Raw genomic sequence first — 115,343 nt, 5'->3', positions numbered from 1 at the left:
GCCACCACACCGGTCCCGAACACCGGCGGCTGGGACACCTACCAGATGACCCCGTCGGTGCCGGTGCGCTCCGACGTCCGTACCAGGACGCTCTACGTCGTGTTCAAGAACGCCCGTAACAACGGCTTCGACCTGGACGCCGTCCAGTTCGGCGGCGAGGGCGGCGGCGGCCAGGGCCCCGAGGCGGGGATCTACACGCTCACCGCGCAGCACAGCGGCAAGAACGTCGCCGTGCAGAACGGCTCCGTCGACGACGACGCCCTCATCGTCCAGATGGGCGCCACCTCGGGAACCGAGCAGCGGTGGGAGGCGATCCGTCTCGGCGGCGGCGCCTACCAGTTCAAGAACGTCAAGAGCGGCAAGTGCCTGGACGTGCCCAACGGTTCCACCGAGGCCGGCGTCCAGCTCCTGCAGTGGACCTGCCACCCCGCAAGCGAGGGGCACCAGATCCACCAGCGCTTCCACCCGGTGGCGGCCGGAGAGGGCTGGAAGATCAGCTCGGAGGTGAGCGGTCTGTGCCTCGACGTCGAGGGCGTCTCCCAGGCCGACAACGCCAAGGTGGTCCAGTGGACCTGCACCGACACCGACAACCAGAAGTTCCGCCTCACCCCCGACACCGGAGCCGACACCACGCCGCCCGCGACCACCGCCAAGGCGGCCGACCCCGACGGTGCGGACGGCTGGTACGCCACCGGCCCGGTCGGGGTCACCCTGTCGGCCACCGACGACGACTCCGGAGTGGCGGCGACCGAATACCGCCTGGACGAGGGCGCCTGGACCCCCTACACCGAACCGGTCCTGGTCAGCGGGGACGGCAGCCGCAAGCTGGAGTACCGCTCCCGGGACGGCGCCGGAAACGTGGAGGAGCCGGGCACCCTCACCCTGAAGATCGACACCACCGCGCCGGTGACCACGGCGTCGTTCGCCGCCCCCAACGACGCGGGCTGGAACGACGGCGACGTGCCGGTGCTCCTGGCCGCGCAGGACGCCGCTTCCGGCGTCGCCCGGCTGGAATACGCCCTCGACCAGGGGGAGTGGACGGCCTACCCCGATGAGCCCGTGGTCGTCACCGGGGACGGCACGCACGAACTGCGCTACCGCGCCCGCGACACCGCCGGCACCGCCGAACCGGAGAAGGCCGCGGTGCTCAAGATCGACGGCACCCGCCCCACCCTGATGGTGTCCGGCGTGGCCGACGGCGACGTGTACGGCGACGCCCAGGACCTGCGCATCTCCTGGCAGGCCGTGGACACGACCTCCGGCGTCAGGACCGCCTCGGGCACCCTGGAAGGCGCCGCGCTGGCGCCCGACTCGGTCCTTCCGCTGTTCACCCGCCCCCTGGCGCTCCACACCGTGGCGGTGACCGCGAACGACAACGCGGGCAACTCCGTGACGACGAACGTCAGGTTCACCGTCACGACCTCGCTCCGTGACATCCAGAACCTGGTGGACCGCTTCCGCGCCACGAGCTGGCTCACCCTGCCCGCCCACACGGCCCTCACCAGGGAGCTGACCCGAGCCAGGACGGCGGAGGCCAAGGGCGACGACGCCAAGGCCCTTCGCCACCTGACCGCCTTCAAGGCTCTCGCCGCCGACCCGAGCCTGGTGCCACGCCCCGACGTCCGCCAGGTCCTCACCCGCGACGCCGACAAGATGATCGAAAAGATCGGCTGACCTCACCCTGAGGGCCCCGCGACGCGTCGCGGGGCCCTCACCGGTCAGGAGACACGCGGGCGGGACGCTCCCTCCCACGAGACGGTCGCCGTCGTGGCGGAGGAGCGGCCGTACTCGGCGGAGACCGCCTCCACCTCGATGGTCGTGGCGGACTCGGCGCCCGCGCGGTCGAGCCGGGGGACGAAGTACGCGTCGTTCGGCGTGGCGCCCAGATAGGTGCGGGTGCCGTCGGGGTTACGGCGGTACACGTCGTAGTGGTGGACCCGGCGGCCGGAGTGGTCGTGGACCCGGCGGCCGGACTCGGTCCAGGACAGGCGCAGCGACTTGCGGGTGTCCGACACGTCGGTGACGCCCAGCACGGTGAGGCCCGCCGGGGCGGCGGGCGTGTCCACCGCGCCGTCGTAGACGGCGAGCTGCCCGAGGCGGATGTCGTAGTCGTCCCTGGTGCCGGTCGTCCGCAGGGCCAGCTGGGCGATCTTCTTGCCGGCGTGCGCCGACAGGTCGACGGTCCTGCGTTCCCACCCGGTGCCGGAGGTGGCGCCGAGATCGAAGGTGGTGAAGGTGGTGGGCGCGTTCGTGAACGCCACCGCCACGCGCAGGTTCGTGGCGCCCGCCGACGGTGTCTTGACGACGGCGGACAGCTTGGTGCCCGCCGTCACGGGGAGCCGCGTCTGGTACAGCCTGATCGTGTTCTCGGCGTCGAGCCGGCCGCGCAGGCGCAGCGAGGAGCCGCCCTCGTAGGCGTCGCCGAAGTCGATGGAGGGGGTGAGCCTGGTGCCGGCCGAGGAGACGAGCCACTGGTAGGTGGGCGGCACGTCCTGCACCGACAGGTTGTTCCAGCCGCCGTCGCGCACGCGCACGCCGCCGACGTTGTAGAAGTCGCCGTGCCCGGCGTTGAACCCGGTGACGAACGGCTTCGCGGTGACCGGGGACGCCTCGGCGATGTAGTGCGCGAGGCCCTTCCACGGCGAGGTGGTCGAGGTGTCGGAGGGGTCGGCGTTGGCGCCCACCCAGAAGCGGGAGTCCCTGGCGCGGAAGTCGGCCGGGCCGCTCGACGATTTCCACGTCCACTCGGGACGGTAGATGCCCAGCGAGGTGGTGTGCCGCCGTCCCGGCGGGAACACCGCGTCCCACGGCACGCTCGTGCCGGTGCCGTTGGCCTCGGTGTCGATGCCGGAGTACAGCTCGTGCTCGTCCCTGCCCAGCTTGCGGGCCAGGCGGCGGGAGGAGTTCAGCTTGGCGGCGGTCCAGCCGAAGTCGAGGAACATCGAGTCCGAGACCCGGGCGGGGTCGTTGAGGAAGGCGTCGTTGGCGCTGGTGAGCGCCTCCTGCCAGGAGATCGTGCCGCTCTCGGTCATGGCGTCGTACCACATGAACTCGGCCTGGCCCCGGTCGCGGGCGTACGTGATCAGCGAGCGCAGCTCGGTGGCGAGCGCGGCGTCACCGCCTTCGGTCTCCTGGTTGATGAACCAGCCGTCGAAGCCGTAGTGCTCGGCCACCTGCACCAGCTTGTCGGCCACCGGGTAGGTGGAGCCGCTCTTGCGGACGAAGTCGCGCACCCACTGGAGCCGGCCGCCGAACACGGCCGGCGGGAAGAACACCGTGCCGTACACCTTGACGCCGTTGCGGTGCGCCGCGTCGATGACCGTGGGGTTGGGCGCGAGGATCAGGCCCTCGAACGACGAGCCGCCCCAGAAGACCAGGGTGTCGACATACTGCCAGTGTCCGAAGGCGTAGTAGCTGGGATCGAGAGAGCCCTGTGACGGGTTGTTCGAGGTCGGCGCGAAGGAGACCAAGGAGGCGACGCGGCCCTCGCCCGCGCGGGCGTTGGCGTTGGCCTTCAGCGCCGGGCTCTGGACCCGCGGGCGCAGCGGCACCCGTGAGCGGTTGAACCTGGCGTCGGGATCGGTCGCCGGATCCCAGGACAGGATGGTGTCGGGGTACCAGTAGGAGGCGTACGGCTGGTCGCCCGTCGTCGCCGGGACCGCCTGGGCGGGAGCGGTGACGAGAGCCGCCAGCGCGAAGAGGACGCAGAGGGTGGATAAGAGCCTTCGTCGCATGTGCTCTCCTGTCGTAGCAGTTCACGCCGGGGTCAGCACGGTGTCGATACGGTGTCGATCCCGCGCGCGTCGAGATAGGCGGCGTCACCCGCCCGCGAGGCGGTGACGATGGCGAGCGGGCCGGTCCGGCGCCGACGTACCCACTCGGTGTGGAAGGCGCTGCCCGGCGCGACCTCGCCCCGGCGCTCCGGCTCGGCCCGCAGATCCACCGCGCACACCAGCGCGGGCCTGTTCCCGGCGGGACGGCGGTGCTCGCGGATGACCGCCGCCAGCTCCCTGGCCACGGGCTTGGCCACGTGATCCACGGTGAACAGGCCGAGGTCGTACTCACGCTCGGGGAAGTCGGCGAGGGAGCGGTCGAGATCGTGGGAGCACCACCAGGTGACGCCCCACAGAGCCGGGTTGGCGAGGACGTCGCCGAGCATGCGGCGCACGAACTCCGGGGCGGCGTCCTCGGGGATGTCGGGCCGTGGCGCGCCCACCTCCTGGAGCCACACCGGACGGGCGGGATCGGCCGAGGTGGCCGCGGCGAGCTCCACCAGATAGTCGGCGTGGCTGACGGTGGCCGGGCCGAGCGGGCCGTCCAGCGCGGAGACGCCGTTGAACACCCAGGAGTGGACCGTCGTCAGATCGCCGAGATCGACGTTGTCGGCGGGATGGAAGGGGTGGCCGGGCTCGTACCAGGTGGCGTCGTAGAGCGAGTGCAGGGTGAGCAGGCGCGGCGCGGCGGCGCGGGCGGCGGCGATCAGCTCGGCGGCCCAGGCGGCGGACGCCTCGGGCGTCGTCGGGTTGGCGGGGTAGAGGTTGTTCACCTCGTTGCCGAGCGTGACCGCGAACACGTTGGCGCGGGTGGCGACCTCCCGGGCGAGCCGGTCCACATAGGCGACCAGGCCCTCGCGGACCTCCGGGTCGGTGAAGAGGCTGCGCCGGTGCCAGGTGAGCACCCAGGACGGCAGGAAGTCGAAGCTCGACAGGTGGCCCTGGATCAGGTCCACCGAGACGGACAGCCCGAACTCGGCGGCCAGGTCGATCATGCCGAGCAGGTCGTCGATCGGCGCCTGCCTGATCAGCGCCCGGTTGGGCTGGATCCACGGCCAGATCGGGAACACCCTGACGTGGTCGAGCCCGATCCCGGCGAGGTCCTCGAAGTCCCGCCGGACGGCGTCGGCGTCGGCGCTGGTGGCGGCCGGGTCGAGCGCGCCGTAGAACCAGCCGGACGAGGGCACGTAGTTGGCGCCGAAACGAAGCGGGGGCAGGGGCACGCGTCCTCCAGGGAGTCGTGTCGATCTCCCTGGAATCTAAACCGCTTTAGTCGGCCCTGCCAAGAGCGGGCGGCGCGGTGCTCTCCCTGACCACCAGCCGGGGGGTGGCGGTCTTGACGTCGCGGCGCAGCGCGGGGTTGGCGATCACCTGGAGCAGCACCTCGGCCACCTGCCCGCCGAGCGCGATGGTGTCGCGCGAGAGCGAGGTGATGCTCGGGTGCGTGACCCGGGTGAGCACCGAGTCGTCGAAGGACAGGATCGACACCTCGCCGGGCACCCGTACGCCCATCTCGCCCGCCACGCCGAGCCCGGCCAGCGCCATCACGTCGCTGTCGTAGACGATCGCGGTCGGCCGCCGCGGGCGTGACAGCAGCGCCCTGGTGGCGGCCGCCCCCTCGGAGTCACTGAAGTCGGTCGGCAGCGACACCGTGTCGACCAGCCCGAGCCGGCGCACGGAGTCGCGCAGCGCCCGGATGCGGCGCTGGGTGTGCCGGAGGCCGGGCAGTCCCGCGACGTGCGCGACGCGCCGGTGGCCGAGCGCCGCGAGGTAGTCGACGACCGACAGCATCGCCTCCCTGTCGTCGGCCCACACGCTGGACAGCGCGCCGAAGCGCCCCGGGCCGCCGAGCACCACGGCGGGCACGCCGAGCTCCTCCAGCGCCTCGAAGCGCGGGTCGCGGACGGTCGGATCGACCAGGACGAAACCGTCCACGCGGTGCGCCGAGGTCCATTCCCGGTAGGTCTCGATCTCGGCCGCGGAGTCCTCGACGACCAGCAGGTGCATGGCCATCGACTCCGCCGACAGCCTGGCCTGCAGGCCTGACAGGAGCTGGGCGAAGAACGGCTCGACGCCCAGGGTGCTGGCGGGCCGCGCGATCACCAGCCCCACCGCGCCGGCCCGCGCGCCGCCCAGCGCCCTGGCGGCGCTGTGCGGGCGCCAGTTCATCTCGTCGGCCACCTGGAGGATCCGCGCCCTGGTCGTCTCGCTGACGCCGGGGCGCCCGTTCAGCGCGAACGACACCGCGCCCTTGGACACCCCCACCCGCCGCGCGATGTCGGCGATGGTCGGTCGGGCCACTACGTGCTCCTTCTGCGCGGAACCCTCGCCGCACGGTTTTGTCCACAGCTCTTGACATCGGAGTCTAGCCCGGTGGATAGTCCGGCAACTAGAGCGGTTTAGTACGTCGGTGGAAGTGTGAGGAGAGCGACATGCGAAGGCACCGAACAGGACTGGCCGCAGTGGCCACGGCGCTGGTCGTGGGGGCGACCGGAGGGTGCGGGCTCGGCACGCCCGAGCAGGCGGCGGCGCCCAGCGCGTCCGTCTCCGGCGAGGTGACGGGCAAGGTCAGCTTCCAGACGTGGGCGCTCAAGCCGAAGTTCACCGAGTACGTCCAGGGCGTCATCGACGGCTTCGAGAAGAAGTACCCGGGTGTCCAGGTCGAATGGCTGGACCAGCCCGCCGAGGACTACTCCGAGAAGGTGCTGAGCCAGGCGGCGGGCGGCAACCTCCCCGACGTCACGAACCTGCCCCCCGAGTTCGGGCTTCCGCTGGTGAAGCAGGGCCTGCTGCTCGACGTCGCCAAGGCGGACCCGAAGGTCACCCAGGAGTACGTCGCCGGCGGCCTCGACGCCTACAGGTATCCGGGGATCGAGGGCGTCTACAGCTACCCGTGGTACCTCAACACCGACGTGAACTACTGGAACACCGAACTGCTCACCGCGAACGGTCTCGACCCCGAGAAGCTCCCCACCACTCTGGACGAGCTCATCGAGCAGGCCAGGACGTTCAAGAAGAAGGCCGGCAACAAGGTCTTCCTGATGAGCCGTAAGCCGGAGCTGCTCGACCTCACCAACGCGGGCGTGCAGGTCATGTCCCCGGACGGCACCCGCTTCACCTTCAACACGCCCGAGGCCGTCGCCCTGCTCGACAAGTACCGGGCCGCCTACAAGGAGGGCCTGCTGCCCCGCGACATCCTGACCGACACCTACGCCGGCAACTCCAAGCTGTTCACCGAGGAGACCGTGGCGTGGACCACCGGTGGCGGCAACCTGATCACCAGCCTGGCCGGCGACAATCCCGGCCTCGCGCCCAAGGTCGTGCCGTCGGCCGCGATGGGCACCCCGCCGCTCTATGTGCAGGGGCTGGCGGTCTCCGCCGGGACGAAGAACGCCCCCGCCGCGGTCGCGCTGGCCCGCTGGGTGACCAACGCGGAGAACCAGGCCGCCTTCGCCCATCTGGTGAACATCTTCCCCAGCACCACGGCCTCGGCGAACGACCCGTTCTTCAGCAAGAGTGACGGCACCAACTCCGGCGACGCCAAGGTCCTCGCCTTCAGCTCGCTGGCCAAGGCGAAGCTGCTCACGCCGGTCCAGGTCAGCGACGCGATGAAGACGATCGTCGCGCAGCAGTTCGCCTCGGCCATCAGCGGTGACGTGACGTCCAAGGAAGCGCTCGACGAAGCGGTGGCCCAGTGCGACCGGCTCCTCAAAGGCTGATGACCCGGCAGCGCTGGTTCACGCCGTGGCTCCTGGTGGCCCCCGCCGCGGTCTGGCTGATGGTGTTCTCCGTGTGGCCGTCGATCAACACGGTCGTTCTCTCCTTCACCAACGCCAAACCGCTCGGGGGCGGCTGGTTCACCGGGCTGGAGAACTACGACCGCCTGCTGAACGACGCCCAGCTCGTCGACGCGCTGATCAACAGCATCGTCTACATGGTGATCTGCCTGCCGCTGCTCACCATGCTGCCCCTGCTGATGGCGATCCTGGTGGAGAAGAAGCTGCCGGGCATCATGTTCTTCCGCACCGCCTTCTACACCCCCGTGGTCGCCTCGGCCGTGGTGGTCGCGCTGATCTGGGGCTGGCTGCTCGACGATCGGGGCGCGATCAACGGCTTCGCGCAGTGGCTCGGCGTCGTCGGCGAGCCGTTGCCGTTCCTGACCGACCGGTGGCTGCTGCTGTTCAGCGCGATCAGCCTGACCGTCTGGAAGGGCCTCGGATATTATATGATCATCTATCTCTCGGCCCTGGGCAACGTCCGGCGCGAGCTGCATGAGGCCGCCGCCGTCGACGGCGCGGGCCCGGTGCGGCGGTTCTGGAGCATCACCGTGCCGGGGGTGCGCAACACGATGCTGCTGATCTCCGTGCTGGTCTCGGTCTCGGCCCTGCGCGTGTTCTCCGAGCTGTACGTGCTGTCGAACGGCACCGGCGGGCCCGGCGGCCGCGACATGTCGGTGGTGATGCTCATCCAGCTCTACAGCCGGGGGCTCACCGGTCACCTCGGCTACGCCTCCGCGCTCAGCATCGTCCTGCTGCTGATCACGATCGGCCCGATGCTCCTCCTGCTGCGGCTCAACAGGAGGGGGTCCTGACATGGCGGCGCACGTCAGGGCCGCACGCCGGGGCGGCTTCAACACGATCAGCACCCGCGAGAAGGCAGTCCGCTACGCCCTGCTGCTCCTCGTGCTGGCGCTCACCATCTCACCGTTCCTGTGGCAGCTCTCCACCTCGCTCAAGAGCCTCGACGAGGACATCTACTCCGCCACGCCGAGCTTCCTGCCCGAGCACCCGACGCTGGACAACTACGCCGGGGTCGCCGACACCATCCCCGTCTGGTCCTACGCCCTCAACTCGCTGATCGTGGCGGCGATCGTGGTGACGGGCAACGCGATCGGCGCCACCCTGGCGGGATTCGCGCTGGCCAGACTCCGCTTCCGCGGTGCGAAGCTGCTGTTCGGGCTGTTCCTGGCGACGCTCGTGCTGCCGGGCGAGGTCACGATCATCTCGCAGTACGTCACCGTGCGCGGGCTCGGCCTGGCCGACACGCTCCTCGGCGTGGCGCTGCCGGGCGCGATAGCGATGCTCAACGTGCTGCTGATGTACACCGCGTTCCAGGCGATCCCCAAGGAGATGGACGAGGCCGCGATCATCGACGGGGCGACGGTGTGGCAGCGGCTGCGCCACATCGGCCTGCCCAACGTGCGCGGCATGCTCAGCGTCGTCACGATCTTCTCTTTCATCGGTGCCTGGGACGACTTCCTCTGGCCGCTCATCGTCCTGAACAACCCCGACAACTACACTCTCACCGTCGGTTTGCAGTACCTCAACGGCACGTTCGCCAACAATCCACGCCTGATCGCAGCCGGAACGATGATCTCCTTCCTGCCGATCGTGATCCTGTTCGCGACGCTCCAGCGGTTCTTCTTCAGGGGCGTCGCGGAAGGCGCCATCAAGGGCTGACCGCCCCTTCCACGAGGAGCCGCTCGATGCATGATGACCGCACGCTGGTCGAAGCCCGCCTGAAGCGCGTGCTGGAGGAGCGCGTGCGCCCGGCCGTCCATCCGGAGTCCGTACCTCTGGAGGTGGCGGTCTGGACCGCGCCCGGGGAGCCGGTGCCGGTGGCCGAGGGGCTGGCGGCGGCGTCCGGGGCGTCCGCGCCGATCGCGGTGGGCGACCTGTGGGGCGCACCGTGGGGGACGAGCTGGTTCACCGTCACCGGCACCGTGCCGGAGCGGTGGGCGGGGCGGACGGTCGAGGCGATCCTCGACCTCGGTTTCGACGAGAACATGCCCGGCTTCCAGTGCGAGGGCCTGGTCTACCGTCCCGACGGCACTCCCGTGAAGGGCCTCAACCCGCGCAACCAGTGGGTGCGCGTCGGCGCCCCCGTCGAGGGCGGGGAGGAGGTGCGGCTGCACGTCGAGGCCGCCTCCAACCCGGTCATCCTCGACTATCACCCGTTCCTGCCGACGAAGCTCGGCGACAGGGAGACGGCCGGGACCACCCCGCAGTACCGGCTCGCCCGCATGGACCTCGCCGTCTTCGACGAGGCCGTCTGGCAACTCGTCATCGACCTCGAAGTGCTGGGCGAGCTCATGATGGAGCTGCCCGTCGAGTCCGCCCGGCGCTACGAGCTGCTGCGCGCCATCGGGCGGGCGCTGGACGCCATCGACCTTCAGGACGTCGGCGGCACCGCCGAGGCCGCCCGCGCCGAGCTGGCCGGCGTGCTGTCGGCGCCCGCCGTGCCCTCCGCGCACCGGATCAGCGCCGTCGGCCACGCGCACATCGACTCCGCCTGGCTGTGGCCGCTGCGCGAGACCGTGCGGAAGGTGGCCCGCACCGCGTCCAACATGACCGCGCTGCTGCGCGACGAGCCGGACTTCGTCTTCGTCATGTCGCAGGCGCAGCAGTGGGCGTGGATCAAGGAGCACCGGCCCGAGGTGTGGGCCGAGGTGACCAAGGCGGTGGCCGCCGGGCGGTTCGTCCCGACGGGCGGCATGTGGGTGGAGTCCGACACCAACATGCCGGGATCGGAGGCGATGGCCAGGCAGTTCGTGCACGGCAAGCGGTTCTTCATCGACGAGTTCGGCGTCGACAACGACGAGGTGTGGCTGCCCGACACGTTCGGGTTCGCGGCCGGGCTGCCGCAGATCATCAAGGCGGCGGGCTCCAGGCGGCTGCTCACCCAGAAGATCTCGTGGAGCCGGACCAACACGTTCCCGCACCACACGTTCCTGTGGGAGGGCATCGACGGCACCCGGATCTTCACCCACTTCCCTCCCGTGGACACCTACAACTGCTCCATGAGCGGCCGGGAGATCGCGCACGCCGCCGCCAACTTCAAGGACAAGGGCGTCGCCAGGCACTCGCTCGCCCCGACCGGCTGGGGGGACGGCGGCGGCGGCACCACCCGCGAGATGGTCGCCAAAGCGGCCAGGCTGCGCGACCTGGAAGGCTCGGCCACCGTCACCTGGGAGACCCCCTCCGCCTTCTTCGACAAGGCGGAGGCGGAGTACCCGCACCCACCCGTCTGGGCGGGTGAGCTCTACCTCGAACTGCACCGGGCCACGCTCACCAGCCAGGCCAGGACCAAGCGCGGCAACCGGCGCAGCGAGTCGCTGCTGCGCGAGGCCGAGCTGTGGGCGGCCACCGCCGCCGTGCGCGCCGGCTTCTCCTACCCGTACGCGCAGCTCGACAGGATCTGGAAGACGGTGCTCCTGCACCAGTTCCATGACATCCTGCCCGGATCGTCGATCGCGTGGGTGCACCGCGAGGCCGAGCGCACCTACGCGGCGGTGGCCGAGGAGCTGGAGTCGATCATCGACGCCGCCCAGCGAGCCCTGGCCGGGCCCCCCTCCGGCGGCGTCGTCGTCTTCAACTCCGCGCCGCACACCCGCGCCGCCGTCCCGGCCGGAGGAGCCGCACGAGCGGACGGGTCCGGTGCCAGCGGGCGAACGGCACGCGAGGACGGCGGCCATGTGCTGGACAACGGTCTGCTGAGAGTGGAGATCGACGGGCGGGGACTGGTGGTCTCCGCGTTCGACCTCGCGGCCGAGCGTGAGACCGTCGCGCCCGGCCAGACGGCCAACCTGCTCCAGATTCACCCGGACTTCCCCAACATGTGGGACGCCTGGGACGTGGACGAGTTCTACCGCAACACCGTCACCGACCTGGTCGAGGCCGAGGAGGTGGCGCCGGGCGACGAGCCGGGCTCGGTCCGCGTCGTCCGCTCGTTCGGCGCTTCCACGGTGACCCAGGTGCTCACGCTCCCGTCCGGCGCCAAGCGGCTCGACATCCGCACCGAGGTCGACTGGCACGAGACGGAGAAGTTCCTCAAGCTGGCCTTCCCGCTGGACGTGCACGCGGAGCGGTACGCCTCGGAGAGCCAGTACGGCCACGTCTACCGCCCCACCCACACCAACACGAGCTGGGAGGCGGCCAAGTTCGAGGCGTGCAACCACCGCTTCGTGCACGTGGGAGAGCCGGACTGGGGCGTCGCGCTGGTCAACGACGCCACCTACGGCCACGACGTGACCCGTACGGTCCGGGCGGGCGACTCGGGCACGACCACCACCGTGCGGATCTCCCTGCTGCGCGCCCCACGTTTCCCCGACCCGGAGACCGACCAGGGCCTGCACCGCTTCCACCACGCGCTCGTGCCGGGCGCGACGATCGGGGACGCGGTGCGCGAGGGCCACTTCGCCAACCTGCCCGAGCGCCGCGTTCCCGGTGACGCCGAGGTGGCGCCCCTGGTCACGCTGGACAACGACGCGGTGGTGGTCACCGCCGTCAAGCTGGCCGACGACGAGAGCGGCGACGTGATCGTACGCTTCCACGAGTCGCGCGGCGCCCGCGCCAGGGCCACCCTGACCCCGAACTTCCCGATCTCCGCCGCCATCCCGGCCGACCTGCTGGAGCGCCCCCTGGCCGACCCGCACCCCGGAGGCGAGCCGGTGTCCCTGCGGCTGCGGCCCTTCGAACTCGTCACCCTGAGACTGGTCCGCGGGCGATGAGCCCTGCCGGTTCAGCGCTCAGGCGCGACGGCCTGATCGGGAAGCGTGATCCCGAGCCCGTTGGCTGCGAGGACCACGCCATTCGCCCGGAGGAAACTACGTCGTGACACCATCAGCGACCGCTGCTCCTTGCCTCGGCCCGCGGCCATCCCCGGCGTGCGGAGCCTCAGTGGATGCCGGCGGCCGGTCGCCTAGCGGCGGGTGGCCTGCGAGGCGACGAGCTGGATGGCCTTGACGGCGACTTCGGGCTGGTCGACGTAGATGTAGTGCTCGCTCTTCTTGGCCGTGCTCAGCTTGGCGCGACTGGACACCGCGAGCCACTTGCGCTGGCCTGCGGCCCAGGCCCGCTCCAGGCGCGGCCCGTACTGGGGAATGGCCGCGAGGTACTGCTTGCCGTGCTGGATCACCTGCACCGGGATCCTGCCGGCGGAACGGACCTTACCGTCGGGGACGACCAGCTTCTCCGGGTTCTGCCCCTGGAACACCGCGAGGTTCTGCGCCCGCAACTCGGCGGCCGGGCCCGTGGCGGACTTGGGGATCGCCCGCATGATGTCGGCGGCCATGGTGGGTGACGTGGCGTCCATCAGGACCAGCCCCTTGACCCTGTCCCGGTGCTCGGGGGCGTACCTGGCGGCGATCAGCCCGCCCAGCGAGTGCCCGGCCAGCACGACCGGACGGTCACCCGCGACCTGGTCGAGCACCCCGGTCAGGATCTTCCCGGTGCTGGCGAAGCTCTGCAGGCCGTCCGGCTGGTCGCTCGCTCCCGCGCCGAGCCGGTCGTAGGAGCAAACCTGGTTCTTCTTGCTCAGCGTCTTCTGCAGGGCGGCCAGCTTGTCCACCCCGTCACCCGCTCCGTGCAGCAGCACGACGACCGGCTTGCCCCTCTTCGGGACACCCGAGCAGGACACGTTCACCGACTTGCCGGCAACCTTGATCTTCTTGGTGCCGGAGATCGGGTCCTTGCGCTCCGTGGGGGCGAAGGGGTCCCACTCCGCCCCGGTGGTGGTGGCGAACGGGTCCCACTCCTCCGCAGATGCGGCCCCGCCGCCGGCGACTCCCGCACCGACCATGGTGCAGCACAGCGCGGCCACAACAGATGCCTTGATCTTGCCTCGCATTATGTCCTCCAGTGAGCTGATTCGCACGGCGGTGTGGTCCGAAGCGCCCAAAGCGCCGCAGCCACACCGGAAACGCTACGGAATCAACCATGCCGTAATCGTCACCACGTAGTGGACACTTTCGGGTAGCTCGCACGGGGGACAACGGACGGGAACGATCTTTCTTGTCCAAGATCCAAGAATCTACGGCAGTCGCTTGCGGGCCCCCACTGGCCGACGTCACCCTAGTCATAGACTCGGAATCTCCCATTCTGGGGGCTTCTGCCGTTGTGGAAGGGTTGATGATGGCCGACGAGCCCGAGGACAAGCTCCAGTCGCACGTGCCGCACACGGCACGGATCTGGAACTACTGGCTGGGCGGTAAAGACCATTTTCCGGTGGATCGGGAGGTTGGGGAACGGGTCCGCAAGATCTTCCCTGTGGTGATCGAGCTGGCCCGGGCCGACCGGCTGTTCCTGGGCCGGGCTGTGCGGTACCTGACCACCGAGGTGGGGATCCGGCAATTCCTTGATATCGGCACCGGACTGCCCACCCAGGACAACACCCATGAGGTCGCGCAGCAGGCGGCCCCCGAGTCGCGGATCGTGTACGTCGACAACGATCCACTGGTGCTGGTGCACGCGCGAGCCCTGCTGACCAGCTCCGAAGAGGGCGCCACCGACTACATCGATGCCGACCTGCACGACCCGGACAACATCCTGCGGCAGGCGGCCAAGACGCTGGACTTCTCCCAGCCGGTGGCGATCATGCTGCTGGGCGTCATGCATTTCATCGGTGACGACGACGAGCTCCAGCGGATCATCGACCGGTTACTGGCGGCGGTGCCGTCCGGGAGCTACATCGCGGTGGCCAACACCACCACGGCGGTCAACGGCGAGACCACCGCCGAGGCGGTGCGCGTGTGGAACATCGACGCCCAGCCCAAGCTGAAGCTGCGCACCCCCGAGCGGATCGCCGAGTTCTTCACCGGCCTGGAGGTGGTGGAGCCGGGGTGGGTCTCGTGCTCACGGTGGCGTCCCGAGCCCGAATGGGACGGCGGCCTGCCGGCCGAGGTCGACCAGTGGTGCGGGATCGTACGCAAGCCGTAGAGGCCGCGGCCCGGTGACGAGCCTGGCGAGCGCCGAGCCGTCGTGGGTGAGCGCCTGGACGGGGGGCTTGCCTGCCATCCATGTCGGCAATGTCGCCGAGTACAACTCCGCCTTCGGCGGCATCTCGGCGGGGCGCGATCACTACTCCTGCCTGGCGGCCTTCGCCAGTCCCCGGCCTGGCCTCGTCGTGCTGCCGCTGCCCGTACCGGAGTGGTGGATCCGGCACCTGTCCGAAACGTTGGGCTGGGGCGAGCTGAGAGTGTGCGGGGGGCTGGCGGCGGACGGGCAGGTGTCGGCGGCCCTCGCCGGCCGGCCAGAGCTCATCTCCTCCGAGGCGACGGTGCTGGCCTGGGGTCACACGCCCGCATTCGACCGCATCCGGCCCGCTCCTGCCGGGGTGCTGGACTGCATCCGCCGCTTCGAGTCCAAGCGCGGCTCCCATGAGCTCTTCCGTGAGCTGGCTCCAGGCCGGCCGGGAATCCGGATCGCGGCACAGCGCCGGGTCGGATCACGCCGCGAGTTGCGAGGGGCGGCCATGCCCTATGTGCTCAAGACGGAGTACGGGGTGGGCGGCGTGGGCACCCGGATCGTGACCACGACCCCGCCGCCCCGGAGGGTGCGCGGTCTTCTGCTGGAGGAGTACATCGCGGGCGTCGCCAACCCCACGTACGACGCCGTCGTCGCAGCGGACGGGCGGGTGCACCCGGTCGGTACGGGTGCGATGACGATCGACGGCACCCGCTACCAGGGCGTCACAATCGGCCCTGGCGCACTCCCCGCCGAGCAGGTGCGGACCGCAGCCGGCTTCGGCGCCGCCGTGGGCACGGCACTGGCCTCCTACGGTTACCGCGGCTGGTACGACGTGGACTTCGTAGCCGACCGGGCGGGACCATTGGTGCCCACCGAGATCAACCTGCGGCTCACCGGTCCCGCCGTGGCCTTCACCCTTCAGGTGGCGCTGGATCGCCTGCATGGCGCCGGGCATGTGGTGCGTACCCTGGATTGTCTGCCCTTGGGCGCCCGCCTGCCGTCGACCGCGCTGCGTGAGCACGTCACGCGGCTGGCCGGACGATGCGCGGAACTCGGCACGATTCTCCTGGTCACCATTCCGACCGCCGCGCTCGACCCCTTTCCCTACCTGGGGATCGCGCTCGCCTCCCGGACGCTTCGGGAGCTGGACGAGGCAGAGCGGGCCATGCGGACCGCCAACGAGGCGCTCGGCACGATGTTCACCCGGTACAGCTCCGAACACGTGGTCACCGCCGTCGACCGGCGACGAAGACGAGGAGCACCGCTGTGGCGATCATGAGGGTGACGTTGAAGCCGTAGACGAGGGCCGCCTGTCGCGGCCAGTCGGTCTTGGCGGCCAGCCGGTACAGATTGTCCTGCGGCCACCACGCCACCAGCAGCCAGGTGAGCGCCAGCCAGGCCGATGTGGTCAGTGGTGCGGAGCGGCCCAGCCGGGCCAGCGCCGGGCGGCCCCGCAGCAGAACCATCACGCCCAGCCCGAACGAGGCCCACTCGAACAGGTAGAGCCCGAAGAACAGCGCCGCCCAGGGCAGTGGCACACCGGACAAATCAGTGGAAAAGGGCCAGAATACGTTGGTGGTAGCAGAGGCGAGGAAGCCGAACAGGAGCGTGCCGCCGATCATCAGCGAACCGCTCCCCGCTGTTGCGAAGCCGCCCTTGCCGCCCGTAGGTCGCTGCCCCTCGACGACCGGAAGGGGCAGCGCCGCGACGTCGATCGCGCCCTCAGCCGTGCGCGGCAACACAGGTATCACCGCCACCACGTCGGGCAGCCGGCGCAGCGGCACCAGCTCGGCCAGGAACTCCCTGGGCTGCTCGCCGTCGCCGGCGACCACGTAGGCGATCATCTGCTCGCCCTCGACCACGACGCACTCGGTCACCGCCGGGTGCCCGAGTAAACGCTGTCCGGGTTCGTCCTCGACCATGGCCAAAAAGTACGCCCGGCGGCGCTCCTCATCAAGATCTCCTGCTCACGAGACCGATGCGACGGCGCGAGCCAAGGCCGGGCTCATGGCCGAGGTGTCCCGTCCGCCCTCCCGCGTTGTATTTCACAAGTCACGACATTTCCGGATGAGGGAGACGTTAGGCTGCGTGCCGGACAGAGGCGTGGGTGGTTCGAGAGGTGTCGGTTGGCAGGGGAAGCCGTGGGGCTGCTGCTGCGCTTCGGCCGCGGGTACGCCTCCGCGGTGCGCCTGGCGACGCTGGTGCCGATCTGCGCTATCGCCCTGTTCCGGGCCCCGGCCGAGCACCTGGCGAGCACCGCGGTCGTGGTCGGCGTCGCGGCGGTCTGGACCTGTGGGTTCGCGTGGTGGCTGCGGGCGGGGCGGGGCAGCGCGCTCGTCCCCTTCGACGTGGTCGTCCTGCTGGGACTGTTCAGCAGCAGCTTCTGGACCGACGCCGTGGAGGACCGGAACACGGGGTGGTTGCGGCTGCTGGTCACCTTCGCCTGCGTGACCTATCAGTGGCACACCTCGACGGCGGTGGGCGGCGCGGCCGCGATCGCCGCCGGCGGCGGGGCGGTGGCGCTCCTCATGGCGGCGGGGGCGTGGGGCGTCGACGCGAGCCTGGTCACGGGCACGATGTGGGCGGTACCGGCCGCCGCGCTCTCCAGAGCGGCCTGGACCCTCGTCCGCCATGCGGCGAAACGGGCCGACCTGATGGCGGCCGAGGCCCTGCGAGCACGCGGGGAGGCCCTGGTGGCCGCGGCCGTCCGCGCCGAGGAGCGCGAGCAGGTCAACTCGCTGCACGACACGGCGGCGACGACCCTGCTGATGGTCGGCACGGGACAGGTGAGCTCGGACGCCGGCTGGCTGGCCCCGCAGGCACGGCGCGACCTGGGCAGGTTGCGTTCCGTCGGCGGGCGGGCGCCCGAGGAGGCCGACCTCGTCGACCTGCTGCGTGCTGATCTCGCCGTCACCCACCTGACCGTGGACTTCGACGGCCCCGAGCGGCTTCCCCTCCCGTTCGGCGTCGCCAGGACGATCACCGACGCGGCGGGCGAGGCTCTCACCAACGTGCGCCGCCACTCGGGCACCACCCGCGCGACCGTCCGGCTCCGAGGCGACGCGCGGGCGCTCCGCCTCGACATCGCCGACCAGGGGCGGGGGTTCTCACCGCACGACGTGCCGGGGACCCGGCGCGGCGTACGCGAGTCCATCCGCGGCAGGATGGAGAGCGTCGGCGGCACGGCAACGATCGCCTCCGCCGTCGGCGAGGGGACTCAGGTCCGGCTCGAATGGCGCGCCGCCGATGAGTGACCCGACCGCGAGTGACATGACCGCGAGTGACAGAGCCGCGAGTGAGGCGACTGTTCGTGAGGCCGCTGCTCGTGAGGTCGCCGTGGGTGACGCCGGGGGTGACGCCGTGATGCACGTCGCCGGGTCGAGCGGCGTGGCGGGTGCGAGCTGGGCCGTTGCGAGTGACGCGGTCGAGGAGTCGACGCGGGCGCAGCTGCGGCGCGGCCTGCGGGTCGCGACGCTGGTCGTCGCCATGGCGGTCGCGTGCGGGCTCGGGCTCACCAACCTGGTGCGCCACCTCGACTCCTATGACACGCCGCTCGCGCAGTTCGGCGCCTTCGCGGCGCTCGGCGCCGTGCTGCTCACAGAGGCCGCGCTGCTCGTCCGCGGGCGTTCGTGGGGCCGCTTGCGCGGCCCGGCCATCGCGGTCGTGCTCGCCGCGTCCATGCTGTCGTACGCGACCCTGCCGGACGGACGCACGTCGACCAGTGAGGATTGGATCTTCGGCGCGGCCAACTGGGCTGGCCTCGTCGTGATGCTGGACCGCCCGCTGCGTGCCGCGGCGATGTTCCTGCTGGCCCACGAGCTCACCGCGCTGCTCAACCTGCTCCTGTTCGAGGAGCCCACCCGGGCTTCGCTGGCCCGGTTCGCGACCGGGTCGGTCACGGTGATCGGCTTCCCGCTGTGCCTGGCGGTGGTGGCGACCGTGCTGCGCAGTCTCGGCGCGGCGGCGGTGGCCGCGCGCAGGGAGATCGAGCAGGTACGCGTCGCGGAAGCCGTCGTCGCCGAATCGCACCGCCGCAGGCAGCAGCGCTTCGCCGAGCTGTCGGCGACCACGGTGCCGCTGCTGGAGGGGCTCGCCGACGGTTCACTTCGCCCGGAGAACCCGCTGGTCCAACGGAGCTGCGCCATCGAGGCGGCCCGCATGCGTCGGCTGTTCGCCGAGTCCGACACGGCCGCCAACCCCTTGCTGCACGAGTTGCGTCACTGCATCGACGTGGCGGACCGTAAGGGCGTCGTGGTGGAGCTGGACTCACGCGGTCAGTGGCCGACGCCGCCGGTGGCGGTCAGGCGGGACCTCACCGAAGCGGTACTCGTCGTCCTCGCCACCGCGGCCACCCGGGCGCGCGTCACGGTCGTGGGCAGCGCCACCCTGGTGTCGGTCAGCGTGGTCGCCGACTGCGGCGAGATCGACGTGCCGGCACCGGCCACGCCGGGCGTGCGCGTCGAAGCGCTGACCAACGACGACACGGCCTGGATGGAGGCCGAATGGCAGCCGACGGGGTGAGCACCGCGATGGTGTTCAGCTGCGACAGCCGGGGGTGAATTCGACCGGCAGCGCTCCCAGACGCCTTACTCACTCTTGGGTTGATCGTGCATTTATCTGAGCGGGTGCAGCGGTATCTCATGGATGCCTCGGGTGCCTGCGCGGATGACGACACCCGGCCGCTGCCGCAGGCCGAGCTGGACCCTGGCCTCAACGCGAACGAGGCCCATGTCGTTTCGAGTGTTTTCAATGCCGTAGGACAGCGTCAAGCTCAACCACTTCTGAGCACCGGTAAACCAGGCGCCAGGCTATCCCCACAAGTGGATGTATGCCGCTTTCGTCGCGTCTGTCTGGGCAGGGCAGGAACCAGGAAGCGCCTCGAGCGTGACGGAACCGAGTACGACGAAAGTCAGAGCTCAAGCGGGAGATTTCGATGACCTACCATCACGCGGGACGGGCGACCGGCTGGGTCGGCTGGATCTGGTTCGCCGCGATGCTCATGATCATAGCGGGCGTCTTCAATGTCATCGGCGGCCTGTACGCGATCATCAACGACGACGTCTACATCCGCACGCCGCTGCGGCTGCTGCTCTTCGACGTGTCCACCTGGGGATGGCTGCACCTGATCTTCGGAGTGGTGCTCCTTCTCACCGGGCTCGCCGTGAGCGTCGGCCAGACGTGGGCGCGCGTGCTCGCCGTGGTGCTGGTCATGCTGAACGCGATGACCCAGCTCACCTGGATCGGGGTGAACCCGTGGTGGTCGCTGGCGGTCATCGCGGTGGACGTGCTGGTCCTGTACGCCCTGATCGTGCACGGCCGCGAGGCCAAAGAGCTACGCGCCTGACCCAGAGCCGCGCACCGGCCGGGCACGGCCCGGCGGCCTGCTGGCGTAGGGCTGGGGGTGAGCTCACCCCAGCCCTTACGGGGTCACGATCGCGAACGCGGGGGCCGGGTCGTCCAGCAGTGCGGTCAGGCGGTTCAGGACGTTCATGTCGCCTTCGTGCTGGATGCCGTCGGCGGCTTCACCGGTGAGCAGGCCGAGCAGTCGCTGTTTGGTGAGCGTGAGTGTCAGGTCCGCCCGCCGCGGTCGCGGATCGGCCTGCTGGATGAGCGCGCCGTTGGACAGCGTGGTGCGATGGTGCTGGTCCAGGTCCGTCAGGTGCCAGTCGATGGTCAGGTTCTCGTTCCACGCCCGGGGCCCGTTGACGCGGATGGCGAGGGAGTCGAAGATCTGGTCCACGCTCAGGGCCGCGAGCATCTCCGGCGAGGTGGTGTCGAGGTTGGCGGCGACGACGTCACCGGCCAGTTCCAGGGCGGCGACCAGGTAGAAGTTGCGCCAGGTGCCGTTCTCCGCGCCGTGGCCCAGCCGGGTGTAGACCTCGGCCAGCATCGTGCGCGCCTGGCGGTCGTTCTCGTCGGCGAAGACGGCGTGGTTGAGCAGGGAGGCGGCGAAGCGCAGGTCGCCCTCGTCGAGGAAGCGGCGGGCGTAGGAAAGGACGCCCTCGCGTCCGCCCATGCACTCGACGTAGCGACGGGCCTGCTCGACCGGCGGATGCTCCCACAGGTGGGCGGGGTTGCCGTCGAACCAGCCCAGGTAGCGCTGGTAGATGGCCTTGACGTTGTGGCTGACCGAGCCGTAGTAGCCATGGGTGTGCCACGCCTGCTCCAGAGCGGGCGGCATCCGTATCGCCTCGGCGATCTCGGTGCCGGTCATGCCCTGGTTCATCATCCGCAGCGTCTGGTCGTGCAGGTAGGTGTACATGTCGCGCTGCTGCGACAGGAAGGTGACGATGTTCTGTCCGCCCCACGTCGGCCAGTGGTGTGAGGCGAAGACGACGTCGGCCTCGTCCGCGAACAGGGCGATCGCCTCGGTGAGGTAGCGCGCCCAGGTGCGGGTGTCGCGGACCACCGCGCCGCGCAGCGTGAGGATGTTGTGCTGGTTGTGCGTGGCGTTCTCGGCCATGCACAGCGCCCGGCGATCGGGGATGAGGAAGTTCATCTCCGCCGGCGCCTCGGTGCCCGGGGTGAGCTGGAAGACGATCCGTACCCCGTCCAGGGTCTCCTCCTGCCCGGTGCGGGTGATGTCCTTGGTGGGCGGGATCAGGGAGATGGTGCCGGTCGAGGTGGTCATGCCCAGCCCGGTGCCGATCTGTCCCTCCGGTGAGCGGGGCAGGTCCGGGCCGTACATGAAGGTGGCGCGGCGGTTCATCGCGGTGCCGGCGTAGACGTTCTCCGCCACCGCGTGTTCCATGAAGCCGGCCGGGGCCAGGATGGGCACGTTGCCGTCGGTGACGCCGCGTACCCCGCCGAAGTGGTCGGCGTGGGAGTGCGTGTAGATGACGGCCATGACGGGGCGCTCTCCGCGCTGGTCGCGATAGAGCTTCAGCCCGGCGGCCGCGCACTCGACCGACAGCAGCGGGTCGATCACGATGACGCCGCTGTCGCCCTCGATCAGGGTCATGTTCGACAGGTCCAGGCCGCGTACCTGGTAGATGCCGTCGGTCACCTCGTACAGACCCTGCTTGACGCACAACTGTCCCTGCCGCCACAGGCTGGGATGCGCGGTGTCCGGGCACTCCTGTTGCAGGAAGCCGTACGCATCGGTGTCCCACACGACCCGGCCATCGGCCGATCTGATCACTGCGGGGTCGAGCGCGGCCAGGAACCCGCGGTCGGCGGCATCGAAGTCCGCCCGGTCCTGAAAGGGAAGGTCTGCCATGAACCCGGCATTCCCGCTGACAGTACGTGTCCGCCCGTGCGAGCCGGTACCTTCACCCGCCCGTGGACATCTCTTTCACCGTGCCGGGTGCGTCACTGGTCAGCGAGGACGGGCGAACCCTCACGTGGGAGCACCCACCCGGCCTGCCTGGATCGTGCGTCCTTGCGTGCTCTCGATGACGATCGGCACCCAGTCCGGGATCCGGCCGTGGAGGGCGCTGAGGAGTTCGGGGATCGGCGGTAGATCACCCGGCGTCCGTACGCGGATGCGCAGCTCCCGGGAGACGAAGTCGACACCGGCGACCGACGAGTGCGGCACGATGGAGATCCAGTCGGCGGCCACCGCCCTGGCCTGTGCGCTCCAGGCCGTCAGCAGCCAGCTGACAACGGTGTTGGCGGACAGCGGCACCACCACCAGGACCAGCAGCAGGCTCAGCGTGAGACGGGTCCGCCGGCGGCTTCGGCCGGCCAGGGCGCCGGCCTCACTGGCGTAACCCGTCGCCGAGAACACCACGATGCCGCCGAGCACGAGAGCCAGCAGATTCGACAGGAAGAGCACCAGCGCGCCGAGTGCCAGCCAGCCCGCGCCCCGGCCGAGGCACACGCCGGCAACGGCCAGCGGGGGGACCAGGGAGATGGCGATGGCCACACCCGGCAGCACGGCGGCGACATCTCGGCGGGCATGGGCCACGGCCCCGGCCAGGCCGGTGGCCAGCGCGGCCACCAGGTCCATCAGCTTGGGGGAGGTGCGTCCGGCGATCTGGCCGTTGGTGAGCAGTTCGTAGGAAGCGGGCAGGAGCGCCGAGAACGCCATCCCCGTGGCGATCACCAGCAGGCCGCCGAGGAGCACGAAACCGATCGCCCCCTGGCTGCGGTGCCGTACCGCAGCCAGTGCGATTCCCATGATCGGTGTGGCCAGCGGAGCGATGATCATCGCGCCGATCACGGTGGCCGTCGAGTCGGTGAGCACGCCGGCCGATGCGATGACCGCCGACAGGGTCAGCATCGTCCAGAACGCCGAGCGTTTCGCGCGAACGTCCCCGGAGGACAGGTCCAGGCTCTCGGTCAGCTCCTCCCAGGGGCGGCGCTGGGCCTCGGGGAGCACCCGCTCTCGAAGTCCGCTCAGCATGCCATCGAGTATCCGAGCCCGTCACACCGGCGGAAGGGCAGCGACACGGACGGCCGGCGATCATTTCCCGGGGACCCCGAGCCGGCCGGGCTATCGTCCCTTTCCGCCCCGGCGGCCGATCAGCGCACCGATCAGGATCCCGATGGCGGTGCAGACCACCAGAGTGATCCACAAAGGGGCGGTCACCACGATCATGAACAACTGGATGACCGCGTCCTGCCGGTTCTGCAGGATGAAGACGATCGCCAGCACCAGAAGAACGAGCGCCAGCCACACGCGTGGCGGCATCGCCCCCAACCGGCTTGTCGGCCTCTGCTCTGTCACGATTTCCCCCGAATGCGTGCAGCGCCTAAGCCCTTCTCCTACCCCGGAATTCGCGTAGCTCCCGATCGCCTTGCCCCGAGCAGGCTCGTCGGTCGCCCACTCCAGGCCGTCAGTTGTCGCGGCCCACGACTGCCATGGGGCAGGGCGCTCCGATGCCGGCCGTTCGCCTGATCCGGCCCTTGTAGGCCGCGGCGTCGGTCCACACCCCGGGTCCGACGCAGCTCGGGTCGGTCTTCTCGTTGCCGTCGCGGCTGGTGACGCCGACCAGCTCCCAGCGTGCCCTGATCTTGCGCACCATGGGGCCGCCGGAGTCGAGGATGCGGCTCTGCGCCTTCTTGGTGGGGTGGGCGGAGCAGATGTCGCCCGCGGCGTCGATGCCCGTGCACCGCTTGTCGGGGATGATCTCGCTGTCCAGCTCCCGCAGGGTGACCGGCGGCTCGGGGCATTCGTTTCCGTCTTCGCAGGTCATGCCCCAGCCCAGGAGGCGGATCCGGGTTTTCGGCGAGGCCGGGGACGGGCTGCAGGCCGTCGAGCGGGCCACCGAGCTCCGGCCGGACGTCGTGCTGATGGACATCCGGATGCCCGAGCTCGACGGGATCGAGGCGACAAGGCGGATCTGCGGCGCCCCGGCGACCGTAGGCGTGAAGGTGCTGATCCTGACCACCTACGACCTGGACGCCTACGTCTTCTCGGTGCTGCGCGCGGGCGCCGGCGGTTTCCTGCTCAAGGACACCCCGGCCGGCGACCTGCTCTCCGCGATCCGGGTCGTGGCGGGTGGCGAGGCGCTGCTCGCGCCCTCCGTGACCCGGCGCCTCATCGGGGAGTTCGCCCGGCAGCCGGACCCTCGGCAACGGTCGGCCCGCTCCCTGAGCGGCATCACGGCACGGGAACGCGAGGTGCTCAAGCTCATCGGCCAGGGGCTGTCCAACACCGAGATCGCCGAACACCTCATCGTCAGCATGGCCACCGTGAAGACCCACATCGGCCAGCTGCTGGCCAAGCTGCACGCCCGCGACCGCGCCCAGCTGGTGATCGCCGCCTACGAGAGCGACCTGGTCACCGTCAGAGACCGAGGTCGCGGCCGATGAGCTCCTTCATGATCTCGTTGGAGCCGGCCCAGATCTTGGTGACCCGGGCGTCGGCCCAGGCTCGCGCCACGCGGTACTCGGTCATGTAACCGTACCCACCGTGGAGTTGCACGCAGGCGTCGAGCACGTCGTTCTGCACCTGGGCGGACCACCATTTGGCCTTCGCGGCGTCAGCCGTGCCCAGACCCCGCTCGACGTGCAGACGGACGCAGTGGTCGACGTACGCCCGCGCCACCTCGATGCGGGTGACCAGCTCGGCGAGCAGGAACTTGTTGTGCTGGAAGGACCCGATCGGCTGCCCGAACGCCGTGCGGTCGCGGGTGTAGGCGAGCGTTTCGGTGAGGATCTGAGCCGCGTGGGCGATGTTGGAGACCGCCGCGCCGAGGCGTTCCTGCGGCAGGCGCTCCATCATGTGGACGAAGCCGCGGTCGATCTCGCCGATGACGTTCGCGGCCGGCACGCGCACGTCGGTGAAGGACAGCTCGGCGGTGTCGGCCTCCGGCTGGCCGATCTTGTCCAGCTTGCGTCCGCGTTCGAATCCAGGCGTACCGGCCTCGACGGCGAAGAGGGTGATCCCCTTGGCGCCGCGCCGCGCGTCGGTGCTCGCGGCCACCAGGACGAGATCGGCGCTGTGCCCGTTGGTGATGAAGGTCTTCCCGCCGTTGATGATCCAGTCCGTGCCGTCGCGGCGTGCGGTGGTCCTGATCGCGGCGAGGTCGGAGCCGCCGCCGGGTTCGGTCATCGCGATGGCGGTGATCAGCTCGCCGGAGCAGAAGCGGGGCAGCCACTCAGCCTGCCGCTCGGCGGTGGCGAGATCCACCAGGTACGGGGCGATCACGTCGAAGTGGATGCTGAAGCAGGACGCGACGGCCATGCCCACCTTCGCGAGCTCCTCGCAGGCGACCGCGTTGAAGCGGTAGTCCCCCGCCGCGCCGCCGCCGAACCGCTCGGGCACCTCCAGGCCGAGGACGCCCTGCTCGCCGGCCGCGCGCCAGGCGGCCCGGTCGATGCGTCGCTCGGCGGCGAAACGCTCCTGGTGGGGCAGCAGTTCGCGGGAGGCGAACGCGGTCACGGCGGCTCTGAACAGATCGTGGTCGTCGTCGAACAACAGTCGGTCCACAGGCGGCCTTCCGGGAGCGGGAACGCGGGAGCGACAGGGGACGCCTGCCGCCGCCGTTCGGAGATCAGGATGCGCGGTCGGCCCCGACGAGCACGTAACACATCAGCGCGGGCCGGTCGCCGCGGTTGTGCCAGGCGTGGCGGGTGCCCTGCTGGACCACGCAGGCGCCGGGAGTCAGCTTGACCTCCTTGCCGTCGTCCAGCTCCAGGTGCAACTCGCCTTCCAGGCAGATGCCGTAGTCGACGGTGTCGGTGGTGTGCATGCCGGGGTCGTCGGGCTCGAACACGTCCATCAGCCCGGGCAGCTTCCCGGCCGCCTCGGCGGCGAGCCGGTCGGGGTCGCCGAGCCGCTCAGGGGCGGCGGATTCGGGTGCCCAGCGCAGGAACAGGACGCGGGTGCCGCCGGTGCCGGGGAAGAAGGGGAAGAGTCGCGGCTGCCGTGGCCCGGTGCCGACCGTGGCCCCGCCGTCCTCGGTGCCCCACATCAGGAAGAAGTCCGAGCCGGGGATGGCTCCGACGGAGATCGGCTCGGCGGGCCGGTCGGTGACGAACACCGAGGTCCCGTCGGGCTCCCGGCCGGTGACGATGAGTCGAGGCTGAATGGGCATGTTCGCTCACTCCTCAGGGGGGATGTCGTGCTGGTGCTGAAGGCGTAACTGCCGTTTGGCGAACTTCCCGGTCGCCGTCTTCGGGATCTCGGAGATGAAGATCACCTGCTCGGGGATCCACCAGCGGGCGACGTGTGAGGTCAGGTGCTCGCGCACGTCGTCGGCGGTGAGGCCGGTGCCGGGCTTGGGGACCACGTAGGCGACGGGGCGTTCGCCCCAGCGGGGGTGTTCCACGCCGATCACCGCGGCCTCGGCGACCCGGGGGTCGGCCATGATGGCGCCCTCCAGCTCGACCGAGGGGATCCATTCACCGCCGGACTTCACCAGGTCCTTGGTCCGGTCGACGATGCGCACGTAACCGTGACCGTCGATGGTGGCGACGTCCCCGGTCCTGAGCCACCCGTCGTCGGTGAACGCCGGGCCTGGCCGCTCCTCGCCCACGTAGCGGGCGGCGATGGTGGGGCCGGCCGCCTGCAACTCGCCCGGCGTGCTGCCGTCCCAGGCGACCTCCGTACCGTCGTCGCCGATCACCCGGAGCTCGGTGAGCGGCACCGCGAGGCCGGGGGAGCCGATGACCGCGCGCTGCGCGTCCGGGTCCAAATCGTCGTGTACGGTCGCCAGCCGCGGCACCGTCACCACCGGGCTGGTCTCCGTCATCCCCCAGGCATTGGTGAGGGGAATCCCGATGGCCTGCTGGTAGGAGCGCGACAGTGCGTCGTCGACGGCGCCGCCCCCGCAGACGATCATCCGCAGGCTGGACAGGTCGTGGTCGGCCAGCAGCGGCTCCAGGCCACGCCACACCGTGGGCACCGCGCCGGTGAAGGTGACGCGGTGCCGCTCCATCTGCGAGATCAGCTCCGCGGGCCGCATCGCCGGTCCGGGCAGGACGAGGTCCGCCCCGCACAACATCGCGGCGTACGGGAACCCCCAGGCGTTGACGTGGAACATCGGCACGACCGGCATCACTACGTCGCGCTCGCTGATCCCGAAGGTGTCGGTCATGAGCAGCAGCAGGGCGTGCAGGACCATCGACCGGTGGCTGTAGAGGACCCCTTTCGGGTTGCCCGTGGTGCCGGAGGTGTAGCAGAGCGCCGCCGCGGTGTTCTCGTCCGCGATCGAGAACTCCCCGTCGAAGAGGCTGACCTCGGCGAGCAGCGCCTCGTAGCCGACGATCCGGGGATCGTCGGGCAGTGGCACGTCGGCGCCGTCGTCCATGACCACCACGTGCCGCGGGCTCCTGAAGGACTCGGCCAGTGGCCACACCGTGGGCAGCAGCGACCGGTCGACGAAGAGCACGTCATCGGCGGCATCGTCGACGATGTGGCGGATCTGCTCGTGGAACAGCCGATGGTTGATCGTGTGCAGGACCCGGCCGGTGCACGGCACCGCGAGGTACAACTCGACGTGCCGCTGGCTGTTCCAGCCGAACGTGCCGACCCGGGCGCCGCTGGGGACGCCGAGCCGGTCCAGGACGGCCGCCAGCCGCCGCGTACGCGCGCAGACGTCGGCCCACGTCACAGCGCTCTCGCCGTCGACGCGACCGGTCACCACCCGCTTGTGCCCGAAATACTGCTCCACCCGGCGGAAGACGAGGGGGAGGGCCAAGGCGTGCTCCTGCATCAAGCCGTACATCGCGTCGACAGCCTTTCTGGAGCCCGACTTCCTGGACGGAGAAAGCTCATCACTTACTGAGCGCATAGTTAGTAATGACGCGACACTTGTCAAGCGTGCGGCGACGACAGAAGCCTTACGCGCTGGTGGGGCGCCGGTTGCGGACGGCGGCGGTCATGTGGACGGCCAGGTCGGCATAGAAGGCGCCGAGCGAGGCCGGAGTGTCGGTGCCGCCCAGCCGATACCAGCGGACCAGATCCACTCCCAGCGACAGGATCGACCGTGCCAGGCGGCTGACATCGTCCGGGTCCGCCGTCGCGCCGTCGACGATCCGGCGCACCGCGTCCCGGAAGATGGTGTTGAACTGGGCGCGCAGCTCACGAATCTCCGCATAGTGCTCGGGGGACAGCGGCGTCAGCTCGTTCTGGCACACGCGCGCCGCGGTGTGGTGCTCGGCGTGCCACTCCACGAACGCCGCGACCGCCCGGCGCAGGCAGGTCTCCGGGTCGCCGTCGGCGGGCAGCGCCGCCCGCAGAGCCTCCAGGGCCCGGAGGTGACCGCTGCGCACGATCTCGAACAGCACCTCCTCCTTGGTGGCGAAGTGCACGTACAAGGCGCCGGGGGTCAGTCCGACCTTGGCCGTGATGTCGCGTGTCGTCGTGGCCTGGAACCCCTTCTCGGCGAAACAGAGCACGGCGGAGCCCAGCAGGGCCTTGGCCACGTCAGAGAGGTCCGCGTCCCAGAGCTTGTCGGACGGTTCGTCCAGCCGCACGAGCGGGGGATTGCCACCCCGCCGTGGGCCGCGACGCTTCGCGACCATCCCCGATCCTCCCCGTGCTCACCTTGACGCGCCGACATTACCGTCCCGCTGAACGTCCACGCGCACATCTTGACACCTCCTCGGCTGCTCAGTAACTATGCGCTCAGTAAGTACGTCCTGGCTCGCAATCGAGGAGATGCGGTATGCGCAAGGGCATCGTGGTCACGGCGAAACCAGGGGTAGAGGATCTGGCGGCCAAGGCCGAGGAACTCGGGTACGACAGCTTCTGGGTCTACGACACGCCGATGGTCAACGGAGACCCGTTCGTCGGTCTGGCCCTGTGCGCCAAGGCGACCAGCCGCATCCGGCTCGGGGTCGGCGTCACCTCGCCGGCCCTGCGTTCGGCCCCCGCGAGCGCGGCGGCCCTCAGCAGCCTCAACGCCCTCGCGCCCGGCCGGATCATCTGCGGCGTCGGCACCGGCAACACCGCCCGGCGCACCCTGGGCATGAAGCCCACCACGATGGCCACACTGGAGCGCTTCACCCGGCAACTCCAGGACCTCACCGCCGGCCGCCCCACCGAGTACAGCGAGGGTGACCGCACCCGCGAGGTGCGCTTCCTGCACGTCGGCGACCACGTCAACACCGAGGACCCGATCGAGTTCGTCGTGGCCGCCTTCGGACTCGAGGCCGCTCGCATCGCGGGCCGCCGAGGCGCCGGGACCATCTCGTTCGGTCTGCTCGACCCGGCGACCTGGCAGGCGTTCGTCGAGGCGCACGACTCCGCCGCCGCCGAGGCCGGCGTGCGGACGCCGACCACCTCGTACGTGATGACCTCGATGCACATCCTCGCCGAAGGCGAGAACCCCTACGGCGACCTCGCCCGTGACTCCATGGGCCACATCGCCATGGCGCTGCTCACCTTCGCCGCGGACAACCCCGCCTTCAGGGAAGGGCTGGAACCCGAGGAACTCGACGCGGTGCAGCGGCTCCTCGACCGGCGTGGCACGACCGCCACCGCCGACGACCGCCACTTCCGGCTGTACGAGAACTACCTCGGCCGGATCTATCCCCAGGACCGCGACCTGATAGTCCCCTCCCTGGTCGACAAGCTCGGCCTGGTCGGCACCGGCGACGACCTGGTCAAACGCATCGCCACCCTCGAAGCCTCCGGCATCGACGAGCTGGTCCTCCAACCCGTCCTCGACCCGGCGCAGGAGATGGCCGGCTTCGCACGACTCCTGTGACCTGCCGTTCCACGCCGCCGCAAGACCCACCACGTCGAAGGGTCGGAAAGCCATGTTCCGCACCAGATCCCGCGGCACCGCTCTCGCCGCCGGCACGCTCGCACTCACCCTCCTGACGACCGGCTGCGCCGGCCAGGCCGCCGCACCGCCGTCCGGCGGCGCCTCCGCGACGTCGCTCTCGGGCAAGACGATCGCCCTGGTCGGCTACGGGAACAGCAACCCGTGGGGCGCCTACTTCAACAAGGTCTTCACCGAGCGTCTGGCACCCACCGGCGTGCAGGTCGGCGACATGACGACGATGGACCCGGGCACCCAGGTCCAGAAGTTCAACCAGGCCGTGGCGCAGAAGCCGGACCTGATCGTGGTCGCGATCATCGACACCACGGCGATGGCGGTGCCGATCAAGAAGGCCAAAGCCGCCGGCGTCCCGGTGCTCGCCTTCGACGGCCCGCCCGACCCGGCGGTGGCGGACGAGGTCATGTCGGTGCTCTCGGACAACGAGAAGCTCGGCGAGTTCGCCGCGCAGAACATCATCGAGGGCCTCAAGGCTCAGGGCCGCGACTCCGGCAACATCATCGTCCTCACCGGCACCAAGTCCATGCTCGTGACCCAGCACCGCATGAAAGGCTTCACCAAGGTCCTGGCCACCACGCCGCAGTACAAGGTCGTCGAGGAGCAGGACGCCAACTGGGATCCCCAGCTCTCCGGCTCCATCGCCCAGCAACTCCTGGCCAAGCACGGCAAGGACGGGGTGCAGGCCGCGTACGGCATGGCGGACTACATGGCCCTGCCGATCATCCAGGCGGCCAAGCAGGCCGGCTTCGCGATCGGCGGCAAGGACGGCCTGATCGTCACCAGCAGCAACTGCTTCAAGGCCGGCATCGACTCCATCAAGGCAGGCGAGTTGTACGGCACGGCCACCGAGGACCCGGGCACCATCGCCGAGCAGACCGCCGACTACGTCGTTCGGTATCTGACGGGCAAGAACCCGCCGCGCAGCGAGACCGTCCAGGAGGAGCGGGTCACCGCCGCGAACGTGAGCCGGTTCGCCGAGCAGTGCAGCCACGCATGAGCCCATCAGCGACCGGCGGCCCCCCGGTCCGCGTCGAGGGGCTGGCCCGCGCCTTCAACGGCGTCCCCGCGGTCAGGGAGGTCTCCTTCACCGTGGGCGTCGGCGAGATCCACGGCCTGTGCGGCCACAACGGCGCAGGCAAGAGCACGGTGGTGAAGATGCTGTCCGGGCAGCTCGCGCCCGACCGCGGTCGCATCGTGATCGGCGGTGAGACGGTCGAGCTGCGCAGCCGCCAGGCCGCTCAGCGCGCGGGCGTGGCGCTCGTGGACCAGGAGCTGAGCGTCGTACCGGCCTTGACCGTGCTCGACAACATGCTGCTCGGGGACATCGACGTGCCGTTCGTCAACCGCCGGCGCAAGGCCACGGTCCGGTGCCGGCAGATCTTGGACGACATGGGCCTGGAGCACATCGGCCCGGACCAGCCGCTGTCGACGCTCGGCATCGGAGAGCGGCAACTGGTCGAGATCGCCAAGGCGCTCAGCCAGAACGCCCGGCTGGTGATCCTCGACGAGCCCACCGCGACCCTCGGCGAGACCGAGAGCCGGCACGTGTTCGCCGCGATCCGCCGGGTCGCGGCCACGGGCTGCTCGATCATCTTCGTCTCCCACCGGTTGCCGGAGGTGCTGGAGCTGTGCGACGTCGTGACCGTGCTGCGCGACGGCCGCGACGTCGCCACGCACCCCGCTGAGGACCTGACGGTGGACGAGCTGATCAGGTGGATGCTCGGGGAGACGCGCCGGCAGCCGTCCGCCGCACCCGGGCCGGGCCGGGACCTCGCACCCGCGTTGCGGATCGAGCGCCTGCGCGTGCCCGGACGGCTCGACGACTTCACCCTCACCGCCCAGGCAGGCCGTATCTACGCGCTGGCCGGCCAGCTCGGCAGCGGCGCCTCCGATGTCCTGCGCGCCTTGGCCGGACTGCACCCCGGGGCGATGGGAACCGCGGAGCTGCGCGGGAGGCCCGTTGCGATCCGCGACCCGGTCGGGGCCGCGCGCGGCGGCGTCGCCTTCGTGTCCAACGACCGCAAGTCCGAGGGTCTGTTCCTCGGCAAGCCGACCGCGTGGAACCTCGTCGCGACGCGCCTGCCCGCGCTGGGGCGCGCAGGTGTCGTACGGTCCCGTCGCGAGCGCAGCACCGCCCGCTCGCTCGCGGAGCGGTCGGGCCTGCCGGAGCGGCGGCTCGATGAGCCGGTGGTGACGTTGAGCGGAGGCAACCAGCAGAAGGTCTTCGTCGGTCGCTGCCTGGAACATGAGAACGTCTTCGCCCTCCTGCTGGACGAGCCGACCCGCGGTGTGGACGTCGGGGGTCGTGCGGCGATCCACCGGCTCCTCCGCCAGGCCGCCGATGCCGGGCTGGTCGTGATGTTCGCCTCCACCGAGCTTGAGGAACTGCTCGAACTGGGTGACGTGATCGTCACGATGCGGGACGGCCGGCTGGTGAACCAGTACGAAGGCGACACCGACGGCACGCTGCTGTTGCGCGACATGACCCACGGAATGACCCACGGAGCGGGACAGGCATGACCACGGCCGACGACTCCACCAGCGGCGCGGTGAGCACCACGCCGGACCCGTCGCCATCCGGCGCAGGCGGGGCCGCGTCGACGGACGGTCCGCCTCGGAGGTGGCCGGCGAGCGCCGTCACGGCCGGCCTCGCCGTCCTCCTCCTGGTGCTGCTCCTCGTCCCGGCCGTGACGACACCCCGGTTCCTCACCCTCGACAACGCGCGCGCGATCCTCGCCTCGGCCGCCTTCGTGGGCATCACCTCGGTCGGCGCCACCATGGTGATGATCGCCGGGTCCGGGGTGTCGCTGGCCACCTCCCAGATCGCGACCGTCGTGGCGATGGTCTTCCTGGGCACGCAACACCTGGGGCTGTGGGCCGCGCTGCTGATCGCGCTCGCGGCCGGCGTCACGCTCAGCGCGGCGCACGGCGCGGTCATCGGCTTCTGGAACGCCGACCCGATCGTGCTCACCATCGCCGGCGGGTTCGCGATCGGCGGCGCGGCCACCTGGTTCAGCGGCGGGACCACGGTCTACCCGGCCACGCGGCAGTTCGAGGCGCTCAACTCCACCCCGCTGGGCCTGCCGCTGGCCGTGTACGTCCTGCTCGCGGTCACGGTGCTCGTCGAATGGACGCTGCGCCGCACGACGGCCGGCCGGCAGATGTACCTGGTGGGCGAGAACCGGGCCGCGGCGCGCGCGGCCGGCCTGCCCGTCGGCCGGGTGACCGTGATCGCGTGGGCCGTCTCCGGCGCGTGCGTCGCGCTGACCGGGATCTTCCTCGCCTCGTTCCACACCTCCGCCACGGTGACGCTCGGCGGCACGCTCACCCTCGATGCCATCGCGGCGGTCCTCGTGGGCGGCACGGCGATCTCCGGCGGTCACGGCTCAGCCGTGCGGACCCTGGGCGGCGCGGTGCTCATCGCCGTCATCTCCGACGTGCTGCTGCTGCGCGGCTACTCGACCGGCGTGCAGATCCTCGTGAAGGGAGTCCTCGTGCTCGCGGTCGTCATCATCGTGCACGTGCGCGCCACCAGGGGACGGCGATGACCCGCCGGTGGCCGGCCGCCCGGCCGGAGCAGCTGATGCCGACGGTCTCCCTGCTGGTCGTGCTGGCCGCGTTCGCGTGCTCGCCGCTGCTCAGCGGCAGGCCCCTTGAGCCGTTCGACGGCTACAACGCGCTGCAGGGCTTCGCCCAGCTCGGCCTCCTGGCCCTCGCGATCGGGATCACGATGATCGCCGGCGAGTTCGACCTGTCGGTCGCCGGGACGTACGCGCTCGGCGGCATGCTCGCCGTTCAGACCGGCGCGGCCTCCCCGATCATGGGCGTCCTGGCCGCCGTGGCCGCCGGCGCCGCCATCGGCGCGGTGCAGGGCGGGCTGATCGCCCGGCTGCGCATCCCGTCCATGCCCGTCACACTCGCGACGTACATCGCCCTTCTGGGGCTTACGTACGCGATGTCCGGAGGGCTGAGCAAGACCTACACCAACGGCGACGCGACCTTGTGGGTCGACCAGACGATCGCCGGCGTCTTTTCGCCCCGGAGCCTGTTGACGCTCGCGGCGTTCCTCATCGCCGCGACCGTGCTGGGCTGCACCAAGCTGGGACGTGAGCTGCGCGCCATCGGCGGCGACCGCCGGGCCAGCCGGGTCGCCGGCGTCGGCGTGGACCGGCGGATCGTCGGGATCTTCACCTTGTCGGGGACGCTGGCGGCGCTGGGCGGCGCCCTGCTCGGCTACAGCTACGCCTCGGCGAACCCGGATCCGGGGTTGCAGCCGCTGATCCTCGCCGTCGTGGCCGCGTTGCTCGGCGGCGTGTCGCTGGCCGGCGGTCGCGGCTCCCCGCTGGGACTGCTGGCCGGAACCCTCTCGGTGGCGCTGCTCGCGCAGATCGTGGCGGTCACCGCCCTGCCCGACTTCTCCACCCAGCTGTTGTACGCGGCGCTGCTCGCGGTGATCGTCGCCATCGAGAGTCCCGGGCTGCGTCAGGCGGTGGAACGGCTCCGGGCCCGCCGCGCGAGCGCGGCACGGCGTTGACATGTGCCCTGCCATGACCGAGAAGAGAAGAGCGCACGCCCATCACAGGGCGTCGCCGCGAGGAGGACGACCATGACGGAACCGATCACCGTGGCCGAGGGCTTCTGCTTCCTGGAGGCGCCGCGCTGGCGCGAGGGGCGCCTCTGGTTCTCCGACTTCTACACCTACCGAGTACGGTCCATGCATGAGGACGGCTCCGACCTGCGCGAGGAGGCCCACGTCCCCGAGCAGCCCTCCGGCCTGGGCTGGCTTCCCGACGGACGGCTGCTGATCGTCTCCATGCGGGACCGCAAGGTCCTGCGCCGGGAGCCGGACGGCACGCTCTCGGTCCACGCCGACCTCGGCGCGCACGCCACCGGGCACGCCAACGACATGGTCGTGGACGGCCAGGGCCGGGCCTATGTGGGCAACTTCGGGTTCGACCTGATGGGTGGCGCTCCGCTGGAGCCGACCTCGCTGCACCGGGTGGACCCCGACGGCCGCGTCACGGAGGTCGCCGGCGACCTGTGGTTCCCCAACGGCATCGTCATCACCCCCGACGACGTGCTCGTGGTCGTGGAGACGTTCGGCAACCGCGTCACCGCGTTCGACATCACCCCGGACGGCGAGCTGGCCAACCGGCGGACGTGGGCGGAGTTCGGGCCGCTGCCCACCGACCGCGCGATCGCGGGAATGCTCGCCCAGCTGCAGGTCGCCGGTGACGGAGCCTGCCTCGACTCGCGGGGCGGTCTGTGGATCGCCGACGCGATCGGCGGCCGGCTCGTGCGGGTGATCGAGGGCGGCACGATCACCGATGAGATCAAGCCCGGCTCACCGGTGTACGCCTGCGCCCTCGGCGGCGCCGCGGGCACGACGCTGTTCGCGTGCGCCGCACCCGACTTCCACGAGGAAGCCCGTAAGTCGGCGCGCGAGGGCCACATGCTCGCCATGGGGGTGGCCGTACCGGGGATCTGAAGGTCTGCAGGCGTCCCGGCGGGTGGCCGCGTCGGGTTTGGCTACGTGCCGGGGCGTCACGTCTGGGCTTTGATGCCGTCCAAGGCCATGGTGAGCACCCGATCACGCTGGGCGTCCTGCACGAAGTTCGCGCCGCTGACGCCGTTGACCAGGAAGAGAACGTCGTCGAAGCTCACGTCGCCGCGGGCTTCGCCGGCATGCTGGGCGCGTTCGAGCAGCGGTCTGCCGGCGGCGTGGATGATGTCGCGGCAGGTGACGAACATCGCCTCGTTGTGGGCGATGGCGTCGTAGACGGCCTTCTTGGTGGTCGCGTAGCCGACGAACCGGCGTAGCCAGGTCACCAGCGCGTCCCAGGGGCTGCGGTCGTCCAGTTCGGCGGCGATCCGGGCCAGCGCCTCGACCTCATCGAGGTAGACGGCCTCGAACAGGTGCGCTCGGGTGGGGAAGTTGCGGTAGAGCGTGGCGATGTTGACGCCGGCGCGGCGGGCGATCCCTTCCAGGGAAGCGTTGGCGCCGTCGGTGGCGAACAGCTCGCGGGCGGCGTCGAGGAGAGCGTCGAAGTTGCGGCGGGCGTCGGCGCGCTGCGGCCGGCGCACGGTGACGCGCGGTTCGGCCGGGCTCTCGCCCTCGGTCACGGCCATCAGATCTCCCTTCCAGGACGCGGAACTTGACAAACGAAGGCACCCCTTCGCTAAAGTGAAGGCACCCCTTCGCTTAAGTGCGGGTTCCCCCTTCACTTTAACGGGTGTGGCGCCGCGTCCTTCGCCTCATCGTCCAAGGACCCTGCATGCCTCATAAGGAAGACATGACCACCATCGGATTCATCGGCAGCGGAAAAGTCGGCAGCACGCTCGCCCGCCTCGCGGTCGACACCGGCCACGACGTCGTCCTGAGCAACAGCCGGGGTCCGCAGACCCTGCGGGACCTGGTCGCGCAGCTGGGACCGCGTGCTCGCGCGGCGGCGGTGAGCGAGGCCGCGCGGGACGCGGACATCGCCGTGGTGACGATCCCGCTGAAGGCCTACGCGCAGGTCCCCGCCGGTCCCCTGCGCGGCAAGGTCGTCATCGACACCATCAACTACAACCCCGACCGCGACGGCCGCATCCATGCGATCGACGCCGGCCACACCACGGCCGGCGGACTGCTGCAGGCCCACCTGAGGGAGTCGTACGTCGTCAAGGCGTTCAACAACATCTTCTTCGAACACCTGGCCACGCTCGGCCGCCCGGCCGGCGCCCCCGACCGCAGCGCACTGGCCATCGCCGGCGACGACGCCGCGGCCAAGACGACGGTCGCCGCCCTGATCGACGCTCTCGGATACGACGCCTACGACGCGGGCGCGCTCGCCGAGAGCCGCCGGTTCGCGGCGGGCACGCCCGCCCACCGCGCCTACCTCGACCCGGTCGGCATGTTCGCCGCCCCCGGCCGCCCCGTCTCCGCCGCCGACCTCGCCGACCTCCTCGGGGCCGCCCCTTGATGATCCAGGACCTGTCCCAGATGTGTCGCCCAGACTTCAGGAGGCTCGAATGAAGGCAGCAGTCGTCACCACGTTCAGCGAACCGCCGCACTACCAGGATCATCCCGAGCCGCAGGCGACCGGCGAGCACGAGCTGGTGGTCGACGTGCTGGCCGCCGGCCTGCACCCACGGGTCCGGATGCAGGCCGAAGGCTCGCACTACAGCAGCACCGACGAACTCCCCCTGGTCCCCGGGATCGACGGGGTGGGGCGTGGCCCCGACGGCAGACTGTGGTACTTCCTCTCCCTCGGCGCCACACTCGGCTCGATGGCCGAGCGCACGCTGATCGACACCCGCCGCAGCGTCGTCCTGCCCCGGCACGCCGACCCGGTGACAGTGGCCGCGACGCTGAACTGCGCGATCGCGTCATGGCTGGCGCTGAACCGGCGGATCACGTTCGAGAAGGGACAGAACGTCATGGTCATCGGGGCCACCGGCGGCACCGGGCGGATGGCGGTGCAGGTGGCCCGGCTGTTCGGGGCCGACCAGGTGATCGCCGTCGGCCGGGACGCCGACCGCCTCGCCGCGATCCCGGGCGCCGACGCCACCGCCCTGCTCAGCGACCCGGAGTCGATCGGGCGGGCAGGAGCCGAGGTGGACGTCGTCCTCGACTTCGTCTGGGGAGCCCCCGCCGCCGCCGCGATGACCGCTCTCGTCACCGGGCGTACCGATCCGACCAGGCCGCTCACCTGGGTGGAGCTCGGCTCGATGGCCGGGCCGCAGGCGCCGATCCCGTCCGCGGCCCTGCGGTCGTCGCGGCTCCAGATCATCGGCAGCGGTCAGGGCTCACTGACCACCGCCGACATGGCTGCCGAGGCGCCCGCCGTGGCCGCCGAGATCGTCCGCGGCACTTTCGCGGTGGACGCCACCGAAGTGGCGTTGCAGCACGTCGAGCAGATCTGGACACGCCCGGCGGACAGCAGCACGCGCATCGTGTTCACGCCCGGCGCGTGAGGCCGGCCGGACACCGCCGGCGTCCGGTGCGGCGCGATGGCCAGGGCCCGCCTGCCGACAGTGGGCAAGGTGATCACAGGACGAGGATGAGTTTGCCGCCGGGCCGGCGGGGCTGGCTGAGTTCGGCCGCCTCCTGGATCTGGTCGAGCGTGTAGGTGCGGGCGATCGATACGACGAGGACGCCTTCCCCGGCGAGTCGGGCGAACTCGCCCATCAGGTCGTAGCGCATGTCGATATGAGTGACGCGGGTGCCGAGTTCGGTGGCGGCGGCGAAGTCGGAGACGGTGAGGACGCGGTCCGGGTCCCCGGTCAGCCCGATCAGGGCCGGCAGTGAGCCGCCGGCCGGGCTGGGCTGGTCGGCGCGGTCGACCCGGCCGCCGGTCGGGGCCGTGTCCAGGGCGCGGTCGACGCGGCCTCCGGCCAGTGCGGTGACGCGTTGGGTCATGCCGTCGCCGTAGCCGGTCACCTGGGCGCCGATCTCTTCCAGGGCGGCGGCCCGGGCCGGCCCGGCGGTGGCGATCACCCGGACACCCCGGTGCAGCGCGAGGCGCACCGCCGCCTCGCCCACGGTGCCGCCCGCGCCGTGGACGAGCAGCAGCTCACCCGGCTGAACGCCGAGGTCGTCGAGCGCGCGCCACGCCGTCTCGGCCGCCATCGGCAGCGCGGCGGCCTGCTCGGCGGTGACGCCCTCGGGAATGCCTGCCCAGGCCGCCATCAGCGCATACTCGGCACCCCCGGCTGTCGGGCCGTCGAACGTCGCCGGGCCGAACACACGATCGCCGATCTCGACGCCGGTGACACCCTCACCGAGTGCGTCCACGGTGCCCGCGACCTCCAGGCCGAGCCCACGCGGCAGCGGCGGCAGCTGGTCGGCGAAGAGGCCGTCGACCGTCGCCCAGTCGGCCGGGTTCAGGCCGCACGCCCGCACGGCGATCCGGATCCGGCCGGGTCCCGGGTCCGGCTTCGGAACGTCGCGGAGCACGATCACGTCCGGGGATCCGAACCGGTCGAACTGGAGAGCCTTCATGACGATCTCCTACATGATGACAGCATCTGTTGTCGTGGACTGTAGCACCGCGACGACAGCCTCTGCTGTCATATCCTGGTCGGCATGCCGAGATGGGAGTCCGACGCACAGGGCCGGCTCGAGCGCGCGGCGCTCGAGCTGTTCGAGACGCAGGGGTTCGAGCGCACCTCGGTCGCGCAGATCGCGCGCACCGCCGGGCTGACCGAGCGCTCCTTCTACCGCTACTTCCCCGACAAGCGGGAAGTCCTCTTCGCCGGCAACGAACTTGAGGCCCACCTCGTCGCCCAGGTCGAGGCGGCCGACCCGGCTCTCACACCGATCGAGGCGCTGCTGACCGCGCTGGGGACCGCCGACGAGATCTTCCGCCCGCGCGAGCTTCTCCTGCGCCGCGTCAAGGTGATCGCCGCCAGCCCGGCACTGGCCGAACGCGATCTGATCAAGCTCGCCGACATCGCCGACGCGCTGGCGCGGGCGCTCGAGCGCCGCGGCGTCGAGCCCGGCGAGGCACGCTTCATCATCGACGTGGCGATAGCGATCTCCCGGCGCGCCACGTCCCGCTGGCTGGCCGACCCGGACGCGACCCTCTCCGAGCTCGTCACCCAGACCGCCGCCGAGCTGTACCAGGCGGTCGCGCCGTTGGCCCCGACGGTCCGCTGAGTCCGCCGCGAAGAGGAGCAGCGCCCACCCAATGCTGTGACCGAACTCCGACAGCGCAAACCGGCACATTTCGCTCTCGCTGTCCGGCCTGCATTGGGAAGTCCTTCGAGGACCTGGTGGCCAGTGCACGGCTGCCCCGTGATCTAGGATCATCGACCGTGACATCGTGGGCGAGCAGATATCGGTCGGGCGAGCACATCGCGGTGTGGAACGACCTACGAGCCTTCGGGTCTTCAGGCGTGCCTGAGAGTCTCCGGGAAGACGCCGAGGACGTCGCACGCGAGACCATGCGCCGGGTGGCGTTCAACGTGGATGTGCTGGTCGACCAGCTCTCTTCCGCTGGGTACGCGTTCGCTTGCCCTGACGCGGTGCGCCAAGCCCCCACGGAGGTTGATTCCGAAGCGATGGCGAAGGCCGAAGCCATCATCGGCCCCCTCCCTGTAGCGCTTCGCGCTTGCCTGGAGATCGTGGGTGCCGTCGATCTGTGCGGGGACGGGGGCTCGATGCTGCCTCATGTCCGCTACCACACACCCCCACGCGAGCCATGGGATCTTGACCCAGACCCTCTGGTCCTCCACTCCGGCCGGATGCTCTGGGACATGCTCAGTTCGACCGTGGGAGACGTCAACCTGGGGTGCGCCTGTACGGATCCCGAAGAAGATGAACTGTGTGGGTTCCATGCGAACGGTTACTTCTTCAGCATCGCGCCTGATGGAGCGGCCAAGGCGAACTTCAGCGGGGGAGATCACTACATCCATCTCCCGAGCGCGAACCCCGATCCGCCGTTCATCGGCATACCGGTATCGGGGCCCATTTCGCTCGTCCAATACCTGCGCCGATCCCATGCCTGGGGAGGATTCCCCGGCTACGCCACCCGACCTGCGCATGTTCCTCTGCCGGCTCTTCTCGAACGGATCCGAAACCAGCTACAGAAGTTTTGAACAGGGGCGATAGGGCCTTGCTGCTGTCGGCTCGGGATCGCAGGGGTCTCGGCCAGTAGCCCACCAGTGGAGGCTGTCGCCGCGCTGGGCGGTACCTGGAATGGGGTGCAGGCGGTGGGGCCGTGCTCGGCCGCAGCGGCCTGTCCACGTAGGTCGAGGCTCGTGTGAGCCGGTTGCGGCGGCAGGCCGGACCTGGGAGCAGGTCGGCCATGTCCGTGACCGTCCGGTTCATCAGAAGATCGAATCCGACATGAGCGTCGTCATGCAGGACAGCCCGGCAGCACCGGCTGACACTTTTCTGCGCGTCAGGGTGCGGGCTGGGCGGCGGCCATGACGCCGTGCACGGCCGCCGCGATGCGGTCGGCGGCCTGGTCGGGGTCGGGGCGGCCGGCGTCCAGCCAGGCGATGACGGCCTCCAGGGTGAAGCCGGGGATCAGGCTGGCGGCCCAGTCCAGCCAGGGCCCCTCGGGGATGACTCGGGCCAGGTTGCGGCGGCCGACTTCGCGGGAGGCCGCGGTGATGGAGTCGATGAGGTCGCGGAAGTCGGGCTCGCGGGCGGCGTAGCGGAACAGCAGCCTGAACCCGTCGGGGTCGGCAGTGGCGGCGCGCAGCAGGGCGGAGATGGCGCTCTCGTCGAAATCGTCGGCGCCGGTGGCCTCGGCCAGGCGGGTGCAGGCGCGGTCCAGCACAGCCCGGTACAGGTCGGCCTTGGACTCGAAGTGCCGGTACAGCATCGCGCGGGTGAGCTCGGCCTCGGCGGCGATGTCGTCGAGGCCGGTGGCGGCGTAGCCGGCGCGGGCGAAGGCGCGGGTGGCGGCGTCCAGGATCTGCTCGCGCCGCTCCGCGCGCCGCATTCTGCGCACCGGCTGGGCCGGCATGGCCTCGACGGCCCCGTGGTGGCTCTCGCCTGCTTCGGGCTTGCTCATCCCACCCCCACTTGTAGAAGTCCAAGTGTACATATAGCTTAATAGACATCGAAGTATACAAACCTGTGTTTACCTCATCGGAGGAGCCATGCCGCCCGCCCCCGCCCAGCTTCCGTACGAACAGCCCGGCCCGTTGCAGCCGCCGCCGTTGCTGCGCCGGCTGCAGGCCCAGGGCCCCATCCACGCCATCCGCACCGCGACCGGCGACCCCGCCTGGCAGGTCACCGGGTACCAGGAGGTGCGCGCCCTGCTGGACGACGACCGGCTCGGCCGCGCCCACCCCGAGCCCGAACGCGCCTCCCGTACCGGCGAGTCGGAGTTGTTCGGCGGCCCGCTCGGCGGATTCGACACCGAGCAGGCCGACCACCGGCGGATGCGTTCGCTGCTGCAGCCGCACTTCTCGCCCAAGCGGATGCGCGCGCTGCGCGGCCGTGTCGAGACGCTCACCACGCACCTGCTCGATGAGCTGGCCGCCGCCGGGCCGCCCGCCGATCTGCACGCCGCGCTCGCCGTGCCGCTGCCGATTGCCGTCATCTGCGAGCTGCTCGGCGTCCCGTTCGACGACCGCGAGCAGTTCCGCGCCTGGACGAGGGACACCGCGGACGTCACCGACCGGGCCCGCTCGGCACAAGGCCTGAGCGCGCTGTTCAGCTACGGACAGCAGCTGGTGGCCGGAAAGCGCGCCGCCGGTGATGCGGATGCCGATGTGATCTCGCGGCTGGCCGCCACCGAGGGGGTCAGCGACGACGAGGCGGCGGCGATGGGCATGTTTCTGCTGTTCGCCGGGCACGAGACCACGGTCACCGCGATCGGCCTGGGTGTGCTGTGGCTGCTGGCCACCCCCGGCCAGTGGCAGGTCCTGGTCGACGACCCGGCCCGGATCGACGCGGCGGTGGAGGAGATCCTGCGCGCCCCGCGCCTGGGCGGCGGCGGCATCCCCCGCTACGCCCGTACCGACCTGGAGATCGCCGGCGTGCGGGTGCGGGCCGGGGATCTGGTGCTGCTGGACACCGGCGCGGCCAACCACGATCCGGCCACCTTCGCCGACCCTGACCGGTTCGACGTTCACCGGTCCGCCACGGCGCACCTGTCGTTCGGGCACGGCGCCCGCTACTGCGTCGGCGCCCCTCTGGCCCGGATCGAGCTGCAGGTCGTCTTCTCCCAGCTGGCCGCCCGTTTCCCCACCCTCGGTCTGGGCTGCCCGGTGGAGGAGCTGACCTTCGACACGCGCACCCTGACCGGCGGGCTGACCGCTCTGCCGGTGACCTGGTGACCGGCATGAGCGCGCCGCCGCCATCGCCGACCGCTGGAACGCCCCCATTGGTCCGCCCTAGCCCGCGCACACCGGATGCGCAGGCCTTTACGCTGCCCTCGGGGCCGGGGCTGTGTCGTTAGGGGATCCCAACGGAACACCCCCCCATCTGGGCCCAGCTCACGGTGGCCATGTGCCGGACCCGTGCCGAAGAGCAACTAACAGGACGAACTTCTACCTTGCCGAAGGCCCGCTAAAACCGAGAACCCCAGGTCAGACAAGGTGTGGAGTGGTGGGGCGCTGAACGACTACGACCAGGCCGCCCGGCCGGCCCCCGCCCTCCTCCGAGGTGTCCTGCAACCGCGGCAACGTCCGCGTGGACGTCGACGAACTGGACGGGGGCGTCCAGGTCTCCGTCCTGGTCGGCCAGAGCATCGCGGGACGCTCCCGCCTCGGCCGGCCTGGAGTCGGCTGCGGCCGCGGCTGACAGGGCCGCCTTAGCGGCCGGAGTGTCGTTGTTCTCGGCCAGGAGTCGGCCGCGCAGGCACAGTAGGTGGGGATGGGCCGGCGCGAGCGTCAGGCCGGCCTCGACGTCGCGCCGGACGTAGACCCTGTCGCCCATGCCGCACAGGAGCCCGGCCCGGTTCACGTAGGCGTCGACGGCTCCATCCCCCGTGTGGATCTCCAAGGATCCCTGTACGTGAAATCTCATTATTGCCCCCTCTTGTCGTGCTGGAGATCTAAGGTCTAAGGCGGCGCAGGGATGTCCGAAATAGCCCTCCGTGGGTCCAGGACAACGCGGCGAAGACTCCGGACAACCAGAGGTGAATGCACATTGGGGCGGCCCGAGCAGCCGGTGGATCCGTTGGCCGGTCCCGTCGAAAGGCTCGCCTGGGAATTGCGCCGGCTCAGGGACGAGGCCGGGCGACCGAGCTACCGCGTACTCGCGGAGCGCGCGCATTTCTCGCGGAGCACCCTCGCCGAGGCGGCCACCGGGACGCGGCTGCCCACTCTTGAGGCGACACTGGCGTACGCCGTCGCCTGCGGTGGCGACCACGCCGAATGGGAGCGGAAGTGGCAGCTGGTCGCGGCCGAACTCGAACGGTCGCAGCGCCGTTGCCCTTACCCCGGCCTGCTTCCGCTGGACGTCGACGCCGCCGACCTGTTCTTCGGCCGGGACGACCTTCTCGAGGTCCTGCTGAAGGCCGTGAAGCAGGGACCGCTGACGGTGGTCCGCGGGGCCACCGGCAGCGGCAAGTCCTCGTTGCTGCGGGCCGGGCTGGCCGCGCGGCTGACCGCCGACGGAACTACCGTCACGCTGCTCACTCCGGGTGCGCACCCGCTGTCCCGGTTGCCCGCCTCCGACGCTGACGGCGCCGACGTGATGATCATCGACCAGTTCGAGGAGACGTTCACGCTCTGCGCCGACGAGCAGGAACGCGCCGGCTTCCTCGACGCGCTGAGCGAGCTCGTCAGCGGTCAGGACGGCCCGGCGCTGGTGATCGGGATCCGCACCGACTTCTACGAGCGCTGCATGTCGCATCCCGGTCTGACCGCAGCCCTCCTCGACAGCCTTCACCTGCCGGTCGGGCCCATGTCCGAGCAGGAGCTGCGCGCCATCATCACCGAACCCGCCGCCCGGGCGGGGCTGAGCGTGGACCCGGATCTGGTGGTCACCGTGGTGGCCGAGGCCGCCGAGCAGACGGGGGCGCTCCCGATGGTCGCGCACGCGCTGCGCGAAACGTGGAGCAGGCAGCAGGGAGACACGCTGGCGCTGGCGGACTACCGGGCCGTGGGTGGTGTGTCCGGCGCGATCGCGCGGACCGCTGAGAACCTGTACGCCGATCTGGAAGCCGACCAGCAGCAGTTGCTCCGCGCCGTGCTGCTGCGGCTCGTCGCCCTGGGCTCGGGCAGCTCCGACACCCGCCGGGGGCTCGACCGGGACGACCTCGCCGGCATCGGACCCGCCGGCGAGCTGGACGCGGTCCTCGACCGGCTCGCCGCCGCCAGGCTCATCGTCGTGGACCAGGACCTGGTCGACATCGCGCACGAAGCGCTTCTCACCGGCTGGCCCCGGCTGCGGGAATGGCTCACCGCCGACCGTGAGGCCCTTCTGCGGCACCAGCGGCTCACGTCTGACGCGGCCGAGTGGGACCGCAACGGGTGCGGCGAGGATTACCTGTACCGCGGCACTCGCCTCGCTCTCTGGGACGGCGAGGCGAGCGTCGTACCGCTGAACGAGCTGGAGCGAACCTTCCTGGCGGCCTGCCGCTCGAGCGCGGCCGAGCGCGACCGAGCCCGCCGCCGGACCCGTCTCGCCTTCGGCGGGCTGCCGGTCGCTGCCGTCGCGGTCATCGCGCTGGCCGCGCTCGTCCTGGTCCAGGTAGGCGACAGGGACGTCGAGCGGGACCGCGCCGCCTCGGTACGGCTGGCCGCCGAAGCACGCCGCCAGCTCCCGCAAGACCCGGAGCTGGCGTTGCTGCTGGCGATCGAGGCGTACGAGGCGGAGCCCACTCCGGAGGCCGACCTCGTGCTCCGCCAGGCCACTGCGGACTCCCGGCTGCGCGACTCCACCCCGGTCGGCCTGCGCAGGGTCACAGGAACGACGGCCACCCCGGACGGCCGGAAGATCGCGATCTGGGGCGCCGGGTCGGGCCCGGCCAGCCTAGAGATCTGGAGCCTGGACGGTACGGCACCGCGCCGGGCCGGACATGTGCTCCAGGCGGATCGGACGGACGGTATCCAGAGCGCCGCGTTCAGCGTAGACGGCCGGCAGCTCGTCACCGGAGGCTCCGGAGGAGAGCTGGTGCTGTGGGACCTGGGGTCAAGCGGTCCGCCCGTGGTTCTGGGGACCGTTGACGGTGGCGTCCACGGCGTCAGCGTCAGCCGGGACGGGACTGTGGCGAGCGCGCACACCGACGGCGTGCGCATCTGGAAGCCGGGACGCTCCAAGCCCGTCAAGCTCAGCGTCCCCGGCCGCGCGGTCAGGAGCGTCGCGTTCAGCCCCAGCGGGCGGCTGCTCGCCACCGGGGGCAACGGATCGCCGCTGCGACTGTGGGACATGACCCGGGACCGGCCCGTTCTGCAGCGCGCGGCCACGCGCGGCGAGCCGGAGCAGGTGGCCGTCAGCCCGCGTGGACCATGGGTCGCGACCGTCGAAGGCGACGTTCCCCGTGTCTGGGACGCGACGGAGGCGCCGAGCGGCGACTGGACCCCGCAGATCGAGCTGGCCGGCCACTCCCCGAAGCTGAACGGCCTGGTGTTCACCGCGGCCGGGGATCGTATGGCGACCTATGGCGCCGACGGCGTGATTCGCGTCTGGACGACGGGCAGCGACGCCGACCCACTGGTGCTGCGCAGCCCGAAGGGGAATCCGCGCGGGGCGGCGTTCACCCCGGACGGGAAGTCATTGGTCAGCGTCGATGCGGACGGCTCCATGCGGACGTGGGACGTCACAGCGGGCGATCCGGCACCGACCGAGGGCAGGCCCCTGGCGCTCAGCGCTGACACGAGCACGGTGGCGGTCAGCACGGGGCCGAATTCACTCCTCAGCCCGCAGGACGTCCGTATCAAGATATGGCGCGGCGCGACTCCGGCCGAGGTGCGCGGCCCGCGTGATACCGGCTACCTCGTCGCGCTGAGCCCTGACGGCCGGCGGATGGCGGGCATCGGCCGGGCCGGGACCCTCAGCCTGTGGGACCTCACCACCGCCGGCGCGCCAGTCACCACACCCGCGCCCTTCCGCGGCCTCCCGATCGGCCTGGTGTTCAGCGCCGACGGGAAGCGGATCGTGGCGGGCGCCTCCCGCACCGAACCGCAGGTGTGGCAAGTCTCCCCGTCCGGCGGGCTGACAGCGCTCGCCGGCTGGCAGACCCGGCCCACCGGCCGCGCCGACGGCGACGTGGCACTCAGCGCGGACGGCATGAAGCTGGCCGACGCCCGTGACGACCACACCGTCGTCGTCTGGGACCTGACCGGCAAGAGAGAGCCGAAGATTCTTCGCGGCCATGCGGAGGACATCACGGGCCTCGCCTTCAGCCCAGACGGGTTGCGGTTGGCCGCCGCGGCCGCGGACGGCGCCATCCGGCTCTGGGACATCGACGGCCAGGGCGAGCCTGCGGACGTGCTGTACGGCGCCGAGAACACCGTCCGCAAAGTGAGTTTCAGCCCTGACGGCACCTGGCTGGTCACCAACGAACCCGCGGGCCACCTGCGGCTCTGGCGGGCGGCAGGTGGCGGCGAACCGCTGGAGTTGACCGGCTGGGGCGCGACCGGCGGTCTCGCGGCGTTCAGCCCCGACGGTACGCGGATCGTCAGAGGGCTGAGCCCGCAGATCTTCCTCGGTCGCTCGCTGGGGACCGGTCTGGGCGGCAGCCTCGTCCGGACCCGCACCTGCGAGGTGTGCGGCCCGGCCGGAACGGTGCTCGAACTGGCCCAATCACGCCGTACCCGCGAGCTGACCGCGGAAGAACGCCGCAGCCATCTCGGCCCGGACTCCTGACCTGCACCGTTGCCCTGGGCCGCGGGAGTCCAGCGTGGCGGGTCGTGGGCGAGCGCGCCGGCCACCTGCCAGGTTCAACGGGGGGCGCAGCATCACGGCCCGGCGCCGTCGAGATCTTCAACGAGGTCGCTTCGGGCAGCTCCATGATCCGGCGGTCCTGGCGGTTACTCCTTCGATGGTGTCGTGGTCAAGCGTGACCGCTCAGCGACTCGGTGCGCGATTGTCGGAGCCGGAGGGGCAGAGCCGCATCAAAGCACAGGCACTCGCCGAGACCGAGGCCGATCCGCCTGCCCGAGACCACCAGACCGAAGTCGAAGATCAGGTTCCTCTGCGAGCAGGTCGTCCACAGGGCGATCATCGATCTGATCAACGCGCTCCCGCGCTCAAGTGCTTGACGGGGTCGGGGACTTGAGGGAGGTCCTGGGCGAGCAGGACCTCCAGCTCCTCCTCGGTGAGGAGATGGACATCACACAGAATCCGAGCCGACTGGTGCCAGCGCTTCCGCGCCTCGTCCTGCCGTCCAAGATCGTGCAGGGTGTCGCCGAGCCCCCACAGGGTGACGGCCTCCAGCGCGCGGGCACCGGCCTTGTGGTGGAGGTAGGCCGCCCTCCTGTATCCGGCCTCGGCCTCAACGAGCCTGCCGGCGCGTCGGTAGGCGTCGGCCAGCGTGTCGGTCGCCGTTCCCTCGCCGTAGGGATTGTCGAACTCCGCCCAGATCTCCAGGCTTTGTCGGCTGGCGTCGATCGCGTCGTCCAGCCGGCCCATTCTGATCAGCACCGCGGCCCGGCCGTTGAGGATCATCGCTTGGTAGTCGCGCAGGCCACTGGCTGTCGCCGTCGCTGTCGCCTCGTCCTGGGTGGCAAGCGCCTCGTCGAACCGCCCCAGCTTGCCGTAGGTCGTGCCGAGATTGTGGAGGGTGCCCGCCTTACGCAGGGGCAGACCTGCTCGATCCCAGCACGTGAGGGCACGTTCGAACTGCTCGACCGCAGGCTCGAAGCGACCTTGGTTCTTGTGGATGAGGCCCAACTGGTTGTGCCCGCGGGCTTGGGCCGCCCAGTCACCAGTCCGGGCGGCCACGTTCAGGGCGTGGTGATGGATCTCGGTCAGATCGGCGAGCCAGCCTCTGTGGCTGAAGGGCCTGTTGAGACTGGCGGCGAGGCCTTCCACGGTGCCGGGATCGTCGGTGCGGGTGGTGGCCTGCCGGGCGACGGCGATGAGGTTGTCGCGCTCCAGCTCGATCCAGTCGATCGCCTCCTGCGGTGTGTCCAGGCGAAGGCCCGGCTGGTCGGCGCGGAGATCGATGACGATAGGGGAGGTGGGATCGAGCAGAAGGCTGGCCGTCCTGGTGGTGGCGAGGTAATGGTGCAACGCGCGGCGGGTGGCGGCCACCCGATCGCTCTCCTGGACGATGCCGTCCGCTTGTTCGCGGGCGTAGAGGCGGACGAGGTCGTGCATCCGGTAGCGGCCCGGCCCCGCCGATTCGAGCAGCCGGGCGTCCAGGAGGCGGTCCAGCGCATCCGCCACCGTGCGCTCGGGTCGATCAGCGAGAGCGGCGGTGGCTGCCGGGGTGTGGGTAGGCGTGTCGAGGAGGCCGAGCAGGGCGAACAGGTGGGCGGCGTCCTGGCCGGCGGGCTCCTCCTGGAGGTGATGGAGGCTGACCGCGATACCGGCGCGTACGGCCAGGTCGGCATGCTCCAGCGTGTCCAGGCGGCGGGTGGCGTCAGCGAGCCTGTCGGCGAGGTAGGACAGCGTCCAGTCGGGGCGGGCGGCCAGACGTGCCGCCGCGATGCGAAGGGCGAGGGGCAGGCCCCCGCAGAGCCGGACGATCCGCCCGGCGGCCTCCGGCTCAGCGTGGACCCGGCCGGGACCGGCGATACGGGCCAGCAGTGCGGTGGATTCGGACGGGTCGAGCCCGGGCAGGTTCAGATGGCTCGCCCCGTCGACTGAGGTGAGAACCTGCCGGCTCGTGATGACGACCGCACACCCCGACCCGGCGGGAATGAGCGGGCGGACCTGGCGGGTGTCGAGGGCGTTGTCGAGGATGAGCAGCACGTGCCGCGCCGAGGTGAGGGATCGGTAGCGGACCGCGGCCTCATCGACCGTGGTCGGTACGGCGGAGCCGTCCAGGCCGAGCGAGCGTAAAAGCCGGCCGAGCGCCTCGAGCGGCGACAGCGGCCGGAGGCCGTCAGTGGCGCCGTGCAGGTCGATGTAGAGTACGCCGTCGGTGTAGCGATCGGCGACGGCGTGCGCCAGGTGTACGGCCAGCGCGGACTTGCCGATCCCGCCGGGGCCGCCGATGGCGACGATCGCCGGCGTGCCGGCTTCCGAGGCGGTGAGCGCCTTGTCGAGCCAGCCGAGCTCGACATCGCGGGCGGTGAAGGCGCGGGTGTCGGCGGGCAGCTCCGCCGGGGCGACGGTGTCGACGAGCGTGGCATCCTGCGGCGGAGCGGTCAGATCGAGGACGGGATCGCGAGCGAGCACCGCCTGCTGGAGCCGGCGTAGCGCGGCACTCGACTCGATGCCGAGCTCCTGGATCATGACGCGGCGAGTCTCCTGGTAGACCGCGAGCGCTTCCGACGACCGTCCAGCGCGATACAGCGCCAGCATCAGCTGCGCATGCGGCCTCTCCCGCAGCGGGTGCGCCTCGATGTGGACGGTCAGATCCGGTATCACCGCATGGTGATCACCCGCCGCCATCCGCAGATCGACGTGATCCTCCAGAGCGGTGAGACGTTCCTCCGTCAGCCGGGTGGCCTCGATCTGGGCCCACTCCGCCGACATGCCCGTCAGGGCCTCTCCCCGCCACAAGGCCAGAGCCTGCCGGAACGATTTGTCCGCCGTAACGATCTCTCCCCTGGCCCGGCCGGCACGCGCTTCGCGCACCAGCCTCATGAACAGGTGAGCATCGACGTGATCAGGTGGTACGTCCAGGCAGTATCCACCGGGCGCGGTCACGATGACCTCGTGGAGCGCCCGGGGCGCCAGAAACTCGCGAAGCTTCGACACCACGATGTGGAGCTGCTTCGGCGCCGTCGACGCCCGGCTCTCCCCCCACACATCGGTGAGGAGCTGGTCAGTGGTGACCACCCGGCCGGCGCTCAACGCCAGCCGGGTCAGCAGACCGATCCGCCGGCTGCCGGTCAGCGGCAGCACATCGCCGTCCGCCGTCAGCTCCCATGGCCCCAAGATCTTGATCTGCAGTCCCATCGCACAACCCTCCGTAGGCAGGACCAGCGTTGAATCGGTCATGACCGTTACCCGTTGGAGGGCCTCCTCCGCGATCTTCTGAGCGGCAGGTGATGAACCTACCGGAACGCACCGCGGGTTGGCGCGCTGTCGCCGTGTCGTTGACTCTTCGCTGTGCCGTACTCTCCTGTGCTGGTCCGCCCGCTCTATCTGATCACGCTCCGGGTATCCGACTGGCTGATGGTGCTAGGTCGAAGCCAAGCGTCGAAGGACGCGGAGATCATGGTGTTGCGTCACGAGGTGGCGGTGCTGCGGCGTCAGGTCGGACGGCCGAATCCGGACTGGGCCGATCGTGCTGTTCTCGCGGCGTTGACTCGATGGTTGCCAGCCGGGCTGCGCGCTCATCGGCTGATCACTCCGGCGACGTTACCGGCGTGGCATCGTCGTCTGCTGCGTGTGGCCACCGTACGACGCATCATGCGCTCGCGCTGTTTCGGCCCGGCGCCGCGGCATCTCGACACTTCCTGGCGCACCTTCTTACGGTCGCAGGCCGAAGAGCTCCTGGCTTGCGATTTCTTCCATGTTGACACGATCTTTTTGAAGCGCTTGTACGTGTTGTTCGTGATGGAGGTCCGCACGCGACACGTGCACATCTTGGGCGTGACCAGCCACCGACCGGTGCGTGGGCCGCTCAGCAGGCCCGCAACCTCCTGATCGACCTCGGTGAGCGGGCAATTCGCCGCCGTGGGCATCACAACGCCAGAGAATCGAGAACTCGCAGGTCAAATAGGGCAAGAGTGGTAGGGCGCCCGGGGCTCGAACCCGGAACCTACGGATTGAAAGCTCGGCCGATCATAGTTCCATGCCGTCCCATCTGGACCAACACCAGCGGCTGACCTGCATGGGACCTCGGTGAATGGATGAGAACTGCAACTGGCCATGCGGTCTGACAATCCTCGCCTGAGTGCCGGCGGCTTTACAGAAGATCGCCAGTTCCCGTTCGCTACAGCCCCTGACCTGGGGCGCGGCCAGACAACCGGACGCCGCCTCCATAGGTCGTTCCGCGCATATTCCGGATCATGAAAGACGCGCCTGAGTCCCCACTGGTACCAGTAGCACCTCGGAAGCGGACCGCAACCGCGCCAGGTCATCGGTTGCAGGGCGCCCGGGACTCGAAACGGAACCCATGGATGAAAGGAAGACGATTCGATCAAGCTCCATGACTCCTGGCCTGCACGTACGGCGTCCGGGCGTGCGGTTAGAACGGTGGGTCCTCGCTGAATCCCTGCATCATCATGGTCGGGGGACCGCCCCACATGTGGGTGGATGACCCATCGAAGCACCAGTCGATGTGATGCCGGACCCATGGGCCGGTCTCCGTCTTCTGTAGTCGGCGCAGCACTGAATGAAGACAGGTCAGGCTGAATTGGCGGACAACGACGACGCCGTGTGAGCGGAGAACCGGGTCGTCATCATTCAGGAGCCCACTGGCCACGTCGACGAGGACGTTCTGCTGGATATCTTCACGTCTGAACTCCCAGGGCTCCCAGGCCAGCCGGTACGCCGCCCGTCGACGCCGTTCGAGGTCATAACACATCACTTCCGGCAGCAGATCGGCGAAGGTGAGCCTGCGCAGAATGCCGAGCGCCTTCAGGTCCGGTGGAGCATACGACCTGGCGTGCCGCGCGATATCGTCCGCGATCGCATCAGCGTCGTCCAGCGGACGCCCGTGCCGGTGTCGTTGCCAGCGCAGCAGATCCCACAGCACAGCACGCACAGTGGGATGCGCGTCGGTGATCACGGCGTCGACCAAAACTGCCCAACCGCCTTCACTGACGGCCGGCAACTGCAGCAGCGATTCCCCAGCACGAGCCCGACGCTCTGATGACGGCTCATCGGTGAGCAGGGCGACCAGCTCGGCTTCCTCCAGCGGGAGTCGCTCGCCGAACCAGCCGACGTCGTAACCGGCGACCGCCTCGTCCAGCCACCGCTCATACCAGGCCAAGAAGTCGGCATCCTCGACTACGTAAGGGCCGACTGGTCCTTCATGGTCGAGGTTGAACAACCGTCCCCGCGCCGGTCCCGCCACGGTCAGCCGGGTGACGAGGGAACACCCGTGACCGGCGATCTCCAGCGTGCCTCGAAGGAAAGCGCGATCCGGAACCGGCGGATCCTCGTACCGCTCTTCCCAATCGTCGACGTAACGCGGACCAGGCAGGTACGGACTGGGCTGAGCCAGGTGCCCCGACCGGTGATGCGTACAGCATGAAGTGTCGAGACGGCGCAACCCAAAGCCTGGACCGACGCCGCCGTCGCCCAACTCGGTGACGAACAACCGGTACTCCGCAGGGAGCGTCACCTCATGCCGCTCCTCGAACTCGGTCACCACAGCCTCGGACAGAGGCGGCCCAAGCTCGAACCCATGCGCCTCCACACCGAAAGCATCCGGCAGAACGGGCAGGGCACGCGCCGCAGCGAGTTTGTCTGCGATCCGACACAACCTGGCGTGATCGGCATGGAGCATCCGCTCAGTCTACGAACTGCTTCCCCCAAGCCCTCTCTAGCCTGCTCAAACGCCACTCGGGGGTCATCACTGTGAGTGTTCCCCTCTAGCCGTTTCGAACGCTCCCGAATACGGTGATCAGCCGCGCTGCCCAGTGAGCCAGGGTGAGGAACGAACCCTGGATCGTCGATCGCCCCCGACCATGTACGGCGACCGGCCATGCGGTGGCGATCGTAGGGCTGTGCGGCGGAGTGGCAATCCCGGCCGGTGCGTTCGGTCCGTACGGTGGGGCCGGCGTGCGGCGCCCGGCCCGGTGTCCCGCCGCCGTCCGGGACCGGCCCCCAGGCCGCACGCCCGGACGGCGGGCGGGCGGAGGGCCGGGGTACGGCGGCGCGCCGCGCCGCCGCTTGATACCTACAAGAACAATTCGGCAGTGTGATCGGCATGGCCAAGTTCCTTGAGGTGCATGTCACCGTGCCGGATCGTGATGAGGCTGAGCGGATCGCCTCGGTGGTGGTGACTCAACGCCTGGCTGCGGCGGTGCAGCTCGTTGCTCCAGTCACGTCCGTCTACTGGTGGCGTGGGGAGATCAACCGGGCTGATGAGTGGCTGCTGTTCATGAAGACCACGGCTGAGCGGTTCGACGAGCTCGCCGCGCGTGTACGGGCGTCGCACTCTTACGAGGCGCCGCAGATCATCGCCGTTCCGCTGGTGGCCGGTACGGCGGACTACCTGGAGTGGATCAGGCGGGAGACGACCCCAGAGTCCGGCGTGTAGAGATCAGGTCGCCGAGCAGTTCACGAGCGACGGGGTCCTGCTGGGTGGCGAGTGTCTTCTCCACGGCGCCCAGGTGTTGCAGGCCCCACGTCGACTCGGTCCGCTGGGCGGACTCCAGGGCTCGGCGCGCGTAGAAATGCAACTGGGCGGGCTTCCGGATCACGAAGATCAGGGAGTCCACCCAGGTCATGTGGGGTAGGGCGCCCGGGGCTCGAACCCGGAACCTACGGATTAAAAGTCCACGGCATAAATGCCGGGCCCTATCAATCCATGTTTCAATGTACCATCCTGAATACCAATGTCGCCCATCGAAATGTCTAAGAATGGTGTCCGGTGCTATGTCGTTCCGGATGCCGAAGAGCAACCACCGAGCAACATTAGGGCCAATGGCGTCCTTTGACCATGGTGACGTGGGGTGGAGTTGCTTGCCATCGCAAGCTGATGCACAGCTGAAATCCTCGGCGGCCCTAGGCAACGACGATTCTCGGGTTGTCACGTGGCCAGGTGGCCGACTCTCGCCAACTCGAGACCCGGCAAGACCAGACGCCGCATCTACACGCCCCGCAGGATCTAGCGGCCCCGCTGCGCACCGTCTGGGGCCGGTCACGGAACTGATTGTCGAGCTGAGGGGCCGTAGACGGGATCGACTTGGCGGAGTCCTTCACGAATACTCACATGCCGCTTGACCTGTAAGGACGCAACTTCGGCAGGCGCAACGTCCCAGGCGTGACCACCCCATGATTCTTGACCCATAAGTAGGTGAACCTGCAGTTCGGAGTGGTAGGACGCCTGCGACTCGAGCCCCGAACCTACGGATTAAGGACGAGGTCCCGTAGGGCGCTGTTTGCCTCTCTTTGTCCGGGGCGATGGCGTTCGTATCGGGCTGGTGGCTCGGGGCCCACCGATATCCACCGGATCACATGCATTGATGACTTTCTGTTATCTATGAGTCTTGTATGCGCTATTCGGATGAAGCCGTTAACTAGCTGTGGGTCGTCCCAAATCTGACAAATAGTTCTTGGCTACACGAATCGCTGATATCGGACAGAGCGTTAAGGGTAGCTCGACGCTTTTGTCGGTGGGTTCTTCTATTCTGACGGCGAAGGTTCAGGGTGATCAGGAGAACGGACGGGTGATCTAGGTGAATGATCGGGTCTCATCCCCGAAAGCGACCGGCGGAGCTGGAACAATTTTCGAATATCAGTTCGCTGCTGTCATGTTCAGTCGGCTTCTGCGTGGCGCGTACATCCCGATCGGAATCCAGCTGCCCCTCGACCAGATCGGACTACAGCAGCAAGTATCGGGCCACCCCTTCGACGACCTCGTCGCTCATAGCTCTCCCGCCCCCACCGGCCCGCGGATCCAGATGCAGGTCAAGCAGAAGATTCACATCCGGGGCAAGGACCCGGACTTCATCAAGGTCATGGCCTCGGCGGTGCGGGCCATCCAGGAACAGGGCACCGACATCGCTGAAGGTGCCTTGCGGCTCGGCTTGATCGCCGGAGGACCCGCCAACGAGTTGGCCGAATTGCGGGAGGTGGCGGAGATCGCTCGCGCGCAACCCGACTACGCATCCCTACAGGCGCTGATGGGCGAGAACATCACCAGCAGTCGAATACGCGCCCGGCACGCTCATGTGGTAGCCGCGATTGAGGCCGGGGCCTTCATGCCCGACGGCGAAGCGGCGGCCCTTGCTCATCGCGTCCTCGCCTCCCTGCATGTCTGGCAGGTCGATCTCGGGCCTGACGGCCGCGATACACGTTCGGAAATGGACGAGCTCGCGACAGCCTTCCGGGGACAGGCGAGCGCCGCTGACCTATTCGCGCATCTGTGCGATCTAGCCCAGGAGTGCGGGCCTCGAGCAGGCCAGATCGACGCGCAATTTCTACAGCGAACCCTTCGGAGCAGGTGGGGCCTTCACCTTGGTCCAGACGGCGGCACGCACGAAGGCCACGCACCATATGAGCAAAAGCCGAGCATTTCGTTGACCAACAACGGATCAGGTCCTGCTTGGGCGGCCGAAACCCAGACCTTCCACAACCTCGACTTCCGCAGGCAATGACCCCATCGTCCCGTCATCATTAAGGGAGAACATGAACGGCTATCCCCCCGCAGACCCGCCCACCCGGCTTGCCGACGATCGCGCATGGCCGCCAGCGTCTCAGCCCCTGCCCGCCGAGCCGCCCAGCAGCGATTCAGTCATACGGGCCGACAACGACACCGCGCCGTCCCAAGAGGCCGACGTCCCAGCCGAGATGCTCGAAGCTACACCGCCCATCTCTGTCGAGCTAATCGATAACGAACCCCCAGCTCCGCAACAGACCGAGGTCGCCTCGGAGGTTACGGTTACGGTTGAGGGAGAGGGAAACATCACCTTCGCGGCCAGGCTGCAGAACTTCCACTACTACTCAGGCGATCACGTCGAGCCCATCGCAATATCTTCACAGGACGTCGCGGTGTGTGCGGATGAGCGCTTCGTCCCGCCGAAGAGCGGCTTGCAGGACGCGGCAGCCAAGCTCGCCGAATTGGGAATCGCTGTTCTTCTCGCCCCTGCAGGCAGTGGCCGACGTACCACCGCCCTGCGGCTCCTTTGCGATGTGCGCGGTTCGTCGGACCTGTATGACTTGGAAGCTGCCTGGCAAAGACCCAACGTGAAATGCCTGGAGAAGTTGCCGAACGGCGGCTTCCTCCTAGACCTGTCCGAGCCCGCCGACAAGCCAGCGAAACGGGGTTTCGGCACCGAACTGCTTCAGTGGGCGGCTCAGCGCAAGCAGCAGGGTTCCCGCATCGTGATCATCACCACGCATCTCGCGTGGAGCGGTCCATGGGCGGACGAAGCCCGCGACGCCGTGGTGGAGCTCGGTTCTCCCGATGCCAAGACACTGGTGGAGCGAGAGCTAGTCGTTCGTGGCGTCGCAGAGGGCAGCAAAATCCTCGACAATCCGCTCTATAAGCCGATCTGGGACTCGGCCCCGAGGGCCGAAGACGCTTGCCGGCTCGCCAAGATGATCGCCTCCTCGCCCACGGACGATCCCCGGCACATCATCGATCAGTACCAAGGCTGGAAGTCCTTCTTCGATACCTTTCCCGAGAAACTCCACGCCAGGATCGTCCTGTGGTCGGGTGCCTTGTGCAACGGCGGACGACGCGAGTCCGTTCTTCGGATGTCGGACGCACTGATCGGTGAATTGGGGGATGACCGCTCCCCCAAAGAGATCCTGGGTGGGGACATCTCCTCCAAACGCTTCGCGTCCGCGTTCATCAAGGACAACGGAGATCGTGTCGAGCTTGACCTCGGCAAGAAGGGGCTGTCCTCGTCGGTTCTACGACATTTCTGGCTAGAGTTCCCTACCCAGCACAAACGCTTCGTCAGCTGGGCCGCCAGTCAGGCTGCTGAACTCCCCGGAGATGACGCCGCGCTGGTCGTTGACGCCTTGGTAGGTCTGGGCATCCACTACCGCGCGGGAGAGGTGTTCAAGCAATTGCGTGACACCTTGGCACCAAGGCGCCGAGCGCTGGCGGTACGCGCGTTGTCGACGGCCGCGCTGGATGAGCGCTTCGGCTCCTACATGCGAAGCCGCCTGTACACCTGGCTGTACGGCTCGCCTACCCAAGACGTGATCGACCTCGTCGCGGAGGTCTGTGGCGGCTCGTTTGGTGCCAGGATGCCGGGTCCCGCCCTGGCACGACTGCGCCTGGCCGGAGAGCGATCAGCCTTCGGCAGCGATGCGGTCTCCACCGCCTGGGTCTGCCTGGCTACAGCACATCCACAGCTCGTTCGCGCCGCTATCGAATCCTGGCTTGCCGATGGCCGCTACCCACGCGCGGGCCTCATCGCCTTCATGGCACTGGCGGGGACGAGCACTGGCAGCACACTGCTCATGGGCGAGGCCGGACACGAGCTGCGAAGCGACGAGACCCATGCCATGGTCGTCACCAGTCTTCGCCGAGCTCTAGAGGAACCCGATGCCATGCCGATCGCTGACTCCATCATTCGCACCTGGGCCGCTCGGGCCGAGCAAGGCACTCTCCCCGGCGACGTGCTGATCGACCTGCTCGGTGCGGTGTTCGCCGGCGACCGCTACCAGGACCTCAAGAGATTCCTACCAGAGGAAAAGCTCCCCGACCCTGGAACATTCTGGCACGCGGTCCTGTCCAGAGCCTTCTACCCGATGACCAACGAAGCCGCAGTGCTCGACACGCTGGTGCGGGCTGGGTGACATGCGCTTGCTGCCGTGGCCGCGCAGTACCGCCCTCCATGCGGCCCTGACCACTCAAATACCTGGAATCCATTTCATGGCCGACGGGCGCGTCTGGTTCAGGTATGGAGGCCCGGCATGCGCTCTGACCTCGGCCAGAGCAGCGCGAGCCGCCGCGCTGGCCGAGGTCTATGGCGCAGCTCGCGCGTGCATCTCGGGCACTGCCCCTGCAGACGTATACACCGCCCAACAGCAACTTGTTCTCGATCTCGCCACATGGCGAGACGCAGCGGAGTATCCCGGCCTACGTATCAAGGCACGCATCAGCCTGACGCTCACTCCCGACAACGCCCAACGGGCAGACTCGTACGACCAGTCACTACGTGCTGCCCACCTGGAGCAAGAGCTGGCAGCTGAGCGGCTCCGCTGCCTAGCTCAAACAGCCTTGACGAACGTGCGGCAAGCCAGAGTTTGGTGGTTTGAGCAGCACCTGGCCCAGGGCGAGCTACTCAAGTCGTGGGAATCCTTCGATACCGTCATTCGTCCGATGATCAACGACAACACCGATGATGTCGCGCATCGTTTCGCGCAGGTGCTGGCCACAGCCGCGCAGCGAACCCTGGAGGACCCAGACAAAGCAAAGGACATACAGCTCATCGCTCATGTTCTCCTCACTACTGTTGGGTGGCGAGATCTGGCCGAGGAACTCACCGCCGATGGCGTCGCACAGACCAGCAACGGCGACATGCCTACCTGACAGAGCGTCACCTGTGCAGAAGCACAGAGGCCGGCTACATGACCTCCGATACGGCGTAGCCACACTAGCCCTGGCCTCAGGCGCCGATCTGTAAGTGGTGCAGGGCCTGCTGGCCACGCCAGCATCGTGCTCACCGCTGACGTCTACACCTCGGTGCTACCGAAGCTCTACCACGACAGCGCTCGAGCCACAGCACAGATAGTCCTGAGAGCTGCTCAGAAGACCGCAAGCAGGTGCGTAAGGGCCGCAAAGTAGAGGTGCGACTCACGCGTGGCTCACCGTGACTCACGATCAGACAACGTGACTATAGATTCACATTGACCCAGCAGGTCAGAGTGGTAGGGCACCCCGGGGCTCGAACCCGGAACCTAAGGATAAAAGTCGAAACAGTAGCGCCTCCCATGTCCAGTAGAATTGGACATGAAGCGCTACGCTGGTGCCATGGCAACAGCGGGAGAGACGCTTCAGGCAACGCTCAGCGAGAGCGCGTACGGCGCCCTCAAGGTACTTGCCGAGAGTACCGTCCCACTCTCCGGCCGAAAGGTCGCAACTGCTCTGGGCGTTTCCCCGACCACAGCGAACACCGCGCTGGCCAAATTGTCAGAAGCCGGGTTCGCCATCTCGAAGAGATCAGGGAAAGCCATCCTGTGGCAGCTCGCGGTCTCAAACCCTTCGATCAGTGCCTGGCTCGAGGAGACGACGCCTATCAGCGCAGTGCCTTCGACCGGATCGAGTCCGTACTCGACGGGCGGCGGTGGCGTCCGCTTGGAGCACTCCTACGCGGCGTGTCTGATTGCCGGATTCCTCGCGGGTGAAGCCTTGTCCGAGCTTGGCGATGCCGTATCCGTCGACACCATTCGTCTTCAGGCGAGCGATCTGAGCGATGTCGACGACATTCTCATCGAAGGGCGTGACTCCCACGGCGAGATGCACCGCTCCTCGATTGCCGTTCGCAGGAGCCCTGTGCTCACCTCAAGCGATAGCGCGTCAGTTCCCCTGATTCGTGACTTCTTGACGGTCGTCACGGATCATTGGCCCGAGGCGGCTTCGGGGCGGTGGCGGATCGTGCTTGCGGTATCAACGAACACCAAGGCAATATCACAGCTCGCTGAACTCGCGGAGCTTGCTCGCGCTCTTCCTGACGCGGCTGCTCTGGCGGATCGCTTGACACAGCCAGGGCGAACGAATATCGAGATGCGCAGCCGGCATACCCATATCGAGGACCTGGTCCGGCAGGCATCGATAGGACTCGCCTCGACCAGCGGATTGGGCGTAGAAGAGCTGACCTGGCGACTCCTCTGGAGTCTCAGCACACGAAACCTGCGTCTGGAAAGGACAGACCGAGTAGACCGGACGACAGCAGTCAACACTCTGCAGCGCATGATTCGCGACGGCACGCCCGCCGCGGCAGACGCACTCTTCTCCCGAATCGAAGAGCTGGTAGGGGGATGGGCGCCGCAGGGCGCGGTCCTGACGCAATCGGTGATCCGCCGGAGCCTGAGCCCCTTCTCGCTAGCGAGATCCGTCAGGTTCGCCAGCGCGTGGGGGACGTTGGATCGGCTCGGCGTTCGTTTGCGCGAGTCGATTCAGCCGGCGCTGCAGTCGGCGTCGCAGTCACTGGAGCTGGAGCGTGCCGAAGAAAGGTCGAGCCTCATTCAGGCCATGCGATCGGCAGGCGTGTCCGTCGGCGCTCTTGTGGTCACCGGCGATCCAGACGTCGGTAAGTCCGCCTTGTCACTACGCGCGGTTGAGAACCTCGAAATGGAGGGCGCCGCCGTTTCCAGTCTCAGCTTGCGCGATCTCCCTCACGCCCCAGCCGACCTCGAGACCCAGCTCGGTGGATCCGCTATCGACGAGGTGATGGCAACTGGGGAGGTGCAGCCCATCCGTCTCCTTCTGATCGATGGCGCGGAGTCTGTTCTCGAAGGTAAGGGCCAGGTTTTCCGGACGGTCGCCACAGCCGCGCTGAGGGCTGGCTTCGGCGTGGTTGCCGTCACTCGCGGCGATGGCTCCCGCCAGGTTCGTGACGAGCTGGCTCGAGCCGTAGAGCTGGCTCAATCTGGTGGACCCCTGGCCGAGCATGTGGTGCCGCCATTGACCCACGAAGAGCGTCAAGCCCTTCCGGCGGCCTTCGCTGCCCTCGCTCGTCTGGATGACGACCCGCGCGCGGGGTGGCTTCTTGGCCGACCAGGTCTTGTCGACGTGCTGCTCCGAACGGGCGTGGCTCTCGATCCGGCCAACCTGCTATGCGAGGCGGACGTGTTTTCTGCGGTGTGGCGCAGTCTCATCCGTCGGGACGAGATCCATGCCTCAGGTACCGCATCCCCAGACGATCGTGAACAGGCCGCCCTGAGCGTGGCCAAACGTGCCCTCGGCATCACCAGCCAACCTCCTCATGGCAGCAGCTCCGCTGAGCTGCGCTCGGACGGCGTCCTGCGGGTACCCAACAATCCCGCCTTTTCGCCAGGCGATGAATTCGCTACCGATCTGTTCCGTGACTTCGCACTCTGTCGTCTTTTCATCGCGAACGGTTGGGATCTCCTTGCTTCGGCTGGAGCCCCACGCTGGTCGATCCGCGCGGCTCGTCTCGGATGCCAGACCGCATTGCTTCACCGCGACGGCTCGAGTGGCTGGGTGAGCCTGTCGACGACCTTTGGTGAGATCGCCGATGTTCACGGCGACAGGTGGTCGGAGGTGCCGTATGAAGCCCTCCTGGCTCTCGGGGACGCGGAATCGGCCATCCGCGAACACTGGGGGCCTTTGACGGAAGACAACTGTGCTGGCCTTGGGACCCTGCTCCGCCTCGCCCAGACCAGATATGTGATCGGCACGAAAGGCGATGCCTATGCGCTCGCACCACTTGTGAAGGTGGTCTTCTGCGAGCGGCCCACGATCGAGCGCGGACCGTGGCTCGGCAGCCGAGCCATGCATGAGACCGTCCAGGATCTCGTCCTGGCTTGGCTCCGCGGTATGGCGAGTGCCCGCCGACCGTCACATCCTCTGCGTCAAGAGGTTCGCGACGTCATCCTCGACAGCACCCCGCCGTTCTACGACGACTTCGCCGTGGAGGCGCTCGCCTCCTTGGGACCGGATCTCGACGACCGAGCGGAGGCATGGCTTCGCGAAGTGGCGATGGACAGGCCGGGTGGCCTCAACCCCGCGGTGGAGTCGGCGATCGTCGCAGTCAGCATGTCGCAGGAGCGGCCGAAGCTGCTGCTGGATCTCGCTGAGGCCTACTACATCGAACGCCCCGATCCACGTGATCGCTGGGGTGGCGGCTCTCCCTTCGACGATGGCATTCGGGACTTCCGCCACGGACTTACCCCCGGATTCGCGGTACCGCAGGCCGCCTGGTACTACGGGCCCTTCTTCCGCCTGCTCAATACGATCCCGGTAGAAGCCATTGGCTTCATCAACCGGATGCTTGATCACGCCGCCAGGTTCCGGGTTGACCAGTTGACCGCTCACGGCGACCGCTCTGCCGAGCCTGAGGGCGTAGGCCTCGACCTGCCCGGGGTCGGTGATCGGCTCTATGTCGGCGATGGTCACGTCTGGGCGTGGTATCGCGGCACGAGCGTCGGGCCGCCCCCATGTACGAGCGCGCTTCTCGCGCTGGAGCGCTTCATTGACCACCTCTTGGAGCAGCTGAACGTCCCAGCCCAAACGATCGTCGAACTTCTCCTTCGCCACTGCCACAATCTCGCGGTGCCCGGACTCGTGGTGGGCTTCTTGACTCGACATCGGGAGGCGACTGGCACCCTCCTTGATCCTTTCCTTGCTTCCCCGGCCGTCTGGCACCTTGAGACCAGTCGTGTTACCGGTGACTTCGGATTTCGAGGACGAGATGCGGATGCCGACAACTTGACCGGGGCCGACCGGCGCAGGCACACCTTCCATGAGACCGTTAGCGCGATGGTGATCAACGCTCGGCTCTCTGGCGATGAGGATCGACTCGTCCAACTCCAGGCAGTCGGCATCCAACTCGTCGAGAGTGCTCGCGCCGAGCTCGCCGACGTCGAAGGCGATCACGACGTCTACCTCGCGATGATCGAGAGTTGGGCGGAGGAGTTTCGCATCGAGAACTATCGGGCCAGTCGAGACGGGGACCAGATCGTCGTCCAGTTCGATCGACCCGAACGCATCGACAGAGTACTCGAGCCCCGCAGCGCCGAACTTCAGAGAGGGAACGTTCTACTCGGCCTCCAAAACCGCTACGGGCGCTACAACGATGCCCCCGATAGCTGGCCTGTCGAAAACCTCGAAGAAGATCTTGCGACCGCACGTAGGCTCGTCGAGGACGAGCAGATCCCAGAGGAAGCGCTGTGGCCGGAGAACGGCCTCGTGGCCGTCGCCGCGGCAGCAGTGCGAGCCCACGCCCTGGGACGTGTGAGGTTGGATGTATCCAGCCTAATCTGGGCGATTGACGCTGTGATCTGGGCTGCCGAGAACCCACGAACTGACGAGATGACCTACAGCGGGACATGGTTCTCAATGGGGGCCGACCGTGCTGCGGCTGCGGCCGCAGCACTACTTCTCCTCGAGCCATTCGACAACCTGGATCTAGACCGGCCGCGTGTTGAGGACTGTCTGCGGTCCCTCGCCACAAGCCTCTTCGATGAGGTACGTGCGATCTACGTCAAGGGCTGCGAGCCGATTTGGGCCATCCCGTGCGACATCGACGAAGGCTCGGCCCCATGCCACCGGCACGGACCAGCGTGGATCGCCGCAATGGCGGGGCTGATCGACTGCAGGTTGGGGCCGTGGAACCAAGAAACGCAGCAGCGGGAGCCTGATCCGCTGCCAGCGCCATTCCACGAGTCGCTCCCGGCCGTTGCCGACGACCAGTTCATGGTCAATCGGCTGCGGATGCCGTTGGCGTGCATGGTCGACGCCAGACGCGTGTCGTGCCTTCAGGATGCGGTCGGCGATCTCTGGGCGCCGCTCTGGGACGCCCACCGCAGAGGTCTCGCCCATTGGTGGAAGGAGGGATACGACCATCACGCGCACATCCACCACGAGCCGATCGCCCAGCGAATGATCACGATCGCGTTGGACGGCGACCGAGACCCCATCAGGGCTCACATCGAGTACTTCGCCACAGACTCCAACGCTCTGCACATGCTCTTCAGCGGATTCGGCACCCTCTTCACCTACGACGAGCAGCTTCGACGATCCATGGTCGATTTCTGGCCGTGGGCGCTGGAAGTCGCTCTTGATGCCGTCGGTGACGGAGTCGGGCTGCGCGCGCAGCGCCGTCATTCGTTCGACTACATGACTGCGGCCCTGCTCCCCACCCCGAACGCGAGGACGTCAGACCCGGACATCGATGGCACTTTCGCTCGATGCCGTGAGAACTGGCTTCAGCCCGACGCTCTAGGTCAGCTTGCGGACCGCTGGCTACGCCTCGCCCGCTGGGAGCCCAAAGCCGCTGACGCCGTGATCAAGTTCGCGAAGAGCGCACCGCGGCAGTGGCAGGCGACAACCGCGCTGACCTGGATCGAGTCGATCATCGACCAGCGCTATGCTCTCTTCGCCAATCGTCTCTGGTTCCTGGAGGAATGGCTAGCGGAACTCCGCAACCGTGGTGCGATCGTCGGGGACATAAGGAGCCGCTACCACCGGATCGTCGACGGCCTGGCCGCCGCTGGCGATCGAGCTGCAGTGAGCCTTCAGCAACTGGACGAGTAGTGATTTCGAGGGCGCGGCCACAGCGTCCGTAGCTGTGGGGCTCAAGAACACAATTCGTCGTCAGCGCTGGGTTCCGCTGTGTCGGGCCGAGCGTTCCCAGGGCGCTGGGCGACTGCGCGCCTGCCGATAATTACATCCGCCCAGGTCATGACCATGTGAGGCCTTCGCGTAGCGGCGCGAACTCAGGGTCACCGGGGGGACGGAAACGCGTGCGGCAGGACGATCAGTCGTGCTCGTTCGCCTGGCCTACCTCACCGTCACGAACACGTTCGCCGCGCTGCGGTTGCTGCCCCTGAGCGATCGGGACAAGGACGTGGTGATACTCGCCCTGCGCCACCAGATCACCGTTCTCCAACGCCCGCTCGGCGCCGACACCAGAGTGAGATTCGCACCCGAGGACCGGGCCTTTCTCGCCGTGCTCCTGACCTCACTGCCGCGTGAGGTTCTGCGCCGACTGCGGTTCCTCGTCCGCCCGGACACCGTCCTGCGCTGGCACCGCGACCTGATGCGACGGCGTCATGCCCGTACCTGCCGGCCGAACCGACGTGGGCGCCGACGAACGGTCCGCTCCATCCGCGCCCTCATCCTGCGCCTGGTTCGGGAGAACCCCGGCTGAGGATATCGGCGGGTACATGGAGCTCGCCACACTCGGCATCAAGATCGCGCCGGCCACAGTCTGGGAGATCCTCAAGCAAGAAGGCCTTGATCCAGTACCCCCGCAGGCATCCTGTACCGCTTCATAACTCATCGCGTGGGGCTTGATCTGCGGTTTTGACCTCCGGCGACCAAGCGGGCAAGATCGCAATCCGTGTCGGTTCGGCTGCTGTACCTGTCCTTGATTCGGGTGTTTGGCTGGCTGGTGTTGCTGGGGCGTGGTCAGGCGTCCAAAGACGTCGAGATCATGGTGCTCCGCCACGAGGTGGCCTTATTAAGGCGCCAGGTCGCCCGGCCGAAGCTGGACTGGGCCGATCGAGCGGTCCTGGCGGCGTTGGCCGGTTTCCTGCCGATGGCCCTGCGCGCTCACCGACTGGTCACCCCAAGCACTCTATTGGCCTGGCATCGTCGTTTGATCAAACGCTCGTGGACCTACCCCCACCGCACTGGCCGTCCCGGAACCAGCAAGGAGATCCAAGATCTGGTCCTCCGTCTGGCCCACGAGAACCCCAGGTGGGGGTACCGGCGGGTACATGGTGAACTCGTTCGCCTCGGCGTTCAGGTTAGCGAAGCGACCGTGCGACGGATCCTGCGTTCGCGCCGGCACCGTCCGGCGCCACGAAGCCTCGACACTTCTTGGCGGACGTTTCTACGGCTGCAGGCAAAAGGGCTGCTCGCCTGCGACTTCTTCCACGTTGACACGATCTTCTTGAAGCGCCTGTACGTGTTGTTCGTCATTGAGGTAGAAGCACGACGCGTTCACGTCCTGGGCGTCACCGCCCATCCCACCGGCGCCTGGACGGCTCAGCAGGCCCGCAACCTGCTCATGGACCTCGGGCGCGGGGCCACCTCGTTCAGGTTCCTCATTCGGGACCGGGACACCAAGTTCACTGCCGTCTTCGATGAGATTTTTGCCGGGGCAGGTGTCACGGTGATGAAGACTCCGCCGCGGACACCCCGCGCTAACTGCTACGCCGAACGCTGGATCCGCACCGTCCGAGCTGAATGTACCGACCAGATGCTGATCTACGACGAACGACACCTTCGATCGGTCCTGAACGAGTACGCCGAGCACTACAACAATCATCGCCCGCACCAGTCCCGCCACCAACGCCCACCCGATCAAGACGAGCACGTCGTGGTGCCGTTGGAAGGCCGAATCCAGCGCCGAAGGGTGCTCGGCGGAGTCGTCAACGAGTACCACCGAGCCGCATAGCAGGCCGGACAAATCGCCAGCTCAGACCGCGTGTACGAGTTTTGAAGCGGTACAAGCCCGTGATGGACTTGGAAGAGGTCGGCTGCCGAGCTCGCTACCTGATCCGGGACCAAGATGGGAAGTTCCCCGGCCTCATGGACGAGATCCTGGCCGAGGTCGGCGTCCGGACCGTGCTGACCGGGATCCGGACGCCGCGCATAAACTCGATCATGGAGCGGTGGGCGCAGTCGTGCCGCCGCGAACTTCTCGACCGCTGCCTGCTGTTGAACGAACGCCACCTGCGGCACGCCCTGCGTGAGTACGAGCGGTTCTACAATCGGCACCGCGCCCATCAAGCCCCGGATCAAGCGGCCCCGCTACGCACCGTCCCGGAGCCGATCACGGATCCGACGCGAATCGCCGAGCTGAGCGTACGCAGACGGGACCGGCTCGGCGGGGTCCTCCATGAGTACTCACATGCCGCTTGAACTGCATGGATGTAATTCTCGGCAGGCGCAGGGTGCGTACCGTACGAGCCGAGTGCACCGACCGCATGCTGATCTACAACGAACGGCACCTGCGCTCGGAGCTGGCCGAGTATATCGACCACTACAACGGTCATCGCCCGCACCAGTCCCGCTCGCAGCGACCACCCGATCACGATGAGCGGACCGTTGTACCGCTGGAAGGTCGGATCGAACGCCGCAAGATACTCGACGGGCTGATCAACGAGTACCACCGAGCCGCGTAGCCAGTCCAGAGAACTCCCAGCTCAAGCCCTATGCGATGTATTTTGAAGCGGTACAGGCTGGCTGCCGGGCTCGCTACCTAATCCATGATCGAGATGGGAAGTTCCCCGGTCTCATGGACGAGATCCTGGCCGAGGCCGGTATCCCGACCGTGCTCACCGGGATCCGGGTGCCGCGCATGAACGCGGTCATGGAGCGGTGGGTGCAGTCGTGCCACTGCGAACTTCTCGACCGCTGCCTGGTATGGAACGAGCGCCACCTGTGGCACGCCCTGTACGAGTATGAACACTTCTACAACCGGCACCGCGCCCACCAAGCCCTGGACCAAGCGGCCCCGCTACGCACCGTCCTGACCCGATCACGAATCCGACACGGATTACCGAGTTGAGCGTACGCAGACGGGATCGACTCGGTGGGGTCCTCCATGAGTACTCACATGCCGCTTGAACTGCATAGATGTAATTTTCGGCAGGCGCAGGTTCGTCGATTCCCTCTGGCGCGGCGCTCAAAGCGGAACGCCGGGACCACGCAGTTCCTGGGGGCACCCTGGCACCTTGCGCAATTCGTGTGCCTGGTCGGCTGCTCCGAGGTTGGTGAAGACGATGTCATAACAGCGCACTTCGTAGCCCGAGCTGAAGAATATGCCTCCTGCCTCGACGGTGACAGCGGTCGAGATCACCAGAGAATCTTCGCCGGGCCGAGTCGCCCTGATCACACCAGGCCCCGGCGTATGCCGCCACAGGTCGCCCGATGGATCCTTCGCAAGCTGCCGATCGAGTTGCCCGACATAATCCTGCAACGCCTCTTCAGAACGTGTCTCAATGCCGGATTCGACGATCGCGCCATATAACAGGTACGGGACGAAGATAACGCCTGCGACAAAGGCAAAAAGCGCAACCAGCGTAACACTGGACAGCCGCGGCCACTTTTTGCCTTTCATGTCATGAGTGTACCGCACGGTACTCGGCCCGCGCGGTACCCCGGAAATGACTCCCGCCTGCGGCTTACCAGCCGGTGTAGTTGACCGCCGGATCGGACAGATGGCTCTGCAGAACCTGGATGTAGGCGGCGAGGCCCTTGGCGTTGGGGTGCATGGACGTTCGGCTGGCACACCTGCCGCCGTCGTTGATGGCGCAGTCGAGCAGGTCTCCGAAGTCCCCGCCCCCGGTGTCGGCGAAGTTTACCGGCAGGATCCACGGGTCGTCGTCACATGCCCCGTGAGCGCCGAACGCGGATATGGGATTGGCGAAGGAGACCTCCTCTCCCGCCGACTTGAGGGACGCCACCATGGTGGATTCCTGGCTCGCCATGAACTCGGAGAGCCGGTTCAGCACCTCCAACTCGTCGAGCGTGAAATGGGTCGTGGATTGGCAGGGCTTCTCCGGGTCGACCATCGGGTCCCCGTCAAAGATGCGGGGATATCCCATGAGCACGATTTTGGCCTTCTTGCCACGGGCGGGCAGATAGTTCTGCACGGCATCGCCGATCAGCTCAAGCGTGTCCCGTACGTTGTAGGCGACGTTCGTGCCATTGTTGTCGAGGTCGTATACCCAGTTGTTCACCGCCCCGACGATGTCCTCCTGCAGTTCCTGCTCGTCCCCTTGGCAACCCAGCAAGTAACACTTCTGCACCACAGAAGGGAACCCGGCGTCGTTTCCGCCGATGGACAGGGTCACGAGTGACGTGTTCTCGTCGAGGTAACCGGCTTCCAGTTGACTGATCTCCCGGAACCGTCCCTCCGCTCGGTCCCGATAATCACTCCACTGGTACGCGGCGGTCTGCCACGACGGCGACGTGCGCTTGATGCCGATGGTCGTGGCCCCCGAGCAGGCGACGAAATGGAAATCCAGTTTTGGGTCGAACCGGTCGGCGAGCGCCGCGATCGTCTCGGTCTCACCAGGCAGCACGGTCTTCCTGATCCAGGAGTCCTTACTGCGCCGGCAGGCGTTCCACGTCGCCTTCTGGTAGTCGACGTCCGTTTCCTTGTAGTAGTTGCCGAGCCCCTCGCCCGACGCGTAGGAGTCGCCCATCCCGACCACGAAGTGCTTGGGCTTCTTGGCCAGCACCTGGAAGGCGATGGCGTCGAAGGCCACGGCGACGTTGCCGTGCCCCTCCTGGTTCAGATTGGTCAAGGACACCTTGGGCGTGCCCTTGAAATCGAAGACGCCCAGGCTCTGCCAGCTGTTCTCCAGCCGCCCTTGTGACAGGTAGCGCGTCTGTTTCCTCCCGTTGCCGAGATCGACCGTATAGGGCGCCTGCTGGGTCTCCGCCCGGCGTTTGGGCACGTGTACCAGGACCCGGGCCCATCCATTGATGTCCTGGTCGAGCTGCCAGGTGCCGGTCACCTTCATGGTGTCGCCGAGATGCGCGGGGCTGCGCGAATACCCCCACCACAGATGGCCGCCGAAGCCGTTGCCGAGTTGCCCGAAGTCGGCTCGTCCCGGTACATCTCCGGTGGCCGGATCGTTCTCGAACTCGAAGGACAGGGTGCCGGAGTTCGTCCATTCAGTGTTGAAGCAGTTCCCGCGCTGCGGCGGCACAGAGCTGGGGATGTCATCGATGATCAGCACGTTCGTCGTGTCGCCGGTCGTCGCCGGCAGTCCTGGCGTGTAACACTCCGTCCACTGATCCTGCGGTTCGGCGCGCTCGATGCCCGCGTAGGAGGCGTCGTACCGTAAGTAGGCTTCGTTGCCGCACGCGGTAGGACAGGTCTTCCACGCCTTCGGCGAATGCCACCAACATTTCCAGTCGCTCCTGGAGCAACTGGTCGCGGCGTCGCATTCGTTCTCGGTGGTGCAGAACGCTCCCACGTCCACGGTGGCCGGGGCCGTCGGTATCGTGGGCACGAGATTCGTACGGAACTCCGTCGAGTTCCACCAGGCGTAGTTGTAACCGCCTTCGGTCTTCCACGTGTTGCTGGTCGTGTCGAAGTAGGTCTTGGCGATCGGCCAGGCCGCCCAGCCGAGTACCTTCTCCTGATAGGGCCAGTGTTGCGGATGCGCGGCGTCGGCGTAGGAGTTGTTGTCCAGGAACGGGCGACGGCCCGCCGGGTAATCGGAGTTTCTGGGGTTGTTCGTCCAGCCGACACCCCACGCGCCGCCGTTCGCGCTCGCCTGGGCCTTGGGGTAATAACCCGAGTTGTACGCCCAGATCGCGAAGTACCAGTTCTCGATCCACTGAGGATCACCGTTGTTGACCTTCATGGCGCCGCCGGTGTCGGTCTGGATCTCGTTCCATTTGGCGGCCAGCGTGGTCAGGCCGGCGGCGATGTTGGTGGCGTAGTCCATGCCGATCCGGCGTTGGGTCGCCGCATCCCACGGCCCCGCTCCCTTACGCATACCGTCGGTCTGCTGGGTCAGCCCGTAACCGCAGTCGGCTTTGTCGAACCTGATGTCCCAGTCGTTGCTGGGGTTGCCGTCGTAGATTTCGACACCGTAGTAGTTGCCTACCAGGGGATTGCCGGTCTCGCCAGGTAACACGTCTCGTTGCGCCTGCCACAGGTTCGACTCCTGGGCGAGGATGCCGAACATGACCGAGACCGGGACCCGGCCGCCGCCGACAAGGTCCGGCACCGGGAAGAGGGCCTGTGGGTTCCACTGCGGGACGTCGATACCCTTCCAACTGGACGGGCGGACGACCTGCAGCCGGTTTTTGAAGACGAGTTGGTCCACGGCCCACTCGACCTGACGCCAGTGCGGCTGGTACACCTGCGTCTTCGGGTCGTTGCGCGGCACCGCGCAGGTGTAGTTGATGTCGATTGTCCCTGGAGAGGTCGCGGCGATGCCGACCCGCTTGGCGATCTGGGCGCGGGCCTGGGTCAGCTTCGGGTTCTCCGCGCCGCCGGAGGGCGAGACGGCGACGCCGTCGGGCTCGACCGCGAAGGTCAGCGGAGATCCTGTCTGAGATACTTGGGCCTCGATGTCGACCGGTTCGGCGCCTGACCGCTCCCGCACGGTGCCGCTGAAGCCGGTGTTGGCCTGGTCGCTCTGCCCGTCGCGTTTGAGCCCGCGATGCGCCGCGCTCTTGATGAGCAGTGCTCCCTCGGAGGAGACCGACTGCACCTGCGGCGGCCCGCCTATCAGGGAGACGCCGTCAGGCAGGTCGCCCTGACTGCGGGCCTGCCCGGTGACGAAGATGCGACCGCCCGCCCCGGCGTGAAGGGCCAGGTCGCCGAGGTAGCCGGTGGCGAGCGTACGCGTCGTGCCTTGACGGTGGTGCCGGACGCGAACCTCGCCCGCGTCGCCGGCCCTGTCCATGAACGCGATCCCACCGTCGGCGGTGGCACGCAGGGCGAAGGGAACACCTTCGGTTTTGGCAAGCGTCGTGAGCTCGCCGGATGGCTCGACTCTCACAAGCCGTTGGTCTGCGGCCGCGATGATGCTGTCCTCCACGGCTATAGCGGAGGTCACCTGGCTCTGGACGACGACGGGCGAACCAGGCTTGCCGGAGCCGGCGTCGACGGTGAACAGGCGAGTGCTCCGGTGGTCGTCGGTGGTGCCTTGAGTGAGTGCGACCTGGTCGCCAGCGCCGCAACCGGGGTTGTAGTACGCGAGACTGACCTGATCCTTGAGCTTGGTCACCGCACCGGTCGCCACATCGACGACGGCGGCGAACGCTCCCCGGCTGAACAGATGGGCACGGTTGGTGAAGTGCCGCGGGGCGTAGACCGCGAGCACCTTGCTGCCCGAACCGGTCACGCAGGCGTTGCCAACCCACTGGTCGGTGTCCATGCCTGGCTCGCTGAGCGTGGCGATGGTCTGCCAGGCGTACCCGTCAGAGGACTTCGCGGCGAGGACATGGAACCCGTCGGCGTCACCGGTCGCGGTTACGGCAACGTCCTTCGATGTTCTCCAGTCCTTGGACAGGACACGGTCACGCTGAGCAGGGTCGACCGCGGCCGGGGCGGAGGAGGGAGCCGCCTTCGCCGGTGCGGCTTCGGCGGTGGCGGTACTTCCGTTGTCCGGCACAGAAATGGCGGCCAATAACAAGGAGACGGATAACAGGACGGTACAGGTTCGTTTCACTGGCTTGTGCTCCTCAACACATCGCGAAACTTTACGAGGCCTATTTCGTGGATCCGGGTGTCCACGATCTGCCAGGAGGCCGTGCCCGTCGCCGACCATGGAGCGTGCTCCTGAAACAGACTGAGCGCAGGCACTCCCGCGCCCAGCCAAGAGAATTTCCCAGGACGTGCCCCGCCGACGTGGCTTGTCTCAGTTCGTCAGAAGCTTCGCCGCGTTGCTCAGCCTGACCTGCAGATCGTCCTTTAACGCCTTCAACTCGGCGGAGTGAGCTTCGATCACGCTGTGCTGCGCCTTGATCTCAGCCTCGGACCGAACTCTCAGATAGTCGACCTGAAGCTTGCATGCCATATCGGCGCTAGCCGTCGACTTCTCCTCCGGTGTCAGCGGACCGCCGTTGCGATGTGCCGCCCAGCGAGGATCCTGCCAAGCGTCCTCAGGGGTCTTATACGAGAGTCCCGCGGCCGCCATACAGGTGCTCCAGCGTTCCGTGGCGGCCGTGACCCGCTCATCGCCCGCGCCCTGCTCGTAGGCCGTGTTCTTGAGTCGTTGCACGAGCGCCTCGTCGTCCTTCTGGACGCCTACCGCCACCTGGCGCAGCGCATCTCCGTAGCAGCCTCCGGCGGGCACCTCACGGCCGTCGGGGAGCTTTTTCTCCTTGCCGTAGAAGGCCGTATCCTCTTCTCGGCTTGGAGTGGCCGTAGTCGAGCGGGACGGTCGGCGGGTCGCGCTACGCCCGCCCACACGCGATCCGGCCGATGTGATCGATCTCACGACTCGGATACAGCGACGAACCGCCGTCTCCGGGCTGATCCATGAGTATCGCAGAGCCGTCTGACGACGACACGAAAACCGCAGGCCAGCGCCACGAGCAGGGTTTTGGCACCGGACAAGTTCCCGGCAGATCCGCTTCCGGGTTCTTCGACTGGCCGGGATCAGCCTGCCCAGCTGTGGACGGCGGAGGCGATGCCTCATAGGAGGCTATCCGGTCGCTCGTCGATGCTGCTAGCGCGCTGTCTCCTGGGGGCAAGCGTGGATAAGAACACCGCTGCTGCTGCAGATGGCAGCCACCATCTTACCGGGTTTGACATGCAGGCTCCGCAGGTTGGGAAGACCCCGAAGGGTATCCATCGCCGTAATAGGAACATGCCGGCCATGCTTAGATCAAGCAGAAAATTTTCATTTCAACCCCTTGCAAGCAGAAGCGGCATGAATCATGCTTCGTTTCGAACCAGATCCCAACATGCAAGGCCACTGACTGCGAGCTTGACAGTCATACAATATCTAGTCACAGACTGTAGCCTTTCGAGCGCGATATGCATTTCCAAGAAGCTGCAACAAATGAGACCGCGCGTAGAGCGACAAGCCTTGCTCCCGGGCCAAGTCCGTCGATGCGCCCTTAGTATCAAGTGGAACTCTCAGGAGAACGGCATGGCGATGAATCTCGCACAGAGTTACATTAGTGCGAATCACCAACTTGAAAGCACGCCTCAGAAGCGCCTACGCCTTGGGGGATGAACCGGCGTAAAACCATTCGGGCCGATCATGATAGGTCCAACTATCCGGAACGGAACCAAAAGGCGCACCTCCATTTACCGAAGAGCTTCATGATCATGTCATGTATGCCTAGAACGTGACAAGGCTCCAGCCAGACTACTCTAAGGAGCAACCTGGGTACGATTGTTATATGCGCAGAATGTGCGCTTTCTGTGTGATTGGCTCTAGCGTGCGCGATCTAGTCGTGTTGCCATGTGCATGGTGCACTCATTGTCGCGGCGGCGTACACGAGCCGGGTCGAACGGTCGAACAGGATAGGGAGATGAGCGATGAAAGCCATGCCCACCAAAGGAACGCACATCTTGAAGCGTGCAGCTGGCCTCATAGCTGCAGTGATGGCAATCATCTTCGTGGCACTACCACCTGGAGTTTCTCATGCAGATTCTACCTCCAGATGGCAGAATGTGTATGACGGTCACTATCTGGAAGTGTGGAATTCTTCGACTCAGCCGACCGGACGGGTTATAACTTTCCCATATAATGGAAGCTCGGCGAATCAGCTGTGGTCGGATTATGAGTACTCCAATGGATATTGGAGCCTGGCCAACAACAACAGTTGGTTATGGCTCGGACATGTAGATCTACCTGTCGCTCCTCCCGCAGGCCCCTCGGCGTGCGGCTACCCCGACCAGCACGAATGGATGAGTACTCCGTATCAATTCTGGCAGTTCCGATGGATCTGGGACTCCTGGCAAGATCGCTATTTCAGCATGTGGATCAACATGGCAGGGTGTCAGGGGGACCCATATCATGACGTTCTCTCTGTGAATCTGAACAACGACTACAATACGTTCCTCTATACGGAGGCGTTCTGTAGCGACCAGAGCCTGGGAGACCCGACAAACTGCTATTGGCAGAGGTAGGTATCAGCGATGATCAGTATTAAAAAAGACAGCCTGTATCTGGGTGCGCTAGCGATCGCGGTGGTCGCAGTCTCTGGTTGTGCCCAGACGCAAGGGGAGCGCGTCGCAAGTTCAGCGGTGATCGCCACATCGCCAACCGTTCAGAGTCCCTTGCCGGGGGTTACAGCGTCGCCCTCGCCGCTAATGCCCTCACCTGGGACATCTCGGAAGCCTCCGGAACCAAGACCAACCGAACCGTCGATTGGTACCTTGCTTACGCCTGGCCCTGACGGCAAGTTCGCGATGCCGCTAGATCCATATCTATCTCCAAGAGAGGATCTGCGCACACTTCACATCGCACACGATCTCGCTGCGGCTAACTGCATGCGTGCACTGGGTTTCAAACAGTGGAGCAACGACTCCATCCGTACTTGGAGCCCTGAGCCCTCAGGTGAGGTGGATGTCTTCGATGTACTGGACGTACAGGTAGCAGCCAAAGAAGGCTATCCACGAGCCACTATCGATGAACAGCAGATCGCTGAATTCAACGCAGAAAATTCAGTGAAACACGCGCCGTCAACTGAGGAAATGAAGGCCTACGATGGCTTGGCGTCAGAAGCAAGTAATGGTGCGCAAATACCTAAGGGAGGCTGCAGTGGCGAGGCGCGCATGAAGGTCTACGGGGACAGTCAACTTCCTGCCGATGCGCGAATGCTGGCTTCTCGGTCTCGAGGCTATGCCATGACCGATAGCAGGATAAAAGAAGCAATCGCGAAATGGCGGACCTGCATGGCCGAATCTGGTTTGCAGTATGACAGTCCGGTTGTCCCTGCCCATGACCAACGTTGGGAGAAACGGGATGCAGCAACCGCTGCTTCAGAAGAAGAGCGCCGGGTTGCGGCAGTCGATGCCAAATGCCGTACACAGGTCAATCTGCTGGAAACCTATAAGACAGTTAGGGCGGGTTATGAAGCCCAGCTCCTGGCGCAGGAAAAGGATAATCTTGAGTCGGCGAAACTCGAGTTCGCTCGATGGGTGACCAACGCGAAATCGATCATTGCGGCTGGCTAGAGGATGTCTGAAAAGGGTCAGGGTGAGCGGCCGCTGTGGCGGTGTGATTCTGTAGGCGAGAAGTGGGACCAGATGTCGGCCAGCGAAGGCTCCACCGCCCGGAAGCGCGAAGGCGATGTCAGTCAGTTTTGGTACCACTTTTGTGCGGCCGGTGAGACCATCGGTGTACCCCATATGAAGGGGATTCCGATGGCGAGCCGTGGCAAGGTCGAGTTGTTCGCGGCGATTCGGCGAGATGCCCGCAAGGGCATGTCGGGGCGGGCGCTGGCGCTGAAGTACGGGGTGCACCGTCGTACGGTCGCCCAGGCGCTCCGATCGGCCTGGCCGACGCCACGTAAACCGCTGCCGCCTCGTGCGTCGCGGCTGGACTCTTACAAGCCGTTGATCGATCAGATGCTGCGGGTCGACTTGGATGCGCCGCCCAAGCAGCGGCACACCGTGGTGCGCATGTGGAATCGGCTGCTGGAGGAGCACGGTGCCGAGGACGTCTCGTACTCGATGGTGCGCGACTACGTTCGCCGTCGCCGCGCCGAGATCCGATTAGAGGAGGGCCGGGGGCCTTCGGCCGTCTTCATCGAGCAGACGCATCAGCCGGGCGCCGAAGCGAGGTGGACTTCGGCGATGTGTGGGTGAACTTGGCGGGCCAGCTGACCCGGTGCTATCTGTTCGCGTTCCGGCTTTCCTGGTCGGGCAAGGCCGTGCACCGAATCTTTCTCACCTGCTCGCAGGAGGCGTTCTTCGAGGGGCACGTGCACGCGCTGACCGTGCTGGGCGGCGTGCCGACGGGCAAGGTGCGCTATGACAACCTGCGGCCGGCGGTGGCCAAGGTGCTGGGCTTCACCCGCGGCCGGGTGGAAAACGAGCGATGGGTGACCTTCCGCAGCTGGGCCGGGATCGACGCCTTCTACTGCCGGCCCGGACTGGAAGGAGCTCATGAGAAAGGTGGTGTGGAGGGCCAGATCGGCTGGTTCCGCCGCAATCACCTGGTGCCCGTCCCCGAGGTGAACTCGATCAGCGAGCTCAACGCGCTGATCGACCAGTGGGACGTGAAGGATGAGCGGCGCCGGATTCGGATGCGCGCCCAGACCATCGGCGAGCGCTTCGCCCAGGAACGGCCGCTGCTGGCGCCGCTGCCGGTCGAGTCGTTCGAGATCGGTCGGCTGCTGACGCCGCGGGTGACCTTGCACGGGCAGATCAGCGTGCGCACTAACCGCTACTCGGTGCCCGTCCGGCTGGCCGGGCATCAGGTGCGGGTCATGCTGTTCGCCTCTCACCTGGTCGTCTACCACAAGGGGGTGGAGGTGGCTCGGCACGAGCGGCTGATCGCCAAGGGCGGGTCCCGGTTGGAGCTGGACCACTACCTGGAGGCGCTGGCGCGCAAGCCGGGCGCGCTGCCCGGGGCGACCGCGCTGGAGCAGGCTCGGGCTGCGGGCACCTTCACCGCTGCACACGAGGCGTGGTGGGCGGCCGCGCGTCGCAAGCACGGGGACGCGGCTGGCACCCGGGCACTGATCGAGGTGCTGCTGCTGCACCGGCACATGGAGCATCGGCATGTGGTGGCCGGGATCGCGGCCGCTCTGACGGTGGGCGCGCTGACCGCCGACGCCGTCGCACTGGAGGCGCGCAAGGCCGCTCAGTCCGACGGCGATCCTGTTCCGGGCCCGATCCCGCCCCGGCCGGAGCGGCTGGCCTGGCTGGATGAGCCCGCGGTGGTGTCGCTGACCACCCGGCGGCTGGCCCAACTGCCGCCCGACACCCGGCCGCTGCCGTCGGTGGCCGTCTATGACCAGCTGCTGCGCCGTCGCCCCGGCGGTCGGCCCGCATCCGAGGGAGAGTCATGACCACCTTTCACCGCCGCGGGCTGACCGAGGAAGCTGCCGAGGCGGCCATCTACCAGGCCTGCCAGAAACTCAGGCTGCCGACCATGCGCGGCCAGTTCACCGACCTGGCCGCCCAGGCCGCCCGCGAGCAGATGAGCTACCTGGGCTTCCTGGCCGAGTTGCTGATGGCCGAATGCGACTACCGCGCCCGCAGAGCCTCGGATCGGCGGATCAAGATGGCGAGCTTCCCGCGGCAGAAGTCGCTGCGCGAGTTCGACTTCGACGCCAACCCCAACGTTGACCCGGCCGTCATCAACACACTGGCCACCTGCGACTGGGTGCGCAAGCATCAGCCGCTGTGTCTGATCGGCGATTCGGGGACGGGTAAGTCGCACCTGCTCATCGCGCTGGGCACCGAGGCCGCGATGGCCGGGTTCAAGGTCAAGTACACCCTGGCCGCGAAACTGGTCAACGAGCTGGTCGAGGCCGCCGATGAGAAGGTGCTGACCAAGACCATCGCCCGCTACGGCCGCGTCGATCTCCTTTGCCTGGATGAGCTGGGCTACATGGAGCTTGATCGTCGCGGAGCCGAACTTTTGTTCCAGGTTTTGACCGAGAGGGAGGAGACGAACAGTATCGCGATTGCCTCAAATGAGTCGTTTTCGGGATGGACCAAGACATTTACCGAGCCGCGGCTCTGCGCCGCGATCGTGGACCGGCTCACCTACGGCGGCAACATCATCGAGACCGGCACCGAGTCCTACCGGCTGGCTCAGACCCGCGCTCACGCCGACGCCGCCGCCGTCGCGAGCAAGGCCGCCGGCTGACCCTTCTTCTGGCCTTCCTCGACAACGCCCTAGTCCGCCGCTGGGAGGAACGGGTCAAGATGCAGCGCCCGCAGCGAAGCGAGGACGAACGATCTTGACCCGGGACGGACGACGGCGATCATCACAGCGTCGAGGAAGAGCATCAGGACTCAAGGAGATCCCGACAAACAGTGATCAGCTTCTTGGCCGTCCCGACTTTCTCGCGCTGTTGGCAGCCTTTGGCGCGAGCAGGTCGAGGGCCTGCGGCAACGGCTCGAGGAGACCCGCCTGCGCACTGCCGTCCTTACGCGGAACATGCGCGAGCTTCGCGATCAGATGCGTGAGATGAAAGACGAGATCCGTCGCGCTCAGGCCCGCGCTGACACCGTCTTCCTTGGCCTGACGCTGGACCGAGTCGGGCGTGGACCTGCAACGGAACCCGCCTATGAAACAAGCCCAGACGGCCGCGCAGCTACGAAGAACTCGGCGAACGTCTTGGCGAGTGTCTCGGGATGGGTGAGCGGGGCGGCGTGCCCGGCGCCGGGGATCTCGCGCACCCGTGCGTTGGGGACGTGGTCGGCCACGTGCCGCGCGCTGGCGTGGTAGAAGGGCATGGTGTCGGATCCGTGCAACACCAGCACTGGAGCGGAGATCGCGCCGAGCACGGCCGGATCCTCAGCGGTGGGGCCTTCGTAGGCCACCACTTGCTGGAGCATGTTGAGCAGGTGCGGGACATAGCGACCCGCGGCCTCGAAGTAGCCGGCGTCCTCGGCTACAGCCATCTCCTCGTCGTTGAAGGGCCCGCCCGCGAACGCGCGGACCGCAGCCGTCAAGTCGCCTTCGGCGGCCAGTTCTCCCATCCGGGCGACGGCGTTGCCGATGACCGCTTGCTCCTGCTCGTTCATCAGGCCCCGCATCGGAGGCTCCACGAGGACCACCGCGTCCACCGCGTGGGACCGCGCTGTCGCGCCGAGTGCCAGGTTGGCGCCGGCGGACCAGCCCACCAGCCCGGTCGATTCCCCGATGCTGTCGAGGTAGGCGAGGACGTCGTCGACCTGTCGGCCCGGGCTGAGGTCGGGGTGGTCGCCGCTGAGGCCACGGCCGCGCATGCTCGGCAGATGGCAGGTGAACCGGCCGATCAGGTGCTCCAGCAGCCGGTTCCAGTCGATGTCGCTGTCGCCGATGCCCCCGTGCAGGAACACCAGTGGCCGTCCCTGGCCGTGCACGGTTCCGCCGATGGTGACGCCGTCGGTGGTGGTGACGTAGTGCGTGCGCTGTGTCTTCATGGCAGGCTCCATACGAAGTAAACACGTTTACATCCGCACGATAGCGTCAGCCCGTTTAGTAAGTAAATATGTTTACTTACTGCCTTCCCCGGCACTGCCGTGCAGCAGTGCCCACACTCCCTGGCGGACGTACTCGACCACCTGCTCGGGCGGCGCGGTGGCCAGCCGTCCCTGCGGAGACGCCCACCGCAGCACCCTGATCCCAGCGAGAAGCGCGGCGGCCAGCTCCGCGCGCAGCCGCGGGTCGTCACCGGCCGCGACCGTGGCGAACGGCCCGACGACAGTGTTCTCGGCGTAGTCCCGCACCTTCTCGGGCAGCCCCTCCTCATCGGAGGTCTCCCCGATGAGCCGCCAGACCGTGAGCAGGTCGTCCAGGCCGGGCGAGTGCGCCACGCTGGACGCCAGCAGCTCGGCCATCCGGTCAGGCAGCTCCTCGGCCGGTACGTCCAACTGCCCGAACATCGCCGAGTCCGCCGCCGCCGTGGCGAATAACCCTGCCTTCGACCCGAAGTAGCGGTACACCAGGGCGACGTTGACGCCGACCTCCGCGGCGATGTCCCTGACACTGACCGCCTCGAAGCGGTCGCGAGCGAACCGCTGGCGGGCCACCTCCAGCAGCGCCTGCCGCGTCGCTGCGGCGTCACGGCGGCGGCGCCGCCGCCGTGCCCCTGGAGTTCGATTCCTCCGCCGCCATCACCATCACCACCAGGACTCGACGTCAACGGTGGTAACGCTAGCTGACGCCTGCCCTTCTCCCCCCAAACAGGGCTTGCGCTTACCATACGAAATGGTTCCGTTGCAGGTCCACCCCGGCGCGAGGCTGGAAGGTCTGCGAGGACACCCGCTGACGCTTGGACCGCCGTCAGAAGTCATGCGGCATGGGGCGCCTGGGAATCGCATGTGCAAGCGCCCAGAGCCACGACCGCTTCGGAGTGGTACCACGACTCGCCTTCAGATCATGGCTGAGTGATCGCTAAATGGTCCCAAGAGTGACTGACAATCGGTCCCATTTCACGCTGTCGAAACCAGCGGTGCAGCAGGATCATGCTCATTGTGAGGTAGATGACGTTCTCGGAGGTCGCTGTCAGGTATTCGTAGTCTTTGGCCAGGCGGCGATACTTGCCCAGCCAGGCGAAGGTGCGCTCGACCACCCATCGCCGGGGTACGAGGGCGAACTGCGGGGACTTGTCGTGGCGGGGTGTCTTCGCCGGCCCAGGTGGAGCGGAAGCCGCCATCCCGCCGGGCGACGATCTGCAAGGTGACGTCGAACTGCTCCAGGATCCAGCCGATGAAGTCCTGCCCGCGATAGCCCTGATCGGCCCAGACATGCTTCAGCCGCCGCAGGATCTCGCCGGCGCGGGAAAGGAGCACGACCGCGCCGTCACGATCGTTGACGCTCGCCGGGCTGACGCAGGCGGTGAGCACGGTGCCGAGCGTGTCGACCAGCAGGTGCCGTTTGACCCCGGGGACTTTCTTGCCGCCGTCGTAGCCGTGCAGGCCGCCGCGGTCGGTGGCCAGGACGCTCTGACTGTCGATGATGCCGGCGCTGGGGGTGGGGTCACGGCCGCCACCGAGGCGATCGCCTTCGCGTAAGCGGGCCAAGATCTGTTCCCAGCGGCCCTCGATCCGCCAGGTGCGCCAGTAGTGGTAGACCGTCTGCCACGGCGGCAGGTCGTGGGGTAGCAGCCGCCATGCACAGCCTGCCCGCACCCAGTACGCCAGCGCATCCACGATCTCCCGGCGCTCATGAACGGCAGGCCGGCCACCTGGCTTGGCAGCGGGAATCAGCGGAGCGAGCAGCTCCCATTCAGCATCGGTCAGATCGGTTGGGTACGGACGCCGAGGAACCATCACACGCCTCCAGGCTCACGCCCCCGACACCCTTCAGCATGACTCACCCGGACCTTTTCAGACACCCTCTAGCTGCTGCGAGCGGCTCGGGAACTTCCAACAGTGAGAACAGGTCGGCGTCACCCAAGCGTGGTGCTGAGGGTCGCCTTACTGAGTTCAATTTGGCGGAGTGTTCTGAGTCTGGTGGCTGCGACTGACAGTCTGCTCATGACACGACCCGCAGGGTTGGACGCTGGTCCGATTCGCCCAGCAGCTCGCGGACCCGGGGGACGTGCCAGGCAAGCTGGGTGGCCAGTTTCGCCATGGTCAAACCGGTCTCGGCGATGGCCAGATCGAAAGCTTGGCGCAGGAGTACGGGTTGCTCGCCGGGGTAGTCGCTGATCGGCTCGGGGGCGAAGCCGGGCTGGTCGCGCAGGGTCTTGAGACGTTGGTAGGCACGGCCGGCGGCGGAGTCGGAGATCAGACCGACCTCGCGGCAGCGGTACAGCAGGGAGTCGACCGACACGCCCCAGGTGTGCTTGAGCGCCACCAGGCGGCGTAGGTCCAGGCGAGTAGGCAGCTCGGGCAGGATGCTGTCCCTCGGGGTGAGGAACTCGGCGGCGAAGACGTCGGCCTCCCGCTCCTGCTGGGAGTCGCCGGAGGCGGCGTCGCCGTGCAGGACCAGGTGGCCCAGCTCGTGTGCCGCGGTGAAGCGGTATCGGTGGATGTCGTCGAACCGGTTGGCGGTCAGCACCACGATGGGTCGGGGCAGTTGCGAGGTGGAGAAGGCGTCGACAGTGGTGGCGTCCTCGTCGGGCGGCGGGAAGACCACGATGATGCCGTGGGCTTCCATATGCCGCACGATGTGCGAGACCGGCCCGCTGCCCAGCCCCCACAGGTGACGTAGGGCACGGGCGGCCGGGGCCGGCTCACGCGGCACCTCGACGCCGGAGTGGACCTCGCCGCCGGAGAAGCCTGGAAGGTCCACGTGCGGCAGCCGGACCTGTTTCTCCAGCGCGTAGGTGAGTTCCCAGACCTGTTCGACGAAGGCGACGGCTTTGGCGCGCTGGTGGGCGCGGGTGGAGCGCAGACTGCGGAAGTGCGCCGTGGATCCGTCGAGTTTGCCGTGGGGGCGGCCGGTGAGGAAAAAGGCCGTCGGCACGCCGAGAGCGTCGGCAAGGCGGGGGATGAGGTCCGGTCGAGGACGGGTCATGCCGGTCTCGTACTGGCCGACCGCCGCGGGGGTCACCCCGATGCGCTCGGCCAGGTCCTTCTTGGTCATCGCCGCCAGCTGCCGCGCCTGAGTGAGCCGGGCCGAGTCGAAGGCGTCGGCGACGGCCTGCGGGCTAGGCCCGCTGGGCATGGCGCCGATGGAGGTACTGAAGGGACGGGTGAGATCAGGGGTGCTCATTGTCGCCGGTGACCGCGGTTTCCTCGGATGTCTCGCTGCTGACGGGGAAGATCGTGTCATTCTTCCGCTCGATCCGCGATCTGGCGTGCAACGCCAGGTCGGGCAGCGAGCCGTGGTCGAAGCGGGCCGCGGTGGAAGGCAGAGCGTGCCGTAGGGAGGCAGCGGGGCCGGCGGATAGACCCGTCAGCGGGACCGGCTCGCAGTGCAGCCACCGGATCCGGCCGGACTCGTCGATCAGTTCGGCCGTGCCCCAGTACAGCCGGAGCAGGCCGGCCTGGGCGTTGCCGGCGTAGGCCACCGGGATCAGGCGGGTATCGGCGGGCAGCCGCTCCAGCTCGACCCGGACCGAGGCCCGCTCGGTTTCCTCCTGCGCCGACAGGTCCAGCTCTTCCTGGTGGTAGGAGATCGCAGGGCTGAAGCGATCGAACAGCTCGCGCACGAGCGCGGAGATGCGACCGTCGCTGACTCGGGCTTCGGTGATCGGCGTGCGGTCGTCCTTGGCATAACGGAACGGCAGCAGCAGGTTGCCGTTCAGGATCACCAGGTGGTGCGGAGAGCCGTACGGCCGGATCATCTGGAAGTCCGGCTCGTTGCGGAAGCCCTCGACGAGCGCCTCGTAGCGGCGGGTCATCAGGGCGCTGCCGTAGGCGAAGTTCTTGTCGCTGAGCGAGGAGCGCTGGGCGTCCTGGGCGTTGCCCACCGCTTCCAGCAACGAGACGGCAAGCTGCCGCCGTACGGTGTCGGCACGCTCGCCGAACCGTTCACGGGCCCAGCCTGACAAGGACGATTCCGCGCTCATCCACCCCTCCATCCTGACTTCGTTCTTTTCCACAAGATCGACGCTGTCACTTTACTTTTGTGCATCATACTCCCGATCCGAGCTGAGTTGATGTTGGTTCTCGTGTGCGAACTGCCGCCCTCCCTGAACCTTGACCTTTCAGCCTCTGTAGCGTCGTCCTGCTATCCGCTTGCCAGTAGGGCGGGAACTGGAGAAGAGCAGCAGGGAGGGGTTGCCACCAGGGCAAGGTTACGAGCGGATATGAGGTCAAGGTTCACAGGCTCACGGACCACACCGAGATTCAGACTTCGATCGGGTCAAGGCCATCGCTCGCCGGGACTCCAACGACCCCGCGAATCGTCCCGATCTTGATCTCTATCGGACGATGAAGATCCACAGTCTTCAAATTGGGCCGGCATCGAACCAGCGCTGTAGGGCTTCGCGAGATGGACGGAAGTCGCACCGACTTTGCTTTCAGCCGGCGACCGCATCTTCTGAGCCGGGGGTTGCTGGGAGCGCCCGGACAGCTGGTGCGGCGTTGGCCGACTCCACCAGCTCCGGGCTTCCGAGCGGCCGCGTGGCCTGCTCGGCGGCCTTGAGTTCGAGCAGGGGGCTCTCGACGACCTTGAGCGTTTGGAACTTGCGCGCCGTGACCATGACCCGTCCCTCCATCGAGCCGATCGTGTCGTTGTAGGCCTTGACCGACCGGTCGAGGGACTTGCCCAAGGCGTTCAAGTGTCCACCCATGACCGACAGCCGCTCGTACAGTTCCCGGCCGAGTTCGTAAACCTGCTGCAGGTTGTCCTGGAGCGCCGCCTGAGTCCAAGCGAACGCAACGGTCCGAAGCAGACCGATCAGCGAGGTCGGCGTCGCGATCAGCACGTTCTTGGAGATCGCGTACTCCTGGAGAGACGGATCCTTCTCCAGCGCCGGCTGGAGAAAGGCGTCACTGGGCACGAACAACACAACGAACTCCGGCGAGCCGGCGACCTGCCGGAAGTACTCTTTGCCGCCGAGGGCATCCACATGCTTGCGCAGATGCCGCGCGTGGTCAGCCCAGTGCTTGTTCACCTCGGCTTCCTCAACGGCCTCGACCGCGGCCATGAACGCGGCCATTGGAACCTTGGCGTCCACGACGACATGCTTGCGGCCAGCCAGGTGGACCACCAGGTCGGGACGTAGTGCGCTCTCGTCGCCTGCGAAGTGCACTTGGGTGTCGAAGTCACAGTGTTCGACGAGTCCCGCCAGTTCCACAGCCCTTTTGAGGTGCATCTCACCCCACTGCCCGCGTACCTGTGGTTTCTTGAGCGCCTCGACCAAAGCACGGGTCTCTTTCCGGGTTCGGTGTCCCTCCTCCGTCAGAGTCACCAACTGCTGGTTCAGCGTGGCCTCGGCCGCGACACGAGTGTTGGCGAACTCCTTGAGTTGCTGGTACATCTCCGTCAACTGGTCGCGAACCGGCTTGCTAACCGCGCCCAAGGTGGCTTCCGCCTTGGTCACCAGCTCGTCCTGGGATTTCTTCAGCATGTCGGCCGCGGTCGCGCGCAGAGTCTTCTCCAGGAGCCGGTTGTTGTCCGTGCGCGTCTGATCGAGCTCTTGGCGGACGGCTTGCACCGACGCAGCCTGCTCCAGTAGTGCCTGCTTCTGCATGTTCAGCTCACTGAGCTGAGTCCTGAGGTCTTGAATCTCCGTGCGGAGCTCCGTGTCTCTGGCCTCCGACGCCGCGATCGAGAGCTGGGCTTCGCGGAGCTGACGTTCGATCTCCTTAGTCTCGTCCTGTTTAGCCTCGAGCGTCAGCTGCAGGCGTTGGGCCTCGGCTTCCTTCCTCCGGAAGTCGTTCCGAATCGCCTCCAGCTCGGCGGAGCGCCGGCCGAGCTGTCCGTCCAGAGCCTGACGCTCGGTTAGTGCAGTGGTGTGCGTCTGCCTCAGCTCGGCGAGCTGCCGCTGAGCCGTGTCTCGCTCCGCGAGTAGGGCATCCGCACGCTTGGAGGCCTGGTTCCGCTGCTCTTCGGCGACCTTCAGAGCGGTGCGCTGGTCAGCGGTGCGGCTGCGGGCGAACAGGTACGCGATCGTGGCGCTGACCAGCGTAAGCAGGAGCGCCAACCCGACGAGATATACGGGTGCTATGGACAGCATCTCAACCGACCTGCTTCCAGTCCTGGCAGCCCTTGGTCTCGAAGTACTCACCCTTCTTGAGGGTCGCCCTCGTCTGACCGCTGACGTTGTCGTTGGCGATGATGGCGCTTAGCTCTCCGGAGGCGTTCTTCAGCCGCGCCCAGTAGCAGTTGAAGCCGTCGGTGCCTGCGGTCTTGTACGTACCGGGCTTGATGTCCTCGCCGACGAGGTACTGACCGTCGCCGGGGATAGTGGTACGCGGGCCGCTCTCCTCTTCCGCCGCCTGCTCTGGCTCGACGGTGACAGTCTCGGTGACGGTGGTCGCGGGCTCGGCCTGCTCCGTCTCGGTCACCGTGACGGTTGGGCGCGGCCCAGCCGCGCTGGTCTCCGCGTCGCCGCTCGCACCGATGCCGATCCCGAGGAACAGAGAAACGAAGGCGGTCAGGCCGTAGGCGAGCCATCGCCGGCCGCGACGTATCGGCTGTGGCGGGTAGATCGGCGCGTTGGCCTGCATGCCGGGCTGGGGGTACGGCTGCTGTGGGGTGAAGCCCGGTCCGGGGTTGTAATGAGCCATGTCGAGTCCTCTCGCGGTCGGACGTCGAGCCCGAAGGTGTTGGTGAGAGAACTGTGTCCCAAGCTCCTTGACGATCGCTGAATTCGAGGCGATAACCCCCCTTATCAACATTTGTTGTGGACAAAATCGGGCGCAGATGTACAGTGATGATCGCCACCACAAACGACTGTCGAGACGGGGGAACGCCATGGCTGAGCGGCGACGCTCCCTGATCTCCTTCGCTGAGATCGCAAGCTTGGCCAAAGTCGAGCGCCCCGTCGCCACGACCTGGGCTCGCCGCTACATCGACTTCCCCCAGCCCATCTCCCGCGACCGCGGCCGGCCCCTGTTCGACAGCGAACAGGTGGTGTCCTGGCTGCTGGAAACAGGACGCGGCAACGCCGACCCCGGCACGCTACGGACCGAGTCGGCCCTCTACAGCCTGAGTGCTTGGCGCGACCGCCTGCCCGCCTCTGCCCTTGTCGCCACGCTCACCTCCCTGATCTGCCTGCGCCATCACCTGGACGGGCCGTTGAGCGCTACTTCCTGGGATGCGCTGGTACGGCACGCCGCCCGCGTTGACTTCGACGACGCCCATCTCCTGGCCGAGCTCAGTGTGCTTCCTGCGGACAACGGCACCGAACTTGCCGGCTTGGCCGATGACCTGGTCGACGCCGCCTACACAACCGCCGAGGCGTTCGAGTGGGTGCTGGACAAGTGTCACCATCTGGGCGCCGGGCAGATGGTCGTCGATGAGCCGGCGCCGTTGGTTTCGCGGATGCTCGCTCAGCTCTCCGGAGCCGCGACCCTCTCCGAGGGGAGCATCGTCGTCATGCCGCATGTCCGGACCGGTGGACTGCTGGCGTCGGTGCACGAGCACGCGCCCGGGCCCTCCTTCGTTGCCGCCGATCCGGATCCTGCCATGGCCCGGCTGACCCGTCGCCGGATGTTCGTTCACGGTCTCACGGATCTGCACTTCGATGTCGCCGACGGTCACGAGCCGAACATCGACGGCTGGGGGGATCCTGACCTCGTGGTCTGCGCCTTGCCCTATGAGCCTGCGGAGACCCGCCGGGCTCACCTGGTGCTGACCCGCATCGCCAATCTCGTCGATTGGCTCGACCAGGACCGCGTCGCCGTCGTGCTGGGACCGGCCGATGCCCTGGCCCAGCCGCTCGGACCGCATGAAGACGCTGATTTGCTTCGCCGCTGGTTCCTCACCGAGGGTCTGCTCAAGGCGGTGGTCAGTCTTCCTGAGGGTGTATTCCGCCATCGCCCCGGTTACCGGACGGCCGTGTGGGTGCTGTCCCGCACGCCGGAGAAGCGTCGTACCGGCTTGGTGTTACTGGCGGACCTGTCCTCCATCCCGCTCAGCGAGCAGTTGGTCGACACGCTGGTGGCCGACGTCGACATCTTCCGGGCCGCCGGCTGGAACGAGGATCGCCGGCATGCCGTACGGCACGGCGTGATCCTTCCCATCCAGGTCCTCAACGACGGACCCGGCACCGCTCTCACCCCACGACACCGGCCGCGCGAGACCCGGCACACCGCGGCGGTGCGGGAGCGGCCGGCTCGTATCGCGGAGCTGGAGATCGAATTCGCCAAGCTGATGCGCCAGGAGCCGGCCGTGCTCCGCGTCCGAGCCATCGAACGGCAGGGCGACCAGGCCGTGCAGACCAGCGTCGCCCGCATGCTCAAGGAGCGCCGGATACGCAAGGTTCCTGGTCATCGGGTCAAGGACGAGCACCTCAGCGCCGATGGCGACCTGACCGTGATCACACCTGAGGAGGTGCTCGGCCGGGCGCCGCTGGGCGGACACCGCATCGATTTGCTGGCCTTCACCCAAGCCTTCGAGCACGGGGCGCTCACCCGACCCGGCGACATCGTGATCACCGCCAACCCGGAGCTGGGCGCCCTGGTCGATTCCGAGGGCTCCTCCGTGGTGGCCTTCCCGGCCCGCATCCTGCGGGTACGACCAGATGCCGAGCACCCGGTGCGGCCCCGGGTGCTGGCCGCCCTGCTGCGCGCCGCCGCGGCCGAGCATCGCAGGGTGGAGGGCGCGCTGCGAGTGCCGCGGCGACTGGAGGAGCTTCTTATCCCGGAACTCGCCTCCGACGAGGCCGAAAGGTACGACACTCTTCTGGCCGAGATGGACCGGCTGGAGTCGCTCCTGCGGAAGCGAGCCGCGACTCTAGCCGCCCTTGATCAGCTCACCGCCGCCGGTATGGCCGACGGCACGCTCACGATCATCTAGAAGGAGACGACCGTCCCATGCCCCCTGCCAAGCGCGCCAACCAGGCGGAGCTGTTCACCGCATCCTCGGCCAAGGAGATTCGCGACCTGCTGTGGAAGGCCGCCGACAAGCTGCGCGGTTCCCTGGACGCCGCTCAGTACAAGGAGTTCGTCCTTGAGTTGATCTTCCTCAAGTACGTCTCAGACGCTTTCGACGAGCGACGTACGGCTCTGGCCAAGGAGTTGGCCGACGAGGGCATGCCTGAGGAGCGGCAGGCGGAGTTCCTGGAGGACAAGGACGAATACACCGGCCACAACATCTTCTGGGTGCCCGAGGAGGCACGCTGGTCGTGGATCTCGGGCAAGGCCAAGACGCAGAGCGTGGGCGAGCTGCTCAACAACGCCCTGGACACCATCATGCGGGAGAACGCCGCACTGACCGGCACCCTCTCCAAGGTCTTCAACGAGGACCGGGTCGACCAGAAGATCGTCGCGGGATTGGTCGACCTCATCAACAACGCCAAATTCTCCGGGTACGGCGACCGCCGAGCGCAGGACGTGCTGGGAGAGGTCTACGAATACTTCCTGGGCAACTTCGCCCGGGCCGAAGGTAAGAAGGGCGGAGAGTTCTATACCCCCGCCAGCGTGGTTCGACTACTGGTGGAGATCCTGGAGCCGTACGAGGGCCGCGTTTATGACCCGTGTTGCGGTTCGGGCGGCATGTTCGTCCAGGCGGGCAAGTTCATCGAGGCGCACGCGGGCCAGAAGTCGAACATCTCGGTCTTCGGGCAGGAACTCAACGAGCGGACCTGGCGACTGGCCAAGATGAACCTGGCCATCCACGGTATCGACGGCAACCTCGGACCGCGCTGGGGCAACACCTTCGACGACGACAAGCACCCTGACCTCAAGGCCGACTTCATCCTGGCCAACCCGCCGTTCAACATCAAGGACTGGCCCCGCAACGTCGAGGACCCCCGCTGGAAGTACGGTGTGCCCCCGGCGAACAACGCCAACTACGCCTGGCTCCAGCACATGATCAGCAAACTGGGTGAGCGTGGTACGGCTGGGATCGTTCTGGCCAACGGGTCGATGAGCTCGCAGCAGAACGGCGAGGGCGAGATCCGCAAGCAGTTGATCGAGCATGACCTGGTGGCCTGCATGGTTGCGCTGCCGCCGCAGCTCTTCCGGACGACACAGATCCCGGCCTGCCTGTGGTTCCTGACCCGTGACAAGACCCCGCAGGGTGGCCGGCGGATGACCGAAAGGCGCGGTGAGATCCTCTTCATCGACGCCCGGAACATGGGCACCATGATCGACCGGACCGAGCGGGTCCTGACCGAGGACGACCTGGCCAAGATCGCCGGGGTTTATCACGCATGGAGGGGTACGGTTTCGGCCCGGTCAGCCGGACTGGAGTACGCGGACGAGCCCGGCTTCTGCTTCTCAGCCGATCTGGAGACCGTACGGTCGCACGACTACGCGCTCACGCCTGGCCGGTATGTGGGGGCGGTCGAGGCCGAGGAGGAGGACGCCGAGGCACTGGCCGAGAAGATTGCAGGGCTGAAGAAGGAGCTGTTCCAGCTCTTCGACAAGTCGGACGAGCTGGCGCGGACCGTTCGGGATCAGTTGGGGAGGCTCGATGGCGGAACTGCTGGCGAGCAAGGCCATTACGAGAAGTTCGACACTAAGCGCCGAGCGTTGGAGACCGTGCGAGTAGACGAGTCGTCCTTGCGCGATGAGTGAACTTTCCGCAGTCGGTGATTACCTATATGCCCGCAACGAACTCGAATCTGTAGTCGAGGACCTGGAGGATGGAGATGACTAGGACTGGTGGGCGTGCCGCAACCACTGGAGTGATCCCGGGAGATGTCGCACTGAGTGTCGGAAATCCGGGGACGATTCCGCCTCAGGGTTTTCGGTGGGTAATGTTGTCATCGTACGCCCGCCTCGAAAGTGGTCACACGCCAAGTCGAAAGCATCCTGAATATTGGAACGGCGGCATTCCATGGGTTGGCATTAAGGATGCCACCAGGAATCATGGCCTAGAGATCGACACAACACTGCAATCCATAACGCAAGCTGGTCTGGATAATTCTTCGGCTCGGCTCCTTCCGAGCGGGACTGTCTGCTTGTCTCGCACCGCGTCGGTCGGCTATGTGATTACCATGGGAGTTCCTATGGCCACAAGTCAGGATTTTATCAATTGGGTGTGTGGGCCGAGGCTAGCTTCACGTTATCTTCACTACATCCTTGTCGCAGAACAAGAAGCCATCAGGCGTTTTGCTCACGGCACCACTCATCAGACGGTGTATTATCCCGAGGCGAAGGCGTTCCATGTCTGCATCCCCGAGCGTCGCGAGCAGGATGCGATTGTCGAAATTCTCACGTCTTTGGATGGCAAGATCGCTGTCAACGAGCGTGTCCGCTCCCATTCGATGGATCTTGCGAACGCTCTCTACGAAAACTCAACCCCAGATGAAGAGTTCACCCTGGGGGACGTGGCAGAGATCTTCGATGGTCCACACGCTACGCCCAAGAAGACCGAAAGTGGGCCTTGGTTCCTCAGTATCAGTAGCCTAAATCGGGGATTGCTCGATCTGAGCGAATCCGCCCATCTGAGCGAAGAGGACTTCCCGCGCTGGACGCGACGAGTCCAGCCACAAGCAGGCGACGTACTGTTCTCATATGAGACTCGGCTTGGCGATGCGGCCCTGATGCTGCCCGAAATACGCGCGTCTCTGGGGCGACGCATGGGACTTCTCCGGACAAAGAGGCCGCAGCTTGCTGGCTCTGTCCTGCTCTGCGCCTACCTAAGCAAAAACTTTCAGAGCGAGATCACTAAGAGGGCCATTCACGGGGCTACCGTGGAACGGATCCCTATCAACGACCTCGCTTCGTGGCCGATCAAGCTTCCTTCCCCCAGTCGCTGGGAGGAATTGTCTGGCATGCTGAACTCCTTGAGCGACAGTATCGCCATACGAACCAGCGAAAATCGCGCCTTGATGGAACTCCGTGACACCCTGCTCCCTCAACTCCTGTCCGGTCGCCTCCGAGTCCGGGATGCCGAAAAGATTGTCGAGGATATGACGTGACCCCTCCTCGCCCCTCAAAATCCGACTTCCGCCCTCTAGAAGCCGACTGGGAGATCCTCGCCCACGACGAATTGGCCGAACTCGCCTGGGAGCCCGCTCACGGCAACGAGTTCACCCCCGGTTCGGGTCACCGCAAGTCCTGGGACGATCTCATCCTCTACCCGGACCTGCGAGAGGCGATCGAGCGTCTCAACCCTGCCCTCCCCCCAGAGGGGGTCCGGGACGCCATGGACCATGCCACTCGCGTTCACTCCAAGGACACCTACGAGGAGAACCGGGCCGCCCACCGGAACCTGGTCGAGGGCATCAGGAGCGTCACCTACACCGACCAGTTCGGCGGGAGCCACAACCCGACCATCCGTCTGATCGACTTCACCACCCCCGGCAACAACACGTATCGCGCTCACCGCCAGGTCACCGTCATCCGGGGCGAGCACAACCGCCGCTTCGACCTCGTCCTCTACGTCAACGGGCTGCCGCTCGCCGTACTGGAGATCAAGCGCGGCGGCGACGAGAACTCCACCCTGGAGAACGCTCACGCCCAGATCGGCTGGTACGTCAGCGAGTTCCCCACCGCCTTCCGCTACAACGCGGTCGTACTCCTATCGGACGGCATCACGGCCAAGTACGGCACCCCGTTCACCGCGTTCGAGCACTACGCACCATGGAATCTGGACGCGGAGGGCAAGCGCGTCGACTCCTTCCGCGAGCCGGCCCAGACGCTCGCCCTCCACGGCCTCTTCACCCAGGCCCGTTTTCTCCGCATCGTGGAGCGTTTCATCAACTTTGTGCCCTCGAAGCGGGTGAAGCGCATCGCCAAACCGCACCAGTTCTTCGCGGTCACGCACGCCGTGCAAGCCGTACGAAAGGCCGCGGAGACCGACGGCAGAGCGGGGGTGGTCTGGCACACCCAAGGGTCGGGCAAGTCCGAAGAGATGGTGTTGACCAGCAACCTGATCATGCGTGATCCGCTGCTACTGAATCCGACGATCATCGTCATCACCGACCGGAACGATCTCGACGACCAGCTCTACTCCACCTTTCAGGAAAGCGAGATCCTTCCGGAGGAGCCTCAGCAGATCCTCTCCCGCGCCGAACTGCGCGAAGAGCTCACCACCAAGCGGACCGGCGGCATCCTCTTCACCACCTTGCAGAAGTTCGGTAAGACCAAGGAGGAGAGAGAATCAGGCACGGATCACCCGCTGCTCTCAGAGCGCCGCAACATCATCGTCGTCGTGGATGAGGCACATCGCAGCCACTACGATGCCCTGGACGGCTACGCTCGGCACCTGCGCGACGCGCTCCCGCACGCCACCATGCTCGCCTTCACCGGCACCCCGATCTCGGAAGCGGACCGCAATACCCGCGATGTCTTCGGCGACTACATCGACGTCTACGACCTGAAGCGAGCCGCTGACGACGGCGCGACGGTCAAGGTCTACCACGAGAGCCGCGTCGTCGAGCTGGTCCTGGACGGCAGGACCAACCCGGAGACGATCGATGCGGAGGCCAACCGGATCACCGATGGCCTGGACGAGACCGAGCGACAGCGCATCGAGCAGCACGTCGCCACCATGAACGCGATGTACGGCGCACCCGCCCGCATTCGTGACCTGGTCGCTGACCTGGTCGCGCATTGGGAAGTGCGGCACGAGCGGATGCAGCCCTTCGTGGGCGCCTCGGAGACCGGCTCGCCGGGTAAGGCGATGATCGTCTGCGCGACCCGGGACATCTGTGTCCGTGTCTACGACGAGTTGCGCAAGCTCCGCCCCGAGTGGCACCACGACGACCCGGCCAAGGGCGTCATGAAGATCGTATTCTCGTCGGACTCCAGGAAGGACCCCGAGCACCTGCGCGCCCACGCCCTACGCGACTCCCAGCGCAAGGCCGTCATCAACCGGGCCAAGAACCTCGACGACGAACTACAACTGCTCATCGTCAACAACATGCTGCTGACCGGCTTCGACGCCCCGCCGATCCACACCATGTACCTGGACCGGCCGCTCAGGGGCGCCACCCTGATGCAGGCCCTGGCCCGGGTAAACCGCCGCTTCCGCGGCAAGGAGGACGGCCTGCTGGTCGGGTACGCCCCGCTGACCGAGAAACTCCAGGCGGCCATCGCCGAATACTCTGCGGCCGACCAGCAGGACCAGACCCTCGGTCAGGACCTGGACCGGGCGCTGGACGAGTTGCGCAACGAGTACGACATCATCGACGGCATCCTGCGCGATGGCCCCAAGTGGCGGGAACTGCTTGCCGTACCGAGCAAGACTGCCTTCATCGACGCGGCTCTCGCGGTCGCGGAGTACCTGCTGAAGTCCAAGAAGGCCGAAGACGTCAAGCAGACCCCCTGGTATCGCTTCCGCGAGCACGCCCACCGGCTGGAGCGCTTCTTCGCGCTCACCGCCAACGCGGCCAACCTGGCCGAGCGCTTCCCAGGCAACCCGTACTGGCGGCGCGACATCCAGTTCTTCGTGGAGGTCCGCGCCTACATGGCCAAGCTGGACGCCATGGACCGCGAGGCGCGCGGCCTGCCCGTCACCCGGGACGTGGAGCTCTACCTCGCCCAGTTGACCTCCGCCGTGGTGGAGACGAAGGGCGTGACCGATCTGTTCGCGGAAGCGGGTTTGGAGACGGCCGACCTCACCCACCTCAATGACGCGCTGGTGGCCAAACTGGCGCAGAGCAAGACCCCGCACCTGGCCGCGGAAGCGCTGCGCCGTCTGATCAACAAGAAGATGCGGGAGGTCACCAAGCACAACATCGTGCGCAGGGCAACGTTCTCTGAGCGGCTTCAGGACTTGATGTACCGCTACATGCGCGAGCAGCTCACCAGCGCGGAGATCATCGCCAAACTGGTGGAGTTGGCCAAGGAGATCGCCAGCGACCATCGGCGCGGTGAGCGCTTCAACCCGAAACTCGACTGGCGCGAACTCGCCTTCTACGACGCGGTGGCCGACCACGGCACAGCCCGAGAATTGATGGGCGACGAGGTGCTCGCCACCATTGCACGAGATCTCGTCGCGCAGGTGCAGGCCAACCTCAAGAAGGACTGGATCGCACGAGAACCGGTTCGCGCTCGTCTCCGGGCCACGATCAAACGACTCCTGGCGCGCTATAACTACCCACCCGACCAGGAAGCGAAGGCCATAGACCTGGTCATCCGGCAAATGGAGCACTTCGCCGATATCTGGTCCAAGGGCGGCAGGGCTACGTGACCTCTTCTCAGGTGAAGGAGTGGCCGCCGCAGGCCCTGTATCACGTCAAAACGCTCCCATGACGGCAGTAGCTGTACCTCCGCTGGCCGGCCAGACAGGTGATACAGCCACCGGACTTGCTGGCCTGGTAGCCAAGCGCCCGGAAACCACCGATCAGGTAGGGGGATTTGGCCAGCAGTCGCGTCCGAGCGTCATCAACGTGCCAGCGTCGTGGGCACCGTCTGTTCCGTAAAGCACGTTCCGTACGGTGAGGAACAAGGCGATCCGCTCAGCAGGCGCATCCACGCGCTGACGGTACCTGTCGGACGCCGCATACGCAGCGCTCCACGCCAAGGAAGCGCCGGATCCAGCGAGCAGGCGTCTGGAGGAATCGACGCGTTGATGCTGCGGGTGTTGTAGTCGGGAAGGGCAACGGGTGCGGTCCTCCGAAGTGTGGAGAGGACTGAATTATGAATAGCCCTTTGCGCGCTGCTCGATCAGTCTCATAAGGCTTACCGAAGGAGTACCAGACACCTGCTAGTAGCGGACTGTAACTTTACGACTACCAATAGCTTCCGAGGTGCTTGGAGCGTACATGCGCCTGTCCTTTTCTGTTGCCTGTGTCGGTTTTGGCGCTGGTCTCGTCTTCGCCGTGCTGCCGGCCCATGCGTCCTTGAAGCCGAATGTGCTCTTCCTGGCTGTCTCGTCCCACGGAAACACCTCGCTCAGCGCGATAGCGATTCAATGCCCGGATCGTGCTGACCAGCATCCATACGGCGAGATCACCTGCGCCATCGTCGATGCTGTGGATGGAGACTTCGACCGTCTCCCCGGTAACCCGCGATCCTGCAGCAAGGAGTATGACCCGGTCACCGCGACCATGAACGGCTTGTGGCGGAATCGACCCATCGGATGGCAAAAGACCTACTCCAACGCCTGCATGCTCGACGCCAGGACAGGACCCATCTTCCGCTTCTGAAGCTCCTCTCTACGCCGCCGACCTCGTTCGCGGTGACGACTAGAGCTCGCCGACCCCCGGGGGATGCACACCCCAGACGCCTACGCTGTTGCGGCTCCGCCTTGAGGGTCGATGTGCGCGGGCAAAGACCGTACGCGCTCAGCGAGATCGGACACGTCGCTCGCGTCGACGTTCGCCAACGAGTGGCTCAGAGCGGTCAGGCGCGTGCGCGCGGTGGCCCGGAGCCTGTGCGCCGGAACTCGGCGGAGGATATCCAGTGCTCGCTGGGCAGCGTCGGAAGGGTGACGAGGTGCCTCGGCTTGGGCCAGCACCAGCGTGGCTGCGGCCCATCCTGGAGTGTCGGGTTGGCAGGCTTCGACGGACGCGTTCGCCTGGGCGGCTGCTTCGTCGAGGTGCCCGAGTCCAAGATGGGACTCGGCCGCGTGAAGTCGGAATTCGGCGATGTCGAACCCGAAGCGGCCAGGTGATTCGCCTGGTGCGGTTTCGAGCGCCCGAGAGGCCTCGGTCAGGGTGGCGTTCGCGTCGTCGGATCGGCCTTGGGCGGCCAAGGCCGGCAACTTCCCCCAGGCAAGGAGTTGCGCCCGCTGGAGATTGTCCACCGCGAGCGTCACCCCCTGTTCAGCCAGGTGCAGGGCGTCTTCGGGGTTGCCGTGTGCGCGGGTGGTCATGCTCTGCGCCCCGTACGCCCAGGCGGTCAAGCGTTGATCACCTGTGCTGCTGCCGAGGTGGGTGGCCGTCAGCAGATGCGTTCGCGCGCCTGAATGATCTCCCAGGTGGAACGCCAGGTTGCCGAGCAGGGCGGACATCCACCCCAGCAGGCGGCGCAGCTCGACGCCACTGGATTGCCTGGAGACGGCCGCCATGGGATTCATGAGCAGGCTACGGGCGGTGTGGACCTCGCTGAACAGGATGGCCGGTGGGTGCTTGGAGTAGTTCAGCGCGTAGTGGGTGACGGCGGCTTCGGCCACCTCCACCACGACGGTCCCGCCTTCGGGATGTTCGAGGACGGCAAGGTGGAGAGACTCGCGGACGGCAGGTAGCCCGGCGGCTGTGCTCATCGTTTCCACCTCATATGGGGGTACGCCCCAAGCGGTCGGAGTCTTATGAGGCTGACCGTACCCGAGATCAACATGACCGTTGGCGAGGTTGCAGCCGCAGATCGTGAGCCCAAGTTGCGCCGGGTCAGCCCCGTACGCGCGGGCGAGCATGGTCGCGTATTCGCCTCCCGGCCTGTCCTGTCCATGCTCGAATCGGCAGAGCTGCTGCTGGGACAGGCCAGGCGGCAGCAGCCCATCGGAGATGTACTGCTCGGCGACCTGCTGAACCGCCTCGGTGCGCGTCCACCCCAATGCCAACCGCCACGCCTCCAGAGCGGACACTTCCGGGATGGCCGAACACATCGCGGTGACGATGCGCTCGACCGGAAAGCGGTCCAGTTGGCCCCGCTGGCGGATCCGCGCCGCTTCGCGCTGGATCTCGGTACGCCGCGCTCGAGTGACCGCTGGCATTTTCCGTGCCTCCGAGGTGCGCTACCTGTCTGGGACTGCACCGTAACTCAGAGACACGAGCGTGGACAGCCACAACGTCCAACATTGACCCCTGCCCGCAATGACGCTCGCCGCCAAGCGCAATGACGTGGCCGTCGTACGCGCGGACCATCGGGGTGGGGCCAGGAGACGACAGCTCATGGCGGAGGAGAACCCGGCAGGCCGGACAACCCCCTTGATCCTCGGCATGGGGACGGGTGAAGCTGAGAGCTGCCCTGGTCACGTTTGGTCACACACCCGACAGCGGAGGGCACGATGCGGCTAAGTTTCGTAGGTATCACTCCCAACACCCCGGTGAACGAGTGCCCGGCGGTGTACGTCGATGAGGACACCGGCGAGTTCTGGTTCCAGGGCGAAACGGTGACGGACCCCGTCGCGCTCGCCGAGGTGGCGGCCCACAGCCCCATCGGCGCGCACGAGTCCGTCGTCAAGCTCCCGCCGATCATGGCGTCGATCATTCTGGAGGCCGTCAGTGGTAGATACGAACGCGGTCGCCAAGGGCCAGGCCGGCACGGCGTCGCCGGTGCCGCCTGACCGCGCCATGTCGACGGCGCCGGTGCCGCAGTCCTTCATCGACCTGATGCGGGGGTGCACCTCGTCGGCGGTGCATCTGGAGATGCGGGATGCGTACACGCCTGCCGACCCTGACTACCTGCGATGGCGGGGCGGCGACATGTTCGACCCCCTCGAACGGTGGCCCGAATGGGGGGAGCTGGTCGGTGGAATGGCGGCTCGTGGGGTGGTCGTACGGCGCGCGAGGATCGTCTCTGAGCCCGTGACCGACTACATCCGGTACGAGCACGCGCTGACGGCACGCCTCAACATCGGCTCCGGCGAGTTGGTGCGGTGGCTGCCTCGCAGGCACGCCTCGGACCTGTGCCTGCCCGGTAACGACTTCTGGCTGTTCGACGACAGGGCGGTGCTGTTCAACCACTTCGCTGGGGACGGCTCGTCCGGGGACAAGGAACTCCGCGCCGAACCCAGCGTGATCAAGCTGTGCGCCGCGGCCTTCGAGGCCGTGTGGGAACGCGCGATCCCTCATGAAGACTATGAGCTGAAGTAATCCGACGTCGCCCCCAACCTGCGTATATGTCCACGTCATCCAGCGCTCAGCAGGCAAGGCAGGCCCTTGCCAGAGAACTCCGCGAACTCCGTGAAGAGGCCGGCCTGACGGCGGTCGCGCTCGCGGCCGCCGCCGGGTGGGACAGGACGAAGATCTCCCAGATCGAGCATGCGCGCAGATCCCCATCCGTCCAGGACATCCGCACGTGGTGTCAGATCTGCGACGCGGAACAGAAGGCGGCCGATCTCGTTGCCGCCTTGCATGCCGTCGAAGGCATGTGGATCGAGTGGCGTCGGATGGAACGCGCCGGGCTCCGCCGACCCCAAGAGGCGGTACGTCCCCTCTTCGAGCGCACCAGGATGTTCCGCGCCTACTCCTCCTGGGTGGTCCCTGGCCTGATCCAGACCGAGGCAACGACGCGCGTCCTGCTCCAGGCCGTCGCCCGGCGACGGGGAATCGTCGACGACGTGGACGCGGCGGTCGCGGTCCGGATGGAGCGCCAACGCATCTTGCGCCTTGGCGGCCGGACGTTCGCCTTCTTGATCGAGGAATCCGTGCTGAGAACCGGCGTGGGCGGGGCAGCGGTCGTCGCCGCCCAACTCGCTCATCTGCGTGAGATCTCCACGCTGCCCTCCATTTCGCTCGGCGTGATCCCCAGCGGGCCCGATCGTGATGGCTCGCGTCCCGTTGAAGACTTCTGGATCTTCGACAGCGAGCAGGTCAGCGTCGAGCTGGTGTCGGGCTATCTGACGATCACTCAACCGCATGAGATCGCGATGTACGCCCAGGTCTTCGCGACGATGGCCGAGACCGCGGTCTACGGGCCGCGTGCACGGCAGCTCATCGAGGCCGCTACCGAGACGCTCCCGTAGGTCCCTTGTCACATACCGTCACACCGCTGGGGGTAGCGAGAGGGGCGAGCCTAATGTGCCGGTGACGGGCCAACACCCCATCGGCAGGAAGACTCCCCATGGCTTCAACCGAGCACCTCCAGGACGTCGCTGAGATGTCCCAAGCGCAGGCCCTCCCCGCTAACCCGCCGTCCGCGACGCTGAGCACCGCGTGTCCGCCAGGCGACGGCGCGGGATCGGCCATGGCGATGGCCTGCGAGCTGCAGACCACGCTGGAGCACTTGAACGTCCCCTCCCACGTCCTAGGCGGCAAGAACAGGGCGGCTGTCTCGCTGTGGCCCTACCTCGTTGCCATGACCGACGGGCAGAGGATCTGGTGGCAGGTTCCCCACCCCAGCGCGCGCGGAAGCGCCCTGTGGACGATGGCCTGGACTCCCGCTACAGCAGCTCCGCGACTGCTGGCCCACTATCGCGAGTGCCGGAAGCGGCCCTTGCCGGAACCGCTCGCCGAGCTTGTCCTGCTTACCGTGGCCGGCGGCGACTGCCCATGACCGCGGCTGCGTGGCTTCTGCCGGCCCGCGGCACTCCCCAAGCTCGTGGCCTGGAGACGGTCCAGGCCACGGGAATCAACCACCTCTATGAGAAGGAAGATCATGACCGCTCAGACGCCGGTCCTGACGAGCTCCAGCACGGATCTCGAGGACCTGTTCACGCTGGACATCACCTTCATCGAACACGGGCCGAACGCGAACACGGTGATCGCCATGACGGACGACAACTGCGGCACCACCTGCCCGAGCGCCTGCACCACGTCCTCCGGCGCCTAACCGCCCCTGACGCAGGCCGAGTCTGCGATCACATTCGCTCCGCCGCCATGACCAGAAAGACTCCGTGATGCCACCCGGCAAGAACCGATATGAGTACCGGCGTGTTGAGGCCGCGCAGCTGCGCGCCGCCACGCAGCCGGTTGAATCGGCGCTACCGCTTTGGCCGACGCCGCAGGACTCGGCCAGAGCCGGTGCTGAGCGGTGGGTTGCATGGCTGCGTCTGGCCTGGGCCGACTCTTGGGTCGCTGATTCCGTTGAGGTCGCGAGCCCGGCTCTTGCCTCCCGGATCGAGGCTGTGGTCGGCGGCGCGGTGGTGGACGAGCGTCGAGCGCGGCGGATGGCGCTCGCGCTCGCCCGCTACGTACTACGGGCCGGATCGCGCGCCACCCCGTACGGCATGTTCGCGGGCGTTATCCCCGCCAGGTTCGCGACCATGCCCGACGTACGGTTCGGCCAGCAGCATCGCGGCCGGCTGCGGCCGGATGCCCGCTGGCTGGATGAGGTGATCGCACTCCTAGAGCAAGACCCGGTGCTGCTGCCCCGCCTTCCCGTCATCGCCAACACCCTGGGCCGAGTCGTCGGCGACCGGCTGCGCATTCCTGCTTCGGCAGCCGACGGCGCGGGCCCGGCCGAGGTCTGCCTGCGGCTGACCCGCGCAGTTACCTTCGCCCTGGCCGCCGCGGCGTCACCGGTGCGGTTCGCAGACCTAGCCGCGAAACTGGCGGCGGAGTTCCCGGGTGTGCCCCTGAAGAAGACCCACGCGCTGCTCGCCGACCTGGTGAAGCAGCGGGCGTTGATCAGCGCCTTGCGCGCACCCGCAACGGTGCCCGACCCTTTCGAATATCTTCTCGACCAGCTCGACGCACTCAGCGCGGACACCCTGCCGCAACTGCGGACGTTGGACGAAATCCACTCATGTATAGAGGACGCGAGCAAGGCGCCGGTGTTCTCCGGCCCGAGCCGAACGTTGCGCGCGGCCGTGGCCGAGAGGATGCGCGGTCTTGCGCCGGTGATCGGCGCACCGCTGGCCGTGGACGTACGGCTGGATGGCCGAGTCGTGCTGCCGGAAGCGGTCGCTCGTGAGGCGGAGATCGCGGCTGGGGTGCTGGCGCGCCTGGCTGCCTATCCGCAAGGGAGCCCGGTCTGGCGTGAGTACGCCGAACGGTTCGCGAGCCGGTACGGGCCTGGGGCGCTGGTCCCGGTCGCCGAACTCGTGGATCCGCTCGTCGGGCTCGGCTACCCGAACGGATACTCCACCTCCGTGCCCCAGCCTCCGCCGGCCCACACGCCGCGCGATGAGCATCTCCTCGCCCTGGCCCAACGCGCTGCGCTCGACCACGCCACCGAGGTCCCTCTGACCGACACGATGATCACCGATCTACAAGCCGCCGCAAGCGGGCAGCAGGTACGGTTGCCGCCCCATCTGGAGCTCAACGTCCAGGTGTTCGCCGAATCGCACGACGCCTTGTCCACGGGAAGGTTCATCGTGCGGGTTCTCGGCGTCTCCCGCGCCGCCGCCACCATGACCGGCCGTTTCATTCCCCTTCTGGAGTCGGACGATCAGGCGCGGATGGTCGCCGCGTTCACGTACCTGCCCACCGTCACCGCCGAGGCCACCACCGCACAGTTGTCGTTCGCTCCGCTACGCCTGCGGGCCGATCACGTGGTGCGGTCCCCTCGCGTGCTGTCGTCGGTCATCAGCCTGGGCGAATACCCGGACCAGGCCGCTCGCCCGATCCCGGTAGACGATCTGGCGGTCGGTTGCGGAGAGGATCACCGGCTGTTTCTCGCTTCGCTGTCGCGCGGCTGCGCGGTCGAAACGCTGGCACCGACCTCCCTGAATTACCGGACCGCCGTACACACTCCGCCGCTGGGCCGGTTCCTGGCCGAGATCGCCCGCGCCGGCGTCGCCCAGGTCACCGGGTTCGACTGGGGTGCGGCCAGCGTGCTGCCGTTTCTGCCCGCGCTGCGCTACGGCCGCATCGTCATGACGCCCGCCCGTTGGAGGCTTGCCTGCACGGAACTGCCCGGCCCCCGAGCGCCCCTACCCGAGTGGATTCAGGCACTGCACACGTGGCGGGAACGGTGGTACGTTCCCGCTCGCGTCCTGCTCGCCGAAGGAGACCAGCATCTTCTCCTCGATCTCGATCATGCTGGTCCGGCCGAACTGCTACGTGACCACCTGGACCGGATCCGGCGAGCAACCTTGATCGAAGCCCCCGAGTCCAACGACCTGGGATGGATCAACGGGCGAGCCCACAGCCTCGTCGTCCCGCTGATCTCCACTCAACCTCCCGCGCCGCCACGGCACGTGCGCGCCTCCGCCCTGATCCACACTCGAAGCCACGGAACCATGCCCGCAACCCGTCCACGCCTGGATACCGAGCTATCGGTCGACCCAGAGGCACAAACTCACGTCCTCCTTCACATACCTGAGCTGATGGCATCCCTCGTTCCTGGCGCGCTGTGGTGGTTCGACCGTGTCAACGCCCCGGAACCGCGCCTACGGCTGCACATCACGCTGCCCGAGGAAGCGGCCTTCGGGACGGCCGCCGAGGCGCTCGGCTCCTGGGCGAACGGGCTTCGCGCTCAAGGGCTGCTGCGCGAGCTCCAGCTGACGGGTTACACCCCACACACCGGACAGTGGGGGAGCGGGGAGGTGCTGGCGACGGCGGAGCGCGTGTTCCACACCGACTCTCGCGTGGTCCTCGCCCAGCTCACCACACCTCACTCGGTGAACGCGGCGGTGCTCGGCGCGGCGAACATCGCCGCACTCGCCACAGGATTCTTCGGTACGCCCAGCCGCGCGATGCACTGGCTCGCCGAGCACGCCCGGCCGGAACCCGCTCCGCCACCCGTGACCCGCGCCGTGCACGCTGAATCGATCCGCCTGGCCGATCCGGCCAACGACTTCGCCGCCCTGCACACCGCGCTCGACACCACGCCGGCCGCCCAGCAGGCGTGGCGAGAACGCGCCCAAGCCCTGGCCACCTACCGGCGAACGGCAATCCAGGACGCAGGCCATGACCTGGACGCGAGTCTCGCCGCGATCCTTCACGCCCACGCTGTGCGCGCCAGGGGCGTCGATGACGTCCATCACCGCACCAGTTTGCGCCTGGCGCGCACCGCCGCCCTCGCCTACCTGCACGCCGAAGGAGAAGCGTGACCCCCACCGCCCCAGCCATCACGCCGCCCGCGCTCTCCCCGACCGCCGAAGAGATCGCGGACCGCCTCGCCGATGAGCTCGCCGTGCCGCCACAACTCGGTGGCCACCTGCCCAACTGGTGGCCACAGTCCCTCGCGCACGGCGGCGCCGGCATCGCGCTGCTGCATATCGAGCGCGCGGCAACAGGCCGCGGACCTCAGAGCCGAGCACAGCACTGGCTGCAGTTCGTCACCACCGGCGAGCTCAGCATCGGCTCCAACGCCGCGCTCTACTACGGAGCCCCCGCCGTGGAGTTCGTCATGCACGCCGCCGCCCCGCACTTTCCTGGCCTGGTCACGCACAACCTGCCCACCCTGGAGAAGGCCACCAACCGCGTCATCGACCACCGCCTGGAGGCAGCCCGGCACCGCCTGAACCGGCGGCAGCGGCCGTCGCTGGCGGAGTTCGACGGCATCCGGGGCCTGGCTGGGCTCGGCGCCCTCCTGCTCTGCCGGGCCGATCCCGCCACCGGCCCGCTCGAAAAGGTGCTGGCCCACCTGGTGGCGTTGACCGAACCCGTTGCGGACGGCGACGAACTGCTGCCCGGCTGGTGGAGCGACGTGGGGCCCGACGGCACGATTTCCCCCGAGTATCCAGGCGGTCACGCCAACACTGGCATGGCGCACGGGATTGCTGGAGTGCTGGCTGTGCTCGCTCTCGCCCATCGCCGGGGATTCACGGTCACCGGGCACGCCAGCGCCATCGCGCGGATCCTGGCATGGCTGGACCTGTGGCAACACCACAGGCGGGTCGGCCCGTGGTGGCCGTACTGGATCACCCGACAGCAACTGCACGCCAAAGGGGCGATCGAGGAGCAACCCCGGCGCCCCTCCTGGTGCTACGGAACCCTGGGCGTGGCCCGTGCCCAGCAACTGGCGGCGCTCGCGCTCGGCGACCCACGACGCCAAGCAGAAGCTGAGCTCGCCGGCGCCGCGGCCTTGAGCGATCCCGAGCAACTGCGGCTGATCGAAGACACCTCCCTATGCCATGGGTACGCCGGTGTGATCCACATCGCTGGGCTCATGGCCGCTGACTCGTCCACCCCGAACCCGCTCACCAGCACGATCGCTCCCCTGGTCGAGGCACTCACGCATCGCCTCACCAGCCAGCGCGATCCGGGCTGGATGGAGGGCAAGGCGGGCACCGCCCTGGCTTTGCACGCTCTGTCCGTACGGCCGAGCACGGGCTGGGATCGCGCCCTGCTGGTCGTCTAACCCCATACGTCGGGAGCACTATCTATGCCTTCACAGCTTGACCTTCGTACCGTCGGACCGGCCGTGCTCGCTGTCTTGGCCGGGGAGCCCTCCGATGCCGTCGCCGGTCGCTTCCAGCTCTCTGAACCCGACCTCAGTCACGCGGTTGAGGCGTACAGAACCGCCGGCGAGGCGGCGCTGCTACGGATGGCCGAGCGGTCTGCCTGGCTGCAGGCCACCCTCACCGGCGTGAACCGGAGCCCCACCCGCCACGGGCTTTCGCCGGTTGCGATCGCCCGGCTCGCACTCGAGCTGACCAGAGCTGAGGGGGACGGCATGATCAACGGCTACCACTTCCTGTACAAACAGGGCGGTCTTCGCCTGCGTGTCACCCCCAACGACGAAACAGCCGAACAGAGCCTGGCCACCATCTTGGACGGCCTGGCCGCCGATGACCAGATCAGCGGATGGGTACGCGGGATCTACGAGCCGGAAGAGTACGCCTTCGGCGGCCCGGCAGCCATGGACGTGGCCCATGCGCTGTTCTGCGCAGACTCCCGCGCCGCCTTGGCCGCTGCCGGGCACACCACCGACCACCGCGGACCCGGTCCTCGCGAACTCGCGATCCTGCTGGCCAGCGCTCTCCTGCGCGCCACGGGCCTGGACTGGTATGAACAGGGCGCGGTCTGGGCCTTGGTCGCGAAACACCGCCCGTCACCGCCATCGGCGTCAACCGCGCAGCTGGCCGAGGCGCTGACCGCGATGCGCCGCCTGATGACCGCCACGCCTGCCGCCCAGCGAGTCGGCGAAGGCTGGCCTGCCCGGCTGGCCGCCTTCGAGACCGCAGGTCGCGACCTCGCCCGCCTCGCCCGCACCGGTCAACTCCAGCGAGGGCTGCGCGCTGTCCTCGCCCATCACCTGATCTTCGCCTTCAACCGGGCCGGGCTGTCCGCCGAGCAGCAGTCCGCCCTTTCCCACCTCGCGAAAGAAGTGATCATGCACGAACCGACCGTGTCCACCCCCGCCGCCAGCGATGACGAGGCTAGCCTCGCTCAGATGGGCAGCCCCACCTTCGAGGAAGAAGCCGCTCGGCTCCGCGCACAGCTCGTCACCGGTCTGCGCGAGCGCGGCACGATCCGCTCGGCCCGCGTCGCCGACGCGGTCACCGCCGTCCTGCGGCACACGTTCGTCCCCGGTGTGCCGCTCGTGGACGCCTACGCCGACACAGCGCTCTACACCAAGCACGATGCAGGAACCGGCGAGGCGATCTCCGCCGCCTCCCAGCCCACCGTCGTCGCCATGATGCTGGAGCAACTCGACGCCCAACCCGGCGACAACGTACTGGAGGCAGGCGCCGGTACCGGCTACAACGCCGCCCTCATCGGCCACCTGGTCGGCCCGGACGGGCACGTCACCACGCTGGATGTGGACGACGACCTCATCCAGGACGCTCAGGCGAACCTCCAAACCGCTGGTGTCCACAACGTCACCGCCCTTCTGAAGGATGGCGCGCTCGGCCACCCGGAAGCAGCCCCCTACCAGCGGATCATCGCCACCGTGGGCGCCGGCGACATTCCTCCCGCCTGGCTCGACCAGCTCGCCCCGGACGGCCTGCTGCTCGTACCGCTACGCATCAGCGGCGGCGTCTCCCGCTCGATCGCCTTCGTCCGCGAGCACGGCGAGGGACCCGAGCACTGGCGCGCTGTCTCCCACGAGATGTGCACCTTCATGCCGCTACGAGGCATCGCCGACGACACCCGCCGCATCATCCCCCTCACCGATGACGGCCAGGTCAGCCTCCACACCCACCGCGACCAGAACGCCGACCCGGACGCACTGGCCACCGTCCTGAAGCAGCCACCCACCGAGGTCTACGCAGGGGCGATCTTCCGCAAGGGTGACCCGTGGGAGTTCACCTACCTTTACCTGGCCTGCGTACTGCCGGGCGGCATCGTTCGCATGCCCATGGGAGGCCCGGCACTGGAGACGGAGCTGTTGCGGCCCCAGTTCCCGTGGGGTGCGATGGCGGCCGTAGACGGTGACTCACTCGCCTACTTCACCCTGCGCGCCGGACATGACGAGGAGGGCCCCTACTGGGAAGGGGGCCTCATCGGCCATGGCCCCCGAGGCGGCGAGCTGGCAGATCAGGTCGCCGAGCACCTGCGCGTGTGGGACCGCGACTACCGCGACACCAAGCCGACGATCCGCATGGCCCGAGACGAGCACCGAACCTCTCTGAGCGGCCAGTTCATCATCGACAAGCCCAACATCCGACTGGCGATCGACTGGGCTTGAAATGGATCTGCAGGCGATAGCCCGCCGATTCCCGCTGGTCTCTCGCTCGCGACCTCCGGGCCTCACCCTCCAGGCCCGCGTCGCCGAGCTGCGGAAGATCGCTCAGGAATCGTCCGGGCTCGACGACCACGAGCGGGTGACCAGGGCCAGCGAGGTGTGCAACAAGGCGGCGCTGATCGCTTCGGACTGTGCACTACCTGAGCTCGCCCGCGAGCTGTGCTGGCGGCAGTACGACGCGTTCACCCGGGCCGGCTCCCTCCCCGTGTGGGCGGCGAAGTTGGCCCTGCAGCCCGTGTTGAACATCGCCCGCCAGTTGATCCGTGAAGGCGACGGCGACGGCGCCTACCGGATCCTTCATCGGCTTTTCCACGCCGCTCTGAACCGGGCGGAGGCCGAGATCGCTGGTCGGCGGGTCGGCCTGCGGGAGGTGACCGGAAATCCCGGCGATCACGAAACGGTGACCAAGCTGCTGTGGGCGGCGCTGCTGGCCGATGGCGCCCGCGCGCTGGCCCTGGCCGGACGCTGGCAGGAAGCAGCCGAGCACGCGGCCAAGAACCGCGGCGTCGGCACCCGCCTGCTCGATGGCCGCCAAGTCACCATCCTGGCGCTCGTGGACCGAGGCCAACTGGATCAGGCCGTATCCATGATCCGGGACAGCGTGGCCGCAGAACCCTGGGAGGAGGCGGTGGCCAGCCTTCTGCACGTCTACTGTCAGCGCGCGGCCGGAGTCGACACCGAGCAGAGCGTGATGGTCATGATCCGTCACGCTCTCAGAATCGTCGAGCAGGCTGACCCCTCAACAACGGTCTTCCGCACCCGCATCGGCATCACCGCGCTCGACCTCGCCGGTGACTACGACAGTGCGCTCCTACAGCGCTTACGGCAGGCGGTCATAAGCGAGTCGGCGTCCGACGCCTACGCCGGCCGAGAAGCCCTCGCGCATCCAGAGCTTCGCCCGATGATGACGGTCAAGCAGCGGCAAGGGCTGGAAGCATTGGTCCAGGAGTCCGGTCTCGGATGCGGCTCAATGCCGCAGGACCTCCTGGAGGATCTCATGTCCTCGGTCACCATGGCTGAGAGACGGCTACAGCAGGTATGCAGCGGCAGCCCTCGTTGACAGCTGCCGGATGCCGAGCAGCGGGCCATTGCGTCCCCAGAGCGAGCAGGTCCCGTGTGATTTTGCCGATGAAGAGTGGCAGCGCCCAGCGGGGCGGGTCTGGCTCCAGTGCCTGTGTCCATAGCCATCGCTTCCGCTGAGTTCGGTGCACGTGGCACAGTCTTCACTGTGTCGTTGGACGATCTGCCGGACTGGTTGCCAGCTTGGTGTCTGGACCATCTGGGTGACGAACCCGCCCACGTGCTGTTCCAGCTACAACAGACGTCGATGGTGTTCGGTCTCCGGTTGGCCGGTGGTACGGACGTCGTGGTCAAGGCGCGCGCCGATGACGGTCGGGCCGTGTCGTGTGTCGCGGCGCAGGCCCAGTTGGCCGAGCGTGGGTTTCCGTGTGCCCGGCTGCTCACGCCGGTGGTCGGGGTTGGTTCGCTGGCCGTGCACGCCGAGGAGTTCCGGCCCGGCGGCGATGTGTTGCAGGGGGACTCGCCGGACGTGGCCGTGCGCTATGCGGAGGTGTTTGCCCAGTTGATGGCCGCACTGACCGACGTGACCGTCGCGCCGCCGCTGCCGAATCCGCGCTGGGTGCGTTGGGACCACCCGGACTCAGGGGTGTGGCCGGTGATCGAGTTCCTCGATGAGCGGGACCAGAGCGCCGTGCCCGCGTACGTCGTTGACACAGCGGACCGGGCCCGCAGGCGGATACTGGCCGCCGGTTTGCCGTGTGTGCTGGGCCACGCCGACTTCGAGGCGCAGAACCTCCGGTGGCACGGTTGGGAGGTGTGGGCGGTGCACGACTGGGACAGCCTGGCGTGGCAACCGGAGGCGGCGTTGGTGGGGGCGGCGAGTGGGGTGTTCGCCAGCGCCGGCCCGCCGACGCTGGCGCCGATTGAAAGTTCCGAGGCGTTCTTGGTGGCTTATCAGGACGTTCGGGGGCGCTTGTTCACGGCTGTGGAGCAGGAGATCGCGTGGGCGGCCAGCTTGTGGCCGGCGGCGCACAACGCCCGATGGGAAGCGCTGCATGGCGACATCCCGGTGTCCGGCGATGCGCTCCGGGCACAAGCAGCCGAACGCCTCCGCCGAGCGAATGCCTAGCACCAGTATGCGAGCTCTGGCGAACGCCAACCTCCGCACCAGCGTCTGAGCCCGCCATCGAGAATCCTGACGGATCGCCGCGTACAACTCGGCCTTGGATTTGGGCTGCACCACTGCCACTCGCCTCCAGCGAGCCTTCCCGAGGTGGATTCCTCGATGGAACGTGGTGAGCACACCCGGCAGGGGCCGCTGTCATCTCGTGTATCCCGGTGTTGACAGTAAAACGGCTCGAGAGCGGAAGGGGCGCATGCGTCGAACGGGCGCGTTGGAGTGCCGTTGCCTTGCCTATTTGTGTGCATATGTGATGTCCATTCGTTCGGCTTTGGTATCGCATTTTCATCCAGGATCAAGGTTTGGTGTTTTGTATTTGATTCACATAGTCAAGATCGCAAGACTGGGGTGGTAGATCGGAAGTGGCATATACAACGCCTCCGGAGGTGCCTGATGGTTCGGGAGGGGTTTCCAGCAGCAGGCAGAGGTGGATATTTCGGGCCATTGGTTCGATCCACATGCATTGGAACTATCGTCGTCTCCGCGTTTCTGCTCGGCCAGTCCGGGGCGATGGCTGATACGGAGCCGTATTGTCCGCCGGTTTCGAAGCAAGCGCATGAGCTGTACGACATCGACAAGTGGTGTGCGCTGGTTAATCAGGATATCCGGCAGGGACGGCTCCCTGATTTGGTCGGACACTTGGAGCAGTCGCATCGGCACCGCTCGGCGACGCCGTCGGTCACGCCACGTACGAAGTCGAAGGTCCCGATGCCCACGGCCAGGCCATCGAAGCCTCCGAGCTGGGTTCAGGTCCATGAGGAGTCGCGGCGGGGGCGAGTTGCTGAGGAGCCTCGGCGGCAGCCCTCTGCTGAGGAGCCGAGGCGGCCGGCGCGCCCGGTTGTTACCGAGGAACCGGCAGAGAGCCCGAGGCCGAAACGAGGCCGCGAGCGGAAGCCTCGGCACAAGAAGCCGACTGTTAGGCCCACCGGAACCGTGCATCCCTCGCCGTCGGTGTCACCTGTCCCGTCTGCGGCCAGCAGCCCGAGCCCTGCGCCTGCTCAGGTGGCGCTTGTCGAGCGGGAAAGGGAAGGGGACGTGGCCAACACGCGCTCGGTGACGGGTCCTTTGGTCGGTGCTTCGCTGTTCGGGCTCCTGGTCATGGCGTTGAGCGCTGTGGTGATGCGTCAGCGTCGTGTACGGGTGGGGCCTGCGGTGGCGGTCGACGACCTGCTGGCCGGAGGCGACACCGGCCATGGCCGTACCAGCGGGAGCGAGGAAGGAACTGTCGCGGCGGGGACACCGCAGCCGACCGGCTCGGCGCCATCCGGTGATGCGGTCTTGCCCGGTGCTGATGAGAAGGCGCTTGCTCCGTTCGGCGAGAACGGTGTCGAAAAGGTGGCTGAGCAGACGTCCGCAGATACGGCCGCCTCAACCTTGCTGGCGTCCACGTTCGTGGCCGGACCGGGGCGGGTGAAGGGTGAGGTGCTGGGGCCGGTGCGGCTGTCGTTGGCGGGTAAGGCCGTGTCGTTCGGGCGGGCAGAGGCGTGGGACCTTTTCGCGTTGCTGTCGACATCGAAGGACGGGGTGCTGTCCAAGAGTCTGGTTGAGACGCTGTGGCCGGAGGACGGGGAGCGGAGCGCTCGCCGGCTGGAGTCGGCGATCCGGGATATCAACAGGGTGATGCGGGCCGCGACGGGTCTGTCGGCAGACGTGAGGTTCGTGGTGAAAGCCGAACAGCGGCGGCGCCTGTCGGCGGCGTACTTCGATGTGGACTTCTGGCGGTTCGAGGATGCCTATGTCCAGGCCAGTACTGCGACGGAGGAGTCGGTCCGGCTCTCTGCTCTACGGGAGATGGTGGGCTTGTACCAGGGGCCGCTGCTCGCGCAGCGTGATGATCTATGGTGCCTGCCGCTTCGTCAGGCGGCTCAGAGGCAGGCAGTCAACGCCGCGGAGCGGCTGGCCGAGGCGGAGCGGAAGAGTGATCCGGACAGGGCGCTGGATGTTCTGCGTCTGGCGGTGGACCGCATCGATGCCTACAGCGAGTTGCTGTGGTGCCTGATCATGACGATTCAGGGGGAGTTGGGACGCGTGCCGGCGGTGCGTTGGTCGTACGAGCAGTTGACCGAGCGATTGGCGGAGATCGATGCGCGACCGAGCATCGAGGCACGGCGGACGTACGAGCGGTTCATCGCGTAAGTAGGAGAAGCCGAGATCCTGCCGGTGGTCTTACTCGTCTGGGTGTCGGATGGCGTACTGGTCGCGGATGGAATAAGTGGCCAGGGCTTTGGCAGTGAGGAGTCGGCTGGGTCGGGTGCCGTAGATGCGGGCCAGCATGATCAAGGTGAAGGCGGAGGGGCGTCGGCCTCCCGCTAGCTCGTAGTCGTACAGGCGTGCCTCGCGAAGGGTGGCACGCGCCGTGGCTTCAAGCCTGGCGTAGGCCGCGACGACGTCGGCTGCGGTGAGTCCGGCGGCATAGCGGTAGAGCCGTAGCGGGGTGACGGGGTAGTCGAGACTGATGACGACCGCGATCTGGTCGATCGTGAAGCCGTGCTCGCGTAGAAGTCTGCCGCGGCGTCGGCAGTCGAGGAGGTCCTGGTAGCCCTTGCCAGACACGCTGTTACGTCCTTCCCGGTGATCGGTGGCCACCCTGTAGGGGGTAGGGCGGCTGCGGCGAGGGGCTCAAGCTGCTGCCTGGGGTGGTCGTTTGGCCCTTGGCGGGGTGGTTCATGTCCGGGCGGATGACGATTTCGCAGGTCGCGGTGGGGGTTTGGCGGGGGATGGCGACGTACAGGTTGGGGATGTGATTCGGGCGAGGAGGTGGGGGACGGTGCTGGCCGCTTCCGGGTAAGCCGGGATGCGTCACGAACGGTGGCCAGCGGTGAACCAGCACGAGAGTCAGTACGGAAAGCAGCGTCAACCGCGCAGGGGCGAGACCGGGCCTGGGCATGAGGACGAGGTCGTGTTCACGCGAGGGCGGGCGGACCGGTTTCCGGAGCTTGCGCCGAGCCTGGTGACGGGATGCGTGCGGTCACGCCGGGAGTGGGGTGGGATGGCGTGGCGGCGGGCCTTCGCTGGTCGTGGGGACCAAGTCGCTCCGGCTCGTCATCTGGTTCATCAGCTTCTGTCCGACACCGTTTGTGCGGATGACGCTGCGTGGGTGGTGACCGAGCTGATCAGCAACGCGCTGCGGCACACGCGCTCGGGGACGGTACGGGGCTTCTTCGTGGTGGAAGTCCTACGCGGTCTGCGCAGCGTACGGGTGGTGGTCTACGACCTGGGTGGGCGTTCGGTGCCGGATTTCAACCGTGCGCAGGAGGCGGCACGGCGGGCGGTTCCAGCTCAAGCCGAGGACGGGCGTGGGCTGGCCGGGGTGACCGAGTTGGCGGTCCGGGTGGGAATCGCGGGCGATGCGATCACCGGGCACGCCGTCTGGGCGGAGTTCGCCTTGTCCAATGAGCCGTCAATGCCTGAGCCGGGAGAGGTCGTGCTGTCCGAGCCGTCTCGTAACGATGACGCGGGCGGCGCCTCCACCAGGCCGATCTCTGATGAGCCGCCGACGAATTCTCCTGCTGTGGATGTGCCGGCGAGTTCCATATCTGCCCGTGCATGGGAGGAGGCAATGGTCCTGGACCCTCCGAGGGGCTGGCGGGAGGTCTGGTGAGGCAGGTGGCGGACCAGGGGTCCGCGTTCGGGCAGGAGCTCTGGGCACAGCGGGAGCTACAGGAGTTGCGGCGGCAGTGGCCGGACTGGGCCTTTCTTGTGGTGCATCACCGGTGGATCGCCGTACGTGGCAAGAAGGCCATGATCAGTGAGTCCGGGCCGGGGAAGTTGCGCACAGCACTCCTGCTGATGTCAGCTCCAAGTGCCGTTCCCACGTGCGGCGAGGCGACGAACCGGGTGCCGGTGATGGCGCGGGCGACCGGTTCAGGGATGGACGGTGCGGCGGTGGTGGGGCTGAGGGCCACGGTGATGGCCGCTCGATCCGTGCCGGGGGCCTTGCCCGCTCGGCGTACCAGGACGGGAACGTGGGCCGTTGTCGCTGATCCGGTGGAGAGGGCGTCCTGGTGGCCGCTGCGTCGGCCGTGGTCAGGTCGCCGAAGTGCTCGGTCTCAGCCGGAGCGTCATGCTGATCCGGCCGATTCTCCAACTGGCCGAGACGGACTTGAGCGGCGCGAGCCGTCACGGCGCCGAAGGCGTAGGCGGTCCAAGGCCTTGCCGGGAAACTGACGCGGATGGATGGGACGGCCTTGACACCTGGCATGCAGGTGGGGGTCGATTCCCGGTGACGGTGCGCAAGTGGTGGCGGATAGGCACGCGCGAGGCGAAACCCATGCCATTCCTCTAATCAAAGGTCTGCGGTGTGAAGGCCGTGCGGAATTTGGTGATTCCCCTGCCGGGGGAGTGGCGTTCGGTGAGCGCTGGGGTAGAACTTGCTGCCACTCGTCGTTGAGGTCGGTGGTGTTGCTCGTGTCGCGGCCGGTGTTTCGGCTGAGAAGAGCTGTCCGGCGACGGGCGTCTTTGCACGTCAGACGGTTTTCGTACGATGCGTTGCGCGCCCCGACTCGCCTAAGGGCGACGCGCGAATATGTGCAGGCCCGTTCTCATACGACTCTATTCGTTTCTCGTTGTGGCCACCCTTCGCTCGTTACTTTCCCTTTCCGCTTGGCTGGCCTTGCCAAGTGCGCGGCTGGGCCGGCTGCCGGCTCCCCGCCACTGAACTGGGGGTTATGAGCAGAATCTCGTCCGTTGACCCTGACCGGTGCCGGATATGCCGCATTGGTCCGGGAGGCGGTTGCCCAGTTCCGTGAACTGCTTCCTCGCTCCGACTACGAGAAGCGCTCGACTCGCCCATATGAGAACTTCGCACCCCTTGCGCGATGTCATTCGCCACCTTCTCCCATAGTCAGAAAATCCGCTCCTGTCATATATAAGCTCTCCTTCGCTATTGAACTTTCTTGCGCCTTCAAGATGAAATTCGGTCGAAGCCGTACGACTTGATCTCGTGCTAAAAGTCAAGCGTTTTAGCAGGCCGGAGGCAGGTCTGCACAGGTAAGCCTTTCCAGCCGTTGCGGTTATGGAGAAATTTTCGGCACGGCTTGCAATAGCCAACGACGAGAGACATCGTCGAGCTCCAAACGAAATACGGACCGGCCGGGAACGCGCCGGAACCCGAAAGGAAAGGGGCCTTACCAATGACTATTCACACGCCGGAGATTCCCGCCACGGAAAGCACGCCCAACGACCTGCCGGACCCGCTCGCGTCCGACGCAGGGAACGCCACCGACGGCGCCACCACCGAACTGAACCCCCGTCAGGAGGCGGTGTGGCGGGCGTTGGTGGCCAACCCCGGGAGCTCGGCCACCACGATCGGAGCGGCGGCTGACATGAGCCGAGTGGCGGCTGGCAAGATCCTCAACCAGCTCGAAGCGGACGGCCGTGCCAGGCGCACACCGGGCGGTCAGGACGGACAGACCAAGGGCCGGACTCCGGACCAGTGGTACGCGATCGACGCTCCCACGACCGCCACGGATGGCGCAGATCTTCCTGACGCTGCCGAGACCGCCCTCGCCGGAGACCCGGACCCGGTCACCCCGGAAACGCCCGCTGACAGCCCCGAGCCGGTGAACGCGACGGACGACACCACGATCAAACTGGATGCCCGTCAGGAGGGTGTTCTGGCCGCGTTGTACGCCAACCCGGGCTGGCCTGCCGCGCCGCTGAGCGTCCTCTCGGGACTCACGCAGAAGGCGACGACCGAGGTCCTCCACCAACTCGAAGCGGCCGGGCTGGTTTCGCGCCCCGTGGGCGAGGGCGAGGACCAGAACATCGACGAGTGGTACCTCGTCTCCGACGAGCACGTCATGGCCCTCCTGAACGAGGACCGGGATGCTCCCGCAGAGGAGGCCAGGCCCACCAATCCGCCGGAGAGCGAGGTCCCCGACGAGCCGTTGGAAATCCAGGGCGAGACGGACGACGCGCTCACCCCGACGACACCTGACGTGAGCCCCGCGATGGACTTCGGCGAGGAGAGCGCGAGCGAGTCGGACGCCGAGCCGGAGGACCCCGAGCGCGCACAGGCGCGCCGGGAACTGCTGGAGCTGGCCGATCTGATCCTCGGGGCGGCGGCTGCGATGGAGGCCGACGGGGACGCGGTCTTGGCGTTGGGCCGGTTGGAAATGGCCATGGCCAAGGCCCCGCAGGCCCACCGCAACGCCCGCGCGGTCCTCACTGGCACCACCCCGACCCGCTCGGCTACGGGCCGCACCACACCGGCCCGTAGCGCCGGATCCGGGGCCACGGCCCGGCCGAGCGGCCTGCGCGACCGGGTCTTGAACCACCTGGCCGAGCACCCCGGTAAGGACTTCACCCCGTACGAGATCGGGCGGGTGCTGGACTCCTCGTCCGGCGCGGTCGCCAACGCCCTGGACCGGCTCGTCAGCCTCGGTCAGGCGGAGCTGACCTGCGAGCGTCCCCGCCGGTTCAGCCTCTCCGAGGTCCCGAGCGCCGATGCGTGACAGCGCGGGCGGGCCGCTACGTGGCGCGGCCCGCCCCAGTCCAACCCCCTCATCACTATTCACCACCTGCCAAGGAGGCACTTGTCATGGCTCACGAGATCGAGATCTTCGCCAACGGTTCGGCCGGATTCGCCGCCGCCGGGAAGCCCGGCTGGCACCGGCTCGGCTACACCGCCCCCGGTCCGATGACCGCCGAGGACCTGCTCACCAACGCCCAGCTCGCCGGATGGAACGTCCGCAAGGTGGCCGTCGGGGCGGTCACCGACCCCGACACCGGCCAGCTCGTCACCTCCGACGAGGACTTCCTGATCGTCCGCACCAACCCGGTAACCGGCCAGCCGGAACGCCTCGGCATGGTCGGCAAGGACTACAAGATCGTGCAGAACGAG

General features: G+C 67.5%; 85 protein-coding genes and 3 pseudogenes (1 of these 88 running past the window's edge). 56 read left to right on the top strand and 32 right to left on the bottom strand.

The features are described 5' to 3' along the window. Window positions 1-1,674: the final stretch of a ThuA domain-containing protein gene (locus ACIBQX_RS21305; protein ID WP_397006988.1), read on the top strand. The gene continues 2,925 nt to the left of window position 1, outside the view; the window shows 1,674 of its 4,599 coding nt (coding positions 2,926-4,599); the start codon falls outside the window, past its left edge; it ends in the stop codon at window positions 1,672-1,674. A 44-nt stretch (window positions 1,675-1,718) separates the two neighbouring features. Here the strand turns inward: ACIBQX_RS21305 and ACIBQX_RS21300 are convergent, their stop codons facing one another. The 3 genes from ACIBQX_RS21300 to ACIBQX_RS21290 are packed head-to-tail and all read right to left on the bottom strand — an operon-like array spanning window position 1,719 to window position 6,074. Further along, window positions 1,719-3,734, bottom strand: coding sequence for a glycoside hydrolase (locus ACIBQX_RS21300; RefSeq protein ID WP_397006986.1), 2,016 nt, complete (start codon window positions 3,732-3,734; stop codon window positions 1,719-1,721). A 32-nt stretch (window positions 3,735-3,766) separates the two neighbouring features. After that, entirely contained in the window at window positions 3,767-4,996 is a 1,230-nt protein-coding gene (locus ACIBQX_RS21295) for a glycosyl hydrolase (protein WP_397006984.1), read from the bottom strand. A gap of 46 nt (window positions 4,997-5,042) precedes the next feature. Then, window positions 5,043-6,074 carry a LacI family DNA-binding transcriptional regulator gene (locus ACIBQX_RS21290; RefSeq protein ID WP_397006982.1) on the bottom strand — a complete coding sequence of 344 codons (1,032 nt, stop codon included), beginning with the start codon at window positions 6,072-6,074 and terminating at the stop codon, window positions 5,043-5,045. A 131-nt stretch (window positions 6,075-6,205) separates the two neighbouring features. On the opposite strand from ACIBQX_RS21290, the gene ACIBQX_RS21285 reads away from it, so the two are divergent. The 4 genes from ACIBQX_RS21285 to ACIBQX_RS21270 are packed head-to-tail and all read left to right on the top strand — an operon-like array spanning window position 6,206 to window position 12,282. Beyond that, window positions 6,206-7,492, top strand: a complete 1,287-nt coding sequence (locus ACIBQX_RS21285) for an ABC transporter substrate-binding protein (RefSeq protein ID WP_397006980.1) — start codon at window positions 6,206-6,208, stop codon at window positions 7,490-7,492. Continuing rightward, window positions 7,492-8,364, top strand: a complete 873-nt coding sequence (locus tag ACIBQX_RS21280) for a carbohydrate ABC transporter permease (RefSeq protein ID WP_397006978.1) — start codon at window positions 7,492-7,494, stop codon at window positions 8,362-8,364. The genes ACIBQX_RS21285 and ACIBQX_RS21280 overlap by 1 nt, the downstream gene beginning before the upstream one ends. A gap of 1 nt (window position 8,365) precedes the next feature. After that, complete coding sequence (locus tag ACIBQX_RS21275) at window positions 8,366-9,232, top strand: carbohydrate ABC transporter permease (RefSeq protein ID WP_397006976.1); 867 nt, start codon at window positions 8,366-8,368, stop codon at window positions 9,230-9,232. Between the two features lie 26 nt (window positions 9,233-9,258). Then, the gene (locus tag ACIBQX_RS21270) at window positions 9,259-12,282 is read left to right on the top strand and encodes an alpha-mannosidase (RefSeq protein WP_397006974.1); all 3,024 of its coding nucleotides are present in this window, start codon (window positions 9,259-9,261) and stop codon (window positions 12,280-12,282) included. Between the two features lie 11 nt (window positions 12,283-12,293). Here the strand turns inward: ACIBQX_RS21270 and ACIBQX_RS21265 are convergent, their stop codons facing one another. Next, complete coding sequence (locus ACIBQX_RS21265) at window positions 12,294-12,395, bottom strand: twin-arginine translocation signal domain-containing protein (RefSeq protein WP_397006972.1); 102 nt, start codon at window positions 12,393-12,395, stop codon at window positions 12,294-12,296. Between the two features lie 78 nt (window positions 12,396-12,473). Beyond that, complete coding sequence (locus ACIBQX_RS21260) at window positions 12,474-13,400, bottom strand: alpha/beta fold hydrolase (protein WP_397006970.1); 927 nt, start codon at window positions 13,398-13,400, stop codon at window positions 12,474-12,476. 281 nt (window positions 13,401-13,681) lie between these two features. On the opposite strand from ACIBQX_RS21260, the gene ACIBQX_RS21255 reads away from it, so the two are divergent. After that, the gene (locus ACIBQX_RS21255; protein ID WP_397006968.1) at window positions 13,682-14,488 is read left to right on the top strand and encodes an SAM-dependent methyltransferase; all 807 of its coding nucleotides are present in this window, start codon (window positions 13,682-13,684) and stop codon (window positions 14,486-14,488) included. Between the two features lie 67 nt (window positions 14,489-14,555). After that, window positions 14,556-15,797, top strand: coding sequence for a hypothetical protein (locus ACIBQX_RS21250; RefSeq protein ID WP_397006966.1), 1,242 nt, complete (start codon window positions 14,556-14,558; stop codon window positions 15,795-15,797). Here ACIBQX_RS21250 and ACIBQX_RS21245 read toward each other — a convergent pair. After that, the gene (locus tag ACIBQX_RS21245; protein ID WP_397006964.1) at window positions 15,745-16,440 is read right to left on the bottom strand and encodes a hypothetical protein; all 696 of its coding nucleotides are present in this window, start codon (window positions 16,438-16,440) and stop codon (window positions 15,745-15,747) included. The genes ACIBQX_RS21250 and ACIBQX_RS21245 overlap by 53 nt on opposite strands. Window positions 16,441-16,644: 204 nt before the next feature. On the opposite strand from ACIBQX_RS21245, the gene ACIBQX_RS21240 reads away from it, so the two are divergent. The 3 genes from ACIBQX_RS21240 (at window position 16,645) to ACIBQX_RS21230 (ending at window position 19,862) form a co-directional block, all read left to right on the top strand. After that, a complete protein-coding gene (locus tag ACIBQX_RS21240) occupies window positions 16,645-17,772 on the top strand; it encodes a sensor histidine kinase (protein ID WP_397006962.1) in 1,128 nt (375 codons plus the stop codon). 16 nt (window positions 17,773-17,788) lie between these two features. Then, complete coding sequence (locus ACIBQX_RS21235) at window positions 17,789-19,039, top strand: hypothetical protein (RefSeq protein ID WP_397006960.1); 1,251 nt, start codon at window positions 17,789-17,791, stop codon at window positions 19,037-19,039. Between the two features lie 412 nt (window positions 19,040-19,451). Continuing rightward, the gene (locus ACIBQX_RS21230) at window positions 19,452-19,862 is read left to right on the top strand and encodes a hypothetical protein (protein WP_397006958.1); all 411 of its coding nucleotides are present in this window, start codon (window positions 19,452-19,454) and stop codon (window positions 19,860-19,862) included. A 75-nt stretch (window positions 19,863-19,937) separates the two neighbouring features. Here the strand turns inward: ACIBQX_RS21230 and ACIBQX_RS21225 are convergent, their stop codons facing one another. The 4 genes from ACIBQX_RS21225 to ACIBQX_RS21210 form a co-directional block, all read right to left on the bottom strand. Then, window positions 19,938-21,737 (bottom strand): alkyl/aryl-sulfatase, encoded by a 1,800-nt coding sequence (locus tag ACIBQX_RS21225; protein ID WP_397006956.1) that lies wholly within the window; start codon window positions 21,735-21,737, stop codon window positions 19,938-19,940. Between the two features lie 120 nt (window positions 21,738-21,857). Next, a complete protein-coding gene (locus tag ACIBQX_RS21220) occupies window positions 21,858-22,865 on the bottom strand; it encodes a DUF389 domain-containing protein (RefSeq protein WP_397006954.1) in 1,008 nt (335 codons plus the stop codon). A gap of 90 nt (window positions 22,866-22,955) precedes the next feature. After that, on the bottom strand, window positions 22,956-23,141 hold the full coding sequence (locus tag ACIBQX_RS21215; protein WP_397006952.1) for a DUF1049 domain-containing protein: 186 nt from the start codon (window positions 23,139-23,141) through the stop codon (window positions 22,956-22,958). 157 nt (window positions 23,142-23,298) lie between these two features. After that, the gene (locus ACIBQX_RS21210; RefSeq protein ID WP_397006950.1) at window positions 23,299-23,763 is read right to left on the bottom strand and encodes a trypsin-like serine protease; all 465 of its coding nucleotides are present in this window, start codon (window positions 23,761-23,763) and stop codon (window positions 23,299-23,301) included. Here ACIBQX_RS21210 and ACIBQX_RS21205 point away from each other — a divergent pair. Beyond that, complete coding sequence (locus ACIBQX_RS21205; protein WP_397006948.1) at window positions 23,657-24,277, top strand: response regulator; 621 nt, start codon at window positions 23,657-23,659, stop codon at window positions 24,275-24,277. The genes ACIBQX_RS21210 and ACIBQX_RS21205 overlap by 107 nt on opposite strands. Here the strand turns inward: ACIBQX_RS21205 and ACIBQX_RS21200 are convergent. The 4 genes from ACIBQX_RS21200 to ACIBQX_RS21185 all read right to left on the bottom strand — a co-directional run bounded on the left by ACIBQX_RS21200 (window position 24,252) and on the right by ACIBQX_RS21185 (window position 28,435). Then, window positions 24,252-25,397, bottom strand: a complete 1,146-nt coding sequence (locus ACIBQX_RS21200; protein WP_397006946.1) for an acyl-CoA dehydrogenase family protein — start codon at window positions 25,395-25,397, stop codon at window positions 24,252-24,254. The genes ACIBQX_RS21205 and ACIBQX_RS21200 overlap by 26 nt on opposite strands. A gap of 64 nt (window positions 25,398-25,461) precedes the next feature. Beyond that, window positions 25,462-26,004: a cupin domain-containing protein gene (locus tag ACIBQX_RS21195; protein WP_397006944.1), complete on the bottom strand. Its 543-nt coding sequence runs from the start codon at window positions 26,002-26,004 to the stop codon at window positions 25,462-25,464. A 6-nt stretch (window positions 26,005-26,010) separates the two neighbouring features. Then, entirely contained in the window at window positions 26,011-27,624 is a 1,614-nt protein-coding gene (locus ACIBQX_RS21190) for a long-chain fatty acid--CoA ligase (RefSeq protein ID WP_397007828.1), read from the bottom strand. A 127-nt stretch (window positions 27,625-27,751) separates the two neighbouring features. Continuing rightward, a complete protein-coding gene (locus tag ACIBQX_RS21185) occupies window positions 27,752-28,435 on the bottom strand; it encodes a TetR/AcrR family transcriptional regulator (RefSeq protein WP_397006942.1) in 684 nt (227 codons plus the stop codon). Window positions 28,436-28,578: 143 nt separating this feature from the next. On the opposite strand from ACIBQX_RS21185, the gene ACIBQX_RS21180 reads away from it, so the two are divergent. From ACIBQX_RS21180 to ACIBQX_RS21155, 6 genes are all read left to right on the top strand, one after another. Continuing rightward, window positions 28,579-29,622, top strand: coding sequence for an LLM class flavin-dependent oxidoreductase (locus ACIBQX_RS21180; protein WP_397006940.1), 1,044 nt, complete (start codon window positions 28,579-28,581; stop codon window positions 29,620-29,622). A gap of 52 nt (window positions 29,623-29,674) precedes the next feature. Next, on the top strand, window positions 29,675-30,694 hold the full coding sequence (locus ACIBQX_RS21175; protein WP_397006938.1) for a sugar ABC transporter substrate-binding protein: 1,020 nt from the start codon (window positions 29,675-29,677) through the stop codon (window positions 30,692-30,694). Next, entirely contained in the window at window positions 30,691-32,217 is a 1,527-nt protein-coding gene (locus ACIBQX_RS21170; RefSeq protein ID WP_397006936.1) for a sugar ABC transporter ATP-binding protein, read from the top strand. The genes ACIBQX_RS21175 and ACIBQX_RS21170 overlap by 4 nt, the downstream gene beginning before the upstream one ends. Beyond that, the gene (locus tag ACIBQX_RS21165; protein ID WP_397006934.1) at window positions 32,214-33,245 is read left to right on the top strand and encodes an ABC transporter permease; all 1,032 of its coding nucleotides are present in this window, start codon (window positions 32,214-32,216) and stop codon (window positions 33,243-33,245) included. The genes ACIBQX_RS21170 and ACIBQX_RS21165 overlap by 4 nt, the downstream gene beginning before the upstream one ends. Further along, window positions 33,242-34,231 carry an ABC transporter permease gene (locus ACIBQX_RS21160; RefSeq protein ID WP_397006932.1) on the top strand — a complete coding sequence of 330 codons (990 nt, stop codon included), beginning with the start codon at window positions 33,242-33,244 and terminating at the stop codon, window positions 34,229-34,231. Before ACIBQX_RS21165 ends, ACIBQX_RS21160 begins: the two co-directional genes overlap by 4 nt. Before the next feature lie 72 nt (window positions 34,232-34,303). Then, window positions 34,304-35,185, top strand: coding sequence for an SMP-30/gluconolactonase/LRE family protein (locus tag ACIBQX_RS21155; RefSeq protein WP_397006930.1), 882 nt, complete (start codon window positions 34,304-34,306; stop codon window positions 35,183-35,185). Window positions 35,186-35,241: 56 nt separating this feature from the next. Here the strand turns inward: ACIBQX_RS21155 and ACIBQX_RS21150 are convergent, their stop codons facing one another. Further along, window positions 35,242-35,826 carry a TetR/AcrR family transcriptional regulator gene (locus tag ACIBQX_RS21150; RefSeq protein WP_397006928.1) on the bottom strand — a complete coding sequence of 195 codons (585 nt, stop codon included), beginning with the start codon at window positions 35,824-35,826 and terminating at the stop codon, window positions 35,242-35,244. A 146-nt stretch (window positions 35,827-35,972) separates the two neighbouring features. Between ACIBQX_RS21150 and ACIBQX_RS21145 the strand changes: the two genes are divergently transcribed. Beyond that, a complete protein-coding gene (locus tag ACIBQX_RS21145; protein ID WP_397006927.1) occupies window positions 35,973-36,662 on the top strand; it encodes an NADPH-dependent F420 reductase in 690 nt (229 codons plus the stop codon). 49 nt (window positions 36,663-36,711) lie between these two features. Next, complete coding sequence (locus tag ACIBQX_RS21140) at window positions 36,712-37,656, top strand: hypothetical protein (RefSeq protein ID WP_397006925.1); 945 nt, start codon at window positions 36,712-36,714, stop codon at window positions 37,654-37,656. A 73-nt stretch (window positions 37,657-37,729) separates the two neighbouring features. Here the strand turns inward: ACIBQX_RS21140 and ACIBQX_RS21135 are convergent, their stop codons facing one another. Continuing rightward, a complete protein-coding gene (locus ACIBQX_RS21135) occupies window positions 37,730-38,683 on the bottom strand; it encodes an NADP-dependent oxidoreductase (RefSeq protein ID WP_397006923.1) in 954 nt (317 codons plus the stop codon). 84 nt (window positions 38,684-38,767) lie between these two features. Here ACIBQX_RS21135 and ACIBQX_RS21130 point away from each other — a divergent pair, with 84 nt between their 5' ends. Further along, window positions 38,768-39,340, top strand: coding sequence for a TetR/AcrR family transcriptional regulator (locus ACIBQX_RS21130; RefSeq protein WP_397006921.1), 573 nt, complete (start codon window positions 38,768-38,770; stop codon window positions 39,338-39,340). Window positions 39,341-39,636: 296 nt separating this feature from the next. Next, complete coding sequence (locus ACIBQX_RS21125) at window positions 39,637-40,281, top strand: hypothetical protein (protein WP_397006919.1); 645 nt, start codon at window positions 39,637-39,639, stop codon at window positions 40,279-40,281. 305 nt (window positions 40,282-40,586) lie between these two features. Here ACIBQX_RS21125 and ACIBQX_RS21120 read toward each other — a convergent pair whose 3' ends face one another. Beyond that, window positions 40,587-41,207, bottom strand: a complete 621-nt coding sequence (locus tag ACIBQX_RS21120; protein WP_397006917.1) for a TetR/AcrR family transcriptional regulator — start codon at window positions 41,205-41,207, stop codon at window positions 40,587-40,589. Window positions 41,208-41,295: 88 nt separating this feature from the next. On the opposite strand from ACIBQX_RS21120, the gene ACIBQX_RS21115 reads away from it, so the two are divergent. From ACIBQX_RS21115 to ACIBQX_RS21105, 3 genes are all read left to right on the top strand, one after another. Continuing rightward, window positions 41,296-42,480: a cytochrome P450 gene (locus ACIBQX_RS21115; protein ID WP_397006915.1), complete on the top strand. Its 1,185-nt coding sequence runs from the start codon at window positions 41,296-41,298 to the stop codon at window positions 42,478-42,480. Between the two features lie 328 nt (window positions 42,481-42,808). Beyond that, window positions 42,809-42,946, top strand: coding sequence for a hypothetical protein (locus tag ACIBQX_RS21110; protein ID WP_397006913.1), 138 nt, complete (start codon window positions 42,809-42,811; stop codon window positions 42,944-42,946). Window positions 42,947-43,294: 348 nt separating this feature from the next. Further along, window positions 43,295-46,960, top strand: a complete 3,666-nt coding sequence (locus ACIBQX_RS21105; RefSeq protein WP_397006911.1) for a helix-turn-helix domain-containing protein — start codon at window positions 43,295-43,297, stop codon at window positions 46,958-46,960. 366 nt (window positions 46,961-47,326) lie between these two features. Here the strand turns inward: ACIBQX_RS21105 and ACIBQX_RS21100 are convergent, their stop codons facing one another. Continuing rightward, window positions 47,327-50,167 carry a BTAD domain-containing putative transcriptional regulator gene (locus tag ACIBQX_RS21100; RefSeq protein ID WP_397006909.1) on the bottom strand — a complete coding sequence of 947 codons (2,841 nt, stop codon included), beginning with the start codon at window positions 50,165-50,167 and terminating at the stop codon, window positions 47,327-47,329. 153 nt (window positions 50,168-50,320) lie between these two features. Here ACIBQX_RS21100 and ACIBQX_RS21095 point away from each other — a divergent pair, with 153 nt between their 5' ends. Then, window positions 50,321-50,860: a hypothetical protein gene (locus tag ACIBQX_RS21095; protein WP_397006907.1), complete on the top strand. Its 540-nt coding sequence runs from the start codon at window positions 50,321-50,323 to the stop codon at window positions 50,858-50,860. Window positions 50,861-51,404: 544 nt separating this feature from the next. Here ACIBQX_RS21095 and ACIBQX_RS21090 read toward each other — a convergent pair. Next, window positions 51,405-52,670: a hypothetical protein gene (locus tag ACIBQX_RS21090; protein ID WP_397006905.1), complete on the bottom strand. Its 1,266-nt coding sequence runs from the start codon at window positions 52,668-52,670 to the stop codon at window positions 51,405-51,407. A gap of 423 nt (window positions 52,671-53,093) precedes the next feature. Between ACIBQX_RS21090 and cutA the strand changes: the two genes are divergently transcribed. Further along, a complete protein-coding gene (gene cutA / locus ACIBQX_RS21085) occupies window positions 53,094-53,426 on the top strand; it encodes a divalent-cation tolerance protein CutA (RefSeq protein ID WP_397006903.1) in 333 nt (110 codons plus the stop codon). Here cutA and ACIBQX_RS21080 read toward each other — a convergent pair. Beyond that, window positions 53,392-53,616: a hypothetical protein gene (locus ACIBQX_RS21080; RefSeq protein ID WP_397006901.1), complete on the bottom strand. Its 225-nt coding sequence runs from the start codon at window positions 53,614-53,616 to the stop codon at window positions 53,392-53,394. The two genes, cutA and ACIBQX_RS21080, sit on opposite strands and share 35 nt — an antisense overlap. Before the next feature lie 951 nt (window positions 53,617-54,567). On the opposite strand from ACIBQX_RS21080, the gene ACIBQX_RS21075 reads away from it, so the two are divergent. The 9 genes from ACIBQX_RS21075 to ACIBQX_RS21035 all read left to right on the top strand — a co-directional run bounded on the left by ACIBQX_RS21075 (window position 54,568) and on the right by ACIBQX_RS21035 (window position 67,056). After that, the gene (locus tag ACIBQX_RS21075) at window positions 54,568-55,488 is read left to right on the top strand and encodes a hypothetical protein (protein ID WP_397006900.1); all 921 of its coding nucleotides are present in this window, start codon (window positions 54,568-54,570) and stop codon (window positions 55,486-55,488) included. 31 nt (window positions 55,489-55,519) lie between these two features. After that, window positions 55,520-57,646: a hypothetical protein gene (locus tag ACIBQX_RS21070; protein ID WP_397006898.1), complete on the top strand. Its 2,127-nt coding sequence runs from the start codon at window positions 55,520-55,522 to the stop codon at window positions 57,644-57,646. Between the two features lie 76 nt (window positions 57,647-57,722). Then, the gene (locus ACIBQX_RS21065) at window positions 57,723-58,382 is read left to right on the top strand and encodes a hypothetical protein (protein WP_397006896.1); all 660 of its coding nucleotides are present in this window, start codon (window positions 57,723-57,725) and stop codon (window positions 58,380-58,382) included. Between the two features lie 420 nt (window positions 58,383-58,802). Continuing rightward, a complete protein-coding gene (locus ACIBQX_RS21060) occupies window positions 58,803-64,070 on the top strand; it encodes a hypothetical protein (protein ID WP_397006894.1) in 5,268 nt (1,755 codons plus the stop codon). Between the two features lie 229 nt (window positions 64,071-64,299). After that, window positions 64,300-64,686 carry a hypothetical protein gene (locus ACIBQX_RS21055; protein ID WP_397006892.1) on the top strand — a complete coding sequence of 129 codons (387 nt, stop codon included), beginning with the start codon at window positions 64,300-64,302 and terminating at the stop codon, window positions 64,684-64,686. Between the two features lie 192 nt (window positions 64,687-64,878). After that, complete coding sequence (locus ACIBQX_RS21050; RefSeq protein ID WP_397006890.1) at window positions 64,879-65,940, top strand: integrase core domain-containing protein; 1,062 nt, start codon at window positions 64,879-64,881, stop codon at window positions 65,938-65,940. A 62-nt stretch (window positions 65,941-66,002) separates the two neighbouring features. Then, a complete protein-coding gene (locus tag ACIBQX_RS21045) occupies window positions 66,003-66,407 on the top strand; it encodes an integrase core domain-containing protein (protein WP_397006888.1) in 405 nt (134 codons plus the stop codon). A 5-nt stretch (window positions 66,408-66,412) separates the two neighbouring features. Then, window positions 66,413-66,670: an integrase core domain-containing protein gene (locus ACIBQX_RS21040; RefSeq protein ID WP_397006886.1), complete on the top strand. Its 258-nt coding sequence runs from the start codon at window positions 66,413-66,415 to the stop codon at window positions 66,668-66,670. 113 nt (window positions 66,671-66,783) lie between these two features. Then, window positions 66,784-67,056 carry an integrase core domain-containing protein gene (locus ACIBQX_RS21035; protein ID WP_397006884.1) on the top strand — a complete coding sequence of 91 codons (273 nt, stop codon included), beginning with the start codon at window positions 66,784-66,786 and terminating at the stop codon, window positions 67,054-67,056. Between the two features lie 117 nt (window positions 67,057-67,173). On the opposite strand, the gene ACIBQX_RS21030 is transcribed toward ACIBQX_RS21035, so the two are convergent. The 3 genes from ACIBQX_RS21030 to ACIBQX_RS21020 form a co-directional block, all read right to left on the bottom strand. Next, window positions 67,174-67,608, bottom strand: coding sequence for a hypothetical protein (locus ACIBQX_RS21030; protein ID WP_397006882.1), 435 nt, complete (start codon window positions 67,606-67,608; stop codon window positions 67,174-67,176). A gap of 64 nt (window positions 67,609-67,672) precedes the next feature. Continuing rightward, entirely contained in the window at window positions 67,673-71,791 is a 4,119-nt protein-coding gene (locus ACIBQX_RS21025) for an SGNH/GDSL hydrolase family protein (RefSeq protein WP_397006880.1), read from the bottom strand. A gap of 90 nt (window positions 71,792-71,881) precedes the next feature. Beyond that, the gene (locus ACIBQX_RS21020; protein ID WP_397006878.1) at window positions 71,882-72,463 is read right to left on the bottom strand and encodes a hypothetical protein; all 582 of its coding nucleotides are present in this window, start codon (window positions 72,461-72,463) and stop codon (window positions 71,882-71,884) included. A 2,081-nt stretch (window positions 72,464-74,544) separates the two neighbouring features. Between ACIBQX_RS21020 and ACIBQX_RS21015 the strand changes: the two genes are divergently transcribed. The 3 genes and pseudogenes from ACIBQX_RS21015 (at window position 74,545) to istB (ending at window position 77,806) form a co-directional block, all read left to right on the top strand. Next, complete coding sequence (locus tag ACIBQX_RS21015) at window positions 74,545-75,159, top strand: hypothetical protein (protein ID WP_397006876.1); 615 nt, start codon at window positions 74,545-74,547, stop codon at window positions 75,157-75,159. Between the two features lie 189 nt (window positions 75,160-75,348). Continuing rightward, window positions 75,349-77,000: pseudogene (gene istA, locus ACIBQX_RS21010) on the top strand (IS21 family transposase). After that, window positions 76,997-77,806 (top strand): IS21-like element helper ATPase IstB, encoded by an 810-nt coding sequence (istB, locus tag ACIBQX_RS21005; RefSeq protein ID WP_397006874.1) that lies wholly within the window; start codon window positions 76,997-76,999, stop codon window positions 77,804-77,806. Before istA ends, istB begins: the two are co-directional and overlap by 4 nt. A 422-nt stretch (window positions 77,807-78,228) precedes the next feature. Here istB and ACIBQX_RS21000 read toward each other — a convergent pair whose 3' ends face one another. The 7 genes and pseudogenes from ACIBQX_RS21000 to ACIBQX_RS20970 all read right to left on the bottom strand — a co-directional run bounded on the left by ACIBQX_RS21000 (window position 78,229) and on the right by ACIBQX_RS20970 (window position 85,779). Then, window positions 78,229-79,071 (bottom strand): alpha/beta fold hydrolase, encoded by an 843-nt coding sequence (locus tag ACIBQX_RS21000; protein ID WP_397006872.1) that lies wholly within the window; start codon window positions 79,069-79,071, stop codon window positions 78,229-78,231. A 72-nt stretch (window positions 79,072-79,143) separates the two neighbouring features. Beyond that, complete coding sequence (locus tag ACIBQX_RS20995) at window positions 79,144-79,680, bottom strand: helix-turn-helix domain-containing protein (protein ID WP_397006870.1); 537 nt, start codon at window positions 79,678-79,680, stop codon at window positions 79,144-79,146. Window positions 79,681-80,027: 347 nt separating this feature from the next. Further along, a pseudogene (locus ACIBQX_RS20990) lies at window positions 80,028-80,922 on the bottom strand (IS5 family transposase). Between the two features lie 205 nt (window positions 80,923-81,127). Next, window positions 81,128-82,264, bottom strand: coding sequence for a helix-turn-helix domain-containing protein (locus tag ACIBQX_RS20985; RefSeq protein WP_397006868.1), 1,137 nt, complete (start codon window positions 82,262-82,264; stop codon window positions 81,128-81,130). Window positions 82,265-82,298: 34 nt separating this feature from the next. Further along, window positions 82,299-83,111 carry a hypothetical protein gene (locus ACIBQX_RS20980; protein ID WP_397006866.1) on the bottom strand — a complete coding sequence of 271 codons (813 nt, stop codon included), beginning with the start codon at window positions 83,109-83,111 and terminating at the stop codon, window positions 82,299-82,301. Window positions 83,112-83,564: 453 nt separating this feature from the next. Next, complete coding sequence (rmuC, locus tag ACIBQX_RS20975) at window positions 83,565-85,226, bottom strand: DNA recombination protein RmuC (RefSeq protein WP_397006864.1); 1,662 nt, start codon at window positions 85,224-85,226, stop codon at window positions 83,565-83,567. Window position 85,227: 1 nt separating this feature from the next. After that, window positions 85,228-85,779, bottom strand: a complete 552-nt coding sequence (locus ACIBQX_RS20970) for a hypothetical protein (protein ID WP_397006862.1) — start codon at window positions 85,777-85,779, stop codon at window positions 85,228-85,230. 235 nt (window positions 85,780-86,014) lie between these two features. Between ACIBQX_RS20970 and ACIBQX_RS20965 the strand changes: the two genes are divergently transcribed. From ACIBQX_RS20965 to ACIBQX_RS20945, 5 genes are all read left to right on the top strand, one after another. After that, window positions 86,015-88,012 (top strand): hypothetical protein, encoded by a 1,998-nt coding sequence (locus ACIBQX_RS20965; protein ID WP_397006860.1) that lies wholly within the window; start codon window positions 86,015-86,017, stop codon window positions 88,010-88,012. 17 nt (window positions 88,013-88,029) lie between these two features. Beyond that, window positions 88,030-89,736 carry a type I restriction-modification system subunit M gene (locus tag ACIBQX_RS20960; protein ID WP_397006858.1) on the top strand — a complete coding sequence of 569 codons (1,707 nt, stop codon included), beginning with the start codon at window positions 88,030-88,032 and terminating at the stop codon, window positions 89,734-89,736. Window positions 89,737-89,804: 68 nt separating this feature from the next. Continuing rightward, window positions 89,805-91,085: a restriction endonuclease subunit S gene (locus tag ACIBQX_RS20955; protein WP_397006856.1), complete on the top strand. Its 1,281-nt coding sequence runs from the start codon at window positions 89,805-89,807 to the stop codon at window positions 91,083-91,085. Beyond that, the gene (locus ACIBQX_RS20950) at window positions 91,082-94,303 is read left to right on the top strand and encodes a type I restriction endonuclease subunit R (protein WP_397006854.1); all 3,222 of its coding nucleotides are present in this window, start codon (window positions 91,082-91,084) and stop codon (window positions 94,301-94,303) included. The genes ACIBQX_RS20955 and ACIBQX_RS20950 overlap by 4 nt, the downstream gene beginning before the upstream one ends. Before the next feature lie 574 nt (window positions 94,304-94,877). Further along, complete coding sequence (locus ACIBQX_RS20945; protein WP_397006852.1) at window positions 94,878-95,261, top strand: SSI family serine proteinase inhibitor; 384 nt, start codon at window positions 94,878-94,880, stop codon at window positions 95,259-95,261. Window positions 95,262-95,341: 80 nt separating this feature from the next. On the opposite strand, the gene ACIBQX_RS20940 is transcribed toward ACIBQX_RS20945, so the two are convergent. After that, window positions 95,342-96,769, bottom strand: coding sequence for an XRE family transcriptional regulator (locus ACIBQX_RS20940; RefSeq protein WP_397006850.1), 1,428 nt, complete (start codon window positions 96,767-96,769; stop codon window positions 95,342-95,344). A 294-nt stretch (window positions 96,770-97,063) separates the two neighbouring features. Between ACIBQX_RS20940 and ACIBQX_RS20935 the strand changes: the two genes are divergently transcribed. The 10 genes from ACIBQX_RS20935 to ACIBQX_RS20890 all read left to right on the top strand — a co-directional run bounded on the left by ACIBQX_RS20935 (window position 97,064) and on the right by ACIBQX_RS20890 (window position 110,635). Next, a complete protein-coding gene (locus tag ACIBQX_RS20935) occupies window positions 97,064-97,342 on the top strand; it encodes a hypothetical protein (protein ID WP_336215042.1) in 279 nt (92 codons plus the stop codon). Beyond that, on the top strand, window positions 97,281-97,871 hold the full coding sequence (locus tag ACIBQX_RS20930; protein ID WP_397006848.1) for a DUF6879 family protein: 591 nt from the start codon (window positions 97,281-97,283) through the stop codon (window positions 97,869-97,871). Before ACIBQX_RS20935 ends, ACIBQX_RS20930 begins: the two co-directional genes overlap by 62 nt. A gap of 26 nt (window positions 97,872-97,897) precedes the next feature. Continuing rightward, the gene (locus ACIBQX_RS20925; protein ID WP_397006846.1) at window positions 97,898-98,743 is read left to right on the top strand and encodes a Scr1 family TA system antitoxin-like transcriptional regulator; all 846 of its coding nucleotides are present in this window, start codon (window positions 97,898-97,900) and stop codon (window positions 98,741-98,743) included. 632 nt (window positions 98,744-99,375) lie between these two features. Beyond that, window positions 99,376-99,549 (top strand): FxLD family lanthipeptide, encoded by a 174-nt coding sequence (locus tag ACIBQX_RS20920; protein ID WP_397006844.1) that lies wholly within the window; start codon window positions 99,376-99,378, stop codon window positions 99,547-99,549. Between the two features lie 67 nt (window positions 99,550-99,616). Then, complete coding sequence (locus ACIBQX_RS20915) at window positions 99,617-102,715, top strand: lantibiotic dehydratase (protein ID WP_397006842.1); 3,099 nt, start codon at window positions 99,617-99,619, stop codon at window positions 102,713-102,715. Continuing rightward, a complete protein-coding gene (locus ACIBQX_RS20910) occupies window positions 102,712-103,968 on the top strand; it encodes a lanthionine synthetase C family protein (protein ID WP_397006840.1) in 1,257 nt (418 codons plus the stop codon). Before ACIBQX_RS20915 ends, ACIBQX_RS20910 begins: the two co-directional genes overlap by 4 nt. 63 nt (window positions 103,969-104,031) lie before the next feature. Further along, window positions 104,032-106,242, top strand: coding sequence for a methyltransferase, FxLD system (fxlM, locus tag ACIBQX_RS20905; protein ID WP_397006838.1), 2,211 nt, complete (start codon window positions 104,032-104,034; stop codon window positions 106,240-106,242). A gap of 136 nt (window positions 106,243-106,378) precedes the next feature. Beyond that, window positions 106,379-107,359: a hypothetical protein gene (locus tag ACIBQX_RS20900; protein WP_397006836.1), complete on the top strand. Its 981-nt coding sequence runs from the start codon at window positions 106,379-106,381 to the stop codon at window positions 107,357-107,359. A gap of 168 nt (window positions 107,360-107,527) precedes the next feature. After that, window positions 107,528-108,448, top strand: coding sequence for a hypothetical protein (locus ACIBQX_RS20895; RefSeq protein WP_397006834.1), 921 nt, complete (start codon window positions 107,528-107,530; stop codon window positions 108,446-108,448). Window positions 108,449-109,534: 1,086 nt separating this feature from the next. Further along, window positions 109,535-110,635: a BTAD domain-containing putative transcriptional regulator gene (locus ACIBQX_RS20890; protein ID WP_397006832.1), complete on the top strand. Its 1,101-nt coding sequence runs from the start codon at window positions 109,535-109,537 to the stop codon at window positions 110,633-110,635. Window positions 110,636-110,665: 30 nt separating this feature from the next. Here ACIBQX_RS20890 and ACIBQX_RS20885 read toward each other — a convergent pair whose 3' ends face one another. After that, a complete protein-coding gene (locus ACIBQX_RS20885) occupies window positions 110,666-111,052 on the bottom strand; it encodes a hypothetical protein (protein ID WP_397006830.1) in 387 nt (128 codons plus the stop codon). A gap of 241 nt (window positions 111,053-111,293) precedes the next feature. Here ACIBQX_RS20885 and ACIBQX_RS20880 point away from each other — a divergent pair, with 241 nt between their 5' ends. From ACIBQX_RS20880 to ACIBQX_RS20870, 3 genes and pseudogenes are all read left to right on the top strand, one after another. Beyond that, window positions 111,294-112,100: an ATP-binding protein gene (locus ACIBQX_RS20880; protein WP_397006828.1), complete on the top strand. Its 807-nt coding sequence runs from the start codon at window positions 111,294-111,296 to the stop codon at window positions 112,098-112,100. A gap of 1,531 nt (window positions 112,101-113,631) precedes the next feature. After that, window positions 113,632-114,954, top strand: coding sequence for a MarR family transcriptional regulator (locus ACIBQX_RS20875; RefSeq protein WP_397006826.1), 1,323 nt, complete (start codon window positions 113,632-113,634; stop codon window positions 114,952-114,954). 86 nt (window positions 114,955-115,040) lie between these two features. Continuing rightward, a pseudogene (locus ACIBQX_RS20870) lies at window positions 115,041-115,343 on the top strand (DUF945 domain-containing protein); the annotation flags it as partial.

The sequence above is a fragment of the Nonomuraea sp. NPDC049714 genome (genome assembly GCF_044465295.1).
In the GTDB taxonomy this organism is placed as follows: Bacteria; Actinomycetota; Actinomycetes; order Streptosporangiales; family Streptosporangiaceae; genus Nonomuraea.
The sequence above is the reverse complement of the archived record's forward strand: the minus strand, read 5'-3'. Positions and strand labels throughout refer to the sequence as shown.

Excerpts from the sequence above, each read along its gene's own strand:
- ACIBQX_RS21280 (WP_397006978.1), top strand. The coding sequence starts at position 7,492 with ATGACCCGGCAGCGCTGGTTCACGCCGTGGCTCCTGGTGGCCCCCGCC.
- ACIBQX_RS21175 (WP_397006938.1), top strand. The coding sequence starts at position 29,675 with ATGTTCCGCACCAGATCCCGCGGCACCGCTCTCGCCGCCGGCACGCTC.
- ACIBQX_RS21000 (WP_397006872.1), bottom strand. The coding sequence starts at position 79,071 with ATGAAGACACAGCGCACGCACTACGTCACCACCACCGACGGCGTCACC.
- ACIBQX_RS21195 (WP_397006944.1), bottom strand. The coding sequence starts at position 26,004 with ATGCCCATTCAGCCTCGACTCATCGTCACCGGCCGGGAGCCCGACGGG.
- ACIBQX_RS20955 (WP_397006856.1), top strand. The coding sequence starts at position 89,805 with ATGGAGATGACTAGGACTGGTGGGCGTGCCGCAACCACTGGAGTGATC.
- ACIBQX_RS20940 (WP_397006850.1), bottom strand. The coding sequence starts at position 96,769 with ATGCCAGCGGTCACTCGAGCGCGGCGTACCGAGATCCAGCGCGAAGCG.
- ACIBQX_RS21115 (WP_397006915.1), top strand. The coding sequence starts at position 41,296 with ATGCCGCCCGCCCCCGCCCAGCTTCCGTACGAACAGCCCGGCCCGTTG.
- ACIBQX_RS21230 (WP_397006958.1), top strand. The coding sequence starts at position 19,452 with ATGACCTACCATCACGCGGGACGGGCGACCGGCTGGGTCGGCTGGATC.
- ACIBQX_RS21185 (WP_397006942.1), bottom strand. The coding sequence starts at position 28,435 with ATGGTCGCGAAGCGTCGCGGCCCACGGCGGGGTGGCAATCCCCCGCTC.
- ACIBQX_RS21025 (WP_397006880.1), bottom strand. The coding sequence starts at position 71,791 with ATGGTCGGCGACGGGCACGGCCTCCTGGCAGATCGTGGACACCCGGAT.
- ACIBQX_RS21285 (WP_397006980.1), top strand. The coding sequence starts at position 6,206 with ATGCGAAGGCACCGAACAGGACTGGCCGCAGTGGCCACGGCGCTGGTC.
- ACIBQX_RS20985 (WP_397006868.1), bottom strand. The coding sequence starts at position 82,264 with ATGCCCAGCGGGCCTAGCCCGCAGGCCGTCGCCGACGCCTTCGACTCG.
- ACIBQX_RS20970 (WP_397006862.1), bottom strand. The coding sequence starts at position 85,779 with ATGGCTCATTACAACCCCGGACCGGGCTTCACCCCACAGCAGCCGTAC.
- ACIBQX_RS21120 (WP_397006917.1), bottom strand. The coding sequence starts at position 41,207 with ATGAGCAAGCCCGAAGCAGGCGAGAGCCACCACGGGGCCGTCGAGGCC.
- ACIBQX_RS21265 (WP_397006972.1), bottom strand. The coding sequence starts at position 12,395 with ATGGTGTCACGACGTAGTTTCCTCCGGGCGAATGGCGTGGTCCTCGCA.
- ACIBQX_RS21150 (WP_397006928.1), bottom strand. The coding sequence starts at position 35,826 with ATGGCCGTGACCGAGGGCGAGAGCCCGGCCGAACCGCGCGTCACCGTG.
- ACIBQX_RS21245 (WP_397006964.1), bottom strand. The coding sequence starts at position 16,440 with ATGGTCGAGGACGAACCCGGACAGCGTTTACTCGGGCACCCGGCGGTG.
- ACIBQX_RS21045 (WP_397006888.1), top strand. The coding sequence starts at position 66,003 with ATGGACTTGGAAGAGGTCGGCTGCCGAGCTCGCTACCTGATCCGGGAC.
- ACIBQX_RS21135 (WP_397006923.1), bottom strand. The coding sequence starts at position 38,683 with ATGAAGGCTCTCCAGTTCGACCGGTTCGGATCCCCGGACGTGATCGTG.
- ACIBQX_RS21080 (WP_397006901.1), bottom strand. The coding sequence starts at position 53,616 with ATGACCTGGGTGGACTCCCTGATCTTCGTGATCCGGAAGCCCGCCCAG.
- ACIBQX_RS21035 (WP_397006884.1), top strand. The coding sequence starts at position 66,784 with ATGGACGAGATCCTGGCCGAGGCCGGTATCCCGACCGTGCTCACCGGG.
- ACIBQX_RS21220 (WP_397006954.1), bottom strand. The coding sequence starts at position 22,865 with ATGCTGAGCGGACTTCGAGAGCGGGTGCTCCCCGAGGCCCAGCGCCGC.
- ACIBQX_RS20920 (WP_397006844.1), top strand. The coding sequence starts at position 99,376 with ATGACCGCTCAGACGCCGGTCCTGACGAGCTCCAGCACGGATCTCGAG.
- ACIBQX_RS20925 (WP_397006846.1), top strand. The coding sequence starts at position 97,898 with ATGTCCACGTCATCCAGCGCTCAGCAGGCAAGGCAGGCCCTTGCCAGA.
- ACIBQX_RS21170 (WP_397006936.1), top strand. The coding sequence starts at position 30,691 with ATGAGCCCATCAGCGACCGGCGGCCCCCCGGTCCGCGTCGAGGGGCTG.
- ACIBQX_RS21060 (WP_397006894.1), top strand. The coding sequence starts at position 58,803 with ATGAAGCGCTACGCTGGTGCCATGGCAACAGCGGGAGAGACGCTTCAG.
- ACIBQX_RS21255 (WP_397006968.1), top strand. The coding sequence starts at position 13,682 with ATGATGGCCGACGAGCCCGAGGACAAGCTCCAGTCGCACGTGCCGCAC.
- istB (WP_397006874.1), top strand. The coding sequence starts at position 76,997 with ATGACCACCTTTCACCGCCGCGGGCTGACCGAGGAAGCTGCCGAGGCG.
- ACIBQX_RS21260 (WP_397006970.1), bottom strand. The coding sequence starts at position 13,400 with ATGCGAGGCAAGATCAAGGCATCTGTTGTGGCCGCGCTGTGCTGCACC.
- ACIBQX_RS21190 (WP_397007828.1), bottom strand. The coding sequence starts at position 27,624 with ATGCAGGAGCACGCCTTGGCCCTCCCCCTCGTCTTCCGCCGGGTGGAG.
- ACIBQX_RS21030 (WP_397006882.1), bottom strand. The coding sequence starts at position 67,608 with ATGAAAGGCAAAAAGTGGCCGCGGCTGTCCAGTGTTACGCTGGTTGCG.
- ACIBQX_RS21180 (WP_397006940.1), top strand. The coding sequence starts at position 28,579 with ATGCGCAAGGGCATCGTGGTCACGGCGAAACCAGGGGTAGAGGATCTG.
- ACIBQX_RS21160 (WP_397006932.1), top strand. The coding sequence starts at position 33,242 with ATGACCCGCCGGTGGCCGGCCGCCCGGCCGGAGCAGCTGATGCCGACG.
- ACIBQX_RS21210 (WP_397006950.1), bottom strand. The coding sequence starts at position 23,763 with ATGTCCATCAGCACGACGTCCGGCCGGAGCTCGGTGGCCCGCTCGACG.
- ACIBQX_RS21090 (WP_397006905.1), bottom strand. The coding sequence starts at position 52,670 with ATGCTCCATGCCGATCACGCCAGGTTGTGTCGGATCGCAGACAAACTC.
- ACIBQX_RS21100 (WP_397006909.1), bottom strand. The coding sequence starts at position 50,167 with ATGGGACTGCAGATCAAGATCTTGGGGCCATGGGAGCTGACGGCGGAC.
- ACIBQX_RS21065 (WP_397006896.1), top strand. The coding sequence starts at position 57,723 with ATGGCCGACGGGCGCGTCTGGTTCAGGTATGGAGGCCCGGCATGCGCT.
- ACIBQX_RS20915 (WP_397006842.1), top strand. The coding sequence starts at position 99,617 with ATGCCACCCGGCAAGAACCGATATGAGTACCGGCGTGTTGAGGCCGCG.
- ACIBQX_RS21070 (WP_397006898.1), top strand. The coding sequence starts at position 55,520 with ATGAACGGCTATCCCCCCGCAGACCCGCCCACCCGGCTTGCCGACGAT.
- ACIBQX_RS21300 (WP_397006986.1), bottom strand. The coding sequence starts at position 3,734 with ATGCGACGAAGGCTCTTATCCACCCTCTGCGTCCTCTTCGCGCTGGCG.
- ACIBQX_RS21140 (WP_397006925.1), top strand. The coding sequence starts at position 36,712 with ATGAAGGCAGCAGTCGTCACCACGTTCAGCGAACCGCCGCACTACCAG.
- ACIBQX_RS21130 (WP_397006921.1), top strand. The coding sequence starts at position 38,768 with ATGCCGAGATGGGAGTCCGACGCACAGGGCCGGCTCGAGCGCGCGGCG.
- ACIBQX_RS21225 (WP_397006956.1), bottom strand. The coding sequence starts at position 21,737 with ATGGCAGACCTTCCCTTTCAGGACCGGGCGGACTTCGATGCCGCCGAC.
- ACIBQX_RS20960 (WP_397006858.1), top strand. The coding sequence starts at position 88,030 with ATGCCCCCTGCCAAGCGCGCCAACCAGGCGGAGCTGTTCACCGCATCC.
- ACIBQX_RS21145 (WP_397006927.1), top strand. The coding sequence starts at position 35,973 with ATGCCTCATAAGGAAGACATGACCACCATCGGATTCATCGGCAGCGGA.
- ACIBQX_RS21155 (WP_397006930.1), top strand. The coding sequence starts at position 34,304 with ATGACGGAACCGATCACCGTGGCCGAGGGCTTCTGCTTCCTGGAGGCG.
- ACIBQX_RS21040 (WP_397006886.1), top strand. The coding sequence starts at position 66,413 with ATGGATGTAATTCTCGGCAGGCGCAGGGTGCGTACCGTACGAGCCGAG.
- ACIBQX_RS20875 (WP_397006826.1), top strand. The coding sequence starts at position 113,632 with ATGACTATTCACACGCCGGAGATTCCCGCCACGGAAAGCACGCCCAAC.
- ACIBQX_RS21235 (WP_397006960.1), top strand. The coding sequence starts at position 17,789 with ATGACCGCGAGTGACAGAGCCGCGAGTGAGGCGACTGTTCGTGAGGCC.
- cutA (WP_397006903.1), top strand. The coding sequence starts at position 53,094 with ATGGCCAAGTTCCTTGAGGTGCATGTCACCGTGCCGGATCGTGATGAG.
- rmuC (WP_397006864.1), bottom strand. The coding sequence starts at position 85,226 with ATGCTGTCCATAGCACCCGTATATCTCGTCGGGTTGGCGCTCCTGCTT.
- ACIBQX_RS20880 (WP_397006828.1), top strand. The coding sequence starts at position 111,294 with ATGCGTCACGAACGGTGGCCAGCGGTGAACCAGCACGAGAGTCAGTAC.
- ACIBQX_RS20945 (WP_397006852.1), top strand. The coding sequence starts at position 94,878 with ATGCGCCTGTCCTTTTCTGTTGCCTGTGTCGGTTTTGGCGCTGGTCTC.
- ACIBQX_RS20980 (WP_397006866.1), bottom strand. The coding sequence starts at position 83,111 with ATGAGCGCGGAATCGTCCTTGTCAGGCTGGGCCCGTGAACGGTTCGGC.
- ACIBQX_RS21275 (WP_397006976.1), top strand. The coding sequence starts at position 8,366 with ATGGCGGCGCACGTCAGGGCCGCACGCCGGGGCGGCTTCAACACGATC.
- ACIBQX_RS21205 (WP_397006948.1), top strand. The coding sequence starts at position 23,657 with ATGCCCCAGCCCAGGAGGCGGATCCGGGTTTTCGGCGAGGCCGGGGAC.
- ACIBQX_RS21165 (WP_397006934.1), top strand. The coding sequence starts at position 32,214 with ATGACCACGGCCGACGACTCCACCAGCGGCGCGGTGAGCACCACGCCG.
- ACIBQX_RS21270 (WP_397006974.1), top strand. The coding sequence starts at position 9,259 with ATGCATGATGACCGCACGCTGGTCGAAGCCCGCCTGAAGCGCGTGCTG.
- ACIBQX_RS20935 (WP_336215042.1), top strand. The coding sequence starts at position 97,064 with ATGCGGCTAAGTTTCGTAGGTATCACTCCCAACACCCCGGTGAACGAG.